The sequence below is a fragment of the Sphingobium sp. ZW T5_29 genome (assembly GCF_044987515.1).
Classification (GTDB): Bacteria; Pseudomonadota; Alphaproteobacteria; order Sphingomonadales; family Sphingomonadaceae; genus Sphingobium.
On the sequence record NZ_JBJDRM010000009.1, the window covers coordinates 57,672 to 173,014 of the forward strand.

Genomic DNA, 115,343 nt, shown 5'->3' on the forward strand with positions numbered 1-115,343 from the left:
TTCCTGGCGCCGGTGAATGGCTTCTACCTTCCGATCAATTCGCGCATCACGGTGCCCGTCGATCAGGAAACCTGGTCCTTCAACGCAAACGGTCGCGTTCGCAGCGGCGGGTTCACGCTTGAAGGTGGTCTGCGCTACACGATCATCAAGGGCGTTCGCACCACTGACATCGTGAGCACCTCGCCCGGCTTCTTCCCCATCATCCCCGCCTTCACTCAGGTACAAGACGGCATCCCGGCCGATCTGCGCAATCAGAAGGACACGCCGCTGACCGGCGGCGCGACCCTGACCTATGAGTTCAGCCCGGCCCTGACCGGCTACCTCGCTTATGGTCACTCGTTCCGTGCCGGCAGCGTCGGCGTGGCCGTCCCGGTGGGCATTTCGAATGACCTGATCGCGACCCGCGGCGAAAAGACCGACAATTTCGAAGCCGGGTTGAAGGGTTCGCTCTTCAATCGCCGCCTGAACTTCGCCGTGTCGGCCTTCTACCAGACGTTCGACGGCTTCCTGAACCGCTTCGCAGGCGTCTACTATAACTGCCCGAACTTCGCTCCGGGCGTTTGCGGAACCGGTCCTGGCTCGACGCCGATCAACAACGGCACCGACGTTCCAGCCGCTGACGGCACGTTCGACTTCAACTATAATGGAGACGCGACGGTCAAGGGTATCGAAGCCACGATCGATGCTCGCCCGACGGACTTCTGGGACCTGTCGGTCAACATGTCCTACGTAAAGGCCCGCTACAAGAGCAGCGCTCGCCTGCCCTGTAACGACTTCAACGGCGACGGCCGTCCCGACATGGATGGTGACGCCGCGATCACGGGCACCGGCAACGTCAGCTTCTGCGGCCTCTCGCGACTCACTGACACGCCGAACTTCAGCATGACGGCGACCACTGAACTGCGTCTGCCGGTTGAAGGTTCGGTCGAACCCTTCGTCCGCGGCCTGCTCAGCTACCGTCCGGGAGTCTATTCGGAAACGCGCAGCTTCCAGTATCGCAGCCGCACCCTGATCGACCTGTTCGCAGGCGTTCGCGGCAATGACGGCCAGTGGGAACTGACCGGCTTCGTCAAGAATGTCCTGAATCAGCAGCGCATCACCGACTTCACCGGCACGCCGCGGATCTCGTTCACGGGCAGCCCGAGTGTTACGTCGGGATACGCGCCGATCAACACCACCCTTCCACGCGAGTTCGGCCTGATCGCAACTTTCCGCTGGTAAGAAACGAAAGCCACGGAGGATGGAAGCACTCCATCCTCCCACTGGGAATGAGGGAGTTCGCCGTAAAAGGCGCGCTCCCTTTTTTTTTGGGACAGTGAAGCCGGGTCGGCGGATCAAGCCCGCACATGCGGGCACCTGTGTCATTAATGTCCCACCGCCTCAAGGAAACGTGCGCTTAGCCCAATCAGCCTTTCCGGCGCGCACAGCCAGGTGGCCTGCCGCACATGGCGTGCTTTCCTGATTACTCAACTAATTGTTATTGTTGCGTTTTATAGTCGTCTCAGAAATTGGATAATCCGCCCCAAGGCGAGCTGCCGCGCGCTGAACACGCAATCACAACTCTATTTCAGTTCGGTTACGTCGCCTTGACAAAGTAAACTGGCGAGGGCAGTTCGCCCCCCCGTCTAACGGGGAGATTTCCATGAGCCGGAACTTTATGACTTTTCTGTCCAGCGGCGTAGCTATCGCTGCACTGGCATCGATCGCGCCTGCTTACGCTCAAGATGATGTGGTTCAGGCTGCGGCGGATGAACCTGTTTATGACGAAATCGTGGTGACGGCCACGCGCGACTCGCGCAGCCTTCAGGATGTGCCGATGTCCGTCAACGCGGTCACCAGTGAGCAGCTGGCGAAGCTTAACATACTGGATACAAAAGATATTTCGCGCCTGGCCCCCGGCCTGGAGCTGACGAACACCACCGGTCGCAACAACACGACCACGCTGCGTGGCATCGGCTTTGACGCCGATCAAGGCACTGATCCGACCGTCCAGATTTATTTCAACGAAGCCCCCGCCGACGCGCAGACCGTGTTCACGGCAATGTACGACATCGGCCAGATCGAAGTGCTGCGCGGCCCCCAGGGCTTGCTGCGTGGCCTTTCATCACCGGGCGGTTCGATCACCATCACCACGCTGCGCCCGAAATTCGATGAAGTTGAAGGCTATATGCAGGGCACCGTGACCGATCGTCACGCCTATAACGTCCAGGGCGGCGTGACCCTGCCGTTCAACGAAAAGGTTTCGCTGCGCGTCGCGGCTCTGGTCGACGGCAATCGCAACAATCAGGTTCGCAATATCACCAATGGCGATTATTCGCGCGGCACCACGCAGAGCGGCCGCGTCACGTTGGGCCTGCGCCCGACCGAGGATATCACTGCCTATCTGAGCTATCAGTATCTGCAGTCGGACGTGCGCCAGTACAGCCAGGTCGTCGGCGCTGCCAACGACTTCGGCGGCATACCAACCGGTCCTCGCGATTTCGGTATTCGGGATCGCGTGGCCGTTTCCGATGGCGTGAACCGGTTCCAGAATATTTCGCACATCGTCAATTTGAACGTCGATTGGGATCTGGGCTTCGCCGACCTGACGGGTTTGGCCGCTTATCAGTCGAGCACGCTTGACCAGCAGCGCGATAGTGATCCGGCCAACAGCATTCCCGGTCTGGCCCTACCCCAGCACACCATTTCGCCTTACCGCGTGCCCACTTTCGAACTGCGTCTGGCGTCGAAGAATGACGGCATGTTCGGTTGGGGCGTCGGTGCTTTCTATCAAAAGCTGGGCGGCACATCGCGCGTGACGCAGGACACGGCTCTCTTCTTTGCAGAGGCCCCAGCCATTCCGGGTGTGACCTATCTGCCGATCACCTCTTACATCACCGCTCCTACAAATCAGGAAACGATTTCCTTCAATGCCAATGGCCGGGTGCGGGCAGGTGGTTTCACGCTGGAAGGCGGCCTGCGTTACACGATCATGAATGGGGTTCGCGAGGCGGATATCGTGAGCACGTCACCGGGCGCGCCTGGTGCTCTTATTGATCCGTTTACCGTGACGGAGGCTGGCGTTCCAGCACAGCTGCGTGACCTTAAGGAAAGGCCGCTGACCGGCGGCGCGACGCTGAGCTACGAATTCAGCCCGACGCTGACCGGTTATGTCGCCTATGGTCATTCCTTCCGCGCAGGCGCCGTCGGATATGCTGCTCCGGTTGGCATTTCGCCAGATCTGGTGGCCACGCAGAATGAAAAGACCGACAATTTCGAAGCTGGCCTGAAGGGTTCGTTCTTCGACCGTCGCGTCAACTTCGCGGTTTCCGCATTCTATCAGACGTTCGACGGTTTCGTGTCGCGCTTTACGGGCATCTATTATAACTGCCCGAACTCAGAGCCAGGCGTGTGCGCACCGGGGACTATCGACAATGGCGCCGACATTCCGTCAACCGACGGCAGCTTCGACTTCAACTATAATGGCGATGCCACGGTTAAGGGTATCGAAGCGTCGATCGACGCCCGTCCGACGGACTTCTGGGACCTGTCGATCAACATGTCCTACGTAAAGGCACGCTACAAGGACAACGCACGGCTGCCTTGCAACGACTTCGATGGCGACGGTCGTCCCGACACGGACGGATCGGCCGCCATTTCGGGGACCGGCAATGTCAGCTTCTGCCGTCTGACGCGGATGAGCGACACGCCGGACTTCAACCTGTCCGCCACGACCGAACTGCGCATACCGGTGGAAGGTTCGGTTGAACCCTTCGTTCGCGGACTGCTGACTTATCGTCCGGGCGTCTATTCGCAGCAGCGCAACTTCAACTATCGCAGCCGCACCCTTATCGACCTGTTTGCGGGCGTCCGCGGCAATGACGGTCAGTGGGAACTGACCGGGTTCGTCAAGAATGTCCTGAACCAGCAGCGGATCAGCGACTTCCAGAATATTCCTCAGGTCGGGACCTTTGCTGGCCCGGTCCAGTCGGGCTATTCGGTCATTTCCAGCACCGTGCCGCGTGAATTCGGCCTGGTCGGCACCTTCCGCTGGTAATCGGCCGCGATAATGACTTCTGACGGTTACGGGCGGAGCTATCCGCCCGTAACCAGGGCAGATTGGGAGCTCGCCGCAGTCCGTGGCGAGCTCCTTTTGCTTTGCGTAGAGCGCGCCGCGTTTAATCGGACGCAGGTCGCGCGCTCTATTGTTTGTGATCCCATCCGTTTAAGCGCAAAACCGGTTCCCGCTTTTGCGCGCGATGCTCCAGCCCGGATCGGTCAGTGGCTTAAGGTGGAATTGGGACGGTCAGGGGATATCTGGTTCAACCGTTTTTCCAACCCCGGCAGGAACAATTCAACGACCATCGCCACATGCTCCTTACTCTGTTCAAGGGTGGGCGCAGGTTTGCCCATGATCAGGCTGGGTTGAAGCTGTCCCGACAATGCAGTGACATATATATCCGCGACAGCATGAGCTTCCTCTGTCTCCATCCCCAGTTCCTGCAACAGCTTGACCAAAGGACGACACAGATATTCCTGGCCTTGCTCCACCAAGTCGCTTGCGACGGGAAACTGGCGCGCCTCCCGCATCATCAACCCGCCTGCGGAGATGGCATAATCTGTCGTCAGCTCTTGCAGCCGATTCAGGGAATAAGCGGTAATCGCCTCTTTCAGATCAGCTGCGGGATCGATTACATAGTCCGTCAGCTCAACGGCCCTATCAGTGATCGCGGCTTGCAACAGCGCCTCTTTGTCGGCGTGCCACGCGTATAAGGTCCGTTTGGATACACCGGCCCGCACCGCAATCGCGTCCATCGTCGCGTAATGAAAGCCTTTCGTGGCGAATTCTTCGCGCGCGGCGTGCAGCACGGATGCCATCAGCTCCCTGCTCTGCTCTGCTGATGGACGTCCCACTCTTTGTGGTTGGCTCGACCCGACCTCGGCCACGGAACGCATCCCGCGACCCGCAAATGATGCTGCCATTTTCCTCTCCCCTTGGGACGCAGCCTATGATGTGTCACAGCGTTACGCAAGGTTGCTGACCATGTCCCTTTTACATCCCGATGGGATCCCCACATTGAACTTGATGACATATATATTCGTTCCCATCCCGCCCCGAACGAGCGCCCTTTCGTGACCCTGGCCTTCGACAATAGTTACGCCCGGCTTCCCGATCGATTTTTCGCCAAGGTAGCGCCCGCGCAGGCATCCCATCCCACGATCATTCGTGTCAACGAAGGCCTGGCTGCCGACCTGGGCATCGACCCACAATGGCTGAAGGGCGATGACGGGCTGCAATTGCTATCGGGCCAATCGATCGCGGCGGGGTCGGACCCGATCGCAACGGCTTATGCAGGCCATCAATTCGGCAATTTCGTGCCTCAGCTTGGCGATGGGCGGGCGATCCTGCTGGGTGAAGTGATCGACCGTCAGGGGCAGCGGCGTGATGTTCAGCTGAAAGGCGCTGGCCGCACACCCTTTTCCCGCGGAGGCGATGGCCGTGCTGCGCTGGGTCCGGTGCTGCGGGAATATGTGATGAGCGAGGCCATGGCGGCGCTCGGCATTCCCACGACCCGCGCTCTGGCTGCCGTGACGACGGGCGAATCCGTTATCCGCGAAGATGCACTGCCCGGCGCGGTTCTGACGCGGGTCGCATCCAGTCATATTCGTGTGGGCACATTCCAATTCTTCGCGGCGCGGAGGGACGTCGATGGGCTGCGCATATTGGCTGACCATGTCATCGCCCGCCACTATCCCGAAGCAGCAGACGCTCCCCGCCCCTATCGCGCGCTGCTCGACCGGGTGATCGCGGGGCAGGCCGACCTGATCGCCCGCTGGATGCTCACGGGCTTCATTCACGGAGTGATGAACACCGACAATATGTCGGTGGCTTGCGAAACAATCGACTATGGTCCCTGCGCCTTCATGGACAGTTATGATCCTGCCACGGTGTTCAGTTCGATCGACCGGGCGGGCCGCTATGCCTATGGCAATCAGCCCGGCATCGGATTGTGGAACCTGACCCGGCTGGCCGAAACCTTGCTCCCGCTGTTGAATGAGGATGAAGCAAAGGCCATTGCCGATGCGGAAGAAGCGCTCTCGCTCTATGCTCCCCATTTCCTGGATGCACAGCTTCAAGGCTTTCGCGCGAAGCTGGGCCTGCAACAACAGGCCGAAGGCGACGCGGACGTGGTCACAGAAATGCTCGACGCCATGGCCGCAAACCAGGTTGACTTCACCCTGTTCTTCCGTCGTCTGGCGGATGCAATCGAGCCGGGCGAAGGCGACGAACCCGTGCGCGGGCTGTTCGTGAATCCCCTTGCCGCCGACAAGGTGCTGGCGCGGTGGCGCGAACGATCGGCGGTAGAAGCCAGTTCGGCCATGCAGCGGCGCGACGCCATGCGAAGCGTCAATCCCGCCTTCATACCCCGCAATCACCGCGTCGAAGAAATGATCCGCGCTGCGGTGGACAAGGATGATTTCGCGCCGTTCGAACGGCTGCTTCAGGTCTTGTCCCGTCCATTCGACGACCAGCCTGAAAATGACGGATATGCTGCGCCCCCACAGGAGCATGAGCGGGTCTTGGCGACTTTCTGCGGAACTTGACGTTCCACTGGGGTAGATGAGTGCGGGGTCCCGGCTCCCCTTTCGGGAGCCGGGACCCCGCCAACCCTTAGACGATGCCAGCGCCCAAGCCGACCGGCTTGCGTTCCTGCGCCTTGCGCTCGCGCCACTTGCTCTGGCGATAAGTCGACAGCACGTCGATCGCGCCGCCCGCTTCCATGCGGGCCATCGCCAATATTGGGGCGACGTCCACATTATAGGCGCGGCGCAACGCCTGGAACGCCATCATCGTGTCGTTGGATTCCTGCGCCCCGTGCAGCGCCTGACGATCCACCAGCAGCGCCTTGGCAAAGCAGGACGTAATTGCTTCGGCCGACGACAGCATCGATTCGATCGGATCGGTCACATTATGCGACTGGTCGATCATATAGCTGGGGTTGAAACCGTCGCGCGGGTTCAGTTCCGCCTCGACCAGTTCGTTGAAGATCAGGAACAGCTGATGCGGGTTGATCGACCCCGAATCCAGGTCGTCGTCACCATATTTGCTGTCGTTGAAGTGGAAACCGCCCAACTTGTCGAAGCGATGCAGGCGGGCCACGATCTGTTCGATGTTGGTGTTGGGGGCATGGTGGCCCAAGTCCACGAGGCACTTCGCCTTGGGACCCAGTTCCTGCGCCGCCAGGATCGACGAACCCCAATCGGAAATGACGGAGGAATAAAAGGCAGGCTCGAACATCTTATGTTCCAGCAGCATCCGCCAATCGTCGGGCAGCGCGGCATAGACCTGCGCTGCCGCTTCCAGATAGCGGTCAAGGCTGCGGGCAAGGTCCTGCTGGCCGGGGAAGTTGGTGCCGTCACCGACCCAAACGGTCAGGTCGGTCGATCCCAGCTGCTTGCCGATTTCGATGCATTCGATGTTGTGTTCAACCGCCTGAGCGCGCGTTTCTGCGACGGTCGAGGACAGCGATCCGGTCGCGTAGCTGTGCGCCTGATCCTTCTGATCCTGGAACGTGTTGGAATTGACCGCGTCAAAACCCAGGCCAAGGCTCGCGGCCTCTTCACGCAGGGCCGCATAGTCGGACACCTTGTCCCAGGGGAAATGCGGCGACACGCGCGGGGTCACGCGCGACAGCTGGTTGATGACGGCGCAATCCTGCAGCTTTTCGTGGATGGTCGTCGGCTCGCCAGCGATCGGGAATTTGGCGAAGCGCGTGCCGCCACGCCCCGCGCCCCAACTGGGGACGGCAACGGAAAAACCTGCCACGCGGCCCTTGATTGCGTCGATGTCGATGCCGCGCCGTTCAAGCTGACGCCCAAGCGCCGCATAATCTTCCTCCAGCGCCGCGGTTTCGCGCGCGTTGGCTTCGGCAATCAGATCGTCGGAAAGGGGAAGGTTCGTGGTCATGATCATCTCACTTCTTGGTCTGGCTTCCGAGGAAGCCCTGCATGGCCAACCATGCATGGAATTCATCCATCAGCAGCGTTGTGGTAGTGCCGGGGCGGCCAAGGCCGAACCCGTGATAGCCCTTTTGATAGCCGTGGATTTCCACCTTCCGCTTCGCCTTGTGCCAGGCTTGAGCGATGGGAAAACCCATGGACGGGAACAGCTGGTCGTCCATGGCAATCGCGTCGAACATGGGCGGCGCATCCGCCGGTACGGCGACGGCGGTCTGGGGGCCGTAGATATAGCCGAAAAAGGCGGGTCGCTGATCCGCCGGAGCCTGTATCACGCTATTGAGCGCCGTTATCGCGCCTGCGGAAAAGCCGATCATGCCGACGCGCGCAGGATCAACGCCCCATTTTGCCGCGTCCGCCCGAACCATCCGCAACGCGGTGATCGCATCTTCCGTCGCTTCGGGCTTTTCCAGCCTGGGCGCGTCCGGCCCGCCGCGAACAGCCGCGGCGATCTTCGCCGCCATCGCGCGAACTGCTTCCTTCGGATCGGCAGGGGTCGGGATCAGGCGATATTTCAGGACAAAGGCCGCGATGCCGCGATCGGCCAGCTGCCGGGCGACCTTATAACCTTCATGATCCATCGATAAGGCCATGAAGCCACCGCCCGGCGCAACCACCACCGCCGCGCCATTCGCCTTGCCTGGATCCGGCAGGAAAGGCGTCAGCGTCGGGACCGTGACATTGCGCACGGAACGGCCCTCGCCCGGATTTATGTTCCAGACTTCGGTGTCCGCAACCTTGGCCTTCTTCCCCTTGGACTGCGGGTAGAGCGGGATGGCTCCCGGCTCTGCCATGGGCGCGGCAGCAGACGCAGCGGCGACAGCCTTCGTCCCATCGGCCCGCGCAACGGCGCCACCGGGCAATGTCGCGGCCACTACCGCCAGCATCAACCCGGTCCGCCGACCCCATATTTTCATTGTCGCCATCATCCTCTCCCGTGGTGATTAGCGAGTGAAGGCCTGTGCGTTCCCCGCGTCAACGTTGATCATGTTGCCGGTCGATTTTGCCGACATGTCCGACGCCAGGAAATAGACGGCCTCGGCGATGTCCGACGGCAGCACATCACGCTTCAGCATGGAACGCTGGCGATAATGTTCTTCCAGTTCACGGCCCGAATCGATGCCATGCGCGCCCGCGCGTTCCTTGCGCCAGTCGCCGTCCCAGATCTTGGAACCCTTGATCACCGCATCGGGATTGACGACGTTCACGCGGATGCCCGACGGCGCGCCTTCCAGCGCCAGGCAGCGGGCCAGGTGATTGGCCGCCGCCTTTGCCGAAGCGTAGGCCGATGCGTTGGTCGCCGCGGCGACGCCGTTCTTCGACCCGATGAAGACGATCGATGCGCCCCCTTGATCCTTCATCCGCTTCATCAAGGGGAAAGCCGCGCGCGCTGTCAGGAAATAGCCTTCCGCCAGAACGTCATAATTTTTGCGCCACAGGGCGACGGTGGTTTCCTCGATCGGTGCGGACGAAGCGATGCCCGCATTGGCGACCAATATGTCCAGCCCGCCAAACTCACGCGCGCAGGCGTCGAAAGCCGACTGCACCTGCGCTTCGTCAGTCACGTCGACGACAGAGGCGCGGACGACATCCTTGCCGAACTGCTTGGCGAAACCGGCACGGACATTTTCAACCGCGTCCGCATCGCGGTCGGCCAGCATCACGCAGGCGCCATCTGCCAGCAGCCGGGCGGCAGTAGCCGCACCGATGCCGCCAGCGCCGCCGGTGACGAGCGCGATCTTGCCGACCAACGGCTTGGGGCTGGGCATGCGCTGGAGCTTTGCTTCTTCCAGCAGCCAATATTCGATGTCGAACGCTTCCTGCTCGTCCAGCGCGATATAGTCGCCAATCGCTTCGGACCCGCGCATCACATTGATGGCGTTGCCGTAAAATTCACCGGCCAGGCGCGCCGTCGTCTTGTCAGTGGCGAAGGTGAAGCGACCCACGCCCGGCACCAGCACGACGACCGGGTTGGAATCGCGCATCGCGGGCGAATTCGCGCGCTTGCACCGATCATAATAAGCGCCGTAGAGCTTGCGATAATCCTCGATATTTTCCGCCAGATAGGCGTCATCCTGAAGCCGCGCGGGATCCAGCGTCAGCGGCGCGATCTTGGTGCGCAGAAAATGGTCCGGGCATGACGTGCCCAGCGCGGCCAATCGGTCGAAATCGACCGAACCGACGAACTCAAGCGCTTCGGCATCGTCCGAAAAATGGCCCAGCTTGGCACGTGCGCCCGTCATGAAACCGCGCAAGCGGGGCATGAGGTCGGCGGCAATAGCGGCGCGGTCCGGGTTCGGCGCGACTTTGCGACCACCAAAGGCAGGCTTGCCCTCCAGCTTCGCATTCAGGTGGCTCGCCGCGTCGGCAATCAGCCGAACGGTATGTTCATAGCAGCTCTTGGCCGTATCGGCCCAGCAGATGATGCCGTGACCGGCCAGCATGACGCCTTCCAGGCCAGGGTTGGCCTTCACATAATCGCGCAGCTGCACGCCCAGCGTATAGCCGGGGCGTTTCCAGCCGAGCCAGCCGATCTTGCCGCCCCAGATTTCCCTGGTCGCCTGTTCCCCGCCTGACGATGCAGCCAGCGCGATGATCGCGTCGGGGTGGACATGGTCGACATGGGCGAAGGGCAGCAGGGAATGCAGCGGCGTGTCGATCGACGCGGCGCGGCCATTCAGGTTGAAGGTGCAGTGCGGCAGATATCCGACCATCTTGTCGTCGTCCTGCTCGCCGCCATAATGATCTTCCAGGCTGAGCAGCTTGTCCTGGTAAAGTGTCGCAAAACCGTCCAGCTTCATCGACCCGATGTCGCCGCCCGAACCCTTTACCCACAGCACTTCAACCTTTTCGCCGGTCAGCGGATCGGTTTCCATGATCTTGGCCGAAGTGTTGCCGCCGCCAAAATTGGTGACGGTAAGGTCGGAACCCAGCAGGTTGGACCGATATAGCAGCAGTTCCGCCGGGCTCATCGAAGAGGCGGCCGAATCGTCCCAGCGACTGGTGGGAACGGCAAAGGGAATGGCGGAATCTGCAGCGTTGGTCGGAGCGTTCATGATGTACCTTCAACTGAAATGCGATGTGCAGCGTGCGTTCTAGCTATCATTTTCGCTGGAAATGATCAATCACGATTGATAATGATCATTTTCGATAAGTGTGATTTGGAGAGATGCAGTTGGATTCGGGCGCCTTCATCGTCATCGACATGGGCAAGACGCTGAGCAAGGTCAGCCTCTGGTCGCGTGACGGCCAAATGCTGGACCGGCAAACCCGCCCGAACATTGTTTGCACCGTGGACGATATCCGCCGCCTGGACGCCGATGGCATTGGCGACTGGGTGCTGGACATGCTTGCCCGCCACGCCGATCAGCCGATCGAGGCCATCATTCCGGTGGGCCATGGGGCGGCGGTCGCTGCCCTCGCAAATCATGGGGAAGGCGCGCGGGGGACATTGGCATTCCCGCCATTCGATTATGAACAACCGGTGCCGCCTGCGGTCATGGCGGCTTACCGCAAGGAACGCGACGCCTTTGCCATCACCGGATCGCCCGCACTACCAGACGGTCTGAATTTCGGCAGCCATCTATGGTGGATGGATCAGCTCTATCCCGACGCCATGCGCGACGCCACCTTGCTGCCCTGGGCGCAATATTGGGCATGGTTCCTGACTGGCCGCGCGGTTAGCGAAGTGACCAGCCTTGGCTGCCACAGCGATGTATGGGCGCCTGCCAGCAGCGATTTTTCGCCGATGGCGGTGCGGCTGGGTTGGGCAGAACGCTTCGCACCGGTGGTGGCCGCTGGCGACACGGTTGGCACGATATCCGCCGATGTCGCCGCGCGCACGGGTCTGCCACAGACGGTCAGGGTTCTGGCGGGTCTTCACGATTCCAACGCAGCACTGCTGGCCGCCCGCGGCTTTGCAGAGATTGCCCGCAACGAAGCCACGGTGCTGTCGACCGGCACCTGGTTCATCGCCATGCGCCTGCCCGTCCAGCCCGTGGAGACAGGATCGCTACCGGAATCGCGCGACTGTCTGGTCAATGTCGATGCTTATGGCCAGCCGGTCCCATCGGCCCGTTTCATGGGCGGCCGAGAGATCGAGACGCTGATCGAGATCGACACGCGACGCGTGGACATAAAGCCCGACCAGCCCGCCCTGCTGGCCGCCGTCGACCATTTGCTGGCGGACCCGGTCATGATCCTGCCGACGCTGGCCCCCGGCTTTGGTCCTTTCCCGGACCTCACGTGCCGCTGGGTCAACCGACCCGAAGACTGGTATGCGCGACGCGCCGCCGCCTGCCTCTATGCCGCATTGGTCGCCGATTATTCGCTGGACCTGATTGGCGCGGAACAAAGGCTGCTGGTCGAAGGAAGGTTTGCCGAAGCCGAAGTGTTCGTCCGCGCGCTTGCCGCATTGCGCCCGGACACGCAGGTCTATACCGCCAACGCCCATAATGATGTCTCGTTCGGTGCGCTGCGCCTCATCGATCCCGCGCTCAAACCCAACGGGTCGCTACGTCAGGTGGAGCCGCTGTCAGGCGACCTTATGGCCTATCGCGCCCGCTGGCGCGCGGAATTGGAGATGCCTGCATGATCGCCGCATCCGTTAGTGACTTTCGCGAACTGGCGCGCCGACGGCTGCCGCATTTCCTGTTCGAATATATTGACGGCGGCTCTTATGCCGAAGTGACCCTGCGCCGGAATGTCGCGGACCTGGAAGCCGTCGCCTTGCGCCAGCGGGTGCTGCGCGACATGTCCAGCCTGGACCTGACGACCAGCTTGTTCGGGCAAAAGCTGGCAATGCCGGTTGCGCTGGCGCCGATCGGCCTTGCTGGAATGAACGCCCGGCGCGGTGAATGTCAGGCGGTGCGCGCCGCGGACAAGGCGGGCATCCCTTTCACGCTGTCGACCGTGTCCGCCTGCGCCCTGTCGGAAGTCGCGGCCGCCGCTACCCAGCCCTTCTGGTTCCAGCTCTACATGATCCGCGATCGCGCGTTCATGCGGGACCTGATGGCGCAAGCGGTGGAGGCGAAATGTTCGGCCCTGGTCTTCACCGTGGACATGCCGGTGCCCGGCAGCCGCTACCGCGATTATCATTCCGGCCTCGCCGGTGCGCCGGGACTGAAGGGCGCGTTGCGGCGAACAATCCAGAGCGCGATGAAGCCCGATTGGGCATGGGACGTCGGCGTGCGGGGGCGCCCCCATGCGCTGGGCAATGTCGCCCCCGTGCTGAAGGGAAAGACCGGGATCGAGGATTTCTTTGCCTGGATGCGGGACAATTTCGACAATTCCATCAACTGGCGGGACCTGGATTTCATCCGGTCGGAATGGAAAGGTCCGCTGATCATCAAGGGATTGCTGGACCCGGAAGACGCGAAGGAAGCGGCGGCAATCGGCGCCGATGGCATCATCGTGTCCAACCATGGCGGACGGCAACTGGATGGTGTGCTTTCCACCGCTCGCGCCCTGCCCCCCATTGCTGACGCGGTGGGTGACCGGCTGACCGTGCTGGCCGATGGCGGGGTCCGTTCGGGGCTCGACGTCGTGCGCATGCTCGCGCTGGGGGCCAAGGGCGTGCTGCTGGGCCGGGCGTGGGTCTTTGCCCTGGCCGCCAGGGGGCAAGCGGGTGTCGAACAGATGCTCGCCATGATCGAAGCGGAAATGCGCGTGGCGATGACGCTGACGGGCATGAGGTCAATCGACGAAATCAGCCGGCTCGCGCTGGCGGACGACTGAACTAGAAAACAAACTGGAGGACAGGATCCAATGGGCGGCAATCCGGCGCTGGGCGTCATCTTTCACTGGCTGGGCGGTTTCGCGTCGGCCAGTTTTTACGTCCCCTACAAGCGGATCAACCGCTGGTCGTGGGAGATTTTCTGGCTGGCGGGCGGCCTGTTTTCCTGGGCAGTCGCGCCCTGGCTTTTCGCTTCGCTTCAGACCCGCGACCTGTTGGGCGTCCTGTCCGCGACGCCGCGCGACACATTGTTCTGGTGCTGGTTCTGGGGCGCGATGTGGGGCTTTGGCGGCCTGACCTTCGGGTTGACCATGCGCTACCTTGGCCTGTCGCTGGGCATGGCGGTTGCGCTGGGCCTGACCACCGTGATCGGAACGCTTGGGCCGCCAATCTTTCGCGGGACGATGGGCGAAATTGCATCGACCATCAGCGGCCAGATCACTCTGGTCGGGATCGTCATTACCCTGATCGGCATCGTCGTGGTCGCCCGCGCTGGCAAGGCGAAGGAACGGGACCTGGCCGGAGCGAAGTCGGAAGGGGTCGCTGAGTTCAACCTGAGAAAGGGCATATTGATCGCCATATTTTCGGGCGTGATGTCGGGCTGCTTTGCCTGGGGGCTGGATGCGGGTCAGCCGATCCGCGACCTGACCCTGGCCGCCGGGACCGACCCGTTGAGCCAGGGCCTGCCGGTATTGTGTGTCGTGCTGGCCGGGGGGCTGACCACCAACGCCCTGTGGTGCAGCTATCTGATCGCGAAGAACAAGAGCGCTGGCCAGTTCCTGGGCACACCGTCCGATCCCGAACGGGGCGGGCGTGCGCCGCTGCTCACCAACTATCTGCTCGCGGCGCTCGGTGGGACGCTCTGGTACTTCCAGTTCTTCTTCTACACGATGGGCGAAAGCCAGATGGGGCGTTATGGATTTTCATCCTGGACGCTGCACATGGCGTCGATCATCCTGTTTTCGACCCTGTGGGGCTTTGCGCTGCGGGAATGGAAGGGCGCAAGCAAGAGCACGCGGCGGACGGTCTGGACCGGCATTGGCCTGCTGGTGGGCGCTACCATTGTGATCGGCGCGGGCAACATGCTGGGGGTGCAGGCGGGCCATTGAGAAAATCGGCGCGAAATCCATTGTATATCCGCTAGCCAGCGATGGATTTCGCCTCGCTGCCATTGCATAAGCTACGCCGCCGAGGGGACGCCCCTTCGGCGGCGCACCAGCAAAGGACGTAACGGACAAGATGCATGCGGCGGAACGCGAAAGCCTGATTTTAGACGCGCTGCGGCTCAGCGGGTTCATTTCCTATCGCGATCTGGAAGCGCAGCTGGACGCATCCCCCGCCACAATACGCCGTGACCTCACGCGTCTGGAGGAGCATGGCCATATCGTGCGCGTGCATGGCGGGGCCAAGGTAGCGACGTCGGCCTCCGCCGCCTTGGCGGAACCGCCGATCCATCTGTCGGGCAGGCCCTTCGACCAGTCGATCAGCGAAAATCTGGCACAGAAACAGGCCATCGGTCGTGCCGCCGCCGCCCTGTGCGGACCGGGCGAAGGCATCATGGTCGACGGCGGCACGACCACATTGCAAATGTGTCCTTGTTTGGCGGGCCTTAATCTTCAGGTGCTGACCAATTCGCTGCACATCGTCAACGCGCTGCTGCCCCAGGCCGGAACACGCATCCTGCTGCCGTCGGGCACCCTGTTCCGGGAACAGAACATCATCCTTGCCCCGGCAGGCGAAGACAGCATGCCGCATTTTCACGCGCCCAAATTGTTCATGGGCGCCGCCGCCGTTGGCCCGCGCGGCGTAATGCAGCAGGACGTTATCCTGGTCGCAGCCGAACGCAGGCTGGTGGACCGGGCGGAACAGGTCATATTGATGGTCGACAGTTCGAAATTCGTTTCCTCCTCCGGCGCGATTGTATGCCGGCTGGATGAGGTCGACACGCTGATCACCGACGCGGGCATCAGCGCAGAGGCCGCCGATATGGTGCGTCAGGCGGGGATTGATCTGATCATCGCGCAGGATTGATGCGCGGGCCGTCGGCGCTGCGCCTTCAGGCGTCGGCCCAGCGGCGGAGCAAATTGTGATAGACGCCGGTCAGCCGGATGATTTCCGCATTATCCTGACCAACAATTGTGGCCAGTGACTGAATACTGCTGTCCAGGTCGAACAAAGTCTGTCGCGCGCTGTCGTCGCGGACCATCGATTGCAGCCAGAAAAAGCTGGCGACCCTGCGACCGCTTGTAACCGGATTGACCCGGTGCAGCGACGATGACGGGTAGAGCACTGCATGGCCCGCAGGCAGCTTCACTTGCTGCGCGCCAAATTGCGTCTCTACGATGATTTCGCCGCCCACATAGCTGTCGGGGTCTTCCAGAAATACCGTCATCGACAGGTCCGACCGCACCCGAAAGCCGCTGCCCGCCTGAATACGGACGGCGCTGTCGACATGAACGCCAAAGCCCTGCCCGCCCGCATAGCTGTTGAACAAGGGCGGGAATATCTTGAGCGGCAGAGCCGCCGCAATGAACAGCGGATTGCGACCCAGCGCTTCCAGAATCATCTGCCCTGCCTGTCGGGCTTCGGGGGCATCTTCCGGCAACTGCAGGTTATTCTTGGCAAGTGCGGACTGATGACCCGACGTCACATTGCCATCCACCCATTGCGCAGCGTCAATCAGCGCCCGGATATCCCTAAGCTGGCGGCCATCGAGCAGGTCAGAGATGATCGTCAGCATGAAAATTCCCCGCTCAATAAGGTCCTTTGGACTGTGCCAGCAGCGCAGCGCCTGAATGGATCACGGCGCACAGGCAGGTGCGCGACCAATCAACCCAACCCGGCTATTGCGACTGGTTTTCAAAGTCAAATATTATGAGGGGCTGCCGGACATGCCGACAAACAGCGCTGATGAGATTTCCGAAAGGGGGGGGTAACCCGGGCAATGCAGGCGCGTGCAGTCGCCAATCATTGCCCGGGAAAACATTGTCATGAATCCCTAAGGGATGACAACGTTGTCCGACCGCTCTATAATGGTCCGTAAGATTGTTCAAGAGGCTTTTCGACATGGTGGCAAATGGCAGCGCCGGTGCATGATGCGGGCATATCTCCGAAACGTGCAATCGCCATTTGCACCTGCCCTTCTCACCCTGTCACACTGATCCGCCCGCATCATGTCCAGCATACGTGACGTTGCCGCCCTGGCGGGTGTATCGATCAAGACCGTCTCCCGCGTTGTCAACAATGCGCCCAACGTCAGCAGCGACCTGCGCGAACGGGTCACCGCCGCGATCAAGGCGCTGGATTATCGCCCTAACCAATCGGCGCGCCGCCTGGCGGGCGGACGGTCGTTCCTGATCGCCTTCCTGTATAACAACCCGGCTCCCGGCTATAATAGCGGCATTCAGGTAGGCGCCGCCAACCGCTGCCGCGAACTGGGCTATCACCTGGTGGTCGAACCTATTTCCCTGGTGGGAGAGGAACGGTTCGAAGTGCTCGACCGGCTGGTCGCAGCATTGCGACCCGACGGCGTATTCCTGGCCCCGCCGCTGTCGGACGATCCCCAAATCCTGCGCCGTCTGGCCGAACTTAAGCTGCCATGCGCGCGGATCGCGGGATCGATCATGTCGGAAAGCTTCAACATTCCTACGCCCGAACGGTCCGCCGGACGGATGGTGGCGGATCACCTTATCGGGCTTGGCCATCGGCGCATCGGCGTCATCTGTCCGCCGATCACCCATCGCGCGGCCCAACTGCGCGTCGATGGATTCAGGGACGGACTGATCGCCGCCGGGATCAGCATCGACGAACAGATGTTTGTCGAAGGCCGCTTCGACTTTGCGTCCGGCATCAGCGGTGGAGAAATATTGCTCGCATTGCCTGAGCCACCGACCGCCATATTCGCGACCAATGACGACATGGCGCTGGGCGTCCTGACACTTGCCCACCGGCGCGGTCTGCGATTGCCGGATGACCTGTCGGTGGTCGGTTTTGACGACACGCGCGGCAGCCTGACCACCTGGCCGCCGCTGACCACGGTCAGGCAGCCGCTGGAGGAAATGGGACGTGCGGTGGTGAATGCCCTGGTGCAAGGGCTGGCAAATGCGCCGTCCTTCATCTTTGAACTGGTGCAGCGGGAAAGCAGCGGGCGAGCTCCGGCTCTGTAGCCGTCGCGCCGCCACGCCACCGCTTCGCTTTTGTCAGGCGCTCGCGGCCTTGCGCCCCGCCTGCCGTCCAAAGAAGGTGCAATCCGCCAGGCTGAGACCTGAGCTATAACCATGCCCCCATGCGGGCAGGCCTGACGTGCAGCGTCCCGCCGCGAACAGGCCGGGGACGGGCGCTCCGGTGCGGTCCAGTACTTCGCCGTCCACCGATGTGCGCAGTCCGCCCAGGGTGAAGAAACTGAAATAGCTGCTCTGGAAATTCAGCTCCAGCGCGACGAATGGCCCCTGGTCCAATGGCGTCAGGATTGGCGCATTCTTGTGAAACAGCGGGTCGCGCCCTTCCTTCGCATGCGCGTTGTAAAAGGCCATGGTCGCCGACAATGTGCCGGGCGCCATTTCCAGTTCGGCCTCAACCTCTTCCCAGCTTTCACCCGTACCGGCGATTGTGATTCCCGCCATTTCCAGCGGCTGATCGAAATGAGCGATGTCGAGCAGCAGATAGACCCGGTCGCCCAATTGATCGACAGCCGCGCGGCTCACCCGGCCATGATAGCAATCCTCATTGATGAACCGCTGACCCGCCTGGTTGACGAACACACCATAGGCCTGCGGTTCGGGCATGGTCCACGGACAGGTCGTGAAATATTGTTCCATGTGGATGGCGTCGCCACCTGCCCCCACACCCAGTTCGATGCCGGACCCGTCATCCTGATCGCCGATGGGGCTGTTGATGCGGAAGGTTTCGGGGCAATAACGCTGCCGCATGTCTTCGTTGAAGACAAAGCCGCCGGTGCACAGCACCACGCCCTTTGCCGCCCTGACAAAGCGGTTCACATTGTCGATGCGCACAACCACGCCGACCACGCGCTGGTCATCATCCTGCACCAGTGCGACGGCGCGCGCGTCGGACACGACCTGCACGCCCAGGTCGCGGGCGCGGCTTTCCAGCAGATCGACCAGCGGCCGCCCGCCGCCCCAGCCCATATGCTGGATGACGTGGCCGCGCGGCGCAGGCTTGGCCAGGTTGCAAAACGGCCAGGCTGCCTCGCTGCCCGACCAGATCAGCGTGGAATCATCGACCGGTTCGATATGCTTGCCGGGCAGGAAATTGCCGCGGTACGGAATGCCCTGTTCCTTCAGCCAGCCATAATGGGCCACTGACTCGCGGGCATACAGGTCGCACTTGGCATCGTCGGCACAGGGGCCGCCCGCTGCCTTCAGATAAGCGGCCATATCCTCTGTGCTGTCTTCAAACCCGGCGGCGCGCTGCGCATCGGTCCCCCCACTGCCGCCGATATAGATTTCGCCGCCGGACAATGCGGATGCGCCGCCGCTTCCCGATCCGCGTTCGAACAGCATGACACGCGCGCCAGCCGATGCTGCCTCAATGGCCGCACAGGCGCCCGCCGCGCCGAAGCCGACGACTGCGATATCCGTCTCATGATCCCATGCCTGCACCGCAGAGGCAGGATATGGCCGATGAAGAGAAGCGTCAGTCACTCAATTTACTCCGTTTCGCCGCGTCGCAATCGCGGCCTGTTCATAATCGAAAGGGGCATGCGCGCAAGCGGACGGCGTGAACATTATCCCGACACTGTATAGCCGCCGTCCACATATAGCGTCTGACCAGTAATCCAGCTGGCGGCAGGGCTTGTCAGGAACAGTATCGCATTGGCGATATCCCCCGGATCGCCCAGCCGTCCAAGCGGGGTGCGCGCCAGGGTCGGCTCAATCCAATCCGCCTGCTCGAACGTCCCGGCGGTCATGCCGCTGCGCGTCAATCCTGCCGCCACCGCATTGGCGCGAACGCCACGCGCGCCCCATTGCACCGCCATCGCCCTGGTCAGGCCGACCAGCCCTGTTTTGGCCGCTCCGTAGCCGGGGACCAGGCCGATGCCGAAAAAGCTGCTCATCGACCCGATGCCGATCACGGAACCGCCGCCCGCCAACTTGCTGTCAGCTAAAAGATCGACGGTGCGCCGCGCCAAACGGAATGCCGAATTGAGCAGCATATTCACCGCCCGGTCGAATATCTCAGGCTCCCATTCGTCCAGACCCAGGCTGGGAAGCGCGATTCCCGCATTGTTGATCAATATGTCCAGCCGGGGAAGAGCGGCGGCAACGCTGTCGATGTTCGCGCTGTCCTCCACATCAAGCTGAAGATAGCGATAACCCGACAGGTCCACATCATATTCCGCAGCACTGCCCCGCGTGCCCGTGATGGTCACTTGCCCGCCCGCATCGCGATAGGCCGCCGCGGTCGCAGCGCCAATGCCGCTGGTCCCGCCCGTGATCAGAATATGGGCGCCGGAATAATCATGGACGGGTAACGTCATACTCTCTCCCTATCCGCCCGCGATTCGGCGCGGTACGTTCACGTTCAAATCTTCATGGCCTGCCACGGCCCTTGCCTACCCTGCACCCGTCAGACAAATTCAAGCATAACCTTTGCTGAATTCGCTGCATCCCGTGCGGTGTCGATCGCTTCATTGAATTGTTCGAACGGAATATGGTGGCTGATCATCGGAGCAAGATTTATTTCGCCCGCCACGATCATGTCGACCGCTTCGCCAAATTCCGCATGACGTCCAAGCGCGATCGATCCGATCAGCATGATTTCGTTCATCATCATCTTGAACAGGTCGACAGCGCAAGGCTTCTTGTAAAGCGCGATCACGGAAATCCGGGCGCGAAACTTGGCTATCGCGATGACGTCGGCCAGGGCCGGCGGCGCGCCAGCCGCATCGATGAATACGTCGGTGTCGACATGGCGATGCCCCAGGCGGGTTCCTTCGCCATGTGCCTTTGCCAACATTTCCGTGATTGATCCTGTCGAAGCATTTATAGTCGTTTCCGCGCCCAGCGCACGCGCGCGCGCCAGTCGGCTGTCTTCCCGGTCGATGATCACGATATTCTTGACGCCCCGATGACGAAGCATGACGACCGCGCTCAGGCCTATCGGGCCAGCGCCGATCACGGCAACCTTGTCGTCCGGTTTCACATCAACCAGGTTGATGCCATGCAGAGCGACCGACAAAGGTTCGGCAAGTGCAGCCAGTTCCGGCGCAACATGCGCAGGCACCGGATAGAGTGACGAACCGATTTTCGCGTCGGGGACCAGAATGAAACGGGCCATCGCTCCTTCCAGACCGCCATTGCCGATGTTGCGATCATCCGGGTTCACCGCGACCCGCAGGCCCGGCTGGACGTCTCGAACATCCGTCCCGACCCACTCCACGATCCCGGCAAATTCATGGCCGATAGGCATTGGTTCGGACAGTGGCGCGCCCGTTCCGCCCAGTGCGATATAGCCCAGATCGCTCCCGCAGATGCCGCACGCCTCAACGCGCACAACCACGTCACGGGGACCGGGCTTAGGGACAGTCACATCGTCCAGACGAACGTCACCAGGCCCATGAACCCGCGCAACTTGCATCGTCGTCATGGGCATGCCCTTCCTATCTTCAGATGGCCCTGCGTTCACTTGCTTTCCGCCTTCACCGGGAACGCATCGAAATAGAAGGCGAAACGTTCGCGCAACCTTTCGGGATTGACCCCGAAATCACGCTCCAGATGATAGGCCATCCGCCCTTCCTTCCCCCTTGGGTGGCGGGCGACATATTCACCGACAGCCTGACGCGACTGGTCCGTCATCGGCAATCCGGCCTTGGCCAATATTCTTTCCGCCGTGGCGAGGTCGTCTGCCATGAACTGGTGGAACGGCACGTCCACGCTCTGTTCCGCGGGCCACATATGCCGATCGTTCATGCAGGCGCGCAGCAGATGTTCGATCCGGTCGGCCCAGTAAGTGAAGATCGTCGTGGCGTCGAACCGCTTGCGGTTGATCCGCGTGGTATAGGCCTGCATCGTGACCGCCGACTGAATCACTGCAACCGGATCGCGATGGGTGATGGCGACGAAAGCGTCGGGGAAAACCGCCTTGAGCACCGGCAACTGCTCCAGATGCTGCGGGCATTTAAGCACCCACCGCTTAGGCCCGTGACGCCGCTGCAACAGCTTCAACACGGTCTTCAGATACTCGTAATGCGGCGTCTGGTCGGTATTGTAGTAATGGTCCCGCCATCCCGGCACAAAGGATAGCCATTCGAAATTATAGGATGCGAAATCGGGTCCCATGAGTTCCAGTTCCTCATGGATATGGTCCGGGTTCATCGGGTGCATGGTGGCGAGCAAAGGCGTAGTGACCTGCATGCCTGCCCACGCGTCGGCGCAGCGCTGATAACGAGGATCGATACCGCCCGGCAGCAATGGCTCACCGGGCAGTGGCACCGGCTCATAGCTTTCCCACAGCGGCAAGGATTGCAGCCGGGGGTCAGCGGCGATCAGATTGACGAGATGGGTCGTCCCCGACCGTGGCAGCCCCGCGATGATGATCGGCCGGTCAATCACCTCATCATGGATCGACGGATCCCGGTTCAGCGCGTCCTGGATCAGCAGCCGGTTGGATGCATAGCGAACCATGTAATTATGAAGATTGGCGCGCGACAGGTTAGTCAGGTCCGCGTCCGCGTCCCATTCATCGAGCAGCAGGTTCAGCCGCTCGCGAAAGTCATCCGGGCCGAAATCGGCAAGACCCGTCCGTTCACGGGCAGCGTTCAGCACCGCGCTTTCCGTCAGGGACACCGGATGAGCATCCCCATAAGCGAGCGCAGCCAACTGCGCCTGCGTCAGTTGGGGAGCGAACAGATCATCGATCGAAATCTCATTGGACATCGTCATTTTCCCGTTTGTCGAGCGGCGCCACCAGTGCGGCCACCATCATCGCCTCCAGATCGGCTGTGAACATGCGAATATTGGCGTCATCCAGGGCACCCGACCCTTCAAGCACATGGGAATAGTCGGCTAGGCCATGAAACAGCATCACGCTGGCGATGATGAGGCGGCGATCGGCGACATGGGCCGGTATCCCCCGCCCTTTCAACGCCTGATACAGCATGTGTTTCAGCCGTTCGGTGAGCGGTGCGGAAAAGGAAGCGGACCCTGCCTGGCGCAGTGCGAGCGTGTGGACCGCCACCAGCTGGGCGTTGAGGCGAACAAACTCCTTGCCCCCATCCGGGTCCAGCAGTTTGGCGGCCACCGGCCTGGCGAACGCGGCAACCACATGTTCGATCGCTGGCACGCCCCCGCCCGCCTCCATCTCGTCGAACAAATGGTCGCGCTGTCTGGCGATGATGGGAACATGCTTGTCCAGAATAGCCTGGATCAACCCGTCCTTGTTGCCGAAATGATATTGGCAGGCGCTGCCGTGCCGCTGCTGCGCGGCCTTGTTCACCTCATTCAGGGATACCGCCTGGACGCCCTGATCCGCGAACAGCCGTTCCGCAACAGCTATCAGCTTGGCGCGGGTCGCTCCGCTGCGTGGCGACACCCGCGAACTCCCCTCTGGCTGGCGATGCTGCGCGTCTAATAGGCGCGCGCTCGGCTCTGGCGATAGCATCGCGCCTCTCCCTTGTTAGTGAGACCGCACTAACTTGGCTGTGGGTTGCTGGCAAGCCCTATGGACATGGCCGCCCGATCGACCTGCGCCGTTTCACCGCCCATTCTTGTTATATGGACGATAACGTGCGAATAAGTCGGAAACTGGGGAAACAGACAATGACCGACAGCCGCAAGATAATTTTCCTGACGGGCGCCTCCGGCAATATGGGCCGGGAAGCCGTGAAACGCATCGCCGCACAGAATGAAACATTGCGGCTACGAGTGCTCATCCGTCCTGAAGAAAAATCGCATCCGGTCGTGCGCGACATCATCCAGAAGGGGTTGGCGGAAATCGTCTGGGGCGACCTGAACGATGCTGCCGCGATCCGCGAAGGGGTGAAGGACGCGGACGTCGTGCTGCATGTCGGTGCGCTGGTGTCGCCCCTGGCCGACCGCCTGCCTCCCGAAGTCGTGACGAAGGTCAATGTGGGCGGCACCCGCAATATCGTCGACGCGATCCATGCGGTTGCGGACCCTCAGCGCACCCGCCTGGTCTACATCGGCACGGTCGCTGAAACCGGAAGCCGAAACGCGCCCGTCCATTGGGGCCGCACCGGCGACCCGATCAAGATCAGCGTGCATGATCATTACGCCGTGACCAAGACTCAGGCCGAAGCCATCGTTGCGCAAAGCGGCATCACGCACTGGGTATCGCTCCGCCAAAGCGGCATGGCTCATTATGACATGTGGAAGATTTTTGATCCCATCATGTTCCACAACCCCATCAATGGCGTCTTTGAATGGTCGACCGCGAACGATAGCGGGCGGCTGATGGCGGCGATGTGCGGCGATCACCTGCCCGCGGAACTGTGGCGGGGCTTTTACAATATTGGCGGTGGTGCGACTTCGCGCGTCGTCAACCATGAATTCATGGCGCAATCGATGCCCAACTATAAAAAGGCGCTGAAACCGCACTGGTTCGCGACCCGCAACTTTCACGGCCAATGGTATGCCGATTCCGATCGGCTGGAAGCTCTGGTGCCGTTCCGCGAACAGTCGATCCACGACTATTTCCAGGAAGCGCCGCGCCATACGCCCTGGATCGTGCGCGCCGTATCGAAATATCTGCCTGGCGCCGTCAGCAAGCGGGTGCAAAAACTGGCGGAAGCGCCCGGTGGCTCGCTTCACTGGTTCGCCAATAATGACGAAGACAAGATCAGGCACTATTTCGGATCGCGCGCCGCATGGGAGGCAATCCCGCGTGACTGGGACAATTTCTTCTTCGCTCAGCCGTCGCGCGAACCGACCCTGTTGAACCACGGCTATGACGAAAGCCGCGCGCCAGAGGATTGGCGGATCGACGACCTGAAAGCCGCAGCAGAATATCGCGGCGGCCAGTGTCTGGCGACCAGTTTCGATGGCCCCGATGCGGCGATCGAATGGCAGTCCGCAGCGGGTCATCGATTTACGATGACGCCGCGTCTCTATTTGAAGGGCGGCCATTGGTGCCCGACCACCATGGTCGATTCCGCGGCCTATGAAGCGGAAGCCGCGCGCAATCCCTTCTTCGCGCAGGTTTGGGGCGCGGCGGCGGGTTGATCCTCTGGCTGGGGCAGATCCATTTCAGCTGACTTCAGTTGCTCTGTCCCAGCCATCACCTTTGCCGCGCTCCCCCGGCCGATAATCTGCGCTAACATGAGATCGACAAGTTAAGCCGAGTCCTCCGGTCGCGACTGACGGACGGGACGCAGCCACACTCACCCCCGAAACATCGCGGTCGACGGAAGCTGTCCCAAAGAAAAATCGCGCCGTGAACACCAGGTTCGCGGCGCGATGCAAGGATCATTGAACCCGCCAGCCGAAGATCGGCTGGCGGGCGCAGGTTTTTAGAAGCGGAACGAACCGGAAATCCCGAATTCCCGCGGATTGGTGACGTTCACCGTGCGGTAGCCGGAGTCATAGATTATAGTCGGGTCGTTGCTCGCCCTGAACTGGCTGTTACCTACACTAATATTGGTGATCCGCTTTTGGTTCAGAAGGTTGCGGGCAAAGGCCGAAAGCTCCCACTTACCCTCTTCGCCGCGCAGACCCACAAACAGATTAATCAGTGTACGTGACGGGTAACGATATTGCTGTTGTTCAGAATATACGCTGGGGCGATAATTGATCAGCCCGCGGATGAAGGGCTGCATCGGACCAGACCCAAAACGAATCTCGGAATTGGCTGTCAGACTGAAGTCAGGCACATCCGCAAGGCGTGAGTTCCGATTGCAGAAGCTGACATTGTTAACGCCTCCAAAAGCCGGGTTCGGAATGATGACCGGTTGGCCCGTGACCGGGTCCAGCGTAGTGCAGGGCAGCAAGGCGTTCTTATACCGCGCCTTGACATAGGCCATGCTGACCGAAAAATCCCAGTTGTCGGTCGGACGGCCCGCAATCGTCGCTTCTATACCCTTGACCGTGGCATCGCCGTTATAATTGTAATCGGACGTATCATCGAAAGCGCCATCAGGCGGACCGGCATAGAAGCCGGGGAATACTTCCGTACCCTGATCAGTAGCGATGCCGGTAAAGCGCGAGATAAAGTTATCGAACTCTTGATAAAATGCCGAAACATCGAGCGAAATTCTACGGTCAAGGAACGCAGACTTGAAACCGATTTCATAGCTGTTTGACCGTTCTGGCTTACTGATCACCAGGTCTTCGCTGATGTTTTGCGGGGTGCCAACGCCTGCGGTTGCACCTCGATACGACCTGCCATAGGCCGCATAGGCCGTCAAGTCAGGGCTGAACTCGTAGGTCAAGGTAGCGGAGCCAGTGAACGGGCGCTCCTTCGAACTGAAATCCACGATCGGGAAGCTACCGACACCAGGAATGGTGATCGTAGCCAGCTGCCTTCCGTCATTCATCGTATAACGGCCTGCCGCTTCAAACGTCAGCTGCTCGGTGGGCTTAAGCCGCACGCTACCTGCAAACGCCCAAGTCTTCGCCTGTGTCGGTATAACGATCGTGCCTGCGACCGGAGTCACGAAGGGTGCTGGCAAACCGGGTACGCCAAACAGGAAATCTAGAGGCTGGTCGACAACAACATTGCCCGTCTGGGTCGTGTGAAACACACCGGCCGACCAGTTGAAAAAGCCTTCATTATTGGAAATTATGCGCAGTTCAGCCGTATCCACATTATATGGCGTGCGCACGATCTGCGTCGGAGTGTAATTCGGGATGGCGTTGCCAGGATCGCCATCGCCATATTGGGTCAGCGTCGTTTCCTGATGGCCGCCGACAAAGGCCAGCGTAACCGGGCCCAGGTCATATTTCGCATCCACCGTTACCAGGTGACTGTTGTTGATGAGGCGGCGGCGCCCTTCGGACAGGTTCAGGCGGTCATCCAGCCCAATGGCCGGGTTGCCGATAGCGGCATTCCCGGGGCCGAAAATTTGCGTGTGATTGACGTTGTCAGAATTCAGATACTGATACATGACGTTGATGTCGAAGCCCTCGGTGGGCTGCAGGGCCACCGACAAACGGGCGCTCTGCGTCCGGCTGCGCGACCGATCGCCACGGGTCGTGTTACGCACCTGATTCAGACGATTGCCGTCCACCAGCATCGACGCGCGGATCGCGATCTTGTCCTGAACGATCGGAAGGGACACGCCACCCTGAACGTTATAAGCGGCGTCATCAGTCGCGGTGCCCTGGATATAGCCTTCAATCTCATTGAGATTGGGACGGCGCGTACGGATGGTGATGGCGCCCGAAGGAGCCGTACGTCCACGCAGCGCGCCCTGTGGCCCGCGCAGGACTTCGACCTGGTCAATGTCATAGATGGCCGTGAATACCGTCGAGGCGTCAACCGGCACTTCGTTGTAATAAATATCGACCGAAGGACCAGTGCCCTGATCGGGATCGAAGGTCACGCCACGCAATGTCGCCGAATTCGCACGACCGTTATTGGTCAGTTCAAGACCTGGAGCAAGCTGCTGAACGTCCTTGATGTCAAGGATTTTGAGTCGCTCAATCTGCTCGCCGGTTGCGACGTTGATGCTCATTGGAACATCTTGCAACAACTGCGCACGCCGACTTGCAGTAACGATGATTTCACTCGCGGGCTGGTTCGCCCCACTGCTGACATTCGCTGCCGCAGCCGCGGTGTCCTGCGCCCAAGCGCCGCTGGACAGCGCAAATGTGCCGGCGGTAGCCAGCAACAGCGCAGCATTTCGGTGGAAATTCCCCTTCATATCATCTCCCCTATGTAAATTCTTATCGCACTTGAGTGTATATTATCGGCCGGATTGTCAAGCGAGACAAACCTGATGGAAAAATCCCTCAATCTGTGGAGCAGCCAGCGACATGGCCATGTGGTAACTAATTGGTTTATAATGATAATGACCTTGGTTTGAAGATACGGGCAGGGCCGTACGCCTCCGCCGAAGGGCCTGCCAGTCGTCTAAATGGCCCTCATTCGGTCGCAGGCGCATATTTACGCCTACAAAAAGTCGAAACCTGTGACCGAAAGGCAACACTGACCGTTTGGCTGGCCCGACCCCAAAACCACATGGTGGCAGGTATATATGGTGCGCCTTTTGATCTACTTTTTCCCAAGGACGCGCGTCGTGGCAAAGCGTCGCCCGTTCGTTCAGCGGAGAGCAAGCCATGGACCGCTATTCAGGAATAAGTGAACAGTTGCGTTGCATTGTGAACCGACTGATATGGGATCAGGCCACTGGCCGCGGAGAAGAGGAACGAACATGAAGAAATTGATGATCGCAGCGGCAATGTTCGCCATGGCGCCAATGCCTGCATTTGCTCAAGCTGCGACCTACTCGACAGAGTCGACCGAAATCGGCACGCTGCTGGACGATCCCGCAGCAAAGGCTGTTCTGGACAAGCATGTGCCAGCCCTGTCGGGAAGCGACCAGATCGACATGGCACGCGCCATGACGCTGAAGGCCGTTCAGCAATATGCGCCCGATGACCTCACCGACAAGCAACTGGCGGATATCGATGCCGACCTCGCAAAGCTGAAGGCCGCGAAATAAGGCTGAAAATATCGCTCAGCATGCTTTAAAATGGCTGGCCGGGTCCCTGGGGTCCGGCCACTTCCATTCCGGCGCTACCCCTGGATCATAGCCAGTAATTGCCGGGCGACCTGCGCCGGTCTTTGCGCGGTATCGGATCGTCTTTGGTGCCGTTGATGATTTCTTCGGTCAGGAACTGCAATTCCTAGCTGTAACCGACGTCGTAAGGTCCGCGCGATCTCCAGCAAGCGGTAAAGCCGATCCTGGCCAGTTCCTAACTATCAGGCGTGGCGCCCGGATATCTCCAGGCGCCACGCCTCCCCCTTAGAACCGATAGTTCATCGTTACGCCAAATTCACGCGGCGGATTGACGGAAACCGGCGTATAGCCCGAACGGAAAGGCGCAGGACTGCCAGCCGGGCCGGGCGTCAAATACCGGGTTGCGATTTGCAGTTCCGCGGTGGTCGCATTGGTGATCTGGGTCGAATTGAACAGATTCTTGACGAAAGCCGTCAACTCCCATCCCGCGTCAGGCGATCGAACACCTGCAAACAGGTTGACGTTGGTGATCGCCTTGTAACGATAATCAGCCGCCTGAGCGTAGAATCCCGGTCGATAAGTCAGCAGGCCGCGGATGAATGGCTCCACCGACCCCGCCGAAAAGCGCAGTTCGCTGTTCGCGCTTAACGCGAACCGGGGAATGTTGGCCAGCCTGTCGTTCGTCCGGCAAAATGCGACCTGTTGCCCAATGGGCACCGCTGGCTGGCCCGCCGTATCTGCAACGCCGTCGCCATTGGAATCGCGGCACGGAATGATGGCGTTGTCATAATGCGAATCCGCATAGGATGCGTTGATCGAAATATCCCACGCATCGACTGGCCGAGCGTCGAACTGCATTTCGACGCCCTTTGAAATCGCGTCTCCGTTAAAGCTGATCGACGAAGCCGACCCGTCTATCACCCCATCCCTTGCCGATGCCGTCGGTGCTGTCACCAGACCGACGAACCCGTCGAATTTCTGATAGAAGGCCGCAAGGTTCAACGACACCCGGCGATCGAACATCTGCGCCTTCAACCCGATTTCAATTGCATCGGACCGTTCAGGTTCCAGCACCAGCAGATCCGAATCCAGCGGGGAATTGACCCCCAACTGTGCCGACCCGCGGCGATAGGAACGCCCATAGGTTGCATAGGTGGTGATGTCGGGCGTCCAGTCATAACTGACGCTGGCGGTGCCCGTCAGAGGATGATTGACCTGCCGCACAAATTCCGGGTCGACGGTCGCGGCGCGCGGGACAACGACGCCGGCCGGTACGGGCAATCCGACGCCACCGGTCGTCGTCACTTCTAGAAAGCTCTGCGCGGTCGCCACGACGCGGGTATAGCGCGCGCCCAGCTCGACCCTCAATTTGTCGGACAATTTCAGGCGGGCTTGTCCAAAAAAGGCCAGGTCACTGGTCTTGTTCATGATATCGACCTCCGCCAGTAGCGGAAGTGCGAACATGCTCGCCGGGAACGGGGTGTTGGGCACCCGGTTGGCGAAGAAGCTGTCGACGCGAATGGACGACAATCCACCTGCCTTTGTCTGATTATAGAAAACGCCCAGAGTATAGTTGAACAGCCCGTCGAATGCTGAGTCAATTCGCGCTTCTGCCGTATAGACTTTCGTTGGGTCGGGCACGGTCAGCACCTGGTCATAACCCTGTACGGCATTGCCCACATCCTGATCGGTACGCGAATGCAGCGACGTGTCCTGATAGCCGCCCAGCACCGAAATCAGGTGGCTGCCAAGGTCGAAAGATGCGTCAGCCGTAACCAGATGGGTTTTATTTGTATAGAATGACGATCCTTCGTGGACGGCCAGCCTCTCGGATGCGCTGATCGCGGGGCCGCTTACAAATGGTGAAAACAGGCTTGGCTGGTTGCCCGTCCCCATCACCGCCCGGTTCTGGAGAAGGTCGCTTTCCAGATATTGATACATGATGTTGCCGCGCAAGCGTTCGGTCGGCGCGAAGGATAATGTCGCGCGAATACTTTCGGTTTCCTGATAGGACCATTCGTCACGATTGATGTTGTAGACGTGGTTGGCCCGGTTGCGGTCCAGCACCGCTGCGATCCGAATGGCCAGCTTGTCCTCGATCAGGGGCGTGGACGCGGCGATCTGAAAGTTACGGGCATGTTTGTTGCTGACGGTCGCCTGTAAATATCCATCGGCTTTGCCCAGGTCCGCTCGCCGCGTCGTCAGCGTGATCGCTCCCGCCGGGGCGGTGCGTCCGCGCAAAGTTCCCTGGGGTCCGCGCAGGACTTCGACCTGCCCAATGTCATAGATCGCCGTGGTGACCGTCTGAATATCGACCGGGACTTCGTTATAATAGACGGCAACGGCGGCTGGACCGCCGATGTCCGGGTTGAACGATATGCCGCGTAATGTGGCAACGCTGACGCGCCCTGATGTATTGGCAATCTGAAGCCCCGGCGCGAGCGCGGGCACATCCTTGAAATCGAACAGGTTGAACTTTTCGATCTGCTCACCGGTGGCGACATCCACCGCCATGGGAACGTCTTTCAGCCTTTCTTCGCGTTTGCCCGCCGTCACGATGATGTCGGCAGTCGAAGCTGACGACTCGTCAGTCGTCGTTGTTTGCGCGCTGGCGATACCCGTCGCGCATATGGCCGCACCCGTCATCAACAGGCCGACCAACCTTGTGGAACTACGTCCGTGCATCCCCTACCCCCAATTTTTGAATCTACTATAATGGATCGATCGGGCAGGAAGATCGCAGATGATGATACTCAGCGATCTTGCCGCGCCGATCCATCTTCACTTTGATCATTCTCGCGACGGCAAACAAATACATCGCGAAATCATCCCATAATGTGGAACATTCATGATCAATGGCGTCATTGACTCATCGTCGGTGATGCTTTCATTTGAAGCTTAAGAAGAGAGGATGATGGACCAGATCCGCGCGCCCGCGTCGGCGACCCTATCGGCAGGAGGAGAGGACGACCGGCGCGGCATGCTTCGCGACGGCATCGCCCAACCGGGCCATCGCATCGTTGAACGCCTGTTGTCGTTGATCGCGCGACGGGGCGGCAATGCCGGCAACATCCTGCGCGCGAACGGATTCGACCAGCCGCTCGACCAGTTCCTGGTCGACACCCTCCCCTCGCTCGACATGACGACCCTGCAACGGCTTTCATCGCAGGCCAGCGTTGCGGTTTCCGACCTGCAGGCTCGCGCTTCCGGGCGATTGCCGTTCCGGGGCGGGGACTGGCGACTGCTCTTCTATTGCCTGGTCGGCAGCCGCACCCTGCGCGAAGCGATCGTGCGGATGGAAGAACTGCTGACGGCAATCGATGGCCGCATGGGTTCGGTATCGCTAAAGCGTTCGGCGGGCCGGGCCAGCCTTATCTATACTGGCGCACGCAGCGGCGATGAAGAAATGGACTTCATTGTCACCCTGCACGGGCAACTGATGTTCCATGCCATATTCAGCTGGTTGATCGGCAAATCGCTGGACGGTGCGGTGGCGCTGGACTTTCCCGAATCCGCACGCTGTTACCTGGACGATGAACTACTGCCTTTCGACCTGGCGCTGGGCGCGGGCCAGCCGGAGATGACCTTTGCCGGAACGCTGCTGGACCAGCCTGTGATCCGCACCATGTCGGATTGCGAAGCATTGCCCACGCTCAATTTCCTGTTCGGATTGCGGGCGGGCCAGGACCCGTTGGAAATCGTCCGCCGGTCCCGGCATTATCTTGCGCTGACGCTGCGCGAACGGCAAAAATTGCCTTCGCTGGAAGAATTGTCGCGACATCTGGCCATCGGCCCCATGACATTGCGGCGCAGGCTGCACAAGGCAGGCACATCGTTCCGGCTGATCCGCGACGAACTGCGCCACGAATTGGCCATCGACATGCTGACCACCACATCCATGTCGATCGAGGAAATTGCCGAGCGGCTCGACCTGTGTGATTCCGACGCCCTGCGCCGTGCCTTTCGCGGATGGACCGGAATGGCGCCCACGGAATTCCGACGCAGCCTGGTCCAGCGATCCACTGACGGGTGATGTCCTTTATGGAATGCTGATAGTGCGATCAGCCCGCCGCCCCCTTCACGCCATGATTTCCGACAGGGGCCGCGACGTCTGCATCGCCTCTGTGCCCCATGTGTCGACGGGGACGCCCATCAACTGCTGCATCGTCAGGCCGACGCGCGAAATCGGGTCACCCTGACTTGCGACATGGATGCCGGTCTTCACCTTGCCTCCCGCACGCCCGGCCAGCATTACCGGGATGCCGTTTACATCATGGTTCTTGGCATAGCTGACTTCGGAATGGGCGACGACCAGCATGTTGTCGAGCAAGGTGCCGTCCCCTTCCTTGATCGAAGCCATCGCCGCGACGAAGTCGGCCCATCCCTGCATGCTTTGCGTGGAAAAATCATCGACGGTGGGCTGATACCCCTTGGTGCGGTCCACCTGTTCTTCATGCGTCGCCTGATGATAGCCGGTAGGCGATCCCGCCTGACGCAGGTCCGCGGTGGCGGTTGAAAAGACCATGTTGAACACCTTGGTCTGATTGCAGGCCAACGCCATGGCCAGCAATTGCGACATCAACTGATGCGATTTCTGACGGGCGGAAACATCGGTGCTGGCGGGAAGGTCAGCCGGTTGCGCGGGAACGATGCAGGCTTCGGCACGCGGCGGCTTTTCCAGTTGCAACGCCAGCTTGTTTTCCACCTCGCGGATCGCGGTGAAATAGCTGTCCATCCGCGCCTTGTCCTCCGCGCCCAGCTTGCCCAGCAATCTGCGCCGTTCGTCGGTCACCGCGGACAATACGCTGCGGCGGGCCATCACCTTGGGATCGGGCGTGAATTCGGCAGCGTTGGGATCGCGAAAATCCGCGCCGAACACACGGCGGTAAAGCTCCATCGGCGACGCGACGCTGGGGTTCATCTCCGTCCCACTACGATAGGAAAAGCTGGTGCGCGCATTGCCGTCAGCGCTGAGTTCAAGGCTGCGGAACAATGTGCCCGCGCCGATTGCATCGGCAATGGCGACATCGAAAGTCGGCCCAGCAAGCTGCTGCCAACTATCGCTCGGCGTGCCGGTGCGCAGGCCCACATTGCCCGATACATGCGGCTGGTTGCTCTTGGCCCCCAGCAGCACATTGAACCCGGAAAGGATGGACACCTGGTCTTGCACAGCCTTGATGGGCGCCAGTTCAGGCGGCAGGTCATATCCGGTCCCGGCATTTTTCGGGTTCCAGCGATCAGGTATCATCCCGCAGCCCCAGAACCATGTCCCGAACCGCACCGGCAGGCGGCCCCCGCCATGGGTCGCGGCAAAGGCCGTCCCACTATCGTTCAGGAAATAATCCAGGAAGGGAAGCCCGACGGCGACCGCGGCCCCGCCCTGCATTCCGCGCAACAAAAAACCGCGCCTGTCAAAATGTCTCATCAGCCTTTCCTTCCTGAAGATGACTGGCCTGAAGACGACTGGCCTGAAGATGGCTGGCCCGCTATCGTACGCACGGCTGGCGACCGGACGGCGAAAAACTGCGGATCGATGGCGATGTGCCGGAACAACGACCGGATGCGATAGCCCGCGCGGGCGAAATCGCTATCCAAACGGTGGGTCAGCATTTCTTCGGAAGGCAGCATCGACCGGCCCGCCGCGTAGCGCCAGGCCGACTGGACCAGGCACTGGGTCACCTTGGGATTGTCACGCAAGGCCTTGCCCAGCCCGGCGCTATCGTTGAACGCGACATTGTCCAACATGCCGGACGTGTCGATGGGCACGCCATTTTCCATGGCGCGAAATTGGCCCGCCCCGTCAAAGCTGTCGAGCGTCAGCCCCATGGGATCGGTCAGCTTGTGGCAGCTGGCGCATTCTTCATCGTCCAGATGCGCCTTCAACCGCTCGCGCGTCGTGCGGAACGCGGGATTGGACGTGTCCTGCACAATGGTGAAGTTCACATTGGCTGGCGGCGTCGGGACATGTTCGCACATCAACACTTCGCGCAGAGCCTTTCCGCGCAGGGTAGGCGACGACCGTCCCTCATGCGAATGGAGCGCCAGGAAACTGATCTGCGTCAGCAACCCGACCCGTGGGTCATCGTCGGGCAAAGTCACCATGGACCAGTCACGCGGGCCAAATGGCATCCGGTAGAGCGGACTCAACTGGCGATTCATCGCAACCCGACGCGTGGTGAAAAGATCGCGATAATCGCCATCCTCCGCCACCAGCAGGGTGGTGATGGTGCGCAGTGTCTGTTCACGCGCGGCGGGGCCGGCGGACGACCGGAAAGCGGGATAGATCAGCCCGTCCTTGGACAGCGACATCATCCCTTCCAGCTGCAGGAAATCGTCGAAGAATGACCGCACGCCGGTTTCGAACCGGGGCGACGCCATCAGCCGGTCGACCTGCCGGGCAAGTCCAGCGTCGGTCATCAGGCTGCCATCGCCAGCCGCCTGCAACAATTGTTCATCGGGCGTGCTATTCCACAGGAAATAGCTCAGCTTGCTGGCCCGCGACCAGGCATCGATGGTTCGCCTGCCGGGCGCGGCCGGGTCAGCAACCTCCCGGTCGACCTGAAACAGGAATGGCAGGTCCGACAGCATCGTCGTCAGCATGATGGCCAATCCGGCGTGAAAATCCTTCAACGTCGCCGCTGCCGCCAGCGTCTGGGCCACCGCCAGTTTTGTCTCCACCTCCGTCAGTGGCCGCCTGTAAATGCGAAGGCCCACCCGTTTGAAAAACGCCTCCGCACAGGCAGCGCCTTGCGGGTCGGACGATGTTGGCCCGCATCCGACCAGCCGGTCGCGGTGGCCCGCATCCACCACCTGTTCGGCGATGCCGCGCGCAATCTGCTCATATTGCTCGGCGCCCGCTGGCGTCAGCGACACCGCGCTGGTCCCGGCAGCAAGCAGCCCGCCCACCCTCAGGTCCGGTTCGAACCGGCCGCTGACCTTGATATCCGGTCCGAATATATCGGCGATTGTCGCGCGATATTGCGCTTCGGTCAGACGCCGGAACTTGGGAACCAGTTGCTGGGACAGTTGCGCCTGCTGCGACGGCGCGTCGGCCTGCCCGGCACTGGCGGCCAGCATGATCGCGCCGACCGAACAGAGCGCGGTCGCTGCAGATACTGCGCGCAGCACGCGTGCGGATAGCCCTGTCCTGGTCACTGCTGCGCTCCTTGAGCTACCTGCTGACCCTTTTTGATCAGGAAAACGGGCACGCCGCGAAACCGCAGCGCCGACGAAATGGCGCTATTCCGCCGGGTCTTGGGGTCGGGAAAAGCGTCTGCATAGCGGCGCACTGCCTTGACGAGTGCGGGGCAGGACATGCGCGTCAGGTTGGACCCGACCTGCGTCGATTGATGATAATTTTCCTCGATGCTCGCCAGCGTATGATAGCCGTAAATGCCACCCTCAATCGCTTCGCCCGGCTTGATCTTTGCCTGGATGCGCGCCTGCCTCACCTCACGATAGCTGTCGATAATCTGTTCACGCAACCGCATGCGCAGGTCGAATGGGTCTGTCACCAGCTCGCCATTACGGATGCGTCCTTTCGTTTCCGCCATGAAACGCCGGTCCGGGTCGACATCCAGGCTGGCCCACGCCAGCGGCTTGCCTGCGCCCGACAGTTCCAGCGGGCTGGCGCTGGCATAAAAACGCACCGTCACATCGTCGTCGTTCGCGGGGTCGTCGACGCCCGTCACTTCCACCAGAGTTGGCGACGATAGCGACGTGATGACGTCATCTGCGACCCTCGGCGTGCCGAAGTCGCGGGTGGAAAATGTGCACCCCACCGCCCGGATCAACTGGTTATCGACGCCAGGCACTTTGTCCGGGCTGACATAGTCATCCTTGCTGACCCGACCGTCCAGATCGATGCCATAGGCGATGAGGCCGCGATAATCCTCATTCCCCTTCGCCAGAAAAGGGAAATCTTCCGGGTTAGTGCAACTGTCATAGGCAAAGCGCGTGCCCAGAAAGGACAATGTGCCCTTGCCCGCCGGGATATTATGCTTCTGCCGCAATGCGTCCTTTTCCGCTTCGGACACCTGCGCCATGCTTCCATTCTCGCCGGATTTGTGGCCGGTCGGCACCATCTTGAATCCCAGCCGCTGACCCATCAGCTTGTGCAGGTCCTGCACCTTGTCGTCCGGTGCATATTGGGCGCGTTCCGCGGGCGGCAGGCTTTCCAGGAAAATGTCGGCTGAACTCAGCGACAAGGCGGGACATGCCTTTTCATCTTCATAAGCCGCAATATAGATGTTCGTCAGTGCGAAGGAAAAAGACTGGGGTTGCGGTGCCGACGCACCCACCGTCATGACGCTGGCAATCGCCAGCAGGCCCGCCGCAGCGCGCCTCTCTCGGCCGTTAAGCCCCATTATTCACCTCTCTCCTACCACCCGCGCCGTTACGCTGGTGCCTTTCGCCCACTATCGTGCACTCGCCAGTGCGACCGCCACGGATTTACTGTTCACCGATCCGGCACAACTGGTTCGAAATGGAAAGGAAGGGTGCGCTTGCGCTCGCTTGCTCGGACGCCAGCCTGATCAAAAATGCTGTGTCGCGATTTCCATGCTCATCCGCTGGGCCGCGCTGACCAGCGTCGGTCCCAATTCTTCCAGCCGGGCACGGGTCAGCTGCGACGAACGGTCAGAAATGGACAGCGACCCCTTGGGCAGGCCGTAACGATCGCTGACAACAGCCGCAACGCACCGCAGCCCGTTGCTGTGCTCTTCATCATCCAGCGCATATCCCCGGCTGAGGATTGTGGCCAGTTCGCCCCTCAAATAGTCGCCGTCGATAATGCTGCGCGCGGTGCGGGCCGTTAGCGGCGCATTGTCCAGATATCGGTCCAGTTCCGATCGGGGCCATTGCGCCATCAACACCTTGCCGGAAGCCGTGGTGTGCAGCGGCAGGACCGCGCCGGGACGCGCAGCCGTCTGGCGAAAACCGTTGGTCGCGACCTGCCCGACATAGCAGACGCCAGCACCTTCCGGCACGGCGATGTTCACGCAATGCTGCACCTGCGACATCAGTGACTGCATGATGGAGCGGCCCAACTGGCCCAGGTCGCGCGTTTGGGCGAATACCGCACCCACCGTGAAAGCCTGCACGCCGATCGACCAGCCATTTTTCCGCCGGTCGAACGCGACATAGCGCAACGCTTCCATAGTGGTCAGCAGGCGGTGGGTGGTGGACCGGGGCAATCCGACGGCGCGCGCCAGATCGCTCAACGTCATGCTGTCGCTCTTGGCAAGCTCATCGAGGATGCCGAACGCTCGCACTAATGACTGGACTCGTCCTAGCAAGCCATTTTCCGGCTCTTGCTGAATGTCGGTCACGACTGTTTCCTCACCTCGCCAGCTTGTCGCCGCGCGAGCGACAGCCTTGTCAGAAACTGGTATGACCTGTTTCCCGGCCTTTGTCGATAAACATTGCGCCGAACCGTGAAGCGCCCGTGCATAGCTTCAGCCGTGCGTCATTTCTGTCAACCATGGCTGTTCCACATCATGGGAAGATCGATTGTAGATCGGTCGAGCTGGGCTAGAGTCCTCTTAGGTCAAAGGAGAGGTTCATGCCGGGCATCTTGCCGCTTAATCGCCGGACAGCGCTGGGCCTGGGGGCTGGAGCGATCGTCACGGGTTTTAACCCGGCGTTCGCGCGCAGCCTGGGGCGTAACAGCGCGCCGGATTGGGCAGGCGAACCGATGCGCTGGTTCCAGCTTGCCTTTACCGAAGATGATCCGGGCCGCTACGACCCCGCTTTCTGGATCGACTATTTCCGGCAGATCCATGCCGATGGCGTCTGCCTCAGCGCGGGCGGCGGCATCGCTTTCTATCCAACGGCGATCCCCTATCACGGCATGGCCCAGGGCGTCGGAAAGGATGTCGACCCGTTCGGCGACATGGTCGCTGCGTGCAAGAAACTGGGGATGCGCGTGCTCGCGCGGATCGACCCGCACGCCATGAACGCCGCTGCCGCCGCCGCTCATCCCGAATGGGCGCTGACCGGGCAGGACGGCAAGATCAAACGCCACGGCAGCGCGCCGGACCTGACGCTGACCTGCGCCTATGGTCCCTATAATTTCGAACTGATGCCAAAGGTTATCGAGGAAATCGCCCGGCGCTATCCGATAGATGGCTTCTTCGGCAATCGCTGGAACGGCAGCGGCACCTGCTATTGCCAGAGCTGCAAAACCCTCTACCGCGCCGCGACCGGACAGGAAATCCCCGCCGACCCGGACCCATCAAAGCCGGAGGGGCGGCTTTACGCCGACTGGATTGAACAGCGGTCCTTCGCACTCATCGACCTGTGGAACGAAGCAGCGCGCAAATATCGGCCCCAAGCCTTCTTCATTCCCGGCGGCGACCGTCGGGGCCTGGTGGATCTGGATGGGCCAGCCCTTTCCAAACGGCTTCCGCTGGCATTCTGCGACCGGCAGGCGCGATCCGCCATCCATTCCACCTGGGCGACAGGTCCCGAAGTCTGGGGCGCGGGCCGCTACACGCGCGAACTGCGCGCCTTCATGCAGGACAAGCCGGTCGGCCATATCATCTCCGTTGGCGTTGAAGAGGCCTACAGGTGGAAGGATTCGGTGCAGGACCCCGCCGAAATCCAAATCTGGGCCGCAGGGGCGATTGCCCAGGGCGCACGTCCCTGGATCACCAAGTTCAATGCCAAGCCGCTCGACCTGCGCTGGATGGACGTCGTGCGACAAATCTATGGCTGGCATCATGCGAACGAAGATTATCTGCGCAACACGCAAAATCTGGCCCGCATCGCGCTGGTTCACGCGCCAACGACGACCGCCTATCTGGGCGGCTGGACCAAGCGCGAGGAACTGGAAAGGCACGGGGCGGGATTTTATCAGGCGGCGCTGGAATCACGGATACCGTTCGACCTTGTTGACGAAGGCTTCCTTGACCAGGCCAGCCTGTCCCGTTTCCGCACCATCATCCTGGCCAATGCAGCCGTCCTGTCCGACGCGCAATGCGACCAGATACGCGCCTTCGTAGCGCGCGGCGGACGGGTCGTCGCGACCTATCAGACGTCATTGTTCGACGGCGAAGGGCGGCAGAGGCCGGACTTCGGGCTGGCGGACCTGTTCGGCTGTTCAGTGGCAGGGAAGCCGGAAGGGCCGCTCAAAAACGCCTATCTCACCTTGCGCCACACCCATCCCGCCATGGCACAGCTTGGCAAGGTCAGCCGCACGATCGGGCCGCTCCATCGCCAGCCCGTCACCGCCCGCAATCCAGCGGATGTGGCGCTGACGCTGGTCCCAACCTATCCCGACCTGCCGATGGAGCGGGTCTTCACGGATAAAAGGGACACCGACATACCCATGGCGATCTGCCGTCAGGTCGGGCAGGGCCGCGTCGTCTATCTGCCCATGGACCTTGACCGCACCTTCGCCGAACTGAGCCACGGCGACCATCTACGCCTGATGCAGGCGATGCTCGAATGGGCGCATGACGAATCCCACCCACTGCAGATCGACGGGCCGGGGCTGCTGGACATCGCCTGCTGGCGGCAGGAAAAATCCGTGACCGCCCATCTGGTCAACCTCAACAACCCGATGGCGATGCGGGGAAGCTATCGTGAAGCGATCAGGACCGGACCCTATCGCGTTCGCCTGCAAATTCCGCAGGACCGGCGTGCTGCGCGGGCGCGGCTCCTGACCGCAGATGTGACCGCCCCAATGCAAAGCAGCGACGGATGGGTTGAGGTAGAAGTGCCCTATGTCGATTTTCACGAAGTCGTCGCCGTCGACCTGATCTGAATCACCGGGAACGCACATCATGATGGATCGCCGCGACATTCTGGCCCTGACCGCTTTGGGGACCCTCGCTCTGGGCAGCGGATCACGCGCGAACGCCGCTGCCATCACGCCCGACACGGCCAGCCTGTCCCTGCACGGGCGGCAACTGCATGTGCTGGACCTCACCCATAAACTGACGCAAGCCTTCGCCTTCACGCCGGGTCGCCTGTCAATGGAAGCAGTGCAGGGGTCCGGTTCAAAGGTCGGGATGGCGCTCAACCGCGTCGCGATCGTCGAACATACCGGAACCCATCTCGACGCACCGCGCCACTTCGCGCCCGATGGCGCGTCGGTCGGTGACATGCCGATCAGCCAGTTGATCGTCCCCCTCGTCATCATCGACATCCGGCAAAAGGCTGGCAAAGACCGCGACGCCCGCGTCATGCCGGACGACATCATCGCGTGGGAACGTCGCCATGGCCGCATTCCCGCGGGCGCCTGTGTTGCGATGCTGTCCGGTTGGGACCCGCTCGCCATGATGGCGCGCTATGGCCGCATGTCACCGGCCGAACGGCGCAAAAGCCCCGGCTTCGATGCTGCGGCGATGGACATGCTGATGAAACGCGACGCGAAGGGCATCGCTGTCGACACCATGTCCCTGGACGCCGGGGAATCCATGCCGGACTTTCCAGTGCATCTGGCGTGGCTGCGCAGCGGACGATGGGGTCTGGAGGGGCTGACCAATCTGGATCGCGCGCCTGCGTCCGGCGGCATCCTGTTCGCTGGCGTTGCGCCGCTCGATCAGGCGACGGGCATGCCCGCGCGGGTCATCGCCCTATATTGAAAGCGGGCCGCGACGCCCTCCTATGGAGATGCGTCGCGGCCAGCGCATCATCCGCGCATCAACGAACCGCCGTTGACGTCCACGATCGACCCGTTGATCCAGCGACCATCGTCGGACAGCAGCAGCGCGACGACCGCAGCATGATCTTCCGACTCGCCCAACCGCGTGTGCGGCGTTCCGGCCATGAAATGATCCGCCCAACGCTTGGCTTCGACGGCGTTGGCTTCCATCTGCTTTTTCATTTCACCGGTAACGGTAAAGCCAGGAGCCAGGACGTTGGCGGTAACGCCTTCCCTGCCCCAGCGCGAAGCAACATGGCGCATCAACGCATTCACGCCCGCCTTGGTCATGGCATAGGAAGGCCGCGTCGGCTCGGCGCCATGGGCCGAACCGGAACTGGTATAGACGATGGCCGACGCATCATTCTTGGTAAGGTGGGGCAACACAGCGCGGGTGCACAGCAAATGACCGCGCAGGTTAACGGCCACGGTGCGATCGAACACGGCGAGGTCAACGTTAAGCGCATCGCTATCTTCCATGATGACGCGCAGGTCGGCGGCATTGATATGCGCCCCGTCCAGCCCGCCAAAACGCTCGACCGCAGCCTCGACGGCCTTTTGCACCGAAGCCTCATCGGAAATATCGACATGGACGGCAAAGGTTTCGCCACCCGCTTCCGCAGCGACCTGCGTCGCGCCATCGACATTGATGTCGGCGGCGCAGACCCGCGCGCCTTCCTGAGCCAGACGCTTGACCGTGGCCGCACCGATACCCGTGGCGCTACCGAATACGATGATGCGGCGGCCAGTCAGTCGATTGCTGTTCATGAAATTCTCCTAACGAAAGCCGGTTGCCCGGCGAAACATTCGCACCGCATAATCATGCCGTGCCCACGTCATGGTTAGCAGCCCGTTCCAGCGCCGTCACCATCGCGGAGTGATCCTTGTCGGCATCGCCATGCGCGACACAAGCGCTGAAGAGCTGCTGCGCGTTCGCGGTTGCAGGCAAAGCGATCCCAAGCGAACGGGCTCCCGCCAGCGCCAGGCTCAGGTCCTTTTGGTGCAACCGGATGCGGAAACCGGGATCGAAGCTGCGGTCGATCATGCGCTGGCCATGCACTTCCAGCACGCGCGATGCAGCAAAGCCGCCCATCAGGGCCTCTCGCACGCGGGCGGGATCAGCCCCGGCCTTCGACGCGAACACCAGCGCTTCGGACACAGCTTCGATGTTAAGCGCGACGATGATCTGATTGGCGACCTTCGTCACCTGCCCCGCGCCGACATCGCCGACCAGCGTGATATTCTTGCCCATCCGTTCCAGCAGGGGGCGAACCTTTTCAAATATGTCCGCCTTGCCGCCGCACATGATGGTCAACGCTGCATTGCGCGCCCCAACCTCACCCCCTGAAACCGGTGCATCGACATATTCCCCGCCCAACGCTTCGATCCGCCCTGCAAAATCCCGCGTGGCGATCGGGTCGATGGAGCTCATGTCGATGACCGTCGTGCCTGGCTTCAACCCCTGGGAAACGCCGTCCGCGCCGAACAACACGCGTTCGACGTCCGGCGTATCGGGCAGCATCAGGATCACGCATTCCACATTCGCCGCGACTTGTGCGGGCGTCGCGCAGGCAACCGCGCCGCCTTCCCGCAATTCATCGGGCATGGGCGCGCGATTGGCGCAACTGTAGATCGCATGCCCGGCGGCCTGCAAATGTCCGGCCATGGGCCGCCCCATGATGCCCAGGCCGATAAAACCGATCTTCATGTCACGCCCTCCCGGATTTCAGATAGTCGCGCGCCCAGATCAGGCCCGCTTCCGTGTCGCTGGCCGGTCGATATTCGCATCCGATCCAGCCATCATAACCAATCGCGTCGATGTGGTTGAGCAGCCAAGGATAGTTGATTTCCCCGCTGCCCGGTTCGGCGCGGCCCGGATTGTCGGCCAACTGGATGTGGCCGATCCGGGGCAACAGCCGATCGATCGTGCGGGCAAGGTCCCCTTCCATGATCTGCATATGATAAATGTCATATTGCAGCCGGACATTGGCGCGGTCAGCTTCGTCGATGACCCACAGGGCCTGCGCGGTGGTGCCGTAGAAATAGCCCGGAATATCGACGCGCGTGTTGATCGGCTCGATCAATATCTCCACCCCCGCGTCGGCGGCCAGGTCGGCGGCGTGACGGATATTCGCCACCAGCACGGAACGGTTTTCCGCGCTCGCCAAAGCCTTGCCGGCCATCAGGTGAAGGCGGGGGCAGCCCAATATGCGGGCATAATCCAGTCCCTTCGCAACGCCTTCGCGGAATTCCTCGATCCGGTCAGGCAGGGCTGCGATGCCGCGTTCTCCGCCTGCCCAATCACCCGCTGGCAGGTTGAACAGCGCCACCTCCAGCCCGCATTGTCGCGCACACGCCGCCACCTGCTGCGCGTCATGGTCATAGGGAAACATGAACTCGACGCCCGCAAAACCGGCCCTTGCCGCCGCATCGAAGCGGTCGATAAAGGGCAGTTCCTGGAACATCATCGACAGATTGGCCGCCAGCTTTACCATATATCTTCCGCTTTCTTCTGATTGAGCCGGTCAGAACGCGATGCCCAGGACCAGGTCCATGACATTGGTGCCGGTTGGCCCCGTGTGAAACAGATCGCCCGTAGCCTCCAACAGCCCATGGCTGTCATTGCGCTTCAGCGAATCCGTGGGATCGATTCCTGCCGCCAATGCGCGCTGGATGAGCGCGCAGTCGGCAAAGGCGCCTGCGGCGTCGGTCGGTCCATCGGTCCCATCCGTGCCTGCGGAAAGCAGCGCTACACCCCTTGATCCCGCCAGAGCCATTGCGGCCACCAGCGCATATTCCTGATTACGTCCGCCCAGGCCGTCGCCCTTCACCCGAAGCGTGGTTTCACCCGCCGCCACCAGCAGCACCGGGCGCTCCTGCTGCGGCACGGCAAGCAAGGCGTCAGCCATGGTCGCCGCCGCGTCATGGGTATTGCCCGCCATGGCAGTATCCACATCGCGCACGGCCAGCCCCTGCCGCGCGGCGATGCCGTGCACGGCGGCCACCAACGTGCCACTGTCCGCCAGCAACAGCGCCTCGCTCCGCCCCCGCGCCGGACGGGCACAATCCTGTTTCCCGGCAAGCGCGCAACTGATCGATGGAGGGACCTGCCCATCCAGGCCGTAGCGGGCAAGGATCGCCATCGCGTCCACTTGCCCCTCGCCCGCCGCGATGGTCGGCCCTGACCCGATCATGCCGATGTCGCCGCTGGGTATGTCGGATATCATCAGGGTCAAGACCGACGCAGGGCCGATCCGCTCCAGCAACCTTCCCCCCTTGACCCGCGACAGCCGCTTGCGGACGGAGTTGATTTCCTCAATGGACGCGCCCGACCGCAGCAGCACGTCGGTGACGGCGGCCTTTTCCTCCAGCGTAACGCCGTCGACAGGCGCAACCATCAACGCCGAAGCGCCACCGGTCAGCAGCACGATCACATTGTCGCGATCGGTCAATCCCTCGACCGTGCGCAGCATTTCCCACGTCGCCTCCACGCCCTGCGCATCGGGGATGGGATGCCCGGCTTCCAGCTGGCGGATGCGGGTCAGCGGTTCGTGATGGCCATGCTTGACGATGATGCACCCGTCGGTGATCCGATCACCCAACAGCGCTTCCAACCCCTTGGCCAGCGAACCGACGGCCTTCCCCGCGCCGACGACGACGATGCGCCCGCCGACCGGCAAGGGCCAGTCGACCACCGCGCCATGATGCCGAATGCGCCAGCAGTCCCCATCCGGTCGCCCCAGCGCTTCGACCAGCCGTTCGCCGCGCACGGCCTCGATCGCCTCCAGATAGACGCTTTCCAGCAAGGTGCGCGCGGCGGCATTTGGATCACGCACGCTGCTGGCCTCGTCAGGGGACAAGAAGGGTGAACGGATAGACATAGGCTTGAAGCATCACGAAAAGGCCGATCAAACTGCCCAGCACCAGGCTGTGGACAAAGACATGGCGCAGGATGCGGCCTTCCTGCCCGAACCATTGGGTCGCGGTGGATGCGACGACGATGCTCTGCGCATCGATCATCTTGCCCATGACGCCGCCCGCGCTGTTCGCGCCCGCCATCAACACCGGCGACAGGCCCAGCTGCTCTGCCGTGATCTTCTGCAGTCCGCCGAACAGGACGTTGGACGCCGTGTCCGACCCGGTGACCGCCACGCCCAGCCAGCCCAGCATGGTGCCAAAGAAGGGATAGAAGAATCCCGTCGCCGCAAAGGCCAGACCCATCGACGCGTCAATCCCGCCAAACCGGGTGAGATAGCCAAGCGCCAGCATCGCCGCGATCGTCAGCAGGGACGGGAACACCAGTTTCCAGGTGCGCAGATAAACCCTCCCCACCGTGCGTGCGGGCACGCGCAGCAGCAGCGCGGACGCGATCGCCGCGACCAATATGGCAGTGCCCGTCGCCGACAGGATATTTAGGTTGTAGACCGCCTTTTCAAATTCCGGCTCAGCGACTACCGGCGGCAGGCGCTGGATGACGCCGTCCAGCCCCGCAAAGGGCAGGCGCAACGCGAACAGGGCATCCAGCCCCTGCTTCATGAACGGCAGCCCCCACAGAAAGACGCAGCCGGTCAGGATGATCCAGGGCATCCAGGCGCGACGGACGGCGGCTGGATCATGCAGTGCGACCGCATGCGCGCTATCCTCCGCAGCCGCCATGTCACGCTCGTCGCCGGGCGCCAGCCGCGCCTCGTTGACGTGCATGGTCCGCGCAGGTTGCCAGACCCTCAAAAATGCGATGAGCGCGGCGATGGACGCAAGCGCCGCGCCGATCGAAGTGAGCCACGGCCCATGCAGGTTGGAAATAAGAAGCTGCACCGTCGCAAAGCTGACCCCGGCGACCAGCACGGCGGGCAAAACCTCCATCGTGCGCCGCCAGCCACAATAGGCGACCAGCAACCATATGGGCACGATGATCGCGAATGGCGTCATCTGCCGCCCCACCATCGCCGACAGTTCCAACAACGGCAGGCCCGTCACCCCTGCCAGGGTGACCAGCGGCGTACCCAACGCGCCAAAGGCGACGGGCGCGGTGTTGGCGATCAGCGAAAGACCCGACGCCTGCAACCGGGTAAAGCCCAGGCCGATCAGCATCGCGCCGGTTACCGCAACCGGCGTGCCGAACCCTGCCGCTCCTTCGAAAAAAGCGCCGAAGCAGAATGCGATCAACAGCAGTTGCAACCGGCTGTCGGCGGTGATCGACGTGATCGCGCCCCGCAACACATGGAACTGCCCGGTCGTTTCGGTCAGCTGGTAAAGGAAGATGATGTTGAGCACGATCCAGCCGATGGGCAACAACCCATAGGCCGCGCCAAATCCCGCCGCCCGCACCGCCAGACCGGCCGGCATGCCGAACGCCAGCACCGCAACGGCCAGCCCCGCACCCAGACCCATCAACGCGGCGATATGGGCGCGGACATGGAACAGGCCGATTGCCCCCAACAGCACGACGACAGGGGTCGCCGCGACAAGGGCCGATAACAAGCCATTGCCGAATGGATCGTAATTTTGTGCCCAGGTCATGGCCACCCCCGCCCCTTCAGTTATCGCAAACTGGCTGCGCATCACGCCGACGGGACGATGCCAACATTCCGAACTGCCCGCTCGCCAGAAAAAATCGTTCCGGGATATTCATGCCCATCCTTCATGCTGTCGTCGGCAAGATTGCAGATGGACTAAACAGACGATCAACCGCGCGATAGTGCGCATTCCGCGATGCGGAACAGCCGCGACATCGAACGATTTCCCGTTCCATATCGCGGAACGGTCCGGCGCATTCATTGCCTGCGTCGACTGGGCGGCGCAGACTGACCCCCACTCGATACAATCAGGGGAAGCAGCAGGATGGGATTGAAAGCTACTGGCCCAATCACGCGTCGCGACATGGTTCGCGCATTGCCCGCAACCGCCATGCTCAGCGCGATCCCCGTTCCTGCCTGGTCGGCGACCGCGAACAGCAGCTTCAACCGGCGCGAATGGTGGAAACATGAATATCGCGTGCTGCAAACCAATTTGCGCGAAATCGACGTGCTGCAGGACCCTCAGGAAATCGCGCGGGCGACGCGGGACTTCGGCGCGAACGTCATCGTTTCCAATATCGGGGGCATCGTCGCCTTCTATCCCAGCCAGTTGTCGCTGCACTATCGCAATCCCTATCTGAAGGGCGACTTTTCGGGGGAGATGGTGGCCGCTGCCCATGCCCAGGGCCTTGCCTATATTGGCCGTTTCGACCTGTCGAAGGCGTTGAAGCCCGCCTATGACGCGCACCCGGAATGGTTCATGCGCAATCGCGACGGCACGCCGCGCGAATATGCAGGCACCTATCAGGCATGTCCCAATGGTGGATGGGCGCAGGATTATAGTCTCCAGATCCTGAAAGAAGGCGTCGAACGGCATGACGTCGACGGGCTGTTTTTCAACATGGTCAACTTTGTGCGGACCGACTATTCCGATGTCGATCACGGCATTTGCGTTTGCGACAACTGCCGACGGCAATTCCGCGATCTTTACAAGCTCGACCTGCCGAAAACCGACGACGGCACCGACCCCAACTGGGGCGCATATCAGCGTTTCCAGGCACAGGTTTCGACGGAGCTTTCGCAAAAGGCGCGCGCCGTGCTCCAGGCCACACGTCCCAATGCGCCGTTGATGGATTTTTTTGGCGGGATCGTCGCCCGTGGCGAAGTTCAACGCAGAGTGTCGCGCAAGCCCCCGGAATGGCCTTATGCGATGGGGGAACAGACCCGCGCACTGATGGCGCTCGCTCCGGGCAATGCCTTTTCCGCTACTTCCGCGGCGCATATCGACTATCCGTGGCGGCAAGTGACCGAAAACAGCGCCAACCATATGGTCCGCTTTGCGCAGGCGCTGGGCACAGGGGCAAAGCTGGATCTCTACCTCATGGGCACGATCGCGGACCAGAACGATCCGCGCTACCTGCCGCCGCTGTCGCGCCTGTTCCATTGGCACGCCGCCAATGAACGGCATTATACGGGGCTCGTACCGGGCGCGCGGATTGCCATCTATAATAGCGGCTCTGTGTTCCAGGGGCCAAAACCCGGCTTGGGTCGCTACAGCGGAAATGCCGGACGCGGCGTGTACAAGGCGCTGGTCGACGCCCGCCTTCCCTTCTGGATGACCAACGGCCAGCACATTCGCGAAGCGACGCGTGACCGGTCCTATGATGTCATCATCCTGCCCCATGTCATGACCTTGGGCGACGAGGAAGCAGTTGCGCTCGATGCTTTTGTGGAAGCGGGCGGCCTCGTCATTGCGACCGGCTATACTGGCGCAACCGGGCAAGGGGGCAGGCCACGACCGACCCCCGCCATGAAATCCAGTCCGGTGGACAGCTTCGGCAAACCGGTCAATGGCCATGGCTGGTCGCTCGACATGAGCAAGGCCGCCATCGACATGGGACCGGGGCGGATGCCTGTGGATGCCGACTTCTTTCCGGTAACGCCGCGCACTGGCGCGACCAGCCTTCTTCCCTTCGCACCGGACCAGCGTTTCGGTCCGCCCGAATTTTCCTATGCGATACCGGGCCAACCCGCGCGCGACGACGCAGGCGCGCTCGTGATGGCCCATGGCAAGGGGCATCATGTGCACATCCCATGGCTGCCCGACTGGCTCTATTATCGCGACGGGCTGGACGCACATCGCGTGCTGTTCGAAAGCCTGATCGCCCGCTACGCGCCGCCGCCGCCACTAATATTAGAGGGCGATGGCCCGCTGGAACTGATGGTGATGAAGCAGGCGGACACAGGCAAGCTGCTGGTGCATGTCATCAACTATTCGGGCCAGCGCGATACGCACTATACCGATCCCATTGTCGCCCATGGCCTGAAACTGGGCGTGCGCGGCGCGGTCGGCAGCAATGCGCAGATGCTGGTGGCGGGCAAGTCCGTGCGCGGCAAGCGGCGCAGCGGCGACAGCGACCATCTATGGTTCGACCTGCCGCCGGTCGATATGTTCGAAGCGGTACAACTGATGATCGCCTGATGCAGGTTGAGGGCGGTGATCTGGTAGAATCAGATCGCCGCCCCAAATCCTTGTTTTCCGCGATTTCCTAGAACATGATCCGATCATACTGAATCGGACATGCTCTATTTGCCTTTGATTTTCCGCATTTTCCGAGTCAGCAGATGACGCCATCTGCTTAGAAAATGCTCTAACCAGCCATCATTCAAATCGCGTGAAAATCGCTCTAGAAATCGGTCGCCAGGTCCATCAGCACGATGCCCTGACCGACGCCTGCGTCAATGACGTTCGCGGACCCGACCTGCGCCGCCATTATCCGGCCATTGGGATGAACAACCGGATTGCCATATTTCCAGCCGCCATATTGCACGATGTCGGTCATGCGCGTGTAGCGCGGCTTTTTGGGGTCCAGGTCCAGCACGCACAGGTCCATGCCCTTGGCGCGATCCTGCGCGCATTCGACCATCGTGCGCTTACCGTCCGGCAAAATCGCTTCGACTTCGGCATATAGGTCGGGGGGCGTTGGATATTCGGTAATCTTCTTCGTCGCGAAATCCACCGACAAAATCTTTGTCACCACGCCGCTCGGCCCGGTGCCAAAATTATAACAGGGCATGGTCAGTCCCTTGTCGCCGGGCAGGAAGTCCTGCGCTTCCACAAAACATTCGGTGGTCGTGACGATCTTGCGCACATCCTCCAGCTTGGCCGATGCGCCGTTCACCGCCACGCGCGCGGTATAGATTGTGGTCGCAGGCTTCTGCCCTTGTGACGGCGGCGTAAACTGGCTCCACGCGATCATGTTGCTGCGTGGGCTGACGGCGACGCCTTCAAACACGGTGATGCCCAGTGGCACCGGCGCGCGGGAAGCCTGAGCGTCCATCCAGAATAATTCGATCCGGCCCATGCGCGTTTCTTCCCGCGTCTTGCCCAATATGCGCGGCCCCAGCAGTGTATAGCTGCCGTCGGCCAAATAGCTTACCCGCAAATATCCTTCGCTGGGCGCATGGTCGGTCAGGTTGTGCACCCGCCCGGTCGCCATGTCATATTCGAACGCATCGCCATAGGATTTGCCGATGAAGGCCAATCTGTCGCCCTTTGGCGAAAAGGCCGGACGCTCGCCAAAGGGCGAAATCAGCTTTTGTCCGGGCGGCATATCCACGATCGGATTGCCGGGCTTGTCACCTAGCGGCATCGTCGCCGGAACCGGCTCTCCGCGCGTGAAAGTCTGCGCGGACAAAGCGAAAACGGGCAAAGCAGCCATCGCCGCCGCCATCAGAACATGTTTGCCTGTCATGGAACGTCTCTCCTTTTCCCATCGCGGTGCAGCTTGAACGCTACCGCAAGTCAACTCATTCGCGCTGCTGTCTCATCATATGGACGCATGACCAAATCACTGGCCAGCCGCACCCGCGAACGATAAGGCGTGGAGATGACGATCGAGTGCGCATCCATGACAACAGAGCCGGAAACGTCCGGTTATCGCCGGGTGCTCGCGCATCTGCGCGATTTGCTGGTGAACGGCGGCGTCGAAACCGGCCAGCGCCTGCCCAGCGAACGGGAACTGGCGATCATCCTGGGGGTCAGCCGCCCTGCCGTCCGCGAAGCCGTGCGGGCGATGGAGATGATCGGCGTGCTGGAAACGCGCCATGGCCGCGCCAGCACGGTGCGCATCCCGGACGCAGCCGTGCTGGGCGAATTTTTTTCACTCGCATTGGCCCAGCAGCCCGCGATTATCGACGACATCGTCGAAGTACGGATCGCGCTGGAACGGCAGGCGCTGCGCCTGGCCTGCGCCCGCGCGACAGCCGACGATCACCGGCTGATCGAACAGGCGCTTGACGACATCGAAGCAACGATCGGCGACGTGTCCAGGGGCGGGCATGCCGACCTGCATTTTCACACCCAGCTCGTCGCCGCCGCCCATTCGCCCGCCTTGTCCACAATCTATGGCACCATCACCCACTTGCTGGAACGGTCCCATGTCGAACGTCGGCAACGCATCGCGGGCAGCCCCATGGCGCGGGAGTTTCTGGTCGATCACCACCGCAAGGTGTACGACGCCGTTCGGACAGGCGACGTCCTGTTGGCCGATGACCTGATCCTCAGCCATTTCGCCATCGGCGCGGCTTGGAAAATCCAGGAACCCGGCGCCGCCTGACCGCGTGCGGCGGGATCATCCGTCGATCAGGGTCACGCGAAAATCATTGACGTTGGTGCGCGTCGGCCCGGTAAATATCAGATCGCCCAGTGCGTTGAAAAATCCAAAGCTGTTATTTTCCCGCAGCATCCCGCTTGCCGAAACACCTCCGGCGCGGGCGCGCGCCAGGGTCGTTGCGTCGATGATCGCTCCGGCATGCCCGCCCGCGCCGTCGATCCCGTCCGTGTCGCACGCCAGCGCAGATATGCCGGGCGCTGCGTCCAGCGACATGGCCAGGCTCAACATATATTCGCTGTTCCGCCCGCCGCTGCCCGACGGGTTGCCGACCAGAACCGTGGTTTCGCCGCCTGACAACAGCGCCCAGCGTCCGCCTTTGCGTTGATGATGCAATGCCAGCGCCGCGTGAACGATGCCCAGCTCCGTCGCATCCCCTTCCAGATCGTCGCCCAGATAGACGGGCCGATAGCCCGCCGCCGCAGCCACTTCACCCGCCGCCTCCAGCGCCATGCGGTTGCGCGCCACTATCCGCGTTTGTGTGCGCGCCAATTCGGGCGATCCCGGACGCGGCGTTGCATGCCGATCGTCGTTCAGCACCGCCATGACATTGTCCGGCACCGTGATGCGATAGCGCTCGATCACGCGGCGCGCGTCCGCCAACGTCGTTCGATCAGCGACAGTCGGCCCCGACGCGATCAGCGCGGGGTCATCCCCCGGCACGTCGGAAAATGCCAAAGTGACCACCTGCGCGGGATAGGCCAGCGCCGCCAGCCGCCCGCCCTTGACCTGCGACAAATGGGTGCGCACGCAGTTGATCTGTGAAATCGTGGCCCCGCAGAACAACAGCTCACGCGTCACCCGCCGCTTGTCGTCCAGCGACACCCCCTTGGCTGGAAGCGCGAGCAAGGCGGAGCCGCCACCCGAAATCAGCGCCAGCAACTGGTCCTTTTCCCCCAGGCCGCGCACAGCCTCCCGGATCGTCTGCGCCGCGCTCAACCCATGCTGGTCGGGCAGGGGATGCCCTGCCTCTATCAGCAGGACGTCGTCGGGAAAGCTGCCCGGCGGCAGGCCGTGGCCATAGGGGATCAATATGATCGCCTGCGTGTCCGGCTGCGAATGGCGCAGCGCGACCTGCGCCATGGCCGCGCCCGCCTTGCCCACGGCCAGGACCAGCCGCTTGCCCTCCGGCGGCGGCGGCAGATAGGATGGTAGGCATCGCTCCGCCGACACGGCGGTCAGGGCGACGTCGAACATCTCCCGCGCCAGCGCGATCCGCGCCTCATCATGCTCGTGCCGCCGCTCCATGCCTGCTCCTCACCCCGCTTCACAACGCTGGGCTTACAAAGCAGCGGGGCACGCTGCAATTTCCGAGTTGCAGGGCACGCCCTATTCCACCCAGTGGAACGCGGACCCGACCCTATTGCTTCGCCCTGCCCAGCAACAGCCGCGCCTGCGTGCCCCAGCTGCCGACGAACAGATCCTCCACGCCATCGCCATTCACGTCGCCCTTCGCCATGCTCCAGCTGCGCGCGACAGTCGCGCCGGGAATCGCCGAAGCGGTAACATCCGTAAAGCGACCCTTGCCGTCATTGGCATAGGCGCGCAGCTGCAATGGCTTGAACCCCGGCACATCGATCGCGCCGACGATCAGGTCCATCGCGCCATCATGGTTGAAGTCCATCACCATGCCGCCCCAGCTGGAAAAGCGGTTGGCGGGCAGGCGCGTTTTGGTTTCGTCGCGGAATTTGCCCTTGCCCTTGTTGATCAGCAACCGGGCCTGCGGGTCCTTGACCCATGCCTTGTTGTTGCTGGTCAGGTTCAGGAACAATATGTCCGGGCGCTTGTCGCCATTGGCGTCGAACACATGGACTTCGCGCGTTTCCAGCGGCGTGAGCAGTTGCAGGCCCTTGGCAGAATCCCGGAACCGCCCCTTGCCGTCGTTCAGCAGCAGGCGACTGGGCGGACTTTCGTTGGCGACCACCATGTCCAGGTCGCCGTCGCCATCCACATCGGCCAGCGCGATGTCCTGCGTATCGTCTTCGACAGCGGGCAGATGGGTCGCCGTCGCATCGATGAAGGTGCCGGGTTGCTTTGGATCATTCAACCACAGGAAATTCTGCGCCGAAGCGCGCGGCTTGCCGGGCCGGTCTTCGGCTGAATTGCCGATCACTATGTCGGGCAATCCATCGCCATTGACGTCGCCGACCGCCAGGCCATTGCCCTCGCTCATCTTCGGCAGCCGGTCGGATGCGTCGGTGAACGCACCGCCCGGCCCGCCCATGAACAGCTGATGGGCGTGATCCTCCTCCGCAACGAAGATCAGGTCGGGATGACCGTCGCGATTGAAGTCGGCGGACAGCACATGTTCGGTGTCATGCGCCTTCGTGCCCAGCGCCCCCTGCTTCCAGGTAAAGCGCCCCTGTCCATCGTTGATGTAAAGCCGGTTCGCACTCATTTCGACGGCAATCGCCGCGTCCAGATCACCGTCGCCATCCACATCCACCAATGCCACGTCCAGCGCGTGGAGATATTTGGAAACGGGCATATGAGTGTCGGTCACGTCATCGAAAAACGGCGCGGGCGCAGCGTCATTCTGCGCATCGACAGGCATGGCAACGGTCGCCAGCAGCGATGCGACGACGGCCTTGCTCAGGAAATGGGCGCGGATCATCCTGCGGCCTCCACCGTGCGAAGATAGGACAGGCTTTTGTTCAGCGAATCGATGCGCGCGCCGGGAAATGGCGGTTCCTGTTCCACGAAGAAATTGCGCACGCCGGAGACCCGTGCCGCCTTCAGGATGGCGGGCCAGTCCATCGTGCCCGATCCCACCTCCGTCGGCTTTTGCTGCAGATGATAATTGACCACCGTGTCGGCCCTGATGTCCTTCACGTGCATCTGGTTGAACCGGCCGCGATAGCGCTGCAACCAGACAACCGGGTCCTGCCCGCCCGCCGCCAGCCACCCGGCATCCATTTCGAAATCGACAATGTCGGGGTCAGTCCGTTCCAGCATGATCTGCAGGCCGGTCTTGTCGCCAATCGGCGCCAGCTCACCATTATGATTGTGATAGCCGATCATGATGCCCTGTTTCTTCAGGACAGCGCCGGTCTGGTTCAGGAAATCCGCCATTCGTTCATAACGTTCGGCAGGCAATGGCGGGCTGTCGGCACGCATCAGCGACATGAACGACACCGGCGGCCCCCACACGGGGTCCTTGGGAAACTGGAACAGCGGCAACACGGCGTTGCGTGCGCCCAGCACCTTCAGGTCATCCGCCAGCTTGCCCAGATCCTCGAATGTCAGACCGGATGCGCCCGGCACGGCGGACGATGCGGCGACATGGGCGCTGCGGCATTTCAGCCCCGCCTTGTCCAATGCGGCGCGGAAATCCGCCGGGGAACGGCGGTGCAGCGACGCAATCTCGACAGACCGCACGCCTGCCGCCGCGATCTTGGCCAGCGTGCCGTCAAAGTCGCGGTGAAGATCGGGGTCGAACATATATAGCTGCACCCCCGCACCATCCTTCCCCAGCAATGATGTCGATTTGCGCCGCGCAACGGCGGGCACGCTGGCCGCCAGCATCAGCAGCGCGGAAGATTTGATCAGGTCGCGACGATTCATCGGTTATGCTTTCACTGTCAGGAAAATCAGACGAAGGCGGCCTTGCGGCTCGCCTCGCGCATGGACGCTTCGGGATAACGCATCATGCACAGAACCACGCCCAGCGAAAAGAAGGCGGGCACTATGCCGATCAGCGTGCGCAGCGGCACGGCGTTGCGCGGGTCGCCCGCATGAGCGGGATCAAAGCCCAGCCAGCCGAGCAGCAGGAAGGCAAGGCCGACCGCCAACCCAAGCGCCAGCTTCATCGACCCGTTGAGCGTGGCATATAGCAACCCGGTGCGGTCGACGCCAAATCGCGCGCGCGTTGCATCGGCGACGTCCGCCATCAACGCACGCGGCAGGAACCAGGCAATCGGTATGCACAGCCCCAACGCGGCGGCATTAAGAGCGGTCAACCAGAACGTACCCACAGGCTGGGCGGCCATGCCCAGTTGCAACGCCGCCTGCAATAATGCCCCCACCTGCAAAGCACGCGCCTTGCCGATCCGCCCGGCCAGCTTGGCGAACAATGGCGTGCCCACGAAAGCGGCTGCATAGGCGATAAGGATCAACGTGCTGGCCATGGCGCGGTCAAACCCCAGCTGCCCCATATAGAAAAACAGCGCCACCGCATTGGCCACCCCGGTGGACAGAGCGATCAGCAGGTCGGCCACCACCAAACTGACGACCGCCCGCTGGGAAAACAGCGCGACATAATCTCTGACCGCCAGCGCGGCCTGCGCCCCTTGGGAGGGCCGCTTTTCAGGCGTCGTCCGCAACGCCAGCAGGATCGCGCCGGGGATCAGCAGCACCATCACCCAACCGGCAGCATGCATGCCCGCCGCCGGATCGCCCGGATAGGCGCTGGCCACCAGCGGCAGGATGGCCAGGATCGAAAATTGCCCCGCCGTCGCGAAAACCTGCCACCAGGCAAAGATGCGGGTCCGCTCCGTCGCGCTGGTCGACAGCGTCGCGGTCCAGGCCAGATGCGACAGCACGATCATGGAAAAACCCAGGAAGGCGATGAACAACCATATCCACAAATAGGCCATGCCAACGCCACGCTCCGCCTGGAACAGGGCATAAGTGGACAGCATCAATATGGGCGCGCTCGCCGCCAGCCAGGGACGGTAGCGGCCCCATCGGGTGCGCGTCGCATCCATCATCCCGCCCAGCAGCGGGTCGATCATCAGGTCCAGAACGCGCACCGTCATGAACGCGGTTCCGACCGCCGCCACCGGCAGGGCCAAGGCGTTGGCGTAAAATTCGGGCAGGAATACCGTGACCAGCGTGGCGTAGGCCTGGATCGCCAGAGCCGTCACGCAAAAGGACGCCAGCCTCCCACGTCCCAGCGGCTCTTCCCTGCCGTTCGCCATTCTGCCGTCCCCCTTGATTGGATTCTCAACTGGTCATACCACAGCTTTATCAAATCGCCAGTGGGAAGGTCCGATTCTGTCGGCGACCGCCCGATGGGGCAATCGGACGGACTTGGGGGACCAGTGGGAACAACAGAAACATTGCCGGGGAACGAACAGGATATCCCCTTTCGCGAAGTGATCGGTTTCGCGAACGATCATGCCGGCTTTCCAATGCGGCCGCCGGTACTCGACCTGCTGGGCCGCCATAGCGGGCGCATCATCGATGTGGGCGCCCGGTCGGAAGAGCCGGTGGATTTCCCCGACGTCACCCGGCAGGCGGTGCAGACCATCCTGGATGGACAGACCGATCGCGTCATCCTGTTGTGCGGGACCGGCGCGGGCGCATGCATCGCCGCCAACAAGGTGCGGGGCATCCGCGCCGCCGTCGCCCATGACACCTATGTCGCGCGACAGGCGGTCGTGCATGACGACGTGAACGTGCTCTGCATCGGCGCATGGATTACCGGACCGCAAATCGCCCTCGACATCATACGGCATTTTCTGGCGGCGCGTTTCAGCGATGAAGAACATTTCCGCCGCCGCGTCGCAAAGCTCGCATTGCTGGAGCAGGGCCAGTGACAAATGGGCCAGTGACGAACGGGCCAAGGACGGATGTGCCAGCGACCGCACAGACTGAAGGCAAGGTCATTGTGCTGGGCAGCATCAATGTCGACCTGCTCGTCAGCGCGCCGCGCCTGCCCCGTGCGGGCGAAACCGTTTCAGGGACCGGCCTGACCCACCAGCTGGGTGGAAAGGGCGCGAACCAGGCGGTGGGCGCAGCACGCGCGGGAGCGCAGTGCGCTTTACTGGCCGCGGTCGGGGCCGACGAAGATGGTGCGAACATGGTCGCAATATTGGCCGACCATGGTGTGGATTGCGGTCAGGTGCACGCCACGGCTTCCGCTACGGGGTGCGCCTTGGTCGCGACATCGCCCCACGACAATCAGATCATCCACATCGCCGGGGCCAACGCCGATCTCGACGACGCATTGGTGGCGGGGGTGCAAATCGACCGGGGTGACATCTGCCTTGCCCAGATGGAAACGCCGGTCGCCGCCACTACCGCATTGTTCCAACGGGCGCGCAAGGCCGGGGCACGCACCGTCCTCAACGTCGCCCCCGCGTCGGACGAGGCTCGGCAACTTCTCCCGCTTTGCGACCTGATCGTGATGAACGAAAGCGAACTGGCGTTGCTCACCGGCGCGGGGGAGCAGGCCGCATCGCACGACGCAACCCTGCTCGACAGCAGGGACCGCCTTCGTCTGACAGACAGCCAGGCCCTATTGGTCACATTGGGCGCTGACGGATTGGTCATCGCGCAGGCTGGCCGCATCAAGCGCATTGCCGGACTGCCCGCGACCGTTGTCGACACCACCGGCGCGGGGGACTGTTTTTGCGGCTACCTCGCCGCTGGGCTTGCTCGTGGGGACGATATCGAAAGCGCCGCGCGGGAAGCCAATGTGGCGGCATCGATCGCCGTGCAGTCGCTTGGCGCCGCTGCCTCCATCCCTTCCCGCGCCGCCGTCCTGCAAAGCCTGGACGCGACGTTCGCCACCATCATCTGAGAATAATCGAAAAAGGAGCCTGAAAGTGATGAACAGACAAACCGGCAGGAAGCGCGGCCCACGCGCCCGCCTTTTGCACGCCGCAATGCTGCTCGGCGCGCTGCCCCTGATGGCGGCTCCGGTCATGGCTACCCCCACTTCGTCCGGCAAAGCCGACCGGATCGATTATCTGACCGCACCCTTCCATCAGGAACGGATTCTCGACTGGGGCAACCGGCCCAACTGGTCGCCCGACGGTCGCCGCATCGCCTTCACCAAGGACGATCTGGTTGACAGTCCGGCCTATGAAATCGATGTGCGAACGAAGAAGATCCGCTGCCTCACTTGCGCCTTCGGCAAGACCCAGTTCGTGACCCGCATCTTTCATCTGCCCGACAACAGCTATCTGATCGAAGCCGCACCGGGCATGGCGGGCGGCAGCGGGGGCGCAAGCGACGCCGGGCGCACCCAGCTATTCTGGATGTCGAAATCGCTCGCTCGCCCTGTCTCGCTCGACAGCGGCGCAATGGGCGACATCGCCATCGCGCGCGCCGCCAATGCCGACGGATCGGTCGACATCGCCTGGTCGCGACCCACCGCGACGGGGCTGCAACTCACCATGGCAAAGCTCATCCACGACGGTCGCACCGCGCGGCTCACCGATCAGCAGTCCCTGTATGACTACCGCCCCGGCCAACCCGGCCCGGCCAGCTTTCCCGAAGCCTATGACTTCATCGACGATGGCAAGTCAGTGATGTTCTGGACCACCGAATTCGCCACCCTCGACAGTGAAATGTACAAGGTCGATATCGCGACCAAGGCAGTCAGCAAGGTCTATGCCACGCCATCGCACAACGAAACCCACGTCTTCCCGGACGAACGCTATGGGCTGGAGGAAGCCAACATCCTCTCCGACCCGGCCGGACCCTATCGCGGCATCAGCGGCCATCCCAAAGCGGGTGTCCAACAATTGCTGCAAATGAAGGGTGAAAGCCGCGCCGCGGAAATCGCCGCCGCCAATTCAGGCAAGGGCTTCGACATTTTCGTCATCACCATGGACGGCAAGTCTCGCCGCGCGCTGACCCATGTCAGCCCCTCTGGCGCGCAGGCCCATCAATCGACCGTCGCGCCGGATGGCCGCCGGATCGCCTTCGCCGTCAAGGACCCGGATGGCAAGACGGGCCATCCGGTCGGCCTCTATATCGGCACGTTCGGCAAATAACGATCGCGGCGACCGGGGGGAGTCCGCTTACAACGAAGCGGGCGCCCCCGGCATGCCCTCATGATAATAGCCCGCCGCCCAGCCGCCATCGACCGCCAGTTCCGCTCCGCTGATGTAGGATGCTTCGTCGGAACACAGGAACAGGCTGGCGGCGGCGATCTCTTCGGGCTGACCGATGCGCTGCAACGGCACGCGGCGATGCCCGTGATTAAGCTCTTCCACCGTGCGGTTCGCTTCCGGGTTGACCATGGGCGTGTAGACGCCGCCCGGATGCACGGAATTGACGCGCACGCCCAGCGGCCCAAGTTCCAGCGCCGCCGTCTTCGTCATGCCGCGCACCGCCCATTTGCTGGACGAATAGATGCCCAGCGCGTTCGCACCCCGAAAACCGTCGATCGATGCGATGTTGACGATGGACCCGCGCCCTGCCGCACGCATGGCGCCGCCGACATGCTTCATGCCCAGGAACGGCCCCTTCACATTGACCGCATAGACGCGATCGAATTCGGACACATCCGCTGTCACCAACTCGCCAAAGCTGAGCACCCCGGCATTGTTGACCAGCGCGTCGATCCGGCCATGACGCTGCAAGAGGTCCGCTGTCAGCGCGGCCCAGCCCGCTTCGTCCGCCACGTCGAGCCGCACGAAGCTCGCGCCGCCGCCCAGCTCTTGCGCCAACGCCTTGCCTTCCGCCTCCAGCATGTCGGCGATCACCACGATCGCGCCTTCCTGCGCGAACAGCCGTGAAGTCGCCGCGCCCATGCCGCGCGCGCCGCCAGTGATCAGCGCCACTTTTCCCTGCAAACGTCCCATGTTCATCCTTCCAAAGCGATCCTTGGCAATCCGTCGCGCGGAAATGACCCCGCCTCGCCGCCTTTGCCGTCGATAACCGATCAGCAGATGATGGCGCCATCTTCAACCATTTTCATCGTTCGACCGTAGCGATCGACAATCGCGACCGTCATGGCCGCGCAAGACATCGTCAGGGCGGGCACGACCTATCGGGCCTATCTGGGAGCGAGCTTCCCGGCTAGAGCATCGGCAATCGCGGCATGACCAGCCGCCGTCGGATGCCAGGGCGCGGCCTTTGCGGGAAAAGCCTGCGCCCAGGGTTCGCTGGAACAGGCGTGGTGCGCGTCGGACAGTTTCCCCGCCGGTAGCAGCATCGCGCCTTCATCCCTTGCGACGCGCGCGGTCAAGGATGCGAGGCGGCGGAATTTCTCACGCGAAAGGGCGGCCTGATCCGGGTTCAGCGCCACTGCGGGGCAGAGGGCACCGTCGGGAATGATGCGCAGATAATCGACAAAGACCAATTTGGCGCGCGGCGCGCGCTGTTGAACGTCGCGTGCAATCTGGCGCATGTTGCGTTCCAGCGTCGCCCAATCGGCGTCAGTGACGGGTAGCGCCGACGGGCAGCGCGCACCGCGACACATGGTCTGGAAAAGGTCGCGCACATAGCCCACATCATTGCCGCCGATGGTTACGGTCACCAGCCGCGTATCGGGCGCGACCGCCGCGATCTGGGCTGGCAGTTCCGACCATGGGCCAAGGATGTTGGCGGTCGTCGCGCCGCCGCAGCTGGCGTCCACAAGGTGCAGACCCAGACGTTCCGCCAGCAGGCGGGGATAGTTGTTGACGGTCTGGCCGCAACGCTTTGGCGTCCCAGGGACTATCGGCCCGATGCCCGCTCCCGCCGCATAGGAGCTGCCCAATGCGACATAGAGCGACCCCGGCGGAAGCGGCTGCGTGGCATGGGGCGACGTGGTCGCGCACCCGGTCAGCGCCAGCAAGGTCGCGGCTATCCATCGTCTGATCGCTATCGGCTGGCGCAATATATCCTCCGTCATGATGCCGTGGGGCAGTATCCAGCCGGTTCAGGCACGCCTGGCAGGAAAGTGGCCGGATGATCGGCAACATCAGTGCGTAAGCGGCAAGACGACGGGCGATCCAGCCTTATGACGCGTTGGTCCTATCATCGTTGGTCCCGCTGCGGGAATGGAAAAGTCAGCAGTTCGTTCCAGTTGGCAAACAATCTGCCGGAACTGTCTTGAGCCGCGCGCATTGTCGCATTATGTCCCGTGATTGCGGACCGGGCCCCTCTGGCGCGCTGCTCCAACCGGAGCGAGCGGGTGATGTCGGACCGCATCGGATGATCCGATGCGACTGACGGGCGGCCCGCCCTTCTCCTCGCACCGAACATCCTGATCGGCATGGCTGTAGAGGAGCGTATTTTCATGGAATTTTTGTTCGCCGACTGGCTGGGGACACCCGCCTGGTTCTGGCTGGCTTTCCTGACGATCGTCGTCGCACTGACGGCGTTCGACCTGGGTTTCCTGCATAAGGAGGACCGGGAGATCGGCATTGCCGAAAGCCTGAAGCTGTCCCTGTTCTATATCGGCGTCGCCATGCTGTTCGGGGCGTGGATATGGTTCGCACGCGGGCCGGAGCCGGGGATGGAATATTTTACCGGCTATTTCATCGAAAAGGCGCTGTCGATCGACAATGTCTTCGTGATCAGCCTGATCTTCACCTATTTCGCCATTCCCCCGCGCTATCAGTATCGGGCGCTATTGTGGGGCATCGTAGGCGTCATCGTGCTGCGCGGCCTGATGATCGGCGGCGGCGCGGTGCTGCTGCATGAAGCCTATTGGGTGCTGTATCTTTTCGCCATTTTCCTGATCTTCACCGGCGTCAAGATGCTGTTCACGGCCGACAAGCCAATGGACATCGGCAACAATCCCGTGCTGCGGTTCATTTCGCGGCACATCCGGGTGACGCCCGAATTGCATGGTGAGCATTTTCTGGCGAAAATGCCGCATCCGGTAACGGGCAAGATGATGACGGCGGCGACCCCGCTATTGCTGGCGCTGATCGTCATCAACTTTGCCGATCTGGTCTTTGCGGTCGACAGCGTGCCGGCGATCTTTGCGATCACGACCGACACATTCATCGTCTACACATCGAACATCATGGCGATATTGGGACTGCGCGCGCTGTATTTCGCGTTGGCGGCGATGGTTCATCGCTTCCACTACCTGAAATATGCGCTGGCGCTGATCCTGGTATATATCGGCGCAAAGATATTCGTGGCCGATTTCCTGATGGACGGCGGCAAGTTCCCGCCAGTCTGGAGCCTGGGCGTTACGTTCGCCCTAATCGCGGGCGGGGTCGGATGGTCATTGTGGAAAACCCGTCAGGAGGCGCGCCGAGCCGCCTGACGCCGTCAGCCTCGTCAGATGTCGTGGGGCAGATAATCGAACCCCACGACATCGGCGTCGTGGATAAGGGCGGAGGTGAAATCGTCCACCACATTGTCATGCGCGCCGTTCACAGTGGCGCTGAGTTCCAGATGGTCGTCGGCGAGGCTTTGGCTGATGGAAGAGGAGACAAAGCCGGAGCGGGTCAGATAGGCGCGAAAATCCCGCAGGGACGGCGCATGTGGCCGACGATAGCGCACCACGACGCGGGCAAAATGTTTTTGCGGTAAAAGCCGTTCCGACGCAGTGACCGCCGCCAGCACCGCCACCGTCACCAGCGTCCCGCCTATGGCCAGGCTGTAAAAGCCGACCCCGAACAGGATGCCAAGCGACGACGTCATCCACAGGGAGGCAGCAGTCGTCAGGCCCCGGACATTGAAGCCTTCGCGGAAAATGACGCCGCCGCACAGAAAACCTATGCCGGTCAGGATGCCATGGGCCATGCGGACGGGGTCGATCCTGATCAGGTCGCCCGGCGTATCGCTGAGCCAGCGTATCTGGTGCACCGCGGCCAGCATCAACAGGGCGCAGGACAGGCTGACCAATATATGGGTGCGGAAGCCCGCCGGGCTGGCCCGATATTCCCGTTCCGCACCAATGACGGCGCCCGCCAGAATCGCCCCCAGCACCGGCAGTGCAAGGTCAATGTCCAGCGGGTTCATATGTCACGCCTCCGTCGGCGAATGCGCCGCTGTCGCTCTTTATCAACGATCGGTCTTCGCCTCCAGATCGCGGGCCATTTTCAGATGGCCTTCGACGACGGACGCGATTTCACCCGCCGCCGTCTTCAACCCGGCATCGGTGCCACCGGACGCATAGGAGCGCATCAGCGCCAGCGCCTCTTCATGCGCGTCGACCTGGCCATCGATATATTCTTCGTCAAACTTCGCGCCGGTCAGCGCTTTCAGTTCGGCAAGCTCTTCCTTCTGGTCGGCGGTCAGCGCGGCGTCGAGGGTGATTGCCGGTTTCGCCTTGCCAGCCGCTGCCTTGACCTTGGCGCTGGAATCAGTGTGAGCCTTGATCATCTGCTGGGCGAACGCCTTCACTTCGGCAGATGCGGCATTGGTTGCGGCCAGTTTCGCGGCGGCGATTTCGAAAGCATCGCTCTTTGCCGCCTTGTTCACAAATTCCTGTGCGGAAGGGGTGGGCGTGATCGCGGCCAAGGCATTATCCGCTGCATTTTCAACCCGGTCCCCCGCCGCCTCTGCCGTGGCGGCCACCGTTCCGGCGGCATTTTCCGCCCGTTGCTCGCTGGCTTCGTTACAGGCAGCCAATGTCAGTCCGGTCGCCAGGACCATGAAAGTGATGCGGTTCATATGAAACTCCCTGTCTGTCAGGCGGCGAAACGCACGATCCACGTCGGCGTTCCGGCAGCACCGGCATCGGTCAGACGGGCAGGATGAATTCGATGGGAGCAATGAATTCGATGCGGTCGCCGGGCAGTTCGGCAGGGACGCGCGGATAAGGCGATGCGCGCCACATCATCGCTTCCGCTTCGCCGTCCAGAACCGCATTGCCCGATCCTTTGACCACCGCGCCTTCCAGCAGGACGCCTGCACGGTCGAGCACGAAACGGACCTGCACGCGCCCTTCTTCCCGCCGCATCCGGGCGCGGCGGGGGTAAAGTTTATGCGCGTAAAGCCATGACCGGATCCGGGCGGCATAGCTGCGGCTGAGGCCGGGCGGCGCGTTCGCGTCAAGGCCGTCGACCGTGCCGCGTCGAGAAGTTGGTGGGGACGGCGATGCCGAAGCCCGTTGCCTGATCGGGTCGCTGGCAGGTGTGGCCGCGCCGTTCGATTGCGCCACCGCCTGGACAGGCAAGGGCAGCGCGATGCGGGACGGCATTGCCACGACCGGCGGCGGCAGGATCGCCACCGGAGTTTGTGGCGCGGCTTGCGGCGGGGATGCGGGCGGCGTTGCACGGGGTGGCGGATCGACCGGGGCGGGTTCGCTTTGCGCCGCCACGGCCTCATCCTGCCCCTGCTCCGTTCCTTTTAGCTGGGCCAGCGACATGACGGTCAGTGCCGGGGCCGACGCCCGGCGGCTGACATGCCCCATCCCCAGGTTCAGCAATGCCGCGATCAGCAAGCCGTTGACCAGCAGCGATGCCGCCGCCGGTGCACTGACGCGAAAGGAAGGCGCCGCCCGCATCATCGCGGTCAGAATATGTTCGCCACGGTGAACTTGAAGCTCTGCCCCTCCGCCGAGAGCGAGGACAGGTGGCGGCGATATTGTTTGTCGAACAGATTGTCGACGGCGATGCGGAATTCAAACCCCTTGGCCGCGCCGCTTTGCGGTTTGAACGCCAGGAAAAGATTGTGGACGCTGTAGCCCGGTGTCGCAATGCCCGACCCTGCCGAAGAAAAGGGGCCGGTCGTCACATCATCCTGCCGTTCCGCAAATTCACCGGTCCAGCCGCCCGACAGGCCGGTCGACCGATCAGCATAGCCCAGCGTCAGGCGGTAGTCGTTGGCGGGAATGGTGTTCAGATAATCGCCGCTGCGCCGATCCTTGCCGTTGATGAAGGACATGTTACCGCGCGCGAAGAAGCCGCCGATGCCATATTCGGCCTCAAGCTCCAGCCCCTTGAACCGGGACCGGCCGATATTCAGGAAATAGGGGACGCCCGGCGCGGCTGCGCTTTGCAGGATCAGGTCCTTTACATCATTCTGGAACAGGGTCGTCTTGGCCCGGAGACGGTCGCCATGGCCCAGCAGTCCGTCGAAGGACAGGGTAAAGCCCGCTTCGATATTGTCGGATTTTTCAGGGCGCAGATTGGGATTATTGGGCCGGCCCGGCGCGGGGGTGGCGCTGCGGGTGAAGACTTCATCGACATTGGGCATGCGCACCGTGCGCGCCGCCGACCCGAACAGGCCCAGCCACGGCGTCAGATTATAGAGCGCCGCGATCTTGGGCGATACGCCGCTGTCCTTTGTTCGCCGGGTCAGGGTGGTGCCGCCGACGACCGTGTCGCCCGGCTTCAGGTCGTTCCAGTCGACCCGGACGCCTGGAATGATGGTCAGCTTGTCGGACCAGACGATCTCCAGCTGGCCGAACAGGCCATAGCGGGTCATGTCGCCTTCGGGATGCGTGCCCGCGCCCGGCGTCACCGCGCCGCCCGGCATCACGCGCGGGTTGCGGCGTTCCTGCTGGCTCCACTGGCCGCCCAGAATCAGGAAGGTCGTCCAGTCGCCACCCATGTCGAAACGGCTGGTATTCTGCAGCTTCGCCTGCCAGCTTTCGTAGGAAAATTCGGAATATTCCAGCGGGCCGAGGAAGGGCGTTTCGGTCTGGCGCACTTTTGACAGGGAATAGGCGGCTTGCGCTTCGACGTTGAAGATCTTGCTGCCGTCAAAGTCATTCACATAGCCGACGACGGCGGTTTTATCGTGGACGCGGCGGCGCATCAGCGCGGCGCCAGTGATGGCCGCGACCTGATCATAGACTTGCGGCGCGTCGCTGATCCAGTCCTGATAGCTTGCCCAGATCGCATGATTGCGGTTGCCGCCAATCGCGACGCGGCCCTTGACCAGCCAGCTGTCGGACAGGGTGGCGGAGGCGGCCACCGTGTCGCCATTGCCATCCTTGTAATCATCGCTGCGACGATAATTATAGCTGCCCAGCAGTTCGACGCCATCGACCGGCTGGACGGCGACGATGCCCGATAGGGTATGGGCCTGCGCGTTGGTTTCCGTCGCTGCCTTTAGACGCACAGCCAGGGGGTCGCCCGGTTCCAGAAAGTCGGACGCGTCCTTGGTCGTGAAATTGATCACGCCCGCCAGCGCGCCCGCGCCGTAGAGGGTGGATGAAGCAGGGCCGCGCAGCACCTCGACCCGCTTGTAAAGCTCCGGCTCGCTGAACAACGCGCCCATGCGATATTGTTCGTAGAATTTGGTGACGCCATCGACGGTCAGCAGGATGCGGTTGTCGCTGTCGCCGATCGCCGTGCCCATGCCGCGAATGTTGAACCCCTGGCCCAGCTGCCCCACGCCGCCCTGAACATTGACGCCCGGCAAACCTTCGATCAGGTCGCCGATCGTCGTCGCCTGGGTCTGGTCGATATCTTCCTGATCCAGGCTGCTGACGGCCTGCGGCGTGTCGAGCGCGACCTTTTCGGTGCCCGCCGAAATGACCATCCGATCGAGCGCCATGCGCGTCGTTTCGGGCGCGCCCGCGTCGTCCTGCGCCCAGGCGAGGGTGGGCGTCACGATCAGCGTGGCGGTCAGCAGCAGCTTCAATCTGGTCTTCATCATCGGTGGCCCCCTTTGGCAACTGGGACGGGGCAGTGACCCCGAACGGGGACGCACCTAGCATGAAGAAATGATATTGCAAGTGAGTCTCATTAGATATAGCAGCCAGATCGGAAAGGGGTTCTTCATGAGATCTGGAAAATATCGTTTCGCCGCCATGCTGGTGACCATGGTCAGCGCTGCCGCTGCTCAGGCGCATATGCCCTATGTGCTGCCGACCTTGTTCGACATCGGCAAGGGCGACCATGTAACCGTCCAGTCGGCCTTTGCGGAGGAAGCATTCCTGCCCGAAGTCGCCATGCGCGATGCGCCGTTCCACATGGTCGGCCCCGATGGCAAGGATATCGCGCCAGGACCGGTCACGCATCTGCGCGACCTGAGCATATTCGAAGCGGCCACGGTCGCGGATGGCACCTATCGCGTGACGACGGGCCAGCGGGCCGGGCGCAAGGGCAAGATGTTCAAACAGGGCAATGAGTGGAAGATGCGCGGCGAAGGCAGCGCGCCATCCGCCGCTGCGCAGCAGGTCGAGGTTCAGAGCATGACCCTGGCCGAAGCCTATGTAACCCGCGGCCAGCCGACCAACGCCGTCCTGAAACCGACTGGCAAGGCGCTGGAAATCCAGGCGGTGACGCACCCCAATGCTATTGTCGCCGGTTCAGACGCGATCTTCACATTGCTGTTCGACGGCAAGCCGCTCGCCAATGCAGACGTCACGCTGTTCCGCAGCGCTGGCCTTTACGACGGGCGCAAGGTTGCCGCGCAGGTAAAAAGCGGGGCCGACGGCGGCTTTACCCTGAAGCCGGAAGATGCGGGCACCTATCTGGTCCTGGTGCGCCATCGCGCGCCCGCGCCTGCCGGGTCCGACACGCCCTATCGCAGCTACACCTACACACTCACCTTCGACGCGGCCTGACCGCCACGCCAATCCGATCAGATGGAGATTATATGAAGAGAATAGCTTGCCTGGCGCCTGCCCTTTTGCTGGCCGTCACCGGATCAGGGGCAATGGCCGCCCCGCATGAAGGGTCCGCATTCATCCACGATTATGACGCGAACCATGACGGTCAGGTCGCCCGCGCCGAATTCGACGCCGAACGGAGCGCACGTTTCAAGGCAACGGACGCCAATGCCGACGGCTGGCTGTCGGAAGACGAATATGTCGGCGAATATCGCGCCCGGCTGGACCAGCAGCTCGCCGCGTCCGACCGCAGCGAAGAAAAGAAGGTCGAAGAACGGCAGCGCCAGATGCGTCAGGCCCATGTCCGGTTCGGCGTGCTGGACAAGGACAAGGATAGCAGGATGACGCAGGCCGAATATGACGCGTCGGGCGCGCGCGCCTTTGCCGATCAGGATGATGACAAGGACGGCATCGTCACCGCGACCGACGCCGCCGCAACCGCCAAGCGCCAGCTGGCGGCGCGCAAGGCCGCCGACAGGGCCGAACGCTGATGAACCGGGGAAGGGTGGCGTCCGATGATGCCGCCCTTCCCTGCTTTACCGCATGATCAGGCCGGGGCGAGTTGGGGATCGACACCGGTCAATTCAATCGACACGGCCCACAACCGCCGGGCATCCCCCAGGTCATGGGCATGTTTTTCAACCCGCGCCGGACCTGACCTACCCCGCATTTCCAGGAAGCCTTGCGGTCCATAATAGTCGCCCCCTTCCGCGTTCGGGTCAGTCGCGGCCTGAAGCGCTGGCCAGGCAGCCGCCGCGACCGGATTGAACATGGGCCGCATGATCGGCAACAACGGTTTGGTCCAGGACGGCAGGTGACGCATCAATTCGGTCAGCGACACGCCCGGATGGCAACCGATCGCCCGCACAGGCGACCCGGCAGCGCGAAGCCGACGATCCAGTTCCAGCATGAACAGCAGGTTGGCCAGCTTGCTCTGTCCGTAGAAGCGGCTGTTATGATAGCCGTTTTCGGCGTTGAGGTTGTCCCACATCATCCGCCCCTGCCGATGCGCCAAGCTGGAGGTCACGACCACCCGCGCGCCATCGGTCCGGGCAAGTTTGGGCAGCAACAGCGCCGTAAGCGCGAATGTACCGAGGTGATTTACCCCGAATTGCGATTCGGCCCCCTGCGCCGTCCGGGCGAGCGGCGGGATCATGATGCCCGCATTATTGATCAGAACGTCCAGCCGTGGTTCGGCCGCGGCCTGATCAGCGGCCTGGCGCACGCTGGAAATATCAGCCTGGTCCAGCGGGACATAGGCAAGGTCGGCCCCCGGCGTCGCGGCCCTGATCTGATCCATCGCCGCGTGCGCCTTAACCGAATCGCGGCATCCCATCAGCACCCGCGCGCCCTTGACCGCCAGCGCCTTCGCGATTTCCAGCCCGATGCCGGTATTGGCGCCAGTGACCAGAAAAATGCGGCCATGCTGGTCAGACATGTTGCAAGCGATGAAAGCCATCCAAACTCCCCTATTTCATGCTGTCCGTCGTACGGATCGTGGCCCAGGAATGAATGGAAACAAGAGAAATAACAATCGACTTCCGCCCGCCGGGTCCATCATCCCGACCGAAGCGTGAAACGACTTTCCGACCATCGGTCGAAAAATGATTGAAACCGCGCTGCGAACGACATAGTCTGGCAGTGAAGGGCAAAGTGCCCAGCCCGATTTCCTATTCAGACATGTTTCTACAAAAGGCAGACTTATGGACATGAAAACGACGACGCCGCAGATGCTGGACAGTGACGTTCGCCCGCTGCCGATTGCGGACAGCCCGGAACTGCGCGAAGCGCTGAAGGCGGCAAATCTGCAGACCCTGCTGATGGTCTATGTTCACCTGACGCATGATGAATCGATGCTGGAAACCTTCAAGGCGCACATTCATCCGCCCTATACCAATCCCGACTATGTGATGCCGCAGGACTGCATCGACGATCTGCATGAAAAGCTGGTCCATGTGCTGACGACGCCAGGCGCGGCGAAGTCGGAAGATCCGCCGATCGAACTGATGCAGAAGATGATGAGCGTCGGCGTCGGCGAGCCGGTCACTGATGAGTTCGTTCCCATGGTCATGGAACAGGGCGGATTCCACCGCAGCCCCATGCGCAAGGACGATCCCCAGCGCACGCCACCGCCGCCGGGCTTCAAGGTGCTGGTCATCGGTGCGGGCCTGACCGGCATCCTGGCGGGCATCGAACTGGAACGTGCCGGTTATGATCATGTGATCATCGAAAAGAATGAAGAGGTCGGCGGCACCTGGTGGAAGAACCGCTATCCCGGCGTCGGCGTGGATACGCCCAGCCACTTCTATTCCTATTCCTTTGAAATCAGCCCGGAATGGAACCACTACCACCCGCATGGCGCGGACATGCGCGAATATTTCCGCGCCGTGGCCGACAAATATGACGTCCGCCGCAACATCCGGTTCAAAACCATGGTGCACAGCCTGGTCTTCGATCAGGATGAGGCCGTGTGGAACGTCACGGTCGAAGACCTGAGCACCGGCAAGCGCGAAGTCATCAAGGCCAATGCCGTGTTCAACGCGTTTGGCACCACCGATCGCTGGAAGCTGCCCGACATCAAGGGCATCGAGAGCTTCAAGGGCATCATCACCCATTCGGCCGATTATGACGAAAATATCGACCTGAAGGGCAAGAAGGTCGCCGTCATCGGCACCGGCGCCAGTTCCGCGCAGATCGTGTCCACGATCGTCAAGGAAGTGGACGAGCTGGTCGTCTTCATGCGCACCAAGCACTGGATGATCAACAATCCCGAAGTGAAGGCGGAAGTCCCCGATCCGGTGAAATGGGCGCTGCGGCACATTCCCTATTACAAGGAATGGTTCCGTTTCCGCGTATTCTGGTTTGCCGCCGACGGCCTTTACCCCAATGTGGTGAAAGACCCGTCCTACCCCGAAGACGGCATCGCCGTGTCGGCGCTCAACGAAGGCATGCGCCAATATGCATTGTCGCACATGCATCACAAGCTGGCGGGCCGCCCTGACCTGATCGAGAAGCTGACGCCCGATTTCCCGATCTTTTCCAAGCGCGTTGTTATGGACGCGGGTTGGTACGATGCGCTGCTGCAACCGCATACGACGCTGGAGACGGCGGGCATTGCCGAAATCCTGCCGAACGGCATCCGCACGAACGAGGGCAAGGTCTACGAACTCGACATCATCATCTGCGCGACCGGGTTCAACGCATCGTCGCTGGTGCAGGATCTGGAGATCAAGGGCCGCGACGGTCATGACCTGGCGGTCGATTGGGCTGACGAGGAAGAGCGCGCCTATCTGGGCACGACCATCCCCGGCTATCCCAACTATTTCCTGTCAACCGGCCCCAATATCGGCCCGAACCACGCAGGCGGCCTTAACATCGTCAGCGAATCGCAGGTCCATTATCTGATCGAATGCCTTGATGAGATGATCGCTCGTGGCGCGCGCACGGTTGAAGTGACGCAGGAAGCCTTCCTTCGCCACAACAAGCGGATCGACGACCAGATGAAGCACATGATCTGGACCCACCCCAAGTCGAAGAGCTATTATCAGAATAGCAAGGGCCGCCCGGTCGGCCCCTGGCCGTTCCGCCTCGTCGACATGTGGAACGAACTGCAGGTGCCGGTGCTGGACGACTATCGCATCGAATAAGGAACGGCGCTTCGGCGCGGTTCAAAAGCCATGGTTCGGCAATAGCGCCGAACCATGGCATCGACATGATGATTGGCTGGCAGTCGCCACCAGAACAGCAACGTCGATCGGCATGCGCCCTTCGACGTCGCTATTGGTCGCTCAGCCCCAAAATTGCTATATTTTCCGATTGTCCACGGCCCCTTGATGCCGCTTGCGGCTGTATGAGGCAGAGCGTGGGACGTGCTCATTTGCGCCGGGCTTCTTACGGTCATGGCCATTTTCCATATCCGCAGCTAAGAAGTGGCAAGATCGACGCCATATGATGGCATGTCGATGGTGAACTTCCCAATTCCCGCTGCACAGTAAAAGCTGGTGGCTTTCCGACCTGGGCAGGGCTGATTTCGTCAGCGCGCCCTTCGATCGTCATCATCAGTCCGGCTGACGGAATGACTTTGCCCATCATTGGCGCGTTGCGCCAGGCGGCGGGCGGCTTATCAATATGGAACCCAAACCGTTGAAAGCTGACATGCCTCATTCGTCCAGCCGGTCCCAGAATCCGCCGCAATCGCACCTATACAGGGATGCGAGCGACCCTGACGGTCCACCTGTCGAACATCGCGTCCGCGGCATTGCCCTGCGCCTGGGCGCGGTCACGGCGTTCGGCGCAATGATGGCGGCGATGAAATATGCGTCGGAGCATGGCGTCGCTTCGGTCGAAATCCTGTTTTACCGCAACCTGTTCTCCCTGCCGACCATCATCGCGTGGATAATATGGTCGGGCGGCTTTTCCGTGGTCAGGACGAAGCGCCCCGGCGCGCACGCCACTCGCAGCTTTTTAGGGTTGGGCGTCATGTTCCTGACATTCATGGCGTTGGCTCGCCTGCCACTGGCAGAAGCCACGGTGATCAGTTTTTCAGCACCGCTTTTCGCGACGATGCTGTCCGCGCTGTTCCTGCGGGAAATGGTCGGATGGCATCGGTGGAGCGCCATCGGCATCGGCTTTGTCGGCGTGCTGATCGCCGTTCAACCGGGCGGGTCAGACCTGCCGGTCGTCGGCGTCGCAATTGGCCTGGCCGCCGCCCTGGGGACGGCGGTCATCGTCATCACGCTCCGCCAGATCGGCCAGACCGAAGGCGCGGCGGCGACCGTATTCTGGTTCAATATCGTGTGCCTGACCGCGACCGCACTGCCGATGCCGTTCATGTTCAAGTCGCATGATCCAGGCGCGTGGATCGCCCTGCTGCTTGGCGGACTGGTTGGGGGCTTTGCCCAGATCATGATGACGTCCGCGGTCCGATATGCGCCGGTGTCAGTGCTCGCGCCGTTCGATTATCTGCAAATGCTGTGGGCGATATTCTGGGGCTATCTGTTGTTCGCGGCCACGCCCAGCGCGCCAACGATCGCGGGCGCGGCGCTGATCGCCAGTGCGGGCTGCTATGTGGTCTGGCGCGAAAAGAAGCTGAACCGGCCAGTCACCGGCGTCGCCAAATTATAGGCCGTCGGTCGTCAAACTCCATCGACCAGTCGGCGGGCGGCCTGCACCGCGATGCGGCCACGTTCCGTCGGGGTCATGCCCGCAGGTGCGATAAAGGGCGCCTCCACCGCCACGGTAGCCGAAGGGGGGATCAACGGCAGGAACGCGTCCAGCCCGAATTCCCCCTGCCCCGGCGGCAGGCGCGCAATCGTCGCTTCACGATAGCGGTCGGCGGGCGGTTCGAGAGGCCCGTCGTTCAACTGGACATGCAGGATACGTTCTGGCGGCAGGGCGGCGACATCGTCCCATTTTCCGCCCGACCGAATGACGTGCAGCGTATCGACACACAGGCCGACATGCGCGCCGGCGGCCAACGCCAGGTCCAGCGCATCGGCCTGCGTGCGCACGGCGGACAAGGGGAATGCCTCTATCGCCATCTGCACACCCGCCGCGCTGGCCAGGGTCGCGAGCCGACACATGGCGTCGCGCAGACGTGCAGGGTCGGCATCGAAACCCAGCGCGTTCACCCTGCCGCCCAATTCGGCTGTCAGTTCGACGGTGCGTTGGAGTTCATCCCAATCGGTCGATTCTTCCAGCATGAACGGTTCGACAATGCCGACGCCCAGCCCACTGTCGCGCAAGGCCCTGATCACCTCTGCACGAGCCGCCTTGTCATGAAGGAGGTCGGCATAGGGTCCCAGCGGCAGCGGTTTGATGAACAGGCTGACGCTGGCGCATCCGGTCTGGTGAGCGACGTCGATCAGTTGGAGCGCGGTCAAATCCGACAATGTCAGATGATCCAGGCAAAGCGGACGCAAATTTCTGTCTCCCCAAGCAGGCCGTCATTGCGGCTGGCCAGGATTTGAACCGGCGCGCGGCGCTGCTGTCAAGGAAGGCTTGGCGATTTCGAACCGATTTCGAGAAAATGCGAAGCACGGCGTCCCGGAGCGGGGGGGCTTGAACCAGAACACCGTGCTTCTCTCCCAAAGTGCGACCCGAGGGAGGTTCATGCGCGCGAGTTACCCCCGCGCAAGCTGGAGCGATGCAGTCATTCTGAACAGGCGGAACGGACCCATGCGTTTCCGGCTGATCAGAGCGGACCTAGTCATGTTCGGCTAAATGGCCTGTTTCCGGCCAGAGGCGCGCAGCTTTGCTACCCGCGCCGTCAGAAAAGACCATGTGCCCATTCATCGCTAAAATCCCTGTTTCGGTAGCCCCGCTATCTCAATCAGAGACCGGAGGTTTTGCGTCCTGCCGTCGCCGACAGTTTGCCTTTTCGGTCAGGGCAGCTTGCAAAGGCGCACTGCTCTTCCCTAACGTCTTTTTAGCGGAATTTCGCCCACAGGTCAAATGGTTGGGGATGACGGTCGCCAACCCAGCTGAAAATCGGAGCCTAATAGGCTCTTTTTGTATAGCTGATCGTCAGGGGGCCCGTTTCGAAAAGAATGAAGTCCAGCGGTCGCGAATAGCTCATGCTGATTTCGGTATAGGGAACGGAATGTTCAGTGCCCTGGACGATCGTGGGCTGCTGCATATAAGCGGGATCAAGCCCGAATTCCCTGGACGTGACACGCGCGATGATTTGCGCATCGGAAGGGCGGGGATATATGGAAGCGAAACGCGCCCCTTCATCCACGGCATGTTGCAGCCCCGTGCGAGCGCTGGCAATGACGCCCAGTTGAATCGCGCCCATCACAAGAACCAGAAAAGGAGGGAGCGCCAGCGCGAATTCGATCGCCGACACGCCCCGCTGGTTTTTGAACAAGCGCATCATTGCAGGCGCACCGAAGCCGAACCGGTGAGCGCTACACCCTGGTCCGACGCCCAGCCGCCATGAGGCAGGAACGCGCCGAACATCGGTTGGTAAGTGTCGGAAATGGTGATCGCCACATAGCGTTTGAGCTGCTGGCCCGCAGGACAGATGTCGTCCGCCGACCCCTGCTCCGTGCTATTGCAGAACAGGGACCCGGTGACGTTGACGGCATTGGTTGGAACATTGGCCGCGCTGGCCGCGTCCGCCACCAGATTTTGATAGGCAACACTGTTGTAGCCGCCCTTGGTCGCCATTTGCGCGGTGCGCTCCGCAGCGGTTTGCAGGCCGATTTTCATCTTGAACGCCATCGCCAAGTCCGCCGCGACCAACGTCAACAGGGCGAGGACAGGCACGATGATCGCCAATTCGATCGTGCTTGTCCCGCTGCAGTCCAAACCGAGCACGCGAAGGGGCGGCTTCAACGTCATCGTCAGCCCACCAGCCTTACGATCGTGGCGGGGATATCCTTCGCACCGGCATAGCTGTCGCATTCATTCTGGATCGTGCTGTTGCCGATGAAGGTGACGCGCCTGCTGACCATCTTCACGCATTTCGTCGACATGCCCGACGTGCCGCTGAAATCCAGCGCCTGGGACGGGAAGTAAAAGGCGCCCTGAAAAGAGGAACTGGCGTTGCCGTTGATCTTGTTCGTGCCTGAATCCAGCGCTCGCCGGTCCTGGTAGAACAGGATGCCGGAATAGGTATCGCTTTGCGAAGAGGTCAGATTGATCGTCGCACCGCCGTTGATGTCCAGCGTCGCGATCTGGTTCGGATTGGTCGACGCGCTGCTGCTGGTCAGGATGATGGTGACGCCGGTGCCGCTGACCAAGGCCTGCGACCCAACGCTGAAGCTGCTGCCGTCGACATAATAGACGCCCGGCGCCATGTTCAGCGTCCCCTTTACATCGAACCCTTTGAAGCAGCCGGGGCTGACAGACTTCGTCCCGTTCGGATTGACGCTGACCTTGCCCGCGCAGCCCGATGGGCTGGGTGTAGGCAGGCTGGCATAGGGATCGGGTTCGGGAACGCTGTAGGGCAGCAGCGTGGTGGAAACATCATAGTTGGAACTGGTCTGCAACCCGCCGACCGCTGCCACGGGGCTGGCCTTTACAGTGCTGCTGCCGCCAGCGGTGACCGCGTTGGCCGCGCGCGAATTGGTCATGATGCCACAGCCCAGATCGACGGTGGCGTTCCCCTGAAGGGTTATGCCCACGGTTGCGGTCTGTTCCAGTGAAACGACGCAATATTCGCCCTGGCTGACGACAGCCGCGGTGGCTTCCCCCGTTATAACCGGCGCGGTGATGCCCAGTATCTTCGAAAAAGGGAGTTCCTGCGACGTTTGCAGAATGACGCGCACGGCCTTGCCATTTCCCGCATAGTCACCGGCTGTCGGGGCATTTTCGATGATCGGCGTCTGCGACAGTGCGATAAGCGACATCTGATTGATGTCGGAGGTGGCGCTCGCCGACGCGCTGAAACCCTGGGCCACGGCATAGGCCCCGGCCAGCGCAGCGGAGTCGGCCTGCCGCTGAATCTGGCGCTTCCACAAGGTCCATTGCACGGTGTCCGTGGCAAGCCCGGCTGCGGCGATGAATAACGGCATCGCGGCAGCCGCCATCATCAAAACGCTGCCTGTCCTATCCTGCATCAATCGATGCGGCGACCTTCGCATCATCCGGGTTCCCCGTGTTGTGATGCGACAATTCTAAAAAATAAAGGTGACCGAACCGTGAATTTTCCTGGTTAACTTAACCCATATCATAAATAACCAGGCTATATCCTTCGATATATATAATGTGTTTTACACCTGCACAATTATTCGTCAGAGAATTATATACCAATATATCATACATGTTCATGTTTGTATGGGAAGATGTTGTTTGGTTTTATTATCTTAAAATCGTGCATTTGTATAAGTAATTATAGAAGATATTCTTATCTAAACAAATATGGATATCAATATCCAAGCATTGTTCCCTTTTGCACCAGACAAGATGCCGGACATACTGGGGCGTCAGCCAGCAGGATTCAGGTAATTACCGGGTCCTCATCGCCCGGCTGGCGAGGCGTGACCAGCCGTGCGGCCTTGGGAGCGAGCCAGCGTTCGAACCCGTCCACGATTTCGTAGATGACAGGCACGAAGATCAGCGACAGCGCGGTCGAGCTGATGAGGCCGCCGATCACCGCCAGCGCCATGGGCTGACGAAACTCTGCGCCTTCGCCCAGTCCCAGCGCCGTCGGCAACATGCCCGCGGCCATCGCGACGGTGGTCATCACAATCGGGCGCGCACGCTCACGGCAGCTATTGCGCAGCGCTCCACCCATGGGCACGCCGCGACGTTCATCCTCGATCGCGAATTCGACCAGCAGGATCGAGTTTTTGGCGCACAGGCCAAGCAGCATGAGCAGCCCGATCATTGCTGGAAGGTCCAGCGTCTTGCCAAAGATCAGCAGCGTCGCGAACGCCCCCAGCAGCGACAGGGGCAGCGCCGCCAGAATGACGACCGGTTTGAAATAGCCCTTGAACAACAGCACCAGCACCGAGAAGGTGAGGCCGATGCCCGCCGCAATGGCGATCATGAAGCCGCCGAACAATTCCTGGATCGCTTCGGAATCGCCTTCGCGGGCTTGCTTCACGCCTTTGGGCAGGTCCTTCATCACGGGTAGCGCGGCGATTTCTTCCAGCGCCTGGCCCAGCGTGCGACCGGATACCAGGTCCGCTTCCACCGACACGCGCCGTTCGCGGTCATAGCGGATGATCTTGCCCGGCCCCGCGCGGAACGTGATGTCCGCAACGGCGGACAGCGGTGTGGTGCTGCCATCGATTGTCGGCACGCGCAGCCCGGAGATGACGGACAGGTCCTGCCGCGATCCTTCGGGCAGGCGCACCCGGATCGGCACGCGTTCGTCACCGTCAGACAGCTTTGCCACATTGGCGTCGATGTCGCCGATAGTGGCGACGCGCAGCACCTGCGCCAGCGTGCGGCTGTCGACATTCAGGCGCGCCGCTTCGGCCGGGCGCGGCGTCACGATGAGTTCGGGCCCGGCGGGGGGCGGCGAGGGACGCGGGTCGGAAATGGATTTCACGCCGCGCATCTGGCGCAGCAACGCGGTCTGGGTCCGCTCCAGCGCCTGGCCATCTTCGCCCGACAGGACGATGTTCACCCCCGCGCTGCCAAATGCGCCCTGATTGGACAGGCGCACATCAGGCACGGCGCGAAGCGCGGGGCCGATGATCTGACGGAAGTCATCGGTCGATATTTCGCGGTCTTCCTTCAGGAGGACCGTGATCGTGCCGGTGCCCATGTCGCCTGAACTGCCGACCTGCGCGAACACGGTTTCGACGGCGGGTTCCTTCAGCAGCAGCCGGGTTGCCTGCCCGACCGACTGTTCCATGTCGGCGCGCGTGGCACCTGGCGCGCCCTGCACCGCGATGTAAAGATAACCGGGATTGCCCACCGGCTGGAACCCGACGGGGGTGGACAAGGCCATGAGGGCCGATACGACCAGAATGCCCGCGCCGATGGCCATGGCGGTCCAGCGATGGGCAAGCATCCAGTCCAATATGCGGGTATAGTGGACATAGAGGGCGCTATGTTCCTTGTCCGGGACATGCTTGCGGTCATGAAGCGGGGTCAGGAAATAGGCGGCCATCAGCGGCGTGAGCAGACGCGCGACCACCAGTGAAAAGAGCACGGCGGCAGCGACGGTCAGACCGAATTCGCGGAAGAACTGGCCCGCCTGTCCAGGGATGAGCGACACCGGTGCGAACACGGCGACGATGGTGAAGGTGGTCGCGATCACCGCCAGCCCGATCGCATCCGCCCCGATCAAAGCGGCGCGATAGGGGGATTCCCCCGCCTCTATCCGCTTTTCGATATTTTCCACCTCCACGATGGCGTCGTCGACCAGGATGCCGATGACCAGCGTGAGGGCCAGCAGCGTGATGCTGTTCAGGCTGAACCCCATGGCCGCCATGAACACGAATGTCGGGATCAGCGACAATGGCATGGCGACGGCGGCGATGATGGTTGCGCGCCAGTTGCGCAGAAACAGGTAGACGATCAGCACTGCCAGGAAGATGCCTTCCACCAGCACATGCTGAGTCGATGAAAAGGTCCGGCGGGTGGAATCGACGGTCGACACCAGCCGGGTGAAGTCGACGCCGGGATGCTCCGCCTCCAGCCGTTCGACGGTCGCGATCACCTTGTCCTCGACACTGATGTCGCTGACGTCGCTGGTCTTGCTGATCTGCAATGCGGTGACGGGACGACCGTCGAGCCGGGCGAAGCTGCGCTGCTCGCTCTCTCCATCGCCGATTTCGGCTATGTCGGACAGGCGCACATAGCGACCGGCGACCGGGATGGTGACGTTGCGCAGGCGATCCACGTCATTGGTCGCGCCCAGCACGCGAATGGTCTGTTCAACCTGTCCGATATCCGCACGTCCGCCCGCTTCGTCCGTGTTGAAAGCGAACAGCGCGTTGTTGATCTGCGGCGGGGTCACGCCCAGCGCCGCCATCCGTTCCGGGTCAAGGATGACGTTGATTTCACGCGTCACGCCGCCGATGCGGTTCACTTGCGCAACACCGTCCTGCGCCTGGAACGCGCGCGCCGCGACATTGTCGACGAAGCGGGACAGGTCCGCCCCGCTCATCCCCCTGGCGCTGACCGCATAGGTCAGGATGGGCGCGTTATCGATGTCCAGCCGTTGCACCAGCGGCGGGTCGATGCCGGGGGGCAGCTGGACCCGCGTCCGCTCGACGGCGGTGCGCACGTCATCGGTCGCCTTCTGCATGTCATTGTGCAGTTCGAACTCCACGTTGGTGATGGACGATCCCAGCACCACGGTCGAACTGATATGCTTGACCCCCGATACGGTGCTGAGCGCATTTTCGATGGGCCGGGTGATCTGGTTTTCCATCTCACTGGGCGCAGCGCCGCTCTGCGTCACGGTTACCTGCACGACAGGCACGTTCACATTGGGGAATTGTTTGATGGGCAGGCCGACATAGGCGACGATGCCCGCAATCGTCAGCAGGATGAAAAGCGAGACGACCGGAATTGGGTTACGGATCGACCAGGCGGATATCTGAAAGCTCATCGGGCGGCCGCCTTGCCCTTTGCAACGCGGACCTTGTCACCTTCCAGCACAAATGCCCCGCCGCTCAACACAGCCCGCGCGCCCGGCTTTGCACCGGCCAATATCTCGACAAAGCCGCCTGCCCGACGACCGGTGCGAACGTTGACGCGATGCACCCGGTCATCCTTGTCCAGCAGCAGCATGTAGGCGCCATCTGCGTCATAATGAACGGCGGCTTCGGGCACGGCCGTTACCGGAGCGCTCACCTTGACGAAGCTGGCCTGGGCGAAACCGCCAGCGCGCAGGTCATCCCGGACGGGCAGAGCGATGCGCGCACGCGACAGGCCGGTCTGATTGTCCACACGCGCGCCCAGCAGCCGGATCCGGCCATTCAGCTTTGTGCCGTCCGCCAGCGTCACCGCCACCGGATCGTTGATCGACAGCGTGCCCATCGCCGCTTCGGGCACTTCGGCATCCAGTTCGATGAGGTTGTCGCGCGCGATGGTGAACATCACCTGCCCGGTAGACGATGCGTCGCCCGGCCGGGCGGAACGTTGCAGCACGCGGCCAGCAACGGGCGTGCGAACCGCCATGCGCTTTTGCCTGGCGAGCAGATCGTTGAGCTGGGCGCGGGCGACTTCCACGCCAGCCGACGCAGTCCGGTCGGCATTGCGGCGTTGCTCGATCGCTTCCTGCGACAGCACGCCGCTATTATCCAGCCCGACGACCCGTCGCGCCTCCGCCCTGGCCTGGTCGGCCTGCGCCTGCTGTTGCGCAAGGGTGGCGCGCGCCTGTGCGACCTGCGATTCCAGCAGCGCGTCGTCCAGCACGGCCAGCACCTGCCCTGCGCGAACGTCGGCATCTTCCTCCACCAGCACGCGGGCGATGCGGAAGCCCGACAGTTCCGGCGCGATCGCCACTTCTTCCCGCGGGATCAGGCGACCGGAGGCGGTAAAGCCGCCGTCGAGCGATTTTTCCTGCACCTGCGCCACGGTCACCGTGGGCGGCGGCGGCGCGACCTTCTTTTCCGCGTCTCCGCAGGCGGAAAGCATCTGCAATGCTGCCAGCGCGGCTGCGGTAAAGGCAAGAAGCGGCTTGTGCGTCACGGGCTTTCCCTGGGCGAAGTTCATGAAATGGGGCGTGTCGGCTGGTCAGCCGCGATCGGCAGAGGCACAGGCGGGTGGCCCGGCGCGGTGGCGGGCGCGGCAGGGTCCCATCCCCCGCCCAGCGCCCGAAACGCGGTCACCACATTGGTCAACGCCTGCGCCCGCGCGACGGTCAGCGCAGTGCGCGCGGCTCGCCAGGTGCGTTCCGACTGCAACAGGGTGGTAAGGTCGGTCAGCCCGATGCCATAGCCACGCCGCGCCGCGTCGAAGGCGAAACGGCTGCGTTCTTCCGCACGGGTCAATTCGGACAGGCGGGGGCGATCATTTGTCACGGTGAACAAGGCGATGTCGGCGTCGCGGAAGGCCGCCTGCACCGCTGCTTCATAAGCGACGACGGCCTGCTGCCCCTGCGCCTCTGTCGCGCGCAGGCGGGCCATCAGGCGGGGGCGGTCCAGAATCGGCAGGGCGAGACCGCTCGCCAGCGACCACAGGCCATTGGTTCCGGGTAGCGGGCCTTCCGTCCGCGTGATGCTGCCACTGCCCTGCAGGGTCAGTTGCGGGAACAGCGCCAGCCTGTCGACCTTTACCTGTGCCGTGGCGGCAGCCACCCGCGCCTCCGCCGACAGGACATCGGGACGGCGGGTCAGCAACATGGCGGGCAAGGTCGAAGGGACGGCAGGCGGAACGTCCAGCCGCGCTTCGATCGGCAGGCTGTCGGTGGGGGCGTCCGCCCTGCCCGTCAGGACCAGCAGCGACCTTTTGGCATTCTGCAGCGCCGTGTCGAGCCGCACCACCTCTGCCCGCGCGGTCGCGACGTCGCTTTCCAGCCGGGCGGTGTCCGCGCCGGATACCAGGCCGCGCGCCAGCCCCAATCGCGACGCGGCCGCCAGTTCTTCTGATATGCGAAGGGTTTCCGCCGCATCATTGCGCTGCACCAGCAGCCCGCGCGCGTCGAACAGGGCGCTGGCCACATCGGCAGCCAGGCTGATCCGCGCGGCGTGATAATCATAGGCCGCGACCACATAATTGGCCCGCGCGCCCCGTCCGATTGCCGCCAGGCGACCGAACAGGTCGATTTCCCACGACGGCGAAAAGGCGGCGGAATAGGTCTTGCTGGTGGCCGTCGTGCCCATCACGTCCGGGCCACTAAACTGTTCCCCACCCTGTATCCGCGCCGATCCGCTCAAATTACCGGTCGGCAGACGCTGGGACAGGGACTGGTCGCGGATCGCCCGCGCCTCCCTCAACCGGAAATAGGCGGTTCGGGCGTCGGTGCTGTCGGCCAGGGCGCGATCCACCAGTTCGACCAGCTGCGCATCGCCGAACCTTTCCCACCAGCGATCGAGCGCCACCTGATCAGCCTGCGCCCCCGGCGCTGCTTCATAAGCCGTCGGCAGCGCGATCTGTGGCCGGTCGAGTTTGATGCCCGGAGCGCAGCCACCCACGGCCATCGCGGCGGCGGCAACCAGGCAGAGAGGAAGACGGGCAATCGGCAAGGCAGGCAGCTCCGCAGTGCGCAAACGCGCTGATTTGATCCCGGAATAGGCGCGCCGAAAAAAGGAAACAAGACTGTTTCTTTTACTGATAGAATTTTCTACATATGGGGCATGATCGATGTTCCCACCGCCCGAAGACCCGGCCGCCCCCGGCGTGAGGAAGTCGGCGACATCGAAAAACGGCTAATCGACGCCGCCATGCAAATGCTGATCCAGCCTAGCGGCGGGGTGACGATGAACGCCCTGATCACGGCGTCGGGCCTGTCGCGCAAGACGGTCTATGCCCGCTATCCCAACATGTCGGCGCTGTTATTGTCGGTCCTGCGCCAGCTGCTGGATTTCGAAATGGCCCCGTTGATCGTGCCCGACGGGGCGGATTGGCGGATGAGGCTGCGGGGTTTTATCGGCATATTGATGGACGAAGTGTTGGAATCACACGCCCAGGTGCTGCGCCGGATATTGCTGATGGATTCCAGCCTGTTCGAAGAAATAAAGCCGCGCGTCGAACAATTGATGGTGCACCGCTATATCGATCCGCTCGACGCATTCTTCAATGAACTGGTCGAACACGGACTTATCCCCGCGCAGGACACGGTGTTCGCCGCGGAAACATTGATGCAGATCGTGCTGCGCGAAGCCCAGCTTCGCTTTTGCAATGAGGGGGCCGACCCGGACATTTCGCCTTTTATCGACAAGGCCACTCGCCTGATATGCGGCGGCCTGACGGCAGAAGCGGACATGTTGGAACGATAGGCATCGGTCCGGTCCCGATGCGTCAATCCGACGTTGTGGCCTGCCTGCCATAATGCCTGGCGAGCAGTGCGCAGGCCATCAATTGTATCTGGTGAAACAGCATGACCGGCAACAGCATCGGCCCGGCCAAGCTGGCGGGAAACAGCACGCTGGCAATCGGCACGCCGGTCGCCAGGCTCTTTTTCGACCCGCAAAATTGCAGCACGATTGCATCTTCGCGCGGGAGTTCCAGCAAGCGGCCGAGCCCCCATGTGAACAGCAGCACCGCGACCAGCATGATGATGCACAGCGCCGCCAGCAGCGCGAGTTCGGTCTGCGAAAGCTGGCGCCACAACCCTTCCACGACCGCGGCGCTGAAGGCCGAATAGACGATCAGCAGGATGGAGCCACGATCCACCCGGCCCAGCATGGCGCGATGCCGTGCGACAAAGCCGCCAGTCAGCGGGCGGCTCAAATGCCCTAGCAAGAATGGCAGCAGCAATTGCAGCACGATCTTTTCCACCGATGACAGTGAAATGGCCGCGCCGCCGCCTCCTTTGTCCATCAACAATGCGACCAGCAGCGGCGTCAACATGATGCCAAGCAGGTTGGAAAAGGACGCGCTGACCACTGCCGCAGCCACATTGCCGCGCGCGAGCGCGGTGAAGGCGATGGACGATTGGACGGTCGATGGCAGCAGCGTCAGGAATAAAAGGCCAGCCCGCATCGGCGAGGGAATGGCGTCGACATGCTGCATCGCCAGCCCGATCAGCGGAAAAACAAGGAAGGTGGCGCCAAGCGTCGCCAGATGCAGCTTCCACGCCTTTGCCCCGTTCCAGACCGCTTCTCGCGACAGCTTCGCGCCGTGGAGAAAGAATAGCAGGACAATGGCCGCGTCAGCCGCCACCGACAGGATAGCAGCGCCTTCGCCCCGCGCCGGCAGGAATGACGCCAGCAGGACCATGCCGATCAGCAACAGCAGGAATGGGTCGAACAGGTCGCGGAGGCTGCGCATTCACGCGGCTGTAAGGGTGATCGGTGGAAAAGGATAGACGCCGGGATGCCCGATGGCCCAGTAAGGCAGGACCAAAGCACGGGAAGCGGAATGAGCGAAGAGATTGAATGTTGCGAACGTGGCGGCCTGATGGAAATCGTCATCAATCGCCCTGACAAGAAGAACGCGCTGACCGCCGACATGTACCGGGAGATGACAGCCGTCCTGGCAGATTGTTCGACCCGGCCCGACATTGGAGCGGTGCTGTTCGCGGGCAAAGGCGATGCCTATTGCGCGGGCAACGACCTGAAGGATTTTGCCAAGGGGCCGCAGGGGGGAGAAGCCGCCTTTGCCTTCATCCGCGCGCTGGCAGGCTTCGACAAGCCAGTGGTGGCTGCGGTCCAGGGCTTGGCCGTTGGGATCGGCGCCACCATGCTGTTCCACTGCGATCTGGTCTATGCGGCGCCAGACGCCCGTTTCATGATGCCTTTCGTCAATCTGGGCCTCGTCCCCGAAGCGGGGTCCAGCCTGCTTGCGCCTGCGACGATGGGGCATGCCCGCGCGGCGGCGATGCTGTTGCTGGGGGAAGCGATGGATGCCCAGACGGCGGATCGCGCGGGGCTTTTAACCTCTATCGTTCCGACCGAAACACTGTTGGACCATGCCCGCGCCAAGGCAGCGGCGCTGATCGCCAAGCCGCCCCAGGCGCTGGCGGCGACGCGGCGGCTGATGCGGGGGGATCGCACGCCGATATTGCAACGGATAGATGATGAGGCGCAGTTGTTCCGCGAAAGGCTGGAGTCAGCCGAGGCGCAGGCAGCCTTCGGGGCTTTTTTCGACAAGCGTGCGCCTTAGAGCGCGTTTCAAGCGATCTGATTCAGTCAGATCGAAACCCGCTCCCGGCGCCGGGCATGGAAGGAGATTACCGCCCGCGCAGGCCGAACACCATCGACCGGTCGGCATCCGGGATCAATCCTTCCAGCACGCGCCAGAACCCAGTGACGGACCCCTGCCCCGCCTGGGCATAGGCGGTGGCCATTTTTTCCCGCAGCGCGCGAAACAACCCCGCCTCCAGTTCCTGCCCTGCCGGGCTCAACCGCAACAGCTTTTGCCGACGGTCATTGGGACCCGGACGCGATTCGATATATCCGCGTTCGATCAGATCGTTGAGCACCCGGCCCAGCGACTGTTTGGTGATGGCCAGCAGCCGCAACAGGTCCTTTACCGGCAGGTCCGGCTGTCGCGAGATGAAATAAAGCGCGCGGTGATGCGCCCGGCCCAAACCCTGCGCCGCCAGCCCTTCATCAATGGACCGGGTCAGCGCGGAATAGCCGAAATAGAGCATCTCTATGCCCCGGCGAATCTCATTTTCCCGCAAGAACAGCGGTGAAGCCGGGCTAACCTGCGTCGATTGGGCCGATATGGTAGAACTGCTTGCGGTCATGCCGGTCATTTCCAGAACGGGAGGTTGGAGGCCACGCATATTGGCTGGCACAAGAGGTGATGACCAGACTTTCCTTTCGCGTCGCACACGTTATATGGCGAACCGCGTCGGCCAGTCCGACGCATGCTGGGGCGTCGCCAAGCGGTAAGGCAGCGGCTTTTGATGCCGCCATGCGCAGGTTCGAATCCTGCCGCCCCAGCCAGTTCCGTTTTTCTTTATAATTTCAACAGCTTATGGCGATTTTTCACGGCTGTGTGGGATAGGTTCAAGTCGATGACCACATCGACCCTGCCCGACTGGATATCGGCAAGCAGCCGGGCCAGCGCCGGTCGTTCCATGCTGCCGCCGGAAAAGCCGCCATCATCAAGGTCCTGGTGATTGCGCGGCATCATGCTCACATGATACGGGGTGACGGCTTCCTGACAAGCCAACTTGGCACTGCGACGAGTTCCCCTGCCTACGTTCAGACAAGAGGATGCTGACCTGACGATCCGCTCTCGCTTTCAGGTACGGGCATTTTCTGTTCCTCACCTCACGCTGCTCGCCCTTATTATTGGCGTGGCCGGCGGCGCAATGACGGCACGACAAGAAATCGATGGGCTAATTGATGCGCTCGCCCTGACCGACCTGGTCGGGAAGCTCTGGGTAGACGCCCTAACGATGACAATCGTCCCACTGGTGTTCGGACTGATTGTGACAGGGGTCGCGGCTGCAGCATCCAGCGCAAAGCAGAGCCGCCTTGCGATGGGTGCGGTTCTCTGGTTCGCTATTCTGCTGCTTGGCGCCTGCCTTCTTGCGGCAGCGGCCACCACATTCATCTTGCATCTTCACCCTGTTCCAGCGGCGGCAACTGCTCTTCATGTCGGCACCCCGCCCCCAATATTTTCGACGCCAGGAGAATGGATCAGGGGCTTCGCGCCTACGAACCCGATCAAAGCGGCCGCAGACACAGCCATGGTGCCTCTGGTGATTTTCGCGCTGCTGTTTGCCCTTGCGCTGGTGCGTATCGAACAACAGCTTCAAACGGCCTTTTTGCTGCTGTTTCGCGCACTGACCGAAACGATGCTGGTCATCGTACGGTGGATATTACTCCTGGCGCCGGTCGGCGTGTTCGCGCTGGCGTTCGGGGTGGGCGCGCGGGTGGGCCTTTCAGCGGCAGGCGCATTGGCCCATTATGTCGTGGTCGCGGCTGCCGCTTGCTTATTGGCCGCCATTCTCGCATGGATTTCAGCGGCGGTGGCAGGACGGATGTCGCCATTCGCGTTCGTGCGCGCAGTTCTTCCCGCCCAAATAGTGGGACTCAGCACACAATCGTCGCTCGCATCCCTCCCAGCCATGCTGGCGGCAGCGGCTCCCTTGCAGGTGCCTGCGGCGACCGCCGGCATTATACTCCCGCTAGCCGTATCCCTGTTTCGGGCAGCGAGCGCCGCGGCCAATGTGGCGGTCGCTGTTTATCTGGCTCATCTTCATGGACTGTCGCCCAATGTCGGGACGCTTCTTCTGGGCGCGCTGGTTGCGGTGCCCGTGAGCCTGGCTGCGGTGGGCCTGCCTGCGCAGGTATCTTTTTTCGCGACCATCGGGCCTGTGTGCCTAGCCATGGGGGTCCCGATCGGCCTGTTGCCGCTGCTGCTCTCGGTCGAAACGATCCCAGACATCTTCCGCACATTCGGCAACGTGACCGCAGATCTCGCTGTCCTGAGGATCGCTGGGCGGGGCGCCAGCGATCGCTTTCCGCAGGATGGAAACTAGCTGCATATTCGCTGCTTGGACGATGCGGCGCCGATGGGATCGCCCGCAGCTGTTCGCCGCTATTCACACTCCAACGGGATGGGCATTGCCTGATTCCATCGGAATGATCCTATTCCGTTTCCGAGCACGGGGCGGTCGGCACCTAGCCTATTTGGCGCAGATTCACGCGATGGGTATTCAATTGTCCGCCGCGGAAGTATGGCTCCCGGAAACGGCGACACAGAACGGAACTTGAATGGCATACCCGGGCAAACAAGGTTTATATGATCCTGGCAATGAGCATGACGCATGCGGCGTGGGCTTTATTGCCAATATCAAAGGGTTAAAAACCCACGATATTGTCAGTCGTGGCCTGGAAATTTTGCGCAATATCGACCACCGTGGCGCGGTGGGCGCAGACCCCCTGGTGGGTGACGGTGCAGGCATCCTGATCCAGATTCCCGATTCGCTGTTCCGCGACTGGGCGGCCCGGGTCGGCGTCGATCTACCGCAGCCGGGCGATTATGGCGTCGCCATGTGTTTCCTGCCGCGCGACAAGGAGGCCGAGGCGGCCGCCGTGCAGCAGTTGGAGCGCTTCATCGCCAAGGAAGGTCAGATCCTACTCGGCTGGCGTGACGTTCCCGTGACATTGGACGGGCTGGGGCAGACCGTACTCGACGAGATGCCGACGATCCGTCAGTGCTTCGTGGGCCGCGGCGCGAACGTCAAGGATCAGGACGCGTTCGAGCGCAAGCTGCTCGCGATTCGCAAGCAGACACAGAATCCGCTCAAGGAACTCTCCGAGAAGCAGGGGCTGGAGAGCCTGGCGGAATTTTACGTGCCATCCTTCTCGACGCGAACGATCGTCTACAAGGGGCTGCTGCTGTGCGATCAGGTCGGCAGCTTCTATGACGACCTGCGCAGCCCGCTTTGCGTGTCGGCGCTGGCGCTGGTCCACCAGCGATTTTCGACCAACACCTTCCCGTCGTGGAAGCTGGCGCACCCCTATCGCTTCATCGCGCATAATGGCGAGATCAACACGGTTCGCGGCAATGTGAACTGGATGAACGCGCGCCGCCGCACGCTCGAATCGCCGCTGCTGGGCGCCGATCTTGACAAGATGTGGCCGCTGATCCCGCACGGCCAGTCGGACACGGCCTGCCTGGACAATGCGCTGGAACTGCTGGTCGCGGGCGGATATCCGCTGGCGCAGGCGGTGATGATGCTGATCCCCGAAGCCTGGGCCGGCAATCCGCTGATGGACCCCCAGCGCAAGGCGTTCTACGAATATTATGCCGCGCTGATGGAGCCATGGGACGGCCCCGCCGCCATCGCCTTCACCGACGGCCGTCAGATCGGCGCGACGCTGGACCGCAACGGCCTGCGTCCGGCGCGCTTCATCGTCACCGACGACGATCATATCGTGCTGGCGTCGGAAAGCGGCGTGCTGCCCTTCAAGGATGAGAATATCGTCCGCAAGTGGCGGTTGCAGCCGGGCAAGATGCTGCTCATCGACCTGGAGCAGGGCCGCATCATCGAGGATGAGGAAATCAAGGCGCAGCTCGCGCTGGCCCATCCCTATGACGATTGGCTTAAGGAAACGCAGTATAAGCTGGAGGAGCTGCCCGCCTCTCTGGGCGAGGAACTACTGCGGGCGCGCGGCAACGATGCCGCCGCGCTGCTCGATCGCCAGCAGGCGTTCGGCTATACGCAGGAAGACCTGCTGAAATTCCTGGAGCCGATGGCGCGCAACGCCGAGGACCCAATCGGGTCGATGGGCGTCGACACGCCGATCGCGGTACTCAGCCAAAAGTCGCGGCTGCTCTACGATTATTTCAAGCAGAATTTCGCCCAGGTCACCAACCCGCCGATCGACCCGATCCGCGAGGAACTGGTGATGAGCCTGGTGTCGATGATCGGCCCGCGCCCGAACCTGCTCGGCCACCATGCCGGCACGCACAAGCGGCTGGAGGCCGCGCAGCCGGTGCTGACCGACGCCGATCTCGCCAAGATACGCAGCATCCACGACGCGATGGACGGCGCGTTCCGAACGCAGACGATAGACATCAGCTGGCCCGCGACTGATGGCGCAGGCGGGCTGGAGCGCGCAATCGAGCGCATCTGCAATCAGGCGACCGAGGCGGTTCTGGCCGACCAGAACATCCTGATCCTGTCCGATCGGGCCGTGTCGGCCGAGCGGATCGCCATTCCCGCCGCGCTGGCGACGGCGGCGGTGCATCATCACCTCATCCGCCAGGGGCTGCGCATGCAGACCGGCCTGGTGGTCGAGACCGGTGAAGCGCGCGAGGTGCATCATTTCTGCGTGCTCGCAGGTTATGGCGCCGAGGCGGTGAACCCCTATCTCGCCTTCGAGACGCTCGAGCAGATCCGCCAGAAGCAGAACCTGCCGCTGTCAGCCTACGAGGTTCAGAAAAACTATATCAAGGCTGTCGGCAAGGGCATCCTGAAGGTCATGTCCAAGATGGGCATTTCGACCTATCAGAGCTATTGTGGCGCGCAGATTTTTGACGCGATTGGCCTCAATTCGGCGTTCCTGGAGCGCTATTTCACCGGCACCGCGACGACTATCGAGGGCATCGGTCTCAGCGAGATCGCCGAGGAGACGGTGGGCCGCCATCGCGAAGCCTATGGCGACAATCCGATCTACCGCAACATGCTGGATGTCGGCGGCGCCTATGCCTATCGCGTGCGCGGCGAGGAACATGCCTGGACGCCGCAGAGCGTCGCATCGCTTCAGCATGCGGTGCGCGGCAATAATCCGAAGGAATATGAAGCCTTCGCCGCCTCCATCAACGAGCAGAATGAGCGCCTGCTGACCATTCGCGGCCTGATGGACTTCAAGTTCGCCGACACAGCGATCCCGCTCGACGAGGTCGAACCGGCAAGCGCGATCGTGAAGCGCTTCGCCACCGGCGCGATGAGCTATGGCTCCATCAGCTGGGAGGCGCATACCACCCTGGCGATGGCCATGAACCGGATCGGCGGCAAGTCGAACACCGGCGAAGGTGGCGAGGACCCGATCCGGTTCAAGCCGCTGCCGAACGGCGATTCCATGCGGTCGGCGATCAAGCAGGTCGCTTCGGGCCGCTTTGGCGTCACGACCGAATATCTGGTCAATGCCGATGACGTGCAGATCAAGATGGCACAGGGCGCAAAGCCGGGCGAAGGCGGCCAGTTGCCGGGCGATAAGGTCGACAAGACCATCGGCAAGACCCGTCACTCGACGCCGGGTGTCGGCCTCATCTCGCCGCCCCCGCACCATGACATCTATTCGATCGAGGACCTGGCGCAGCTGATCCACGATTTAAAGAACGTCAATCCCGGCGCGCGTATCTCGGTGAAGCTGGTCTCCGAAGTCGGCGTTGGCACGGTCGCGGCGGGGGTTTCGAAGGCGCGCGCGGATCATGTGACGATTTCGGGCTATGAAGGCGGCACCGGCGCTTCGCCGCTGACGTCGCTGACTCATGCGGGTTCGCCTTGGGAAATCGGCCTTGCCGAAACGCAGCAGACGCTGCTGCTGAACGGTCTGCGCACCCGCATCGCCGTGCAGGTCGATGGCGGCCTGCGCACCGGTCGCGACGTTGCCATCGGCGCGCTGCTGGGTGCCGACGAGTTCGGCTTTGCGACCGCCCCGCTGATCGCGGCAGGCTGCATCATGATGCGCAAATGCCACCTCAACACCTGCCCCGTGGGCGTCGCCACGCAGGACCCCGTGCTGCGCAAGCGCTTCACCGGCCAGCCCGAGCATGTGATCAACTATTTCTTCTTCGTCGCGGAAGAGCTGCGGGGCATCATGGCCCAGCTCGGCTTCCGCACGATTGACGAAATGGTGGGTCGCGTCGACAAGCTCGACATGCGCAAGGCGATCAGCCACTGGAAGGCGAAGGGCGTCGACCTTTCTCGCCTGCTGCACCAGGTCGAGCCAGACAAGGGCCTGACGCTACGCAACACCGAAGGGCAGGACCATGGCCTCGACGCCGCTCTCGATCAGGACCTGATCAAGGCGGCGCAGGATGCGCTGGAAAGCCGCACCCCTGTCCGCATCGAACGGCCGATCCGCAACGTGAATCGCACCGTTGGCGCGATGCTGTCGGGTGAAGTGGCGCGTCGCCACGGTCATGCAGGCCTGCCCGACAACAGCATCCATGTGAAGTTCGAGGGCGTTGCTGGCCAAAGCTTCGGCGCGTTCCTGGCGCATGGCGTGACGATCGACCTGACCGGCGACGCCAATGACTATGTCGGCAAGGGCCTGTCGGGCGGCCGCATCATCGTTCGTCCGCCGGAGGATGCAAAGCGCGTTCCGACCGAAAACATCATCGTCGGCAACACGGTGTTGTACGGCGCGATTTCGGGCGAAGCCTTCTTCCGGGGCGTCGGCGGCGAGCGTTTCGCCGTCCGCAATTCGGGCGCGATCGCGGTCGTCGAGGGCGTGGGCGACCATGGCTGCGAATATATGACCGGCGGCGTGGTCGTTGTGCTGGGACAGACCGGGCGCAACTTTGCGGCGGGCATGTCGGGCGGCGTGGCCTATGTCTATGACCCGGACGGCAGCTTCCGGTCCAAAGTCAATGCGGCGATGGTCGATGTTGATCCGGTCCCTGCGACGGCGTCGGACGACGATGGCCTTGGCCGTCCGCTGCAACGCGGCGTCGATGTGCATGATTGGGGCATGGGCGACATGCTGCGCCATGATGCGGACCGCCTGCGCGTCCTGCTGGAACGGCACAAGCTCTACACCGGATCGGAACGGGCGGCTGAGCTGCTGGCCGATTGGCAGGGCACGTTGGGCAAGTTCGTGCGCGTGATGCCGAAGGACTATCGCCGCGCCCTGCAAAGCATGGAGGACGAACGGCTCGCCGTGGCTCCCGTAGCCGCCGAGTGATCGTCCGGGGGAAGCGGCGCTTCCCCCTTTCGCGACAGAATATCGAAGTTTGGAGAAAGAGTTTGGGCAAGCCCACAGGTTTCCTCGAGGTTGAGCGTAAGGACCGCAGCTACACCGCGCCGGAGGAGCGTTTGAAGCACTGGAATGAGTTCGTCGTTCCGCTGTCGAAGCAAGAAATCCACGATCAGGCCGCGCGTTGCATGGCCTGCGGCATCCCCTTTTGCCATAATGGCTGTCCGGTGAACAACATCATCCCGGACTGGAACCATCTGGTCTATGAGGATGATTGGAAAACGGCGCTGGAGACGCTGCACAGCACCAACAACTTCCCTGAATTCACCGGCCGCGTCTGCCCCGCCCCGTGCGAGGCAAGCTGCACGCTGAATATTGTCGACACGCCTGTCACGATCAAATCGATTGAATGCGAGATAGTCGATCGCGGCTGGCGCGAAGGCTGGATCGAGCCGCAGCTGCCCACGCGCAAGACCGGCAAGCGGGTCGCTGTCGTCGGTTCCGGCCCGGCTGGCCTTGCCTGCGCGCAGCAGCTTGCCCGCGCGGGCCACACGGTCACAGTGTTCGAGAAGAATGACCGCGTCGGCGGCCTGCTGCGCTACGGCATTCCCGACTTCAAAATGGAAAAGCACCTCATCAACCGCCGCGCCCAGCAGATGGAAGCGGAAGGGGTGGAGTTCAAAACGTCGACCGAAGTCGGCGTCGCGATTTCGATGGAGGCCCTGCGCAGCAATTACGATGCGGTGGCGCTGGCCGGCGGCGCGGAGCATCCGCGCACGCTGGACATTCCGGGCAGCGAACTGGCCGGCGTGCGGCTGGCGATGGAATTCCTGACCCAGCAGAACAAGCGCAATGCGGGCGACGACGAACTGCGCGCCGCGCCGCGCGGCACCCTGTCGGCCAAGGGCAAGCATGTCGTCGTGATCGGCGGCGGCGATACCGGATCCGATTGCGTCGGCACGTCCAACCGCCAGGGCGCGGCGTCCGTGACCCAGCTGGAAATCATGCCCAAGCCGCCGGAAAAGGAAGACAAGACGCTCAGTTGGCCGCACTGGCCGCTAAAGCTGCGCACGTCATCCTCTCACCTGGAAGGGTGCGAGCGCGATTGGGCCGTCACCACCAAGCGTGCGATCGGCCAGAACGGGCAGATCGAGGCGTTGGAATGCGTGCGGGTCGAATGGGTCGATGGCAAGATACAGGAAGTCCCCGGCAGCGAGTTCCAGCTGAAGGCGGACCTCGTCTTGCTGGCCATGGGCTTCGTCGGTCCGCGCAAGGCCGGCATGGTCGAACAATCGCGCGTGGAATTGGACGGGCGCGGCAATGTAAAGGCCACGGTGCTGGATTATATGACCAGCCAGTCTGACATCTTCGCTTGCGGAGACATGCGCCGCGGGCAGTCGCTCGTAGTCTGGGCGATCCGGGAGGGGCGGCAATGCGCGCGCGCCATTGACTTGCACCTCATGGGCGAAAGTCATCTTCCACGCTGAGGCCTGGCGCCAAGTGATCAATGCTGTGAGGGGTTCTTCATCCTCCTGAACGGGGGGCCTTTGTAAGATCAAGGCCCCTCGTCAGTTGGAACCGGGCCTTCCGCACTTGAGAAGCGAACATCGGTCCTTTGTACAGCAAAGCACCAGACTGTGCAGGCGATAGTCGCCGGACAGCGCAGCGGCAATCGGTCATTGCAGGCTCCAGTTCAGGCCAGAAGGACATAGGCAGCGCCGATCGCTGCGCAGGCACCGAGCACAGGCAACACGCCGATCTTGAAGCGGAACACCGCGATCAGGGCGCCGATCGACAGCAAGGTTGCGGATATGTTGATCGAACCCAGCACGGGCACGTCGAGCGACCCCGTTGGCGTTGCCACGGCGCGAACCTCCCCGAAAAGCGTGTGGATGGCAAACCAGAGGGCAAGATTGAGGACCACGCCGACAACCGCAGCGGTGATGGCGGTCAGCGCCGAAGAAAGCGCCTTGTTCCCGCGCAGCCTTTCAATGAACGGCGCGCCCGCGAAGATCCAGAGGAAGCAGGGGACAAAGGTCACCCAGGTGGTGAGGATTGCGCCCAAGGTAGCCGCTACCAGCGGCGAGAGCGAACCCGCATCACGGAATGCCGCGAGAAAGCCAACGAACTGGGTCACCATGATCAGTGGGCCGGGCGTTGTTTCCGCCATGCCGAGTCCATCAAGCATCTCACCTGGGCGAAGCCAGCCGAAGCTATCCACGGCTTCCTGAGCGACATAGGCGAGCACTGCGTAGGCGCCGCCGAAAGTGACAACCGCCATCTGGCTGAAGAAGCTCGCGATGCGCGAAAATACATCATCGGGTCCAAGCGCCAGGAATAGCCCCAGTACCGGCGCGAGCCATAGCAGGAGCAGCGCCAAGCAGATCCGCAGCGACCAGCCATAATTGGGCTTCGCATGCTCAGGCAAGGTTTCACCGAGCGCCGTATCCCGGTCATGAATGACTTCGCCGACAGCAGCGCCGTGACCGCTCCCACCCCTGAATTGAGGCAAGCCGCTACGACCGCCGAGATACCCGGCTAAACCTGCCGCGAACACGATTACCGGGAACGGCGCGTCAAGAAAGAAGATCCCGACAAAGGCAGCGACTGCTATGCCGCGCATCACATTATTTTTCAGCGCCCGTGACCCGACGCGGGCCACAGCCTGTACCACTATGGCGAGCACGGCAGCCTTTAGGCCGAAGAAAAGTCCCTCGATCAGCGAAACATGGCCGAACAGGACATAGATATAGCTGAGGCCTAATATCGCAAGAAACCCAGGGAGCACGAACAGCGCGCCCGCAATCAGGCCACCCTTGGTCTTGTGCAGCAGCCAGCCGATGTAGATTGCAAGCTGCTGCGCCTCAGGTCCCGGCAGCAGCATGCAATAGTTCAGCGCATGCAGGAACCGTTCCTCACCTATCCAGCGTTTCTCTTCGACGAGGATGCGGTGCATGACGGCGATTTGCCCGGCCGGTCCGCCGAAGCTTAGGGCCGCGATCCGCGCCCATACGCGCGTTGCTTCATTCAGGGGTATACCATGATCACCGGAAGGTGCTTCCGCACGGGCGATGGAAGATGCACTTGCGGTCATCGATCCGTCTTTCTGTTGCTGAAGAAGGAGTGGAATTGGTCGAGCGCGGCGCTCGCCATGGCGATGCGCTGAAGGTCATCATCGGTCGAAGCACACACGCCTGACAGCATGGCGCCTACGCCTGCTGTCTCGGGACGCGCGAATTTGCCATCGGCAATGTCGAGTTCGTGAATTATTTCGCCGATCGCCACTAGTGCAGGATCGTCGCTTAAATTGGCGCGCAGCAATAGGGTCTCGAAGCTGCACCGGTCTTCCTCATGGGTGAACTCGGCATCGACCATGTCAAAGCGCAGCTCGCCAAGCACGGGGTCATAGTGGCGGCTTGCGACGAATTTGAATTCAGCATCAGGGTCGATGAAGCGGCGGATCAACCAGGCGCAGGCGATGCGATCGACATGAACTCCGGCGCGCGTCACCCAGGTCCGGCCGGTTAGATCGGCGGTTTCCGTGTGAGCCAGCGGGTCGCTGCGGCTGACGTCGGGATGCTGGTAACGCTGCCGATCAAGCTCCGCGAGGGCGGCTTCAGCCTCCTGTCGACCGTGTGAGCCGAAAAAGTCGAGCCTGCCTACTTCTTCAAGGCGCTTCTGCAATTTTGCTATATCTGGACCGCTCGCGGGTCCTGTCTCGATAAGGCGCCGTGCAGCTTGCGCGATGTCTTCATAATCAGCGTCGCGGGCGGTATCGAAAAATGTGCGGACATCAGCGTCAGACTGCCCGGCAAGCAGGCGCGCTTCTATGAGGGTAGCTTCGCCGCCGCTTGAGATGATTTCGTTCAGCAGGTCGAGGAATGCCGCTTCAGCCTCAGGCGATCGGGGAAGGACATGGACCGCGTTCTTGAGCGGTACTGCGCCAATTGCTTGCAGCCGCCGCCAGATCTTGACGCGTAAATAAGGTGGTTTTGCAGGTAGCTGGTGCAAAAGGGCAAGCCAAAGGCTGGTCGCGGGCAAACTCATGATGCATATGTATCATCTACTTTTCTTCATGGAAATACCTATAACATGCGTGCCTGCTTCTATCTGCATCTCTCCGCCGCCGCCATGCTGAGTTGTGCCGCAGCTCCCGCCCTCGCAAAATGACGGCTAGTTTCCGGCCGACATCAGGTTCATCCTAGATCTGCAAAGCCAAGAGGCAGGGACGTGGAGCTGTCATGCCTTGAGAAGCCGAGCTCGCGCCGCCCCATGCATGGCTTCCATCCGCATCGGCGTCCCCCCAACCCACAGCTGATCCACGGTTATGCTTTTCCACCCTGAAGGCAGGATCACAGGGCGACGTCCCCAATCCGACGGATCAGCATCCGAAATCTCGATCCCTGGCAAACCGAGCAGCATCGTCATCAGCATCCCGCCGATATTCGCCATAAAGGGGCCTGCAGGCACCTTGGAGTCCGGATGGTCCTCCCGATACTCCAGACATTGGTGAAACCGCCCCTTGTCATAGGCGGCATAGCCTGCCTCAAACAACTTCAGCGCCAGCGCCCGGTCCCCCCGCATCGCTGCCCAAACCGGATAGAAAGCGGGCAACATCGGCGATCCCACATAATCTGGCCAATGTGACAGAAACAGGCCCAGCGTCGCCTCCTCCTGCCGACCGGTCGCCGGATAGTTCATCGGGAACAGGCCAGCGAGCGGCGAAGGCGTCGCTCCCTTGGCCTCGCTGACTCGGAATTCCTCATGCGACGCGATGACGCCGTCGCTTCGGATCGGCAAATGAAGGCTGTCCGCCATATCGCACCAGATGGCGGGCACGTCCTCCCCGATCGACAGACCGATGCGGATAGTCCGTTGCAGCAGGTCATAAGCCGTCATCAGCGTGAAGCTGTCATTGTCGGGCGGATCGAGCACTTCGGCGGGCCCAGTCGCCCGCAACAGTTCAAAGCCACGCGTCGTCTGCGTCAGCCGGGACGCCAGCCAATCCGCCACGCCCGACAATATCGGCCAGCCCTTCTCTCTCAGATAGCGCACATCACGCACCGCCTCGGCATGGAGCGCAAAGGCGCGCGCGACATGCAGCGACACATGGGCCGCATGTGCCGCACCCGATCCGGCACCGGGCGTCGCCTCCTCGCCCGAACGCGGCGCGGCTTCCCAAGGGAAACGCAGTCCATCCTTGTTGTCGAGCATTGCATACATGCGCGCAGCATCGACATGGCGGGCGCGAAAATCGAGCAGGCTGCGCGCGGCCGTGGGCTGGACCAGCAACAGGGGCGGGACGCAGAAGGCGTCGATATCCCACATCACATGGCCAAAATAATAATTGTAATTGGGCCAGCTTGCGAGCCCGAACATCGAAGTCGCAGCGGGCGATGACCTGTGCGCGGAGCTGTTGAGATAGAAGAATCCCGCGTCGATCAGACGTTGATGATCCGAGCTCGCGCCATCAACGACTATCCGGCTCTGCCACAACTGCCGCCAGCTTTCCCGATTGAGGTCTCGCAACTGGTCAAAACCCAGCTCTCTGCCCTTGGCAAGCCGCCGAACGGCCTCGTCCATGGGGCTATGATGGACGAGGGAAGGAACGAGGGCAGCGATCTGCTCCAGCCGCACTGTCCTGCCGCGCTTCAACTCAACCGAATATTCGGCGGTCAGCGATCCCGAACCGTGCTTCTCCCGAAAGCAAGGCTCATCCTTGGCTTCCGGGCATTCGCTATGAAATGCGATGCCGCAGCAACTGAACGTGCCCTCCGGCACCCAAAGCATCGCGCCTTCGCCCGAAGCCGTTTGTTCACCCACCTTCCGCTCATTCGCGCGCCCGCGCGAACCCGCCGTCGCAATCCCCGCCCGGAGCCGGACCGTACATGGACTTTCGGCCATTAATTCCGTGCGTTGCAGAACAAGTGCAGGGTCACTACGGCTGGCGAAGGTCAGTACCTCTACGCGGAGCGCAACCTCCCCCACATGAAATGCAAGCGCGCTGAGCAGTTCCCCTGTGGCAAAATCATATCGCTGTGTCGCATCGCTGATAAACCAGGGCTGTTCGGTCAGCCAAGTCTCCCCGACGCCTATGTCGGCGGCAAGCGGATAGGGGATGGGGACGGCAGCCTCGACCGGCTCCTCGACATGCAGGCCCACCACGCCATTAACGATGGCGGAACCCGGCAACATCGGAACCTCACGTACGCGAAGGCCGACGAGGCCATTAGCGACGTAGGCCGGAAGGTCGTCGCCCCGTACGCCTTCAACCGGATCTGGACTGAGCGGCTCCCATCCCATCGATCATCTCACAGTCGTTTTCACGGGCGGCCATACTGAGCCTCCTGAAATGATTGAGGCGCAACTAGCGGGCGGGCGACCGCGTTCCTCATTTCAGGGCGAGGATGCGAAAAAACAACCGCCCGATAATGTTGAAAATGCCTGCCGTTCTTGCGACAGATGCGGAACAGTACGCAAAACCATCGTTGAAAGGAATGGGATGGGCCGCCTGTTCCCAAGCGGCCCTTCAACCTTATTCCATGCTGTGCTTCAGGGCGCTGGCGCGGTCATGACCGGTCTTTACCGACTGATAGGCGCGTTCCACAACTGATCGGGCCGAGGGGTCGAGGTCGGCGTCTTTTAGCGCGGCCTCGAATTTGCCCTTGATGTAATCCTCACCGCGCTCGACCTCTTGGATGATCGCTTTGTCATCCTTGCCGGTGAAAGCCTGTTTCAGATCCATGAAGGTGCGATGCGCGGCAGCGAGAAGGCTGCTGTCATCCTCTGGATTGCCACCCAGTCGGCGAACCTCTGCCTGAAGCTGGGTCGCCACCTCGCTGCGTTCGCGCGCGAAGTCTGCGAACATCGATGAAAACTGAGTGCTCTCGGCATCCTGCGCTGCGTCCTTGAAGCCCTTCATGCTGTCCAGCGTTGTCTTGATCAGGCTGTTCAAAGTGCTGATCGTACTATCGTTGCTCATGGGGTGCTCCTGTGTTGGGAGCCTGTCTAACGACTGCCGCAACAGAAGGGTCCACCGCGAATTCCTTTCTCTACGGGAAGACGAAATCCACGATCGCGCAATTCACCCTGTGCAACTCCTCCACTGGACCGGGGTTGAATTTCGATGATAAGGCATTGTTATCAGAAAAATAAACGAATGAGGTCGCAATGACGAAGGTGCTTGTGGCAGAGGATGATCCCCTTACGCTTGCCGGGATCAACATCCTGCTCGACAAGACGAATTTTGAGGTGGTCGCCACCGTCAGTAACGGCACCGCAGCGCTGGACGCGCTTTCGACGGTGCGGCCGGATATGCTGATCCTTGACAACAGCATGCCTGAACGGACCGGGCTGGACGTTTTGCGCACGATCCGCAACCGGGGCGACAACAGGCCCGTTGTGCTGCTGACCGGCGGCATCAACGACCAGGCCACAAAAGAGGCGATGCAACTGGGCGTGAATGGCATCGTCATCAAGTCGACTGCGCCCCGCGACCTGCTCATCTGCCTTGAAACTGTCATGCAGGGGCGGCGGTGGCTCGACCAGGAAATCATGCAACGCGCCATGCTTCTGGCGATGTCACCCGATGGGCCGCGCGACCCGTTCGAAATGCTGAGCGGGCGCGAACGAGCGGTCGCTTCCTTGGCGCAACGGGGTTTGCGCAACAGGGAAATCGCCGACGAACTGGGGCTGACCGAAGGGACCGTGAAGGTCCATCTTCACAAGGTTTTCGAAAAGCTGGGCGTGCGCGGCCGGACCGAACTTATCCTGCTCGCCCAGGGACGCGACGCCTGAATATATACCGAACGGAATAGGCCTTTCAGCCGATGGTAAACGCGCTTCTTGCCACCGGTTGAATGGTCCGCGCCCGGCGCGTGGTGCATCTGACCATCAGACCGGCGGTGTTTGACCGCCCCCTGATAGGCGGATGATGAAGCAGCTTGTGGTGTTCGGTATGGCGATGGTGGCGGCGCTTTGCGCTGGCAGCCAGCCTGCGCGCGCCGAGGTCACCGCCTACGCCGTAGGTCAGGGCGCAGTGAACAGCATCACCGTGGGTGTGGAGGTGCGAGCGTCGGTGCAAGGGCGCTGCGGCTTTGCAACCGGAGGTGCTCCGTCGGGCAGCATCGACCAGGCGGATTTCGACCAGAGCGGCTTTTCAAAGGATTTCGCGATCCAGCTCAACTGCAGCGGCGCATCGCGCATCGCTGTGTCATCTGCGAATGGCGGCATGACGAACGCCGCATCGACTGGCCTGGGATACAGCAGCAAGGCGCCCTATCAGGTCGCGTTGCGCATGGTGGCGGACAATGGCACGAGCGCTTCGGCCTCATGCGAAGCATCCGCGCTTGCGGCGGGCGGGGGGTGCAGCTTCGCCGGAACAGCGGGTAACGCAACTGGCCTGCGTCTCGCGGGTGCCTCCACCAAAACGAATGGATCCTATCTCAGGATCAGCGCGCCTGCCTATGCAGGGACCGAGACGCTGGTCGCTGGTCGCTATGTCGATACATTGTCGATCACCGTTAGCGTTAGTCCTTAAAATCTTGCTAAGTATCCAGAATGAGTGATTATTCATCTATGGAAGGCATGTCATGATCCCATATGACGCGGAACTCCTTCCAACCTGGCTTCGGCTTGATCAACCCTTCCAGGCGCGCGGTGGCGGCACTTATCCTGCTCGCCATCGCCCCTTCGTCGGCCAGAGCGCAACAGGGGTCGCGGTTCGACATTCAGGGATATGTCGCGCCACGATGCTGGGTCGCGAAGCCAGCGCCGGTTCAGGCGTTTGGGGCGCAGGGCCAGGCAATCTGCAATCAGGCGCGTCCGGCGCTCCAGTCGCACATTCATATGCTCAACCCGGACCAGGAACTGCGTCCAGTTTCGAACGGGCAGCCGGCGCCCATGGCTTGGGAGATCACCGTATCACCGCAGCTGTGATGCGTTGGCAGAGGGGACTTGCAGTTTCAGGATTGGTGGGCGCGATCGCCCTGACTTCTCCGGCAGCGGCGCAATCACAATTGTCGTCTGTCTGCGGCGTCACCGGCAACGCGACTGCTCCGGCCAGCATCACATATGATCCCTTTTCGCCCGCAGGCCTGTCCGAAGTGACCGTTCCACTGATCCTCCGGCGGAATCGCGGGTTGATCCTGGGCCGTACGAACGAGGTAAGCCTGGTGTTGACGGCACCATCGGGAACGCCGCCGATCGACGTGACATATAAGGGCTATAAGGTGCTTTATTCCGAAGGCGCCACTGCAGGGCGTCCCCGGTCGTTGGATGCAAAGGATAATGGCGCGGGCGCTGCTGGAGAGATACGCTATGATTTCGGCAATCTCCTCGCTTCGGATCTATCGACGCCGCTGAACTTGCGAGTCACGGTGCCGCCAGGTACGGACCTTTCGGCCGGGGAGCCGATAATTCTTGATATGCTTTACATCTGTTCCGGCGAGGGTGGGATGCAGAGCGTCCCGGTGCCGACCCGCGACGTTGGCGCGATCAGGATCAACGTCAACACGGTGAGCGCGCTTCAGGCCTATTACGCCGGGGCCGCGCTTGATTTCGGGGAAATTGGAGACATCACGACCGCTCAGGTTCAGGCCGCACCGGATCGTTATACGACGTCGTCGGCCAATTCATTGAGAGTGCGCAGTTCCGGCCCGTTCGAAGTGCAGGTGCGTTCCCAGAATGATTTTCGGCTGACTTTCCCCGGTGGAAGTCTGGCGAATTCAGCGCAGACCATCCGCTACAGCGCACGTTTTCTTGGTCAGGAAGTTACTTCCAATGCCTCCTTCGGAACGCGCACCTGCGCGCGCGCGGGGATCGGTGGGGAGGCGGGCATGTTACCGCTGCGCGCGATTCTAAAGGAAGGCGGCGCGGGCAAAACGCCAGCGCCTAATTATGCCGATACGATCAGCATCACCTTCACCCCGATCGTGTCAGCCGCCGCCGCGAGCAGTTGCGCCGGGCTTTAGGCCGCTTCCTTATATCGTCCGATATAATATCTTCTTCCTGAAGTTAGGCCTGTTTTTGCTGCCCGCTAAATGGGTTCGGGCGATGACCGGCTGTATCTCCAATCTCACCGGGGCACATGGAACCCGAACCTTTTTCTGGAGATACGAAATGAAGAACCTGCTTGTTTCCGCCCTGCTGATCGGTTCGGCTGTGACAGTGGCTCCTGCCTTCGCGCAGGCCAGCGGATCGGTTGATGTTAGCGGGACCGTTGCGGCGCGCTGCTCGGCCGTCACACCGATCAGCGGCAGCATCACGCTGGGCGAACTGGCCAAAGCCGACGGCACGGTCGACCCGGCATTTGCCGGCAACACCGGCGGACTTAGCCGCAACTTCACCATCAAGTGCAACGGCGCCAACCCCAAAGTATCGGTCGAGGCGAAGCCGCTGGTGAACGCGGCAGCGACCAATTCGCCCAATGGCTACACCAACACCGTTCACTATACGGCTACGGTAGTTGCGACAGGAGCCAAGGGCGGCAGCGCCACGGTGGCCGACCAGTCGCTCAGCTCGGGCGCAACCTCGGCGCAGGTGGGTGATCGCCTCGCGGCGGTTTCGAACAACGTATCGCTGACCGTCGGCAGCGGGATGACCGCGGACTCAGCGGCAATCCTTGATGCGGGCACTTATGCGGGCAAGGTCGAAATCACGGTCGCTCCAGCCGCTTGATCACTTAAATGGGCGGGTCTGAATTACAGGCCCGCCTAAGGATTGGCTTCGGGCATGGAATCGCAAAATCCCATAGCATTGGCGGCGGAACTTCGCGTCCGAGCGATCGATGCCGAACCGGCCGAGCGCGCCGATCTCCTGTTTCTCGCGGCGGAATATGAACGGATGGGGAGTTCGCCGCAGCCTCCGCCGGAGGATGGTGACGTGACCGTTTGCCTGCCGCAATAACGTTTCATCGCAAATTGCTCGTTTCTGGATGAACATCTACACAGTTACGGCTTTTCTGCTTGGCGGAAACTGTTCACAAGTTCATCGTCTTACCACCGATAGCGGTCGATCAATGATAAGCGGGAGGAGCTGGTCCTTGATATTGCAGCATAGATCCTTCGCCACCGCGCTCCTGGCATGTGTGGCGATGTTGGGCCTGTCAACGGCTGCTGAAGCCATGACCGTCCAGCCAGTGGTGATCGATCTGACGACATCGGGCCGTGGTATGAGCCAAGTGATCACGGTCGAAAACAGCTTTGACAAGCCACTGCCGGTGGAGTTGCGCATCGAAACGCTGGACCTTACCCCCGATGGCGTGAAGCCGACCGGCAAGGATAGCGGCGAGCTGGCGGTTTTCCCCCCCCAGGCATTGATTCAGCCGGGTCAGCGACAGAATTTCCGCGTCCAATATGTGGGCGATCCTGCACTGGCGAAGAGCAAGCATTTTTTCGTGACGGTGGCACAGCTTCCGGTGCAGACGGGGGATAGCCGGTCGAACATCCAGTTGCTCTATAATTTCCAGGTGCTCGTGAGCATCGCTGCAAATGGCGCAAAGCCAACGATGACGGTCGCATCATCCGAAATCGGCAAGAATGCTGAAGCCGCCCCGGTGCCGGTCATCACGGTGACGAATGAATCGGCGGCGCACGGCTATCTTTCGCGCGGCCGGGTTCGTGTCGTCCAGTTTGCGCCTGACGGGCGTGAGATATTTCGCAAGCAGCTGAGCGGGCCGGAACTTCAGCAGTCGATCGGCTATGGACTGATTGGCGGTGGTCAAACGCGCCGCATCACGCTGCCCGTCACCCTTCCGCAATCCAATGGCACAATCGAAACCCAACTTACGCCGGACCCCTGAGGCAGCACTTTCACGATGAAGCAGAATGCGATTGCAGGGGCGCTGCTGCTGACCATATGTGTCCTGCCGGTCCCGTCCGTCGCGCAAACGGCCGCTGCTGGACCCGCAGAGGTTGTTATCGATCCGCAGGCGAACAGCATCGGGATCAATCCGACTGGCAAGCCGGTCATACTCACCGCTCCGGTGATGGATGGGCAATCCTATCTTGGCGATGCGACCGTCACCCTGGACACAAACGGACAGGCGCGCTTTTCAGCCGAGCGCCTGCTCGCGCTGCTTCAACCACGCATTGCAGCGCCGCTGTTGATGCGATTGCGCAACCGGCTTTCCGAACAAGGACAGCTCAACCGCACCGCCCTGCAGAGTGTGGGGGTCACGATCCTCTACGATCCGCAAGCTCTTCAACTGGTGCTGGAGATTGCCGCGCCCAGCCGGGCCGCACGAACGGTTGACCTTGGCGGTGACACGCGGGGGGCGGTTAGCTACGCCAGCCCCGCCGACGTCAGCGCCTATCTCAACATCCGCGGATCGCTGGATTGGGTACAACAGGGTCCTGATCAAGGGATTGCCGCGCCCGTCACTTTCCTGGACGGTGCAGTCCGCGCGGGCGGCGTGGTGCTGGAAAGCGAGGCGAACTGGCAGGCCGGGGTAGCCGGTCCCGACTTTCAGCGGCGGGGGACGCGGCTGGTTTATGATGACCGCCATAATCTGGTGCGCTGGGCTGGTGGCGATTTGCAGACATTGGCGCGCGGTTTTCAGTCTGCTCCTGAAATAGCCGGGCTGTCGGTTTCACGCTTCTATTCGCTGCTTGATCCGCAAACGATCATACGTCCGCGCGGCAGCCGCAGCTTTCAACTCGAACGCCGGTCGATTGTCGAAGTGCGGATCAACGATCAACTGGTTCGGCGGCTGGAACTGGAACCCGGCACGTTCGACCTGCGAGATTTCCCGTTCACCCAAGGCGCGAACGATGTGCAACTTACGATCATCGACGATGCCGGACGCCGGGAAACGGTGGATTTCAATATCTTCCTGGATCAGGCGCAACTTGCCAAAGGACTGAGCGAATTTGGCCTTTATGCCGGGGTTCTCTCACCGCTGGGAAGGCGTGGGCCAATCTACAGCGACGACTTGGCCTTCAGCGGCTTTTACCGACGCGGGGTCAGTGACCGTCTGACGCTGGGGGCCAATGCGCAGGCCGACGGGCAAGGCTGGATGGGTGGTCTGGAGTCGGTCGTGGCGACATCGATCGGCACCTTCGGTGGCTTTGCTTCCGCCTCTCACGTGGACGGGGTTGGATCGGGCTGGGCATCGGTCGTGACGTTTCAGCGCACCATCAGCCGGAGCAGCGACCGTGCCGACGCGCTGTCGCTTTCCTTCGAAGCGCGCAGCCGTAATTTCGCGCCCATCGGGACGCCTTCCCCGTTCAATCCCTACAGCTACATTGCCGGTGCAAGCTATAACAGCGCGATCAGCGACGCTGTCTATGGAGGGTTGGACGCGCGCTATTCCCGTGGCCGAAACGGGGAGCCGAACGTGGGCAGCATTCGCGCGACGGGGGGCTGGCGGATCACGCCTGACCTCAGCTTCACCGCCGACCTCAGCTATGAACGGGCGGGACGCGCCAACCGGATCGGCGCCTTTCTCTCGCTGACCTACCGGCTCGACCGATCATCCAGCCTGCGGTCGGATTATGACAGCCGGAACGATCGGACGCGGCTGACCTATCAGAGCTATCATGGGTCAGGCACGGGCGCTTATAATCTGAGCGCAGATATCGAGCGGAGCGACATCGGCGCCGGCGCAACGGTCAACAGCGTCTACTACGCCAATCGCGCCGAGCTGGGATTCAGTCATTTTGGGACATTTGAGCGCGATCTGGGCGGATCGACCGGGCAGCGCACATCCCTGCGCTTTGGCACCGCGTTGGCGATGGCGGATGGTTCCTTGTCGATCGGGCGACCCATTCAGGACGCGTTTGCGATTGTGCGCGCCCACCCCACGCTGCGCGGGACCGATATCATCGTGGATGAAAACGGCGATAGCTCGACCGCAAATACGGGAAAACTGGGGACAGCCGTGCAACCCAGCCTCAGCAGCTACAGCGAACGCAACGTCCTGCTGACGGCGCCCGATACCCCTCTTGGCGTCAATCTGGGCGAAGGCTCGGTCCGGTTACTGCCGCCCTATCGCGGCGGATACCGCCTGACGGTCGGTTCCGATTATATGGTGAGCGTCGTCGGACGGCTGCTTGGATCGGGCGGAGAGCCGATCGCCCTGATCGCGGGCCGTGCGGTGGAAGTGGCGGACCCCGATCGCGAGGCGATAGCGCTCTTCACCAATGCCGCCGGCCGTTTCGGCGCGACGGGACTGGCGCCGGGGCAATGGAAAATCATTATGAGCGATGACGACCAGACCAGCTTTGACCTGGTCATTCCAAAGGGCGCTACAGCAACCATCGCGGTGGGCGACCTGAGGCCGGTTTCGCAATAGAGCGGCATTGCGTCATCATTGGGCGCAATTTTCGAAGAAGATGTTATTTTTGATCTTGTTAGCTGCCATATGTCACCCCACAGGGTGGTTGAGAGCATGGGGAGAAGCACATGTCTGCGCACTCATCTTATAAGCCAGCTCCCTTGCCCTTTGATGAGGCGCTCCGGCTGGAAGCGCTTGAGCATTACAAGCTTGCCGGCGTGGGTAGAGAGCCGCCATTTGACCGCATCACCCAATTGGCCGCGGACCTGTTTTCCGTACCGATCGCGCTGATCTCGATCATCGGCGCCGACATGCAATGCTTCCGCGGTGCTTGCGGACTCGACATCATGGGCACGTCACGTGACGTCGCCTTCTGTTCCTTCGCGATCCTGAAAGATGAGATCATGGTAGTGCCGGATGCTACCAAGGATCCGCGTTTCCATAACAATCCGCTGGTCACGGGGGACACCCATATCCGCTTTTACGCGGGAGTGCCGCTGCGCGTGGGCAATGGGCAGGCGGTCGGGACATTATGCCTGATCGACCGCGAACCGCGAGAATTGGACGAGGACGGCCGTCGGCAGCTGGCCGAACTGGCTCGGACCACTGTCGACCTGATCGAACTGCGCGTCGAACGCTTTGCCGCGAAGGAGGAGCGTCGCAAGCTGGCGCTGCAACACGAACTGCTGAAGTTGACCGTGGAAAATGTGACTGAAGGCGTTGCCCTGGTCGATGAGCAGTTGCGCCTGATCCTGTGGAACCAGTCGTTCGCCGAACTTTTCGACTATTCGGAAGATCTTCTGACAGAAGGCGGCGATGCGGCCGCGCTCATGAGGTTGACGGCAGAACGCGGGGAGCTGGGGCCGGGGGATCCGGCAATGATTGTCAAAGCGTTCGTTCAGTCCATACAATCAACGGACAGCGGCACATTGGAATTGCAGCGTTGCAACGGCACCGTGCTGGATGTCTGGCGCAAATCCATTTCAGGCAATCGCTTCATCATGACGGCACGTGACGTCACGGCCCAGCGGGAAATGGTGCGGCTGAAGGATGAACTGGTTTCCACGGTAAGCCATGAACTGCGCACACCGCTCACCGCAATTGCAGGCGCGCTGGGACTGATGGCGTCGGGTGCGGCGGGCGATCTGCCCGCCAAGGCATCTCAATTGGTGGCGATCGGACGCCGCAATGCGGATCGGCTGATCGGACTGGTCAATGACCTGCTTGAAATGGACAAGTTGCAGTCCAACAAGTTGGCGCTTCAATGTGAGGAAACGGATCTTCGCGACCTCGTCACGGACGCTGTCGAACAAAACCAGCCTTATGCTGATCGCTTCAGCGTGACCTTGTCATCGGACCTGATGGACCAGCCGCTGCTTGCTTGCGTAGATTCAAAACGGATCATGCAGGTCTTCACCAATCTGATCTCGAACGCCTGCAAATTCTCTCCGCCCGATACAGAGGTCCGCGTGACCCTGGCGCGGGAGGAGGATCGGGCACGTATCAGCATCTCCGACCAGGGGCCGGGCATATCCGCCGAATTTCTGCCGCGGCTGTTCAAACGCTTTTCGCAGGAGGACGGATCACATCAACAAGGGCATTCCGGGGCGGGACTCGGCCTGGCCATCTGCAAAGGCATTGTAGATGCTCATGGTGGCTCGATAGAGTTGGACAGGAGCGTAGAGGTCGGAGCGACCTTTCACATCTGGCTTCCCGCGATCGACTGAGCGTGGCCTTGCGGCGGGGCCGCGAAGCCGCGTCATTTTCCGTTGGCGGTTTGGTCCAGTAGCTGGATCAGTTGTTCGGCGAGCGACAGGTAATCCGTCGCGGCGGCATCGATGGCTTCCTCCAATGCCTGAGCGGCCTCACCCAGATGGGTAAAGCCGAACATGCCGGCACGCCCCGACAAGCTATGGCTTAGCTGTCGCAAGGCTGGTCGATCTTTGCCGATAGCTGCAGCACGCAGCTGCGTCGCCTGCGTGGCGGCCTGATCTATGAAACATTGCCGCAACGCCGCGAGGCGATCGTCAAGGTCGTTCAATGCAAGAACTCCCGAACCTGCTCCGCAAGTCGCATGGGATCGAACGGCTTTCCGAGCACAGCCTTCGCGCCCAGTTCCTGAAGGGCCGCAACATCGGAATCCCGCTTGCGCGCCGTAATGAACACGACCGGAATAGAGGCGGTTTTCGGGTTTTCACGCAGTTTCGCGAGTACGCCCTTCCCGTCCAGTCCTGGCATCATCACGTCCAGAAGGATAAGGTCAGGATGCCAATGTTCGACCTCGGCAAGGGCATCGGTGCCAGACGGACAAACGCGCACCTCAAATTCAGGATCGAGTTCTAGCGACATCTGGGCGATTTCACGAAGATCGGCTTCATCATCGACATATAGGATACGAGGCATCCAACCTCCTTTGCTCCGAATGATATGTAAGCTGGGTATATAGTCGATAAATCTCAACAGCACGACCTATGCTAATAGTCGCAAACTGCCGCTTCGCGTATTCGGTTGTGGCGATGCAAATCATTTACTCGAATAAAAAGGACGGTCGCTGATCTTTGCAAATCATCGAGGGTCGCTCTTCAAATCACGAGCGAGCATCGCATCCCGTCGCGCCAGCACGATCAATGGCAGTCCTGCTCCTTCGGCCCGCTCGACCGCGAGGCGTGTCGGTGCTGAGATCGTCACCAGCAGAGGGCAGTTCGACAGTACGGCCTTTTCCACCAGTTCATAGGAGCAGCGCGACGAAAGTAGCGCAAACCCCCCGTCCCAGTCCGCATCCGTGCGGCGCATCGCCCCAACCAGCTTGTCGAACGCATTATGTCTGCCGACATCTTCGCGCACGAGCTGAATCTCTCCATCGGCTCTGACCCATGCTGCGGCATGGGCAGCGGCTGTCGCTGCGTTGAGCGGCTGATAATCCGCAAGCCTATCCAGCGCGTTAAAGATGGCGGTTCGATTGGCCGCCGACCGCGCCGTTACCGGGGGCAGTGGCCGGATCGCCTGTTCCAACGTCTCTATGCCGCAAATGCCACAGGAGGAATCAGACGTGCGATGGCGAACGCGCTCCAGCAAGGCTGCAGTGCGTGTCTGAGGCAATGTCGCCCGCGCGACTATTCCCTGAGCTGTTCTGTGGGCATCAACGTCGAACGGCGCGTCCTCAGGGCCGATAAGACGCTCGGCAAGGGCAAAGCCAAGCACCAGGTCGGCAATATCGGTCGGCGTAGCCATGAGCACGGCATAGCCGATACCGTTGAACTCGATGGCGATCGGCACCTCTTCTGCAAGCGCGCGATCGACCGTGCTAGATCTGCTATCGGGTGTCAGGCGCTCAAACGAGAGTTGAGCGAGCGCGCGTGTTTCGTCAGTGACGAGATCCATTGTCACAGGGTGCTTAGCCAGCATCGCAATGACCCACCTCATCGACTGAATTGAACTGCGCCGCGTCGGGCTGCACCGCTTTTCCTGATTGGGCCAGGTGGGCAATGGCGGCTGCGACGGTGGGCGACAACCGATGGGGCTCATCGCGTGCGATGGCGAGGATATGTTCCTTCATCCGCGGGTCCCAAAAGCTGGTGAGATGTTCCGCCACTGCCCTAGCGGCACGGTCCTCACCCATGCTCACCATGTTGCGGGCGATCTGCTCCGCCATATAGACGAGCCGGTCGGAGGTAGACATGATATTGGGTTCGTCGCTCACGCCGCCATCCTATTCCGCCGTTTCCACCGAGACGATACGCCGACTGATGCGGGCCTGCCGCGCATAATCCTGCTGCCAGTCGCTCGGACCGTTGGAAAGGCTCACCTGCACCGCTGTCACCTTATATTCCGGGCAATTGGTGGCCCAGTCCGAATAATCGGTGGTGATGACATTTGCCTGCGTTTCGGGATGGTGGAAGGTCGTATAGACCACGCCCGGCGCGACCCTCTCAGTGATGAGCGCGCGCAGCGTCGTCTCCCCTGCCCGGCTGCGCAGCGTCACCCAGTCGCCGTCCTTAAGGCCCCGGTTTTCCGCGTCACTGGGATGGATTTCCAGCCTGTCTTCGGGATGCCACGCCGTATTGCTGGTCCGCCGCGTCTGGGCGCCGACATTATAGTGGCTGAGGATGCGCCCTGTCGTCAGCAGCAGTGGGAATCGTGGGCCGGTCTTCTCGTCCGTCGGCACATAATCAGTGACCACGAACTTGCCCTTGCCGCGCACGAAGCCGTCGATATGCATTGTCGGGGTGCCGTCCGGCGCGGCGTCATTGGCCGGCCATTGCAGCGAGCCTTCCGCTTCCAGCCGGTCATAATGGACACCCGCGAAGGTCGGGGTGAGCGCCGCGATCTCATCCATGATCTGCGATGGGTGATCGTAGGTCCAGTTCAGCCCCATGGCATTGGCGACCAATTGCACAATCTCCCAATCGGCATAGCCGTTCAGCGGCGCCATCACCTTGCGCACCATCTGGATACGCCGCTCGGCATTGGTGAAGGTGCCGTCCTTTTCCAGGAAGGTCGAGCCTGGAAGGAAGACATGCGCGTAATTGGCAGTCTCGTTGAGGAACAGGTCCTGCACGACCACGCACTCCATCGCCGCAAGCCCCGCCGCGACATGATGGGTGTTCGGGTCTGATTGGAGGATGTCTTCGCCCTGAATGAAGATGCCCTTGAAGATGCCGTCCGTCGCAGCGTCCAGCATATTAGGGATGCGCAGCCCCGGCTCCTTGTCCAGCGCCACGCCCCATCTCTGCTCGAACAGCTTGCGCGTGGCATCGTCGGACACATGGCGATAGCCGGAAAATTCATGGGGGAAGCTGCCCATGTCGCAGGCGCCCTGGACATTATTCTGGCCCCGGAGCGGGTTCACGCCAACGCCCTCGCGTCCGACATTGCCCGTCGCCATGGCAAGGTTGGCGATCGCCATCACGGTCGAGCTGCCCTGGCTGTGTTCTGTGACGCCCAAGCCATAGTAGATGGCGGCATTGCCGCCCGTCGCGTAGAGCCGCGCAGCCGCGCGCACCTCCTGCGCGGACACGCCAGTCAGCGGCTCGATCGCTTCAGGCGAGCGGCCCGGCTCGGACACGAAGTCCGCCCAGTCCTGAAACTCCGCCCAGTCGCAGCGCGCGCGGATGAAGGGTTCGTCGTAGAGCTTCTCGGTCACCACGACATGGGCGAGCGCCGTCAGCATCGCCACATTGGTGCCGGGACGCAACGGCAGATGATGTTCCGCCTCGACATGGGGCGATTTGACAAGGTCGGTACGGCGCGGGTCGATGACGATCAGTTTCGCGCCCTGCCGCAGCCGCTTCTTCATGCGGCTTGCGAACACGGGATGCCCATCGGTGGGATTGGCGCCGATGACCAGGATCACATCGGCCTTCATCACGCTGTCGAAATCCTGCGTTCCCGCCGAGGTGCCGAAGGTCTGGCTGAGGCCATAGCCGGTCGGCGAGTGGCAGACGCGCGCGCACGTATCCACATTATTGTTGCCGAAGCCTTGGCGGATCAGTTTTTGCACCAGGAACGTCTCTTCATTGGTGCAGCGGCTGGACGTGATGCCACCGATGCTGAGCCTGCCATATTTTGCCTGGATACGGCGGAATTCACTGGCGGTATGCGTGATTGCCTCTTCCCACGATACCTCGCGCCAGGGATCGTCCACCGACGCGCGGATCATGGGGCTGAGGATACGGTCTTGATGCTGGGCATAGCCCCAGGCAAAGCGGCCTTTGACGCAGCTATGGCCGCGATTGGCCTTGCCGTCTTTCCACGGCACCATGCGCACCAGTTCGTCGCCCCGCATTTCCGCACGGAAGGTGCAGCCGACGCCGCAATAGGCGCAGGTGGTAACGACCGCGCGATCAGGCGTGCCGGCCTCAACGACCTTTTTTTCAATGAGAGAGGCGGTGGGGCATGCCTGCACACAGGCGCCGCAGGATACGCATTCGGAGCCAAGGAAATCTTCGCCCTGCGAAGGGGACACCTTGGACTCAAAGCCCATATTCTCGATGGTGAGGGCGAAGGTGCCCTGCACTTCCTCGCAGGCGCGCACGCAGCGGGAGCAGACAATGCATTTGCTGGGATCGAAGTCGAAATAGGGGTTTGACCGATCCTTGGGCTGACCCATGTTGGTCGCGCCGTCATAACCATAGCGCACATCGCGCAGGCCCACTGCGCCTGCCTGATCCTGCAATTCGCAATCGCCATTGGCGGCGCAGGTCAGGCAGTCGAGCGGATGATCGGAGATATAAAGCTCCATCACGCCCCGGCGCAGCTGCTTGAGGCGGTCGGTCTGGGTGCGTACGACCATGCCATCGGCGACCGGGGTGGTGCATGAAGCAGGATAGCCCGCGCGTCCTTCGACCTCGACCAGGCAGAGGCGGCATGAGCCGAAGCTTTCGACGCTGTCGGTGGCGCAAAGCCTGGGAATAGAGCAACCCTTCAGCGAGGCGGCACGCATGATGCTGGTGCCTTCGGGCATGCTGACGCTTTGCCCGTCGATCATAAGCGTCACGGACTTGCCGGTTACGATGGCAGGCGGGGTGCCGTGATCGGCTTCGCGGGTGAAGGTCATTCCGCAGCCTCCTTTGCCGGTGCAGGCGCACCGAAATCCTCAGGGAAATAATCAAGGGCGCTGAGGACAGGGTAAGGCGTAAAGCCCCCCAGCGCACAGAGCGAACCATATTTCATCGTGTCGGCAAGGTCACGCAGCAGGTCAATCTCCTGATCCGCCTTGCGCTGCATTGAAGCAGGAGACCGGGAATAGAGCGCCTTCGCCAGGCCATCCGGTATCGCCGGAGCAGCCTGCGCCACCCCCTGCTCTCTTCGTGCGATGATCCGATCCATGATCTCTACCCCACGCGTCGATCCGATGCGGCAGGGCGTGCATTTGCCACAGCTCTCGACCGCGCAGAACTCCATGGCGAAGCGCGCCATATGAGCCATGTCGACGCTGTCGTCGAAAACCGTGATGCCCGCATGACCGATCAGCCCGCCCGCAGCTGCGAAGGCTTCATAATCGAAGGGCAGGTGAAACATGCTGGGTGGGAAATAGGCGCCGAGCGGCCCGCCAACCTGGACCGCGCGCACCGGTCGCCCGCTTGCCGTGCCACCGCCTATGTCGTTCACGAGTTCGCCAAGCGTGATGCCAAAGCCGATCTCGTAAAGGCCGCCATGCTTCACATTGCCGGCCAGCTGCACCGGCATGGTGCCGCGTGACCGGCCAAAGCCGACTGCGGCATAAGCCTCCGCCCCTTCCGCAAGGATGAAAGGCACGGCAGCCAAGGACAGGACATTGTTGATCACGGTCGGCTGGCCAAATAATCCATGCAGCGCGGGGAGCGGCGGCTTCGCGCGCACCTGTCCGCGCTTACCTTCGATGCTATCAAGCAGCGCCGTCTCCTCGCCGCAGACATAAGCACCCGCACCCTCGCGCACCTCCAGGGTGAAGGGCGATATCAAATGGGCGCAGGCATCGATCGCTGATCGCATCGTTCTAAGGGCGAAAGGATATTCAGAGCGGATGTAGATATAGCCGTGCGCGGCCCCCACCGCATGGGCGGCGATCGCCATGCCTTCGATCAGGCAATAAGGGTCGCCTTCCATCAGCATCCGGTCGGCAAAGGTGCCGCTGTCACCCTCATCCGCGTTGCAGACAATGAACTTGGTCGCGGACGGTGCATCCAGGACTGTCTGCCATTTGATGCCTGTTGGAAAACCTGCGCCGCCTCGACCGCGCAAACCCGAAGCCTTGACGGCGTCAACGACCGGTTGAGGCGCCTGCGCACGCGCCGCATCCAGCCCTTTCCATCCCCCCTGCGCCGCATAATCGGACAGGCTCAGCGGATCGATGACCCCGCAACGGGCGAACGTGAAACGCTGTTGCGTCGCAAAGAAAGGCAGCGCCTCCACCCTGCCCAGCCAGTTGGCATGGCTGCCGCCCAGCAAGGACGCAACGTCGTCGGGTCCCACGGGTCCGAAACCGATCCGGCCCGCCTCCGTCTCCACCTCGACCAGCGGTTCGATGCTGAACAGCCCGCGCGATCCGGTGCGCACTACCTCGCACCCTGCCTCAGCGAATGCGCGCGCCACCTCGTCAGCGCCAAGCGCAACCGACGCCATGTCACGGCTTATGTAGACGCGGTTCATGCTGCCACTTCCGCCGCGATCCGCTCCAGCGCGGCGTCGTCGACCCGTGCGACCGGTCGTCCATCGACCAGCGCGTTGGGGCCGATGGCGCACAGGCCCAGGCAATAGACCGGTTCCAGGCTGACTTGTCCATCAGCGCGCGTCGTACCCATCGCCACGCCCAACAGCTGCGACGCCCGTCGTTCCACCGCAGCTCCGCCGCGCGCCTGACAGCTTTCAGCCCGGCACAGCTTCACCACATGGCGTCCTGGCGCGGACCGGCGAAAGTCATGATAAAAGGTGATGACCCCATGCACATCCGCGCGGCTGAGGTTTAACGCCTTTGCGATTGCTGGGACCCGGATATCATCGATATGGCCCGCTTCCTCCTGAAGGGCGTGCAGCAAGGGCAATAGTTTGTCGCGCGATGTGCCATGGCGCATCACCCAGCCATTGATGAATTCGTCCATTCTACTCTGCCCCTGCGGCCTGTTCGTTCTCGCCATGGTGCGAAGTTAAAGAGGCTGGGTCAAATCGATCAGATCTATGAGTGATAGGATAAGCCTATTATGCACGCGGGAATTCCGAAGGCAATCGAAGCTCCCTGGCCACAGCCAATACAGCCTGCGCCAGCCGACCGAGCGGCGCGCAATCAGCAACGATGACGCCCACCCTGCTCCCTTCCGCCATATCGGGCAGCGGGTAAGTTTTGGCCCACTCCAGACCTTTCAACAGAGCCGCGTGACTATCCGGGATGATGGAGCAAAGGCGGCCATGCTGCACAAGGCCAAGTAGCGCGATATAGCTGTCAGCGGTAACGCGAGGCTGAAGCGCAAGTCCGCGTTCCGCTAGCCGCGAATCCAGGATACGGCGGTTCTGCATGCCTTGGTGCAGCAGACAAAGGGGGAGTTGCGCAATATCCGCCCATTGAAGCGGTTCCGGAACCGGGACGCCTCCAACCGCACCGACAAGCATAGTGCGTTCCGAATAAAGTGACACGGAAAGCGCATGCGCCGGAGGCTCAAAGTCGAGATAAGTGATGCCTGCATCCAGTTCGAACGCTGCCAGGTCGCGCTCGATTTGTCGGGAGGTCAGCGCGCGCACGTAAATGTTAAGCCCTGG

92 protein-coding genes, 1 tRNA gene and 1 riboswitch (2 of these 94 cut by a window edge) are annotated in these 115,343 nt (G+C 61.9%); of the genes, 38 read left to right on the plus strand and 55 right to left on the minus strand.

Going from position 1 to position 115,343, the window contains the following annotated elements:
• Both ACI3KQ_RS09380 and ACI3KQ_RS09385 read left to right on the plus strand, forming a co-directional pair.
• Nucleotides 1-1,221: the 3' portion of a TonB-dependent receptor gene (locus ACI3KQ_RS09380; RefSeq protein ID WP_404956957.1), read on the plus strand. It extends 1,182 nt beyond the left edge of the window; only the last 1,221 of its 2,403 coding nucleotides appear in the window; its start codon lies beyond the left edge, outside the window; the stop codon is at nucleotides 1,219-1,221.
• Between the two features lie 421 nt (nucleotides 1,222-1,642).
• Entirely contained in the window at nucleotides 1,643-4,036 is a 2,394-nt protein-coding gene (locus ACI3KQ_RS09385; protein WP_404956959.1) for a TonB-dependent receptor, read from the plus strand.
• 221 nt (nucleotides 4,037-4,257) lie between these two features.
• Here the strand turns inward: ACI3KQ_RS09385 and ACI3KQ_RS09390 are convergent, their stop codons facing one another.
• Nucleotides 4,258-4,926: a TetR/AcrR family transcriptional regulator gene (locus ACI3KQ_RS09390; RefSeq protein WP_404956961.1), complete on the minus strand. Its 669-nt coding sequence runs from the start codon at nucleotides 4,924-4,926 to the stop codon at nucleotides 4,258-4,260.
• A gap of 186 nt (nucleotides 4,927-5,112) precedes the next feature.
• Between ACI3KQ_RS09390 and ACI3KQ_RS09395 the strand changes: the two genes are divergently transcribed.
• Nucleotides 5,113-6,585, plus strand: a complete 1,473-nt coding sequence (locus ACI3KQ_RS09395) for a protein adenylyltransferase SelO (RefSeq protein WP_404956963.1) — start codon at nucleotides 5,113-5,115, stop codon at nucleotides 6,583-6,585.
• A 67-nt stretch (nucleotides 6,586-6,652) separates the two neighbouring features.
• Here ACI3KQ_RS09395 and rhaI read toward each other — a convergent pair whose 3' ends face one another.
• The 3 genes from rhaI to ACI3KQ_RS09410 are packed head-to-tail and all read right to left on the minus strand — an operon-like array spanning nucleotide 6,653 to nucleotide 11,054.
• Nucleotides 6,653-7,948, minus strand: a complete 1,296-nt coding sequence (rhaI, locus tag ACI3KQ_RS09400; protein WP_404956965.1) for an L-rhamnose catabolism isomerase — start codon at nucleotides 7,946-7,948, stop codon at nucleotides 6,653-6,655.
• A 7-nt stretch (nucleotides 7,949-7,955) separates the two neighbouring features.
• Nucleotides 7,956-8,915 (minus strand): alpha/beta hydrolase, encoded by a 960-nt coding sequence (locus ACI3KQ_RS09405; RefSeq protein ID WP_404956967.1) that lies wholly within the window; start codon nucleotides 8,913-8,915, stop codon nucleotides 7,956-7,958.
• Nucleotides 8,916-8,942: 27 nt separating this feature from the next.
• Nucleotides 8,943-11,054, minus strand: coding sequence for a bifunctional rhamnulose-1-phosphate aldolase/short-chain dehydrogenase (locus ACI3KQ_RS09410; RefSeq protein WP_404956969.1), 2,112 nt, complete (start codon nucleotides 11,052-11,054; stop codon nucleotides 8,943-8,945).
• A gap of 113 nt (nucleotides 11,055-11,167) precedes the next feature.
• Between ACI3KQ_RS09410 and ACI3KQ_RS09415 the strand changes: the two genes are divergently transcribed.
• The 4 genes from ACI3KQ_RS09415 (at nucleotide 11,168) to ACI3KQ_RS09430 (ending at nucleotide 15,763) form a co-directional block, all read left to right on the plus strand.
• The gene (locus ACI3KQ_RS09415; RefSeq protein WP_404956971.1) at nucleotides 11,168-12,592 is read left to right on the plus strand and encodes an FGGY-family carbohydrate kinase; all 1,425 of its coding nucleotides are present in this window, start codon (nucleotides 11,168-11,170) and stop codon (nucleotides 12,590-12,592) included.
• Nucleotides 12,589-13,734: an FMN-dependent L-lactate dehydrogenase LldD gene (gene lldD / locus ACI3KQ_RS09420; RefSeq protein ID WP_404956973.1), complete on the plus strand. Its 1,146-nt coding sequence runs from the start codon at nucleotides 12,589-12,591 to the stop codon at nucleotides 13,732-13,734. Before ACI3KQ_RS09415 ends, lldD begins: the two co-directional genes overlap by 4 nt.
• A gap of 30 nt (nucleotides 13,735-13,764) precedes the next feature.
• Entirely contained in the window at nucleotides 13,765-14,841 is a 1,077-nt protein-coding gene (rhaT, locus tag ACI3KQ_RS09425) for an L-rhamnose/proton symporter RhaT (RefSeq protein ID WP_404956974.1), read from the plus strand.
• Nucleotides 14,842-14,971: 130 nt separating this feature from the next.
• The gene (locus tag ACI3KQ_RS09430; protein ID WP_404956976.1) at nucleotides 14,972-15,763 is read left to right on the plus strand and encodes a DeoR/GlpR family DNA-binding transcription regulator; all 792 of its coding nucleotides are present in this window, start codon (nucleotides 14,972-14,974) and stop codon (nucleotides 15,761-15,763) included.
• A gap of 25 nt (nucleotides 15,764-15,788) precedes the next feature.
• Here the strand turns inward: ACI3KQ_RS09430 and ACI3KQ_RS09435 are convergent, their stop codons facing one another.
• Nucleotides 15,789-16,472 carry a Fe2+-dependent dioxygenase gene (locus ACI3KQ_RS09435; RefSeq protein ID WP_404956978.1) on the minus strand — a complete coding sequence of 228 codons (684 nt, stop codon included), beginning with the start codon at nucleotides 16,470-16,472 and terminating at the stop codon, nucleotides 15,789-15,791.
• 433 nt (nucleotides 16,473-16,905) lie between these two features.
• On the opposite strand from ACI3KQ_RS09435, the gene ACI3KQ_RS09440 reads away from it, so the two are divergent.
• A complete protein-coding gene (locus tag ACI3KQ_RS09440) occupies nucleotides 16,906-17,898 on the plus strand; it encodes a LacI family DNA-binding transcriptional regulator (protein WP_404956980.1) in 993 nt (330 codons plus the stop codon).
• 33 nt (nucleotides 17,899-17,931) lie between these two features.
• On the opposite strand, the gene ACI3KQ_RS09445 is transcribed toward ACI3KQ_RS09440, so the two are convergent.
• The 5 genes from ACI3KQ_RS09445 to ACI3KQ_RS09465 all read right to left on the minus strand — a co-directional run bounded on the left by ACI3KQ_RS09445 (nucleotide 17,932) and on the right by ACI3KQ_RS09465 (nucleotide 23,284).
• Entirely contained in the window at nucleotides 17,932-19,395 is a 1,464-nt protein-coding gene (locus ACI3KQ_RS09445) for an FAD-dependent oxidoreductase (protein ID WP_404956982.1), read from the minus strand.
• An 83-nt stretch (nucleotides 19,396-19,478) separates the two neighbouring features.
• Nucleotides 19,479-20,231, minus strand: coding sequence for an SDR family NAD(P)-dependent oxidoreductase (locus ACI3KQ_RS09450; RefSeq protein ID WP_404956984.1), 753 nt, complete (start codon nucleotides 20,229-20,231; stop codon nucleotides 19,479-19,481).
• An 89-nt stretch (nucleotides 20,232-20,320) separates the two neighbouring features.
• Nucleotides 20,321-21,340: a zinc-binding dehydrogenase gene (locus ACI3KQ_RS09455; protein ID WP_404956986.1), complete on the minus strand. Its 1,020-nt coding sequence runs from the start codon at nucleotides 21,338-21,340 to the stop codon at nucleotides 20,321-20,323.
• A gap of 35 nt (nucleotides 21,341-21,375) precedes the next feature.
• Nucleotides 21,376-22,629, minus strand: coding sequence for a sulfotransferase family protein (locus ACI3KQ_RS09460; RefSeq protein ID WP_404956987.1), 1,254 nt, complete (start codon nucleotides 22,627-22,629; stop codon nucleotides 21,376-21,378).
• A complete protein-coding gene (locus tag ACI3KQ_RS09465) occupies nucleotides 22,619-23,284 on the minus strand; it encodes a TetR/AcrR family transcriptional regulator (RefSeq protein ID WP_404956989.1) in 666 nt (221 codons plus the stop codon). Before ACI3KQ_RS09465 ends, ACI3KQ_RS09460 begins: the two co-directional genes overlap by 11 nt.
• Nucleotides 23,285-23,511: 227 nt before the next feature.
• Here ACI3KQ_RS09465 and ACI3KQ_RS09470 point away from each other — a divergent pair, with 227 nt between their 5' ends.
• Nucleotides 23,512-24,933: an NAD-dependent epimerase/dehydratase family protein gene (locus ACI3KQ_RS09470; protein ID WP_404956991.1), complete on the plus strand. Its 1,422-nt coding sequence runs from the start codon at nucleotides 23,512-23,514 to the stop codon at nucleotides 24,931-24,933.
• Between the two features lie 287 nt (nucleotides 24,934-25,220).
• Here the strand turns inward: ACI3KQ_RS09470 and ACI3KQ_RS09475 are convergent, their stop codons facing one another.
• Nucleotides 25,221-27,572 carry a TonB-dependent receptor gene (locus tag ACI3KQ_RS09475; RefSeq protein WP_404956993.1) on the minus strand — a complete coding sequence of 784 codons (2,352 nt, stop codon included), beginning with the start codon at nucleotides 27,570-27,572 and terminating at the stop codon, nucleotides 25,221-25,223.
• A gap of 510 nt (nucleotides 27,573-28,082) precedes the next feature.
• Here ACI3KQ_RS09475 and ACI3KQ_RS09480 point away from each other — a divergent pair.
• Complete coding sequence (locus ACI3KQ_RS09480; RefSeq protein ID WP_404956995.1) at nucleotides 28,083-28,373, plus strand: hypothetical protein; 291 nt, start codon at nucleotides 28,083-28,085, stop codon at nucleotides 28,371-28,373.
• Between the two features lie 303 nt (nucleotides 28,374-28,676).
• Here the strand turns inward: ACI3KQ_RS09480 and ACI3KQ_RS09485 are convergent, their stop codons facing one another.
• Nucleotides 28,677-31,076 carry a TonB-dependent receptor gene (locus tag ACI3KQ_RS09485; protein WP_404956997.1) on the minus strand — a complete coding sequence of 800 codons (2,400 nt, stop codon included), beginning with the start codon at nucleotides 31,074-31,076 and terminating at the stop codon, nucleotides 28,677-28,679.
• Between the two features lie 226 nt (nucleotides 31,077-31,302).
• Between ACI3KQ_RS09485 and ACI3KQ_RS09490 the strand changes: the two genes are divergently transcribed.
• Nucleotides 31,303-32,424: a helix-turn-helix domain-containing protein gene (locus ACI3KQ_RS09490; RefSeq protein ID WP_404956999.1), complete on the plus strand. Its 1,122-nt coding sequence runs from the start codon at nucleotides 31,303-31,305 to the stop codon at nucleotides 32,422-32,424.
• Nucleotides 32,425-32,469: 45 nt separating this feature from the next.
• On the opposite strand, the gene ACI3KQ_RS09495 is transcribed toward ACI3KQ_RS09490, so the two are convergent.
• The 4 genes from ACI3KQ_RS09495 to ACI3KQ_RS09510 all read right to left on the minus strand — a co-directional run bounded on the left by ACI3KQ_RS09495 (nucleotide 32,470) and on the right by ACI3KQ_RS09510 (nucleotide 37,720).
• Nucleotides 32,470-33,816 (minus strand): DUF1552 domain-containing protein, encoded by a 1,347-nt coding sequence (locus ACI3KQ_RS09495; RefSeq protein ID WP_404957001.1) that lies wholly within the window; start codon nucleotides 33,814-33,816, stop codon nucleotides 32,470-32,472.
• Nucleotides 33,816-35,546: a DUF1592 domain-containing protein gene (locus ACI3KQ_RS09500; protein ID WP_404957002.1), complete on the minus strand. Its 1,731-nt coding sequence runs from the start codon at nucleotides 35,544-35,546 to the stop codon at nucleotides 33,816-33,818. Before ACI3KQ_RS09500 ends, ACI3KQ_RS09495 begins: the two co-directional genes overlap by 1 nt.
• Nucleotides 35,543-36,757, minus strand: coding sequence for a hypothetical protein (locus tag ACI3KQ_RS09505; protein WP_404957004.1), 1,215 nt, complete (start codon nucleotides 36,755-36,757; stop codon nucleotides 35,543-35,545). The genes ACI3KQ_RS09500 and ACI3KQ_RS09505 overlap by 4 nt, the downstream gene beginning before the upstream one ends.
• A 168-nt stretch (nucleotides 36,758-36,925) precedes the next feature.
• Nucleotides 36,926-37,720 (minus strand): IclR family transcriptional regulator, encoded by a 795-nt coding sequence (locus tag ACI3KQ_RS09510; protein ID WP_404957006.1) that lies wholly within the window; start codon nucleotides 37,718-37,720, stop codon nucleotides 36,926-36,928.
• A gap of 233 nt (nucleotides 37,721-37,953) precedes the next feature.
• Here ACI3KQ_RS09510 and ACI3KQ_RS09515 point away from each other — a divergent pair, with 233 nt between their 5' ends.
• Together ACI3KQ_RS09515 and ACI3KQ_RS09520 are read left to right on the plus strand one after the other, a co-directional pair.
• Nucleotides 37,954-40,158: a beta-galactosidase trimerization domain-containing protein gene (locus ACI3KQ_RS09515; RefSeq protein ID WP_404957008.1), complete on the plus strand. Its 2,205-nt coding sequence runs from the start codon at nucleotides 37,954-37,956 to the stop codon at nucleotides 40,156-40,158.
• Nucleotides 40,159-40,177: 19 nt separating this feature from the next.
• Complete coding sequence (locus ACI3KQ_RS09520) at nucleotides 40,178-40,981, plus strand: cyclase family protein (RefSeq protein ID WP_404957010.1); 804 nt, start codon at nucleotides 40,178-40,180, stop codon at nucleotides 40,979-40,981.
• 47 nt (nucleotides 40,982-41,028) lie between these two features.
• Here ACI3KQ_RS09520 and ACI3KQ_RS09525 read toward each other — a convergent pair whose 3' ends face one another.
• The 5 genes from ACI3KQ_RS09525 to ACI3KQ_RS09545 are packed head-to-tail and all read right to left on the minus strand — an operon-like array spanning nucleotide 41,029 to nucleotide 46,560.
• The gene (locus ACI3KQ_RS09525; RefSeq protein WP_404957012.1) at nucleotides 41,029-41,808 is read right to left on the minus strand and encodes an SDR family NAD(P)-dependent oxidoreductase; all 780 of its coding nucleotides are present in this window, start codon (nucleotides 41,806-41,808) and stop codon (nucleotides 41,029-41,031) included.
• Nucleotides 41,809-41,860: 52 nt separating this feature from the next.
• The gene (locus ACI3KQ_RS09530) at nucleotides 41,861-42,748 is read right to left on the minus strand and encodes a 2-hydroxy-3-oxopropionate reductase (RefSeq protein WP_404957014.1); all 888 of its coding nucleotides are present in this window, start codon (nucleotides 42,746-42,748) and stop codon (nucleotides 41,861-41,863) included.
• 1 nt (nucleotide 42,749) lies between these two features.
• A complete protein-coding gene (gene otnI, locus ACI3KQ_RS09535) occupies nucleotides 42,750-43,535 on the minus strand; it encodes a 2-oxo-tetronate isomerase (protein WP_404957016.1) in 786 nt (261 codons plus the stop codon).
• Between the two features lie 30 nt (nucleotides 43,536-43,565).
• Nucleotides 43,566-44,876 (minus strand): glycerate kinase, encoded by a 1,311-nt coding sequence (locus ACI3KQ_RS09540; RefSeq protein WP_404957018.1) that lies wholly within the window; start codon nucleotides 44,874-44,876, stop codon nucleotides 43,566-43,568.
• A 13-nt stretch (nucleotides 44,877-44,889) separates the two neighbouring features.
• Complete coding sequence (locus tag ACI3KQ_RS09545) at nucleotides 44,890-46,560, minus strand: L-lactate permease (protein ID WP_404957020.1); 1,671 nt, start codon at nucleotides 46,558-46,560, stop codon at nucleotides 44,890-44,892.
• 360 nt (nucleotides 46,561-46,920) lie between these two features.
• Here ACI3KQ_RS09545 and ACI3KQ_RS09550 point away from each other — a divergent pair, with 360 nt between their 5' ends.
• Nucleotides 46,921-49,038, plus strand: coding sequence for an alpha-amylase family protein (locus ACI3KQ_RS09550; protein ID WP_404957021.1), 2,118 nt, complete (start codon nucleotides 46,921-46,923; stop codon nucleotides 49,036-49,038).
• Nucleotides 49,039-49,243: 205 nt separating this feature from the next.
• On the opposite strand, the gene ACI3KQ_RS09555 is transcribed toward ACI3KQ_RS09550, so the two are convergent.
• A complete protein-coding gene (locus ACI3KQ_RS09555; RefSeq protein ID WP_404957023.1) occupies nucleotides 49,244-50,311 on the minus strand; it encodes a hypothetical protein in 1,068 nt (355 codons plus the stop codon).
• A gap of 135 nt (nucleotides 50,312-50,446) precedes the next feature.
• On the opposite strand from ACI3KQ_RS09555, the gene ACI3KQ_RS09560 reads away from it, so the two are divergent.
• Complete coding sequence (locus ACI3KQ_RS09560) at nucleotides 50,447-51,175, plus strand: FadR/GntR family transcriptional regulator (protein WP_404957025.1); 729 nt, start codon at nucleotides 50,447-50,449, stop codon at nucleotides 51,173-51,175.
• Nucleotides 51,176-51,190: 15 nt separating this feature from the next.
• On the opposite strand, the gene ACI3KQ_RS09565 is transcribed toward ACI3KQ_RS09560, so the two are convergent.
• The 4 genes from ACI3KQ_RS09565 to ACI3KQ_RS09580 all read right to left on the minus strand — a co-directional run bounded on the left by ACI3KQ_RS09565 (nucleotide 51,191) and on the right by ACI3KQ_RS09580 (nucleotide 56,148).
• Nucleotides 51,191-52,477 (minus strand): glycerate kinase, encoded by a 1,287-nt coding sequence (locus ACI3KQ_RS09565; RefSeq protein WP_404957027.1) that lies wholly within the window; start codon nucleotides 52,475-52,477, stop codon nucleotides 51,191-51,193.
• Nucleotides 52,478-52,589: 112 nt separating this feature from the next.
• A complete protein-coding gene (locus tag ACI3KQ_RS09570; protein ID WP_404957029.1) occupies nucleotides 52,590-53,843 on the minus strand; it encodes an FG-GAP repeat domain-containing protein in 1,254 nt (417 codons plus the stop codon).
• Entirely contained in the window at nucleotides 53,840-54,793 is a 954-nt protein-coding gene (locus tag ACI3KQ_RS09575; RefSeq protein ID WP_404957031.1) for a sugar phosphate isomerase/epimerase family protein, read from the minus strand. Before ACI3KQ_RS09575 ends, ACI3KQ_RS09570 begins: the two co-directional genes overlap by 4 nt.
• 26 nt (nucleotides 54,794-54,819) lie before the next feature.
• Entirely contained in the window at nucleotides 54,820-56,148 is a 1,329-nt protein-coding gene (locus ACI3KQ_RS09580; RefSeq protein WP_404957033.1) for an MFS transporter, read from the minus strand.
• A 123-nt stretch (nucleotides 56,149-56,271) separates the two neighbouring features.
• Here ACI3KQ_RS09580 and ACI3KQ_RS09585 point away from each other — a divergent pair, with 123 nt between their 5' ends.
• The 3 genes from ACI3KQ_RS09585 to ACI3KQ_RS09595 are packed head-to-tail and all read left to right on the plus strand — an operon-like array spanning nucleotide 56,272 to nucleotide 58,956.
• Nucleotides 56,272-56,769: an RpiB/LacA/LacB family sugar-phosphate isomerase gene (locus ACI3KQ_RS09585; RefSeq protein WP_404957035.1), complete on the plus strand. Its 498-nt coding sequence runs from the start codon at nucleotides 56,272-56,274 to the stop codon at nucleotides 56,767-56,769.
• The gene (locus ACI3KQ_RS09590; RefSeq protein ID WP_404957036.1) at nucleotides 56,766-57,755 is read left to right on the plus strand and encodes a ribokinase; all 990 of its coding nucleotides are present in this window, start codon (nucleotides 56,766-56,768) and stop codon (nucleotides 57,753-57,755) included. The genes ACI3KQ_RS09585 and ACI3KQ_RS09590 overlap by 4 nt, the downstream gene beginning before the upstream one ends.
• Nucleotides 57,756-57,783: 28 nt before the next feature.
• Entirely contained in the window at nucleotides 57,784-58,956 is a 1,173-nt protein-coding gene (locus ACI3KQ_RS09595; RefSeq protein WP_404957038.1) for a hypothetical protein, read from the plus strand.
• Nucleotides 58,957-58,983: 27 nt separating this feature from the next.
• Here the strand turns inward: ACI3KQ_RS09595 and ACI3KQ_RS09600 are convergent, their stop codons facing one another.
• Nucleotides 58,984-59,775, minus strand: coding sequence for a glucose 1-dehydrogenase (locus ACI3KQ_RS09600; protein ID WP_404957040.1), 792 nt, complete (start codon nucleotides 59,773-59,775; stop codon nucleotides 58,984-58,986).
• Nucleotides 59,776-59,963: 188 nt separating this feature from the next.
• The gene (locus tag ACI3KQ_RS09605; RefSeq protein WP_404957042.1) at nucleotides 59,964-60,803 is read right to left on the minus strand and encodes an SGNH/GDSL hydrolase family protein; all 840 of its coding nucleotides are present in this window, start codon (nucleotides 60,801-60,803) and stop codon (nucleotides 59,964-59,966) included.
• Nucleotides 60,804-61,190: 387 nt separating this feature from the next.
• Here ACI3KQ_RS09605 and ACI3KQ_RS09610 point away from each other — a divergent pair, with 387 nt between their 5' ends.
• Nucleotides 61,191-62,174 (plus strand): TerC family protein, encoded by a 984-nt coding sequence (locus ACI3KQ_RS09610; RefSeq protein WP_404957043.1) that lies wholly within the window; start codon nucleotides 61,191-61,193, stop codon nucleotides 62,172-62,174.
• Nucleotides 62,175-62,188: 14 nt separating this feature from the next.
• On the opposite strand, the gene ACI3KQ_RS09615 is transcribed toward ACI3KQ_RS09610, so the two are convergent.
• The 4 genes from ACI3KQ_RS09615 to ACI3KQ_RS09630 all read right to left on the minus strand — a co-directional run bounded on the left by ACI3KQ_RS09615 (nucleotide 62,189) and on the right by ACI3KQ_RS09630 (nucleotide 66,466).
• Complete coding sequence (locus ACI3KQ_RS09615; RefSeq protein WP_404957045.1) at nucleotides 62,189-62,875, minus strand: MgtC/SapB family protein; 687 nt, start codon at nucleotides 62,873-62,875, stop codon at nucleotides 62,189-62,191.
• A 42-nt stretch (nucleotides 62,876-62,917) separates the two neighbouring features.
• Nucleotides 62,918-63,529: a DUF4142 domain-containing protein gene (locus ACI3KQ_RS09620; protein WP_404957047.1), complete on the minus strand. Its 612-nt coding sequence runs from the start codon at nucleotides 63,527-63,529 to the stop codon at nucleotides 62,918-62,920.
• 70 nt (nucleotides 63,530-63,599) lie between these two features.
• Complete coding sequence (locus ACI3KQ_RS09625; protein ID WP_404957049.1) at nucleotides 63,600-64,367, minus strand: TonB family protein; 768 nt, start codon at nucleotides 64,365-64,367, stop codon at nucleotides 63,600-63,602.
• A gap of 5 nt (nucleotides 64,368-64,372) precedes the next feature.
• Nucleotides 64,373-66,466, minus strand: a complete 2,094-nt coding sequence (locus tag ACI3KQ_RS09630; RefSeq protein ID WP_404957050.1) for a TonB-dependent receptor domain-containing protein — start codon at nucleotides 66,464-66,466, stop codon at nucleotides 64,373-64,375.
• Nucleotides 66,467-66,590: 124 nt separating this feature from the next.
• Between ACI3KQ_RS09630 and ACI3KQ_RS09635 the strand changes: the two genes are divergently transcribed.
• Nucleotides 66,591-67,379, plus strand: a complete 789-nt coding sequence (locus ACI3KQ_RS09635) for a DUF4198 domain-containing protein (RefSeq protein WP_404957052.1) — start codon at nucleotides 66,591-66,593, stop codon at nucleotides 67,377-67,379.
• Between the two features lie 32 nt (nucleotides 67,380-67,411).
• Entirely contained in the window at nucleotides 67,412-67,915 is a 504-nt protein-coding gene (locus ACI3KQ_RS09640) for a hypothetical protein (RefSeq protein ID WP_404957054.1), read from the plus strand.
• A 56-nt stretch (nucleotides 67,916-67,971) separates the two neighbouring features.
• On the opposite strand, the gene ACI3KQ_RS09645 is transcribed toward ACI3KQ_RS09640, so the two are convergent.
• Nucleotides 67,972-68,883: an oxidoreductase gene (locus ACI3KQ_RS09645; RefSeq protein WP_404957055.1), complete on the minus strand. Its 912-nt coding sequence runs from the start codon at nucleotides 68,881-68,883 to the stop codon at nucleotides 67,972-67,974.
• A gap of 250 nt (nucleotides 68,884-69,133) precedes the next feature.
• Between ACI3KQ_RS09645 and ACI3KQ_RS09650 the strand changes: the two genes are divergently transcribed.
• Together ACI3KQ_RS09650 and ACI3KQ_RS09655 are read left to right on the plus strand one after the other, a co-directional pair.
• Nucleotides 69,134-71,071, plus strand: a complete 1,938-nt coding sequence (locus ACI3KQ_RS09650) for a flavin-containing monooxygenase (RefSeq protein ID WP_404957057.1) — start codon at nucleotides 69,134-69,136, stop codon at nucleotides 71,069-71,071.
• 508 nt (nucleotides 71,072-71,579) lie between these two features.
• The gene (locus tag ACI3KQ_RS09655) at nucleotides 71,580-72,548 is read left to right on the plus strand and encodes a DMT family transporter (RefSeq protein WP_404957059.1); all 969 of its coding nucleotides are present in this window, start codon (nucleotides 71,580-71,582) and stop codon (nucleotides 72,546-72,548) included.
• 11 nt (nucleotides 72,549-72,559) lie between these two features.
• Here ACI3KQ_RS09655 and ACI3KQ_RS09660 read toward each other — a convergent pair whose 3' ends face one another.
• The 7 genes from ACI3KQ_RS09660 to ACI3KQ_RS09690 all read right to left on the minus strand — a co-directional run bounded on the left by ACI3KQ_RS09660 (nucleotide 72,560) and on the right by ACI3KQ_RS09690 (nucleotide 82,024).
• The gene (locus tag ACI3KQ_RS09660) at nucleotides 72,560-73,345 is read right to left on the minus strand and encodes a sugar phosphate isomerase/epimerase family protein (protein WP_404957061.1); all 786 of its coding nucleotides are present in this window, start codon (nucleotides 73,343-73,345) and stop codon (nucleotides 72,560-72,562) included.
• 388 nt (nucleotides 73,346-73,733) lie between these two features.
• Nucleotides 73,734-73,810: riboswitch (cyclic di-GMP riboswitch) on the minus strand.
• 110 nt (nucleotides 73,811-73,920) lie between these two features.
• A complete protein-coding gene (locus tag ACI3KQ_RS09665; RefSeq protein WP_404957063.1) occupies nucleotides 73,921-74,301 on the minus strand; it encodes a TadE/TadG family type IV pilus assembly protein in 381 nt (126 codons plus the stop codon).
• Nucleotides 74,298-74,768 (minus strand): TadE/TadG family type IV pilus assembly protein, encoded by a 471-nt coding sequence (locus tag ACI3KQ_RS09670; protein ID WP_404957065.1) that lies wholly within the window; start codon nucleotides 74,766-74,768, stop codon nucleotides 74,298-74,300. The genes ACI3KQ_RS09665 and ACI3KQ_RS09670 overlap by 4 nt, the downstream gene beginning before the upstream one ends.
• A 2-nt stretch (nucleotides 74,769-74,770) precedes the next feature.
• Entirely contained in the window at nucleotides 74,771-75,961 is a 1,191-nt protein-coding gene (locus ACI3KQ_RS09675) for a hypothetical protein (RefSeq protein ID WP_404957067.1), read from the minus strand.
• A 407-nt stretch (nucleotides 75,962-76,368) separates the two neighbouring features.
• Nucleotides 76,369-79,443 carry an efflux RND transporter permease subunit gene (locus ACI3KQ_RS09680; RefSeq protein WP_404957069.1) on the minus strand — a complete coding sequence of 1,025 codons (3,075 nt, stop codon included), beginning with the start codon at nucleotides 79,441-79,443 and terminating at the stop codon, nucleotides 76,369-76,371.
• The gene (locus tag ACI3KQ_RS09685) at nucleotides 79,440-80,528 is read right to left on the minus strand and encodes an efflux RND transporter periplasmic adaptor subunit (RefSeq protein WP_404957070.1); all 1,089 of its coding nucleotides are present in this window, start codon (nucleotides 80,526-80,528) and stop codon (nucleotides 79,440-79,442) included. The genes ACI3KQ_RS09680 and ACI3KQ_RS09685 overlap by 4 nt, the downstream gene beginning before the upstream one ends.
• 20 nt (nucleotides 80,529-80,548) lie before the next feature.
• The gene (locus ACI3KQ_RS09690) at nucleotides 80,549-82,024 is read right to left on the minus strand and encodes an efflux transporter outer membrane subunit (protein WP_404957072.1); all 1,476 of its coding nucleotides are present in this window, start codon (nucleotides 82,022-82,024) and stop codon (nucleotides 80,549-80,551) included.
• Between the two features lie 111 nt (nucleotides 82,025-82,135).
• Between ACI3KQ_RS09690 and ACI3KQ_RS09695 the strand changes: the two genes are divergently transcribed.
• Complete coding sequence (locus tag ACI3KQ_RS09695; protein ID WP_404957074.1) at nucleotides 82,136-82,777, plus strand: TetR/AcrR family transcriptional regulator; 642 nt, start codon at nucleotides 82,136-82,138, stop codon at nucleotides 82,775-82,777.
• Nucleotides 82,778-82,799: 22 nt separating this feature from the next.
• On the opposite strand, the gene ACI3KQ_RS09700 is transcribed toward ACI3KQ_RS09695, so the two are convergent.
• Nucleotides 82,800-83,771, minus strand: a complete 972-nt coding sequence (locus ACI3KQ_RS09700) for a bile acid:sodium symporter family protein (RefSeq protein WP_404957076.1) — start codon at nucleotides 83,769-83,771, stop codon at nucleotides 82,800-82,802.
• Between the two features lie 90 nt (nucleotides 83,772-83,861).
• On the opposite strand from ACI3KQ_RS09700, the gene ACI3KQ_RS09705 reads away from it, so the two are divergent.
• On the plus strand, nucleotides 83,862-84,605 hold the full coding sequence (locus ACI3KQ_RS09705) for an enoyl-CoA hydratase-related protein (RefSeq protein ID WP_404957078.1): 744 nt from the start codon (nucleotides 83,862-83,864) through the stop codon (nucleotides 84,603-84,605).
• Between the two features lie 67 nt (nucleotides 84,606-84,672).
• Here the strand turns inward: ACI3KQ_RS09705 and ACI3KQ_RS09710 are convergent, their stop codons facing one another.
• The gene (locus ACI3KQ_RS09710) at nucleotides 84,673-85,194 is read right to left on the minus strand and encodes a MarR family winged helix-turn-helix transcriptional regulator (protein WP_404957080.1); all 522 of its coding nucleotides are present in this window, start codon (nucleotides 85,192-85,194) and stop codon (nucleotides 84,673-84,675) included.
• A gap of 127 nt (nucleotides 85,195-85,321) precedes the next feature.
• Between ACI3KQ_RS09710 and ACI3KQ_RS09715 the strand changes: the two genes are divergently transcribed.
• Nucleotides 85,322-85,396, plus strand: a tRNA-Gln gene (locus ACI3KQ_RS09715).
• Between the two features lie 13 nt (nucleotides 85,397-85,409).
• Here ACI3KQ_RS09715 and ACI3KQ_RS09720 read toward each other — a convergent pair.
• A complete protein-coding gene (locus tag ACI3KQ_RS09720; RefSeq protein ID WP_404957082.1) occupies nucleotides 85,410-85,586 on the minus strand; it encodes a recombinase family protein in 177 nt (58 codons plus the stop codon).
• Nucleotides 85,587-85,626: 40 nt separating this feature from the next.
• Here ACI3KQ_RS09720 and ACI3KQ_RS09725 point away from each other — a divergent pair, with 40 nt between their 5' ends.
• From ACI3KQ_RS09725 to ACI3KQ_RS09735, 3 genes are all read left to right on the plus strand, one after another.
• Nucleotides 85,627-86,943, plus strand: a complete 1,317-nt coding sequence (locus ACI3KQ_RS09725) for a dicarboxylate/amino acid:cation symporter (protein ID WP_404957084.1) — start codon at nucleotides 85,627-85,629, stop codon at nucleotides 86,941-86,943.
• A gap of 235 nt (nucleotides 86,944-87,178) precedes the next feature.
• Nucleotides 87,179-91,825 carry a glutamate synthase large subunit gene (gene gltB / locus ACI3KQ_RS09730; protein ID WP_404957086.1) on the plus strand — a complete coding sequence of 1,549 codons (4,647 nt, stop codon included), beginning with the start codon at nucleotides 87,179-87,181 and terminating at the stop codon, nucleotides 91,823-91,825.
• A 62-nt stretch (nucleotides 91,826-91,887) separates the two neighbouring features.
• Entirely contained in the window at nucleotides 91,888-93,324 is a 1,437-nt protein-coding gene (locus ACI3KQ_RS09735) for a glutamate synthase subunit beta (RefSeq protein WP_404957088.1), read from the plus strand.
• Nucleotides 93,325-93,530: 206 nt separating this feature from the next.
• Here the strand turns inward: ACI3KQ_RS09735 and chrA are convergent, their stop codons facing one another.
• The 4 genes from chrA to ACI3KQ_RS09755 form a co-directional block, all read right to left on the minus strand.
• On the minus strand, nucleotides 93,531-94,931 hold the full coding sequence (chrA, locus tag ACI3KQ_RS09740) for a chromate efflux transporter (protein ID WP_404957090.1): 1,401 nt from the start codon (nucleotides 94,929-94,931) through the stop codon (nucleotides 93,531-93,533).
• The gene (locus tag ACI3KQ_RS09745; RefSeq protein WP_404957092.1) at nucleotides 94,928-95,884 is read right to left on the minus strand and encodes a chromate resistance protein ChrB domain-containing protein; all 957 of its coding nucleotides are present in this window, start codon (nucleotides 95,882-95,884) and stop codon (nucleotides 94,928-94,930) included. The genes chrA and ACI3KQ_RS09745 overlap by 4 nt, the downstream gene beginning before the upstream one ends.
• A gap of 192 nt (nucleotides 95,885-96,076) precedes the next feature.
• The gene (locus ACI3KQ_RS09750) at nucleotides 96,077-98,140 is read right to left on the minus strand and encodes a hypothetical protein (RefSeq protein ID WP_404957094.1); all 2,064 of its coding nucleotides are present in this window, start codon (nucleotides 98,138-98,140) and stop codon (nucleotides 96,077-96,079) included.
• A 232-nt stretch (nucleotides 98,141-98,372) separates the two neighbouring features.
• On the minus strand, nucleotides 98,373-98,819 hold the full coding sequence (locus ACI3KQ_RS09755; RefSeq protein ID WP_404957096.1) for a PA2169 family four-helix-bundle protein: 447 nt from the start codon (nucleotides 98,817-98,819) through the stop codon (nucleotides 98,373-98,375).
• 188 nt (nucleotides 98,820-99,007) lie between these two features.
• Here ACI3KQ_RS09755 and ACI3KQ_RS09760 point away from each other — a divergent pair, with 188 nt between their 5' ends.
• From ACI3KQ_RS09760 to ACI3KQ_RS09800, 9 genes are all read left to right on the plus strand, one after another.
• The gene (locus tag ACI3KQ_RS09760; protein ID WP_404957098.1) at nucleotides 99,008-99,634 is read left to right on the plus strand and encodes a response regulator; all 627 of its coding nucleotides are present in this window, start codon (nucleotides 99,008-99,010) and stop codon (nucleotides 99,632-99,634) included.
• 133 nt (nucleotides 99,635-99,767) lie between these two features.
• A complete protein-coding gene (locus ACI3KQ_RS09765; protein WP_404957100.1) occupies nucleotides 99,768-100,376 on the plus strand; it encodes a hypothetical protein in 609 nt (202 codons plus the stop codon).
• 119 nt (nucleotides 100,377-100,495) lie between these two features.
• A complete protein-coding gene (locus ACI3KQ_RS09770; protein ID WP_404957102.1) occupies nucleotides 100,496-100,774 on the plus strand; it encodes a hypothetical protein in 279 nt (92 codons plus the stop codon).
• Between the two features lie 35 nt (nucleotides 100,775-100,809).
• The gene (locus ACI3KQ_RS09775; protein WP_404957104.1) at nucleotides 100,810-101,808 is read left to right on the plus strand and encodes a hypothetical protein; all 999 of its coding nucleotides are present in this window, start codon (nucleotides 100,810-100,812) and stop codon (nucleotides 101,806-101,808) included.
• Between the two features lie 148 nt (nucleotides 101,809-101,956).
• On the plus strand, nucleotides 101,957-102,514 hold the full coding sequence (locus ACI3KQ_RS09780; RefSeq protein WP_404957105.1) for a hypothetical protein: 558 nt from the start codon (nucleotides 101,957-101,959) through the stop codon (nucleotides 102,512-102,514).
• 54 nt (nucleotides 102,515-102,568) lie between these two features.
• Complete coding sequence (locus tag ACI3KQ_RS09785; protein ID WP_404957107.1) at nucleotides 102,569-102,742, plus strand: hypothetical protein; 174 nt, start codon at nucleotides 102,569-102,571, stop codon at nucleotides 102,740-102,742.
• A 217-nt stretch (nucleotides 102,743-102,959) separates the two neighbouring features.
• Nucleotides 102,960-103,637, plus strand: a complete 678-nt coding sequence (locus ACI3KQ_RS09790; RefSeq protein WP_404957109.1) for a fimbria/pilus periplasmic chaperone — start codon at nucleotides 102,960-102,962, stop codon at nucleotides 103,635-103,637.
• A gap of 15 nt (nucleotides 103,638-103,652) precedes the next feature.
• Nucleotides 103,653-106,130 (plus strand): fimbrial biogenesis outer membrane usher protein, encoded by a 2,478-nt coding sequence (locus ACI3KQ_RS09795; RefSeq protein ID WP_404957110.1) that lies wholly within the window; start codon nucleotides 103,653-103,655, stop codon nucleotides 106,128-106,130.
• Between the two features lie 143 nt (nucleotides 106,131-106,273).
• Nucleotides 106,274-107,839, plus strand: a complete 1,566-nt coding sequence (locus ACI3KQ_RS09800) for an ATP-binding protein (protein WP_404957112.1) — start codon at nucleotides 106,274-106,276, stop codon at nucleotides 107,837-107,839.
• A gap of 32 nt (nucleotides 107,840-107,871) precedes the next feature.
• Here ACI3KQ_RS09800 and ACI3KQ_RS09805 read toward each other — a convergent pair whose 3' ends face one another.
• The 8 genes from ACI3KQ_RS09805 to ACI3KQ_RS09840 all read right to left on the minus strand — a co-directional run.
• Nucleotides 107,872-108,153, minus strand: coding sequence for an Hpt domain-containing protein (locus ACI3KQ_RS09805; protein ID WP_404957114.1), 282 nt, complete (start codon nucleotides 108,151-108,153; stop codon nucleotides 107,872-107,874).
• On the minus strand, nucleotides 108,150-108,515 hold the full coding sequence (locus tag ACI3KQ_RS09810) for a response regulator (protein ID WP_404957116.1): 366 nt from the start codon (nucleotides 108,513-108,515) through the stop codon (nucleotides 108,150-108,152). Before ACI3KQ_RS09810 ends, ACI3KQ_RS09805 begins: the two co-directional genes overlap by 4 nt.
• A 162-nt stretch (nucleotides 108,516-108,677) precedes the next feature.
• The gene (fdhD, locus tag ACI3KQ_RS09815; protein ID WP_404957129.1) at nucleotides 108,678-109,493 is read right to left on the minus strand and encodes a formate dehydrogenase accessory sulfurtransferase FdhD; all 816 of its coding nucleotides are present in this window, start codon (nucleotides 109,491-109,493) and stop codon (nucleotides 108,678-108,680) included.
• A 13-nt stretch (nucleotides 109,494-109,506) separates the two neighbouring features.
• Nucleotides 109,507-109,812, minus strand: coding sequence for a formate dehydrogenase subunit delta (locus tag ACI3KQ_RS09820; protein WP_404957118.1), 306 nt, complete (start codon nucleotides 109,810-109,812; stop codon nucleotides 109,507-109,509).
• Nucleotides 109,813-109,821: 9 nt separating this feature from the next.
• Nucleotides 109,822-112,668, minus strand: coding sequence for a formate dehydrogenase subunit alpha (gene fdhF, locus ACI3KQ_RS09825; RefSeq protein WP_404957120.1), 2,847 nt, complete (start codon nucleotides 112,666-112,668; stop codon nucleotides 109,822-109,824).
• Entirely contained in the window at nucleotides 112,665-114,242 is a 1,578-nt protein-coding gene (locus ACI3KQ_RS09830; RefSeq protein ID WP_404957122.1) for a formate dehydrogenase beta subunit, read from the minus strand. Before ACI3KQ_RS09830 ends, fdhF begins: the two co-directional genes overlap by 4 nt.
• Complete coding sequence (locus tag ACI3KQ_RS09835; protein WP_404957124.1) at nucleotides 114,239-114,691, minus strand: NAD(P)H-dependent oxidoreductase subunit E; 453 nt, start codon at nucleotides 114,689-114,691, stop codon at nucleotides 114,239-114,241. Before ACI3KQ_RS09835 ends, ACI3KQ_RS09830 begins: the two co-directional genes overlap by 4 nt.
• Nucleotides 114,692-114,788: 97 nt before the next feature.
• Nucleotides 114,789-115,343 carry the 3' portion of a LysR family transcriptional regulator gene (locus tag ACI3KQ_RS09840; protein ID WP_404957131.1) on the minus strand. 348 nt of this gene lie beyond the right edge of the window, so the window shows 555 of its 903 coding nt (coding positions 349-903); the start codon falls outside the window, past its right edge — the gene reads right to left on this strand; it ends in the stop codon at nucleotides 114,789-114,791.

Bases quoted from the DNA above. Each gene is read 5' to 3' on its own strand.
- ACI3KQ_RS09385 (WP_404956959.1), top strand. From the start codon at position 1,643: ATGAGCCGGAACTTTATGACTTTTCTGTCCAGCGGCGTAGCTATCGCT.
- rhaI (WP_404956965.1), bottom strand. From the start codon at position 7,948: ATGACCACGAACCTTCCCCTTTCCGACGATCTGATTGCCGAAGCCAAC.
- ACI3KQ_RS09405 (WP_404956967.1), bottom strand. From the start codon at position 8,915: ATGAAAATATGGGGTCGGCGGACCGGGTTGATGCTGGCGGTAGTGGCC.
- ACI3KQ_RS09410 (WP_404956969.1), bottom strand. From the start codon at position 11,054: ATGAACGCTCCGACCAACGCTGCAGATTCCGCCATTCCCTTTGCCGTT.
- ACI3KQ_RS09415 (WP_404956971.1), top strand. From the start codon at position 11,168: ATGCAGTTGGATTCGGGCGCCTTCATCGTCATCGACATGGGCAAGACG.
- lldD (WP_404956973.1), top strand. From the start codon at position 12,589: ATGATCGCCGCATCCGTTAGTGACTTTCGCGAACTGGCGCGCCGACGG.
- rhaT (WP_404956974.1), top strand. From the start codon at position 13,765: ATGGGCGGCAATCCGGCGCTGGGCGTCATCTTTCACTGGCTGGGCGGT.
- ACI3KQ_RS09430 (WP_404956976.1), top strand. From the start codon at position 14,972: ATGCATGCGGCGGAACGCGAAAGCCTGATTTTAGACGCGCTGCGGCTC.
- ACI3KQ_RS09435 (WP_404956978.1), bottom strand. From the start codon at position 16,472: ATGCTGACGATCATCTCTGACCTGCTCGATGGCCGCCAGCTTAGGGAT.
- ACI3KQ_RS09440 (WP_404956980.1), top strand. From the start codon at position 16,906: ATGTCCAGCATACGTGACGTTGCCGCCCTGGCGGGTGTATCGATCAAG.
- ACI3KQ_RS09450 (WP_404956984.1), bottom strand. From the start codon at position 20,231: ATGACGTTACCCGTCCATGATTATTCCGGCGCCCATATTCTGATCACG.
- ACI3KQ_RS09455 (WP_404956986.1), bottom strand. From the start codon at position 21,340: ATGACGACGATGCAAGTTGCGCGGGTTCATGGGCCTGGTGACGTTCGT.
- ACI3KQ_RS09460 (WP_404956987.1), bottom strand. From the start codon at position 22,629: ATGTCCAATGAGATTTCGATCGATGATCTGTTCGCTCCCCAACTGACG.
- ACI3KQ_RS09470 (WP_404956991.1), top strand. From the start codon at position 23,512: ATGACCGACAGCCGCAAGATAATTTTCCTGACGGGCGCCTCCGGCAAT.
- ACI3KQ_RS09475 (WP_404956993.1), bottom strand. From the start codon at position 27,572: ATGAAGGGGAATTTCCACCGAAATGCTGCGCTGTTGCTGGCTACCGCC.
- ACI3KQ_RS09480 (WP_404956995.1), top strand. From the start codon at position 28,083: ATGAAGAAATTGATGATCGCAGCGGCAATGTTCGCCATGGCGCCAATG.
- ACI3KQ_RS09485 (WP_404956997.1), bottom strand. From the start codon at position 31,076: ATGCACGGACGTAGTTCCACAAGGTTGGTCGGCCTGTTGATGACGGGT.
- ACI3KQ_RS09490 (WP_404956999.1), top strand. From the start codon at position 31,303: ATGATGGACCAGATCCGCGCGCCCGCGTCGGCGACCCTATCGGCAGGA.
- ACI3KQ_RS09495 (WP_404957001.1), bottom strand. From the start codon at position 33,816: ATGAGACATTTTGACAGGCGCGGTTTTTTGTTGCGCGGAATGCAGGGC.
- ACI3KQ_RS09505 (WP_404957004.1), bottom strand. From the start codon at position 36,757: ATGGGGCTTAACGGCCGAGAGAGGCGCGCTGCGGCGGGCCTGCTGGCG.
- ACI3KQ_RS09515 (WP_404957008.1), top strand. From the start codon at position 37,954: ATGCCGGGCATCTTGCCGCTTAATCGCCGGACAGCGCTGGGCCTGGGG.
- ACI3KQ_RS09520 (WP_404957010.1), top strand. From the start codon at position 40,178: ATGATGGATCGCCGCGACATTCTGGCCCTGACCGCTTTGGGGACCCTC.
- ACI3KQ_RS09525 (WP_404957012.1), bottom strand. From the start codon at position 41,808: ATGAACAGCAATCGACTGACTGGCCGCCGCATCATCGTATTCGGTAGC.
- ACI3KQ_RS09530 (WP_404957014.1), bottom strand. From the start codon at position 42,748: ATGAAGATCGGTTTTATCGGCCTGGGCATCATGGGGCGGCCCATGGCC.
- otnI (WP_404957016.1), bottom strand. From the start codon at position 43,535: ATGGTAAAGCTGGCGGCCAATCTGTCGATGATGTTCCAGGAACTGCCC.
- ACI3KQ_RS09545 (WP_404957020.1), bottom strand. From the start codon at position 46,560: ATGACCTGGGCACAAAATTACGATCCATTCGGCAATGGCTTGTTATCG.
- ACI3KQ_RS09550 (WP_404957021.1), top strand. From the start codon at position 46,921: ATGGTTCGCGCATTGCCCGCAACCGCCATGCTCAGCGCGATCCCCGTT.
- ACI3KQ_RS09555 (WP_404957023.1), bottom strand. From the start codon at position 50,311: ATGACAGGCAAACATGTTCTGATGGCGGCGGCGATGGCTGCTTTGCCC.
- ACI3KQ_RS09560 (WP_404957025.1), top strand. From the start codon at position 50,447: ATGACGATCGAGTGCGCATCCATGACAACAGAGCCGGAAACGTCCGGT.
- ACI3KQ_RS09565 (WP_404957027.1), bottom strand. From the start codon at position 52,477: ATGGAGCGGCGGCACGAGCATGATGAGGCGCGGATCGCGCTGGCGCGG.
- ACI3KQ_RS09570 (WP_404957029.1), bottom strand. From the start codon at position 53,843: ATGATCCGCGCCCATTTCCTGAGCAAGGCCGTCGTCGCATCGCTGCTG.
- ACI3KQ_RS09575 (WP_404957031.1), bottom strand. From the start codon at position 54,793: ATGAATCGTCGCGACCTGATCAAATCTTCCGCGCTGCTGATGCTGGCG.
- ACI3KQ_RS09580 (WP_404957033.1), bottom strand. From the start codon at position 56,148: ATGGCGAACGGCAGGGAAGAGCCGCTGGGACGTGGGAGGCTGGCGTCC.
- ACI3KQ_RS09595 (WP_404957038.1), top strand. From the start codon at position 57,784: ATGAACAGACAAACCGGCAGGAAGCGCGGCCCACGCGCCCGCCTTTTG.
- ACI3KQ_RS09600 (WP_404957040.1), bottom strand. From the start codon at position 59,775: ATGAACATGGGACGTTTGCAGGGAAAAGTGGCGCTGATCACTGGCGGC.
- ACI3KQ_RS09605 (WP_404957042.1), bottom strand. From the start codon at position 60,803: ATGACGGAGGATATATTGCGCCAGCCGATAGCGATCAGACGATGGATA.
- ACI3KQ_RS09610 (WP_404957043.1), top strand. From the start codon at position 61,191: ATGGAATTTTTGTTCGCCGACTGGCTGGGGACACCCGCCTGGTTCTGG.
- ACI3KQ_RS09615 (WP_404957045.1), bottom strand. From the start codon at position 62,875: ATGAACCCGCTGGACATTGACCTTGCACTGCCGGTGCTGGGGGCGATT.
- ACI3KQ_RS09620 (WP_404957047.1), bottom strand. From the start codon at position 63,529: ATGAACCGCATCACTTTCATGGTCCTGGCGACCGGACTGACATTGGCT.
- ACI3KQ_RS09625 (WP_404957049.1), bottom strand. From the start codon at position 64,367: ATGATGCGGGCGGCGCCTTCCTTTCGCGTCAGTGCACCGGCGGCGGCA.
- ACI3KQ_RS09630 (WP_404957050.1), bottom strand. From the start codon at position 66,466: ATGATGAAGACCAGATTGAAGCTGCTGCTGACCGCCACGCTGATCGTG.
- ACI3KQ_RS09635 (WP_404957052.1), top strand. From the start codon at position 66,591: ATGAGATCTGGAAAATATCGTTTCGCCGCCATGCTGGTGACCATGGTC.
- ACI3KQ_RS09640 (WP_404957054.1), top strand. From the start codon at position 67,412: ATGAAGAGAATAGCTTGCCTGGCGCCTGCCCTTTTGCTGGCCGTCACC.
- ACI3KQ_RS09645 (WP_404957055.1), bottom strand. From the start codon at position 68,883: ATGGCTTTCATCGCTTGCAACATGTCTGACCAGCATGGCCGCATTTTT.
- ACI3KQ_RS09650 (WP_404957057.1), top strand. From the start codon at position 69,134: ATGAAAACGACGACGCCGCAGATGCTGGACAGTGACGTTCGCCCGCTG.
- ACI3KQ_RS09655 (WP_404957059.1), top strand. From the start codon at position 71,580: ATGCCTCATTCGTCCAGCCGGTCCCAGAATCCGCCGCAATCGCACCTA.
- ACI3KQ_RS09665 (WP_404957063.1), bottom strand. From the start codon at position 74,301: ATGATGCGCTTGTTCAAAAACCAGCGGGGCGTGTCGGCGATCGAATTC.
- ACI3KQ_RS09670 (WP_404957065.1), bottom strand. From the start codon at position 74,768: ATGACGTTGAAGCCGCCCCTTCGCGTGCTCGGTTTGGACTGCAGCGGG.
- ACI3KQ_RS09675 (WP_404957067.1), bottom strand. From the start codon at position 75,961: ATGATGGCGGCTGCCGCGATGCCGTTATTCATCGCCGCAGCCGGGCTT.
- ACI3KQ_RS09680 (WP_404957069.1), bottom strand. From the start codon at position 79,443: ATGAGCTTTCAGATATCCGCCTGGTCGATCCGTAACCCAATTCCGGTC.
- ACI3KQ_RS09695 (WP_404957074.1), top strand. From the start codon at position 82,136: ATGATCGATGTTCCCACCGCCCGAAGACCCGGCCGCCCCCGGCGTGAG.
- ACI3KQ_RS09700 (WP_404957076.1), bottom strand. From the start codon at position 83,771: ATGCGCAGCCTCCGCGACCTGTTCGACCCATTCCTGCTGTTGCTGATC.
- ACI3KQ_RS09705 (WP_404957078.1), top strand. From the start codon at position 83,862: ATGAGCGAAGAGATTGAATGTTGCGAACGTGGCGGCCTGATGGAAATC.
- ACI3KQ_RS09710 (WP_404957080.1), bottom strand. From the start codon at position 85,194: ATGACCGCAAGCAGTTCTACCATATCGGCCCAATCGACGCAGGTTAGC.
- ACI3KQ_RS09720 (WP_404957082.1), bottom strand. From the start codon at position 85,586: ATGATGCCGCGCAATCACCAGGACCTTGATGATGGCGGCTTTTCCGGC.
- gltB (WP_404957086.1), top strand. From the start codon at position 87,179: ATGGCATACCCGGGCAAACAAGGTTTATATGATCCTGGCAATGAGCAT.
- chrA (WP_404957090.1), bottom strand. From the start codon at position 94,931: ATGACCGCAAGTGCATCTTCCATCGCCCGTGCGGAAGCACCTTCCGGT.
- ACI3KQ_RS09745 (WP_404957092.1), bottom strand. From the start codon at position 95,884: ATGAGTTTGCCCGCGACCAGCCTTTGGCTTGCCCTTTTGCACCAGCTA.
- ACI3KQ_RS09750 (WP_404957094.1), bottom strand. From the start codon at position 98,140: ATGGGATGGGAGCCGCTCAGTCCAGATCCGGTTGAAGGCGTACGGGGC.
- ACI3KQ_RS09755 (WP_404957096.1), bottom strand. From the start codon at position 98,819: ATGAGCAACGATAGTACGATCAGCACTTTGAACAGCCTGATCAAGACA.
- ACI3KQ_RS09760 (WP_404957098.1), top strand. From the start codon at position 99,008: ATGACGAAGGTGCTTGTGGCAGAGGATGATCCCCTTACGCTTGCCGGG.
- ACI3KQ_RS09765 (WP_404957100.1), top strand. From the start codon at position 99,768: ATGATGAAGCAGCTTGTGGTGTTCGGTATGGCGATGGTGGCGGCGCTT.
- ACI3KQ_RS09780 (WP_404957105.1), top strand. From the start codon at position 101,957: ATGAAGAACCTGCTTGTTTCCGCCCTGCTGATCGGTTCGGCTGTGACA.
- ACI3KQ_RS09785 (WP_404957107.1), top strand. From the start codon at position 102,569: ATGGAATCGCAAAATCCCATAGCATTGGCGGCGGAACTTCGCGTCCGA.
- ACI3KQ_RS09790 (WP_404957109.1), top strand. From the start codon at position 102,960: ATGACCGTCCAGCCAGTGGTGATCGATCTGACGACATCGGGCCGTGGT.
- ACI3KQ_RS09795 (WP_404957110.1), top strand. From the start codon at position 103,653: ATGAAGCAGAATGCGATTGCAGGGGCGCTGCTGCTGACCATATGTGTC.
- ACI3KQ_RS09810 (WP_404957116.1), bottom strand. From the start codon at position 108,515: ATGCCTCGTATCCTATATGTCGATGATGAAGCCGATCTTCGTGAAATC.
- fdhD (WP_404957129.1), bottom strand. From the start codon at position 109,493: ATGGATCTCGTCACTGACGAAACACGCGCGCTCGCTCAACTCTCGTTT.
- fdhF (WP_404957120.1), bottom strand. From the start codon at position 112,668: ATGACCTTCACCCGCGAAGCCGATCACGGCACCCCGCCTGCCATCGTA.
- ACI3KQ_RS09830 (WP_404957122.1), bottom strand. From the start codon at position 114,242: ATGAACCGCGTCTACATAAGCCGTGACATGGCGTCGGTTGCGCTTGGC.
- ACI3KQ_RS09835 (WP_404957124.1), bottom strand. From the start codon at position 114,691: ATGGACGAATTCATCAATGGCTGGGTGATGCGCCATGGCACATCGCGC.